This is a genomic window from Nonomuraea sp. NPDC050536 (assembly GCF_044457685.1).
Classification (GTDB): Bacteria; Actinomycetota; Actinomycetes; order Streptosporangiales; family Streptosporangiaceae; genus Nonomuraea.
Map to the genome: position 1 here is coordinate 111,928 of NZ_JBITHD010000011.1, position 111,529 is coordinate 223,456.

111 protein-coding genes and 1 tRNA gene (2 of these 112 running past the window's edge) are annotated in these 111,529 nt (G+C 70.3%); 55 read left to right on the plus strand and 57 right to left on the minus strand.

The features are described from left to right. Positions 1-927: the 5' portion of a multiple monosaccharide ABC transporter ATP-binding protein gene (gene mmsA, locus ACIBHX_RS28660; RefSeq protein ID WP_397070381.1), read on the minus strand. 567 nt of this gene lie to the left of the window's left edge; only the first 927 of its 1,494 coding nucleotides appear in the window; it begins with the start codon at positions 925-927; its stop codon lies beyond the left edge, outside the window. Positions 928-935: 8 nt separating this feature from the next. Next, positions 936-2,039, minus strand: coding sequence for a multiple monosaccharide ABC transporter substrate-binding protein (chvE, locus tag ACIBHX_RS28665; RefSeq protein ID WP_397070382.1), 1,104 nt, complete (start codon positions 2,037-2,039; stop codon positions 936-938). 125 nt (positions 2,040-2,164) lie between these two features. Here chvE and ACIBHX_RS28670 point away from each other — a divergent pair, with 125 nt between their 5' ends. The 4 genes from ACIBHX_RS28670 to ACIBHX_RS28685 all read left to right on the plus strand — a co-directional run bounded on the left by ACIBHX_RS28670 (position 2,165) and on the right by ACIBHX_RS28685 (position 3,223). Continuing rightward, the gene (locus tag ACIBHX_RS28670) at positions 2,165-2,350 is read left to right on the plus strand and encodes a hypothetical protein (RefSeq protein ID WP_397070383.1); all 186 of its coding nucleotides are present in this window, start codon (positions 2,165-2,167) and stop codon (positions 2,348-2,350) included. A 19-nt stretch (positions 2,351-2,369) separates the two neighbouring features. Beyond that, the gene (locus ACIBHX_RS28675) at positions 2,370-2,519 is read left to right on the plus strand and encodes a hypothetical protein (protein ID WP_397070384.1); all 150 of its coding nucleotides are present in this window, start codon (positions 2,370-2,372) and stop codon (positions 2,517-2,519) included. Between the two features lie 17 nt (positions 2,520-2,536). Continuing rightward, positions 2,537-2,674, plus strand: a complete 138-nt coding sequence (locus tag ACIBHX_RS28680) for a hypothetical protein (protein ID WP_397070385.1) — start codon at positions 2,537-2,539, stop codon at positions 2,672-2,674. Between the two features lie 396 nt (positions 2,675-3,070). After that, complete coding sequence (locus ACIBHX_RS28685; RefSeq protein WP_397070386.1) at positions 3,071-3,223, plus strand: Ig-like domain-containing protein; 153 nt, start codon at positions 3,071-3,073, stop codon at positions 3,221-3,223. A gap of 37 nt (positions 3,224-3,260) precedes the next feature. On the opposite strand, the gene ACIBHX_RS28690 is transcribed toward ACIBHX_RS28685, so the two are convergent. From ACIBHX_RS28690 to ACIBHX_RS28700, 3 genes are all read right to left on the minus strand, one after another. Further along, a complete protein-coding gene (locus ACIBHX_RS28690) occupies positions 3,261-4,280 on the minus strand; it encodes a LacI family DNA-binding transcriptional regulator (RefSeq protein WP_397070387.1) in 1,020 nt (339 codons plus the stop codon). Positions 4,281-4,303: 23 nt separating this feature from the next. Then, positions 4,304-4,753, minus strand: coding sequence for an SRPBCC family protein (locus ACIBHX_RS28695; protein ID WP_397070388.1), 450 nt, complete (start codon positions 4,751-4,753; stop codon positions 4,304-4,306). Between the two features lie 71 nt (positions 4,754-4,824). After that, positions 4,825-5,010 (minus strand): hypothetical protein, encoded by a 186-nt coding sequence (locus ACIBHX_RS28700; protein ID WP_397070389.1) that lies wholly within the window; start codon positions 5,008-5,010, stop codon positions 4,825-4,827. Positions 5,011-5,272: 262 nt separating this feature from the next. On the opposite strand from ACIBHX_RS28700, the gene ACIBHX_RS28705 reads away from it, so the two are divergent. The 10 genes from ACIBHX_RS28705 (at position 5,273) to ACIBHX_RS28750 (ending at position 10,341) form a co-directional block, all read left to right on the plus strand. Then, a complete protein-coding gene (locus ACIBHX_RS28705; protein WP_397070390.1) occupies positions 5,273-5,725 on the plus strand; it encodes a hypothetical protein in 453 nt (150 codons plus the stop codon). Between the two features lie 77 nt (positions 5,726-5,802). Continuing rightward, complete coding sequence (locus ACIBHX_RS28710) at positions 5,803-6,864, plus strand: SRPBCC family protein (RefSeq protein WP_397070391.1); 1,062 nt, start codon at positions 5,803-5,805, stop codon at positions 6,862-6,864. A 19-nt stretch (positions 6,865-6,883) separates the two neighbouring features. Continuing rightward, complete coding sequence (gvpJ, locus tag ACIBHX_RS28715; RefSeq protein ID WP_397070392.1) at positions 6,884-7,294, plus strand: gas vesicle protein GvpJ; 411 nt, start codon at positions 6,884-6,886, stop codon at positions 7,292-7,294. A 1-nt stretch (position 7,295) separates the two neighbouring features. Next, a complete protein-coding gene (locus tag ACIBHX_RS28720; protein ID WP_397070393.1) occupies positions 7,296-8,075 on the plus strand; it encodes a GvpL/GvpF family gas vesicle protein in 780 nt (259 codons plus the stop codon). A gap of 3 nt (positions 8,076-8,078) precedes the next feature. Continuing rightward, on the plus strand, positions 8,079-8,327 hold the full coding sequence (locus ACIBHX_RS28725; protein ID WP_397070394.1) for a gas vesicle protein GvpG: 249 nt from the start codon (positions 8,079-8,081) through the stop codon (positions 8,325-8,327). A gap of 4 nt (positions 8,328-8,331) precedes the next feature. After that, on the plus strand, positions 8,332-8,676 hold the full coding sequence (gvpO, locus tag ACIBHX_RS28730; protein ID WP_397070395.1) for a gas vesicle protein GvpO: 345 nt from the start codon (positions 8,332-8,334) through the stop codon (positions 8,674-8,676). Between the two features lie 11 nt (positions 8,677-8,687). Next, complete coding sequence (gene gvpJ / locus ACIBHX_RS28735) at positions 8,688-9,032, plus strand: gas vesicle protein GvpJ (RefSeq protein ID WP_397070396.1); 345 nt, start codon at positions 8,688-8,690, stop codon at positions 9,030-9,032. Beyond that, complete coding sequence (locus ACIBHX_RS28740) at positions 9,022-9,789, plus strand: GvpL/GvpF family gas vesicle protein (protein WP_397070397.1); 768 nt, start codon at positions 9,022-9,024, stop codon at positions 9,787-9,789. Before gvpJ (ACIBHX_RS28735) ends, ACIBHX_RS28740 begins: the two co-directional genes overlap by 11 nt. After that, positions 9,786-10,019 carry a gas vesicle protein gene (locus tag ACIBHX_RS28745; RefSeq protein ID WP_397070398.1) on the plus strand — a complete coding sequence of 78 codons (234 nt, stop codon included), beginning with the start codon at positions 9,786-9,788 and terminating at the stop codon, positions 10,017-10,019. The genes ACIBHX_RS28740 and ACIBHX_RS28745 overlap by 4 nt, the downstream gene beginning before the upstream one ends. A gap of 10 nt (positions 10,020-10,029) precedes the next feature. Further along, positions 10,030-10,341 carry a gas vesicle protein K gene (locus ACIBHX_RS28750; RefSeq protein WP_397070400.1) on the plus strand — a complete coding sequence of 104 codons (312 nt, stop codon included), beginning with the start codon at positions 10,030-10,032 and terminating at the stop codon, positions 10,339-10,341. A gap of 51 nt (positions 10,342-10,392) precedes the next feature. Here the strand turns inward: ACIBHX_RS28750 and ACIBHX_RS28755 are convergent, their stop codons facing one another. The 10 genes from ACIBHX_RS28755 to ACIBHX_RS28800 all read right to left on the minus strand — a co-directional run bounded on the left by ACIBHX_RS28755 (position 10,393) and on the right by ACIBHX_RS28800 (position 17,950). Next, complete coding sequence (locus tag ACIBHX_RS28755) at positions 10,393-11,037, minus strand: TMEM175 family protein (protein ID WP_397070401.1); 645 nt, start codon at positions 11,035-11,037, stop codon at positions 10,393-10,395. Positions 11,038-11,123: 86 nt separating this feature from the next. Next, a complete protein-coding gene (locus ACIBHX_RS28760; RefSeq protein ID WP_397070402.1) occupies positions 11,124-11,846 on the minus strand; it encodes a hypothetical protein in 723 nt (240 codons plus the stop codon). A 70-nt stretch (positions 11,847-11,916) separates the two neighbouring features. Next, positions 11,917-12,123, minus strand: coding sequence for a hypothetical protein (locus tag ACIBHX_RS28765; RefSeq protein ID WP_397070403.1), 207 nt, complete (start codon positions 12,121-12,123; stop codon positions 11,917-11,919). Further along, a complete protein-coding gene (locus ACIBHX_RS28770; protein ID WP_397070404.1) occupies positions 12,120-13,151 on the minus strand; it encodes an ABC transporter ATP-binding protein in 1,032 nt (343 codons plus the stop codon). Before ACIBHX_RS28770 ends, ACIBHX_RS28765 begins: the two co-directional genes overlap by 4 nt. Next, positions 13,148-13,942 (minus strand): ABC transporter permease, encoded by a 795-nt coding sequence (locus ACIBHX_RS28775; protein WP_397070406.1) that lies wholly within the window; start codon positions 13,940-13,942, stop codon positions 13,148-13,150. Before ACIBHX_RS28775 ends, ACIBHX_RS28770 begins: the two co-directional genes overlap by 4 nt. Beyond that, positions 13,942-14,700, minus strand: coding sequence for a molybdate ABC transporter substrate-binding protein (gene modA, locus ACIBHX_RS28780; RefSeq protein ID WP_397070407.1), 759 nt, complete (start codon positions 14,698-14,700; stop codon positions 13,942-13,944). Before modA ends, ACIBHX_RS28775 begins: the two co-directional genes overlap by 1 nt. 10 nt (positions 14,701-14,710) lie before the next feature. After that, a complete protein-coding gene (locus tag ACIBHX_RS28785) occupies positions 14,711-15,112 on the minus strand; it encodes a molybdopterin-binding protein (RefSeq protein WP_397070409.1) in 402 nt (133 codons plus the stop codon). Positions 15,113-15,207: 95 nt separating this feature from the next. Then, positions 15,208-16,749, minus strand: a complete 1,542-nt coding sequence (locus ACIBHX_RS28790; RefSeq protein ID WP_397070410.1) for an FAD-dependent monooxygenase — start codon at positions 16,747-16,749, stop codon at positions 15,208-15,210. Positions 16,750-16,870: 121 nt separating this feature from the next. Further along, positions 16,871-17,491, minus strand: coding sequence for a TetR family transcriptional regulator (locus ACIBHX_RS28795; protein WP_397070411.1), 621 nt, complete (start codon positions 17,489-17,491; stop codon positions 16,871-16,873). 57 nt (positions 17,492-17,548) lie between these two features. Next, positions 17,549-17,950 carry a hypothetical protein gene (locus ACIBHX_RS28800; RefSeq protein WP_397070412.1) on the minus strand — a complete coding sequence of 134 codons (402 nt, stop codon included), beginning with the start codon at positions 17,948-17,950 and terminating at the stop codon, positions 17,549-17,551. Positions 17,951-18,121: 171 nt separating this feature from the next. Here ACIBHX_RS28800 and ACIBHX_RS28805 point away from each other — a divergent pair, with 171 nt between their 5' ends. Further along, positions 18,122-19,552, plus strand: a complete 1,431-nt coding sequence (locus ACIBHX_RS28805; RefSeq protein ID WP_397070413.1) for a hypothetical protein — start codon at positions 18,122-18,124, stop codon at positions 19,550-19,552. 40 nt (positions 19,553-19,592) lie between these two features. Here the strand turns inward: ACIBHX_RS28805 and argG are convergent, their stop codons facing one another. From argG to ACIBHX_RS28845, 8 genes are all read right to left on the minus strand, one after another. Then, positions 19,593-21,038, minus strand: coding sequence for an argininosuccinate synthase (argG, locus tag ACIBHX_RS28810; protein ID WP_397070415.1), 1,446 nt, complete (start codon positions 21,036-21,038; stop codon positions 19,593-19,595). A 113-nt stretch (positions 21,039-21,151) separates the two neighbouring features. Then, positions 21,152-21,820, minus strand: coding sequence for a response regulator (locus ACIBHX_RS28815; RefSeq protein ID WP_397070416.1), 669 nt, complete (start codon positions 21,818-21,820; stop codon positions 21,152-21,154). Further along, on the minus strand, positions 21,817-24,357 hold the full coding sequence (locus ACIBHX_RS28820; protein WP_397070417.1) for a DUF4118 domain-containing protein: 2,541 nt from the start codon (positions 24,355-24,357) through the stop codon (positions 21,817-21,819). The genes ACIBHX_RS28815 and ACIBHX_RS28820 overlap by 4 nt, the downstream gene beginning before the upstream one ends. Next, entirely contained in the window at positions 24,354-25,232 is an 879-nt protein-coding gene (locus ACIBHX_RS28825) for a potassium-transporting ATPase subunit C (protein ID WP_397070418.1), read from the minus strand. The genes ACIBHX_RS28820 and ACIBHX_RS28825 overlap by 4 nt, the downstream gene beginning before the upstream one ends. Then, a complete protein-coding gene (gene kdpB, locus ACIBHX_RS28830) occupies positions 25,233-27,368 on the minus strand; it encodes a potassium-transporting ATPase subunit KdpB (protein WP_397070419.1) in 2,136 nt (711 codons plus the stop codon). Between the two features lies 1 nt (position 27,369). Continuing rightward, complete coding sequence (gene kdpA, locus ACIBHX_RS28835) at positions 27,370-29,031, minus strand: potassium-transporting ATPase subunit KdpA (protein WP_397070420.1); 1,662 nt, start codon at positions 29,029-29,031, stop codon at positions 27,370-27,372. Continuing rightward, positions 29,031-29,120 (minus strand): potassium-transporting ATPase subunit F, encoded by a 90-nt coding sequence (locus ACIBHX_RS28840; protein ID WP_397070421.1) that lies wholly within the window; start codon positions 29,118-29,120, stop codon positions 29,031-29,033. The genes kdpA and ACIBHX_RS28840 overlap by 1 nt, the downstream gene beginning before the upstream one ends. A 585-nt stretch (positions 29,121-29,705) precedes the next feature. Beyond that, complete coding sequence (locus tag ACIBHX_RS28845) at positions 29,706-30,074, minus strand: YbaB/EbfC family nucleoid-associated protein (protein ID WP_397070422.1); 369 nt, start codon at positions 30,072-30,074, stop codon at positions 29,706-29,708. 155 nt (positions 30,075-30,229) lie between these two features. Here ACIBHX_RS28845 and ACIBHX_RS28850 point away from each other — a divergent pair, with 155 nt between their 5' ends. The 4 genes from ACIBHX_RS28850 to ACIBHX_RS28865 all read left to right on the plus strand — a co-directional run bounded on the left by ACIBHX_RS28850 (position 30,230) and on the right by ACIBHX_RS28865 (position 34,442). Next, complete coding sequence (locus ACIBHX_RS28850; RefSeq protein ID WP_397070423.1) at positions 30,230-30,541, plus strand: hypothetical protein; 312 nt, start codon at positions 30,230-30,232, stop codon at positions 30,539-30,541. Continuing rightward, complete coding sequence (locus ACIBHX_RS28855; protein ID WP_397070424.1) at positions 30,538-31,365, plus strand: WXG100 family type VII secretion target; 828 nt, start codon at positions 30,538-30,540, stop codon at positions 31,363-31,365. Before ACIBHX_RS28850 ends, ACIBHX_RS28855 begins: the two co-directional genes overlap by 4 nt. Positions 31,366-31,428: 63 nt before the next feature. After that, a complete protein-coding gene (locus ACIBHX_RS28860; RefSeq protein ID WP_397070425.1) occupies positions 31,429-31,614 on the plus strand; it encodes a hypothetical protein in 186 nt (61 codons plus the stop codon). Between the two features lie 281 nt (positions 31,615-31,895). Further along, positions 31,896-34,442, plus strand: coding sequence for an ATP-binding protein (locus ACIBHX_RS28865; RefSeq protein WP_397070426.1), 2,547 nt, complete (start codon positions 31,896-31,898; stop codon positions 34,440-34,442). A gap of 230 nt (positions 34,443-34,672) precedes the next feature. Here ACIBHX_RS28865 and ACIBHX_RS28870 read toward each other — a convergent pair whose 3' ends face one another. The 4 genes from ACIBHX_RS28870 to ACIBHX_RS28885 form a co-directional block, all read right to left on the minus strand. Beyond that, complete coding sequence (locus tag ACIBHX_RS28870) at positions 34,673-36,013, minus strand: hypothetical protein (RefSeq protein ID WP_397070427.1); 1,341 nt, start codon at positions 36,011-36,013, stop codon at positions 34,673-34,675. Beyond that, on the minus strand, positions 36,010-38,028 hold the full coding sequence (locus ACIBHX_RS28875) for a tetratricopeptide repeat protein (protein ID WP_397070428.1): 2,019 nt from the start codon (positions 38,026-38,028) through the stop codon (positions 36,010-36,012). The genes ACIBHX_RS28870 and ACIBHX_RS28875 overlap by 4 nt, the downstream gene beginning before the upstream one ends. Before the next feature lie 131 nt (positions 38,029-38,159). Further along, positions 38,160-38,492: a hypothetical protein gene (locus ACIBHX_RS28880; protein ID WP_397070429.1), complete on the minus strand. Its 333-nt coding sequence runs from the start codon at positions 38,490-38,492 to the stop codon at positions 38,160-38,162. Between the two features lie 298 nt (positions 38,493-38,790). Next, the gene (locus ACIBHX_RS28885) at positions 38,791-39,060 is read right to left on the minus strand and encodes a hypothetical protein (RefSeq protein WP_397070430.1); all 270 of its coding nucleotides are present in this window, start codon (positions 39,058-39,060) and stop codon (positions 38,791-38,793) included. A gap of 56 nt (positions 39,061-39,116) precedes the next feature. Between ACIBHX_RS28885 and ACIBHX_RS28890 the strand changes: the two genes are divergently transcribed. Continuing rightward, positions 39,117-39,848, plus strand: a complete 732-nt coding sequence (locus ACIBHX_RS28890; RefSeq protein WP_397070431.1) for a MerR family transcriptional regulator — start codon at positions 39,117-39,119, stop codon at positions 39,846-39,848. Positions 39,849-39,993: 145 nt separating this feature from the next. Here the strand turns inward: ACIBHX_RS28890 and ACIBHX_RS28895 are convergent, their stop codons facing one another. Then, positions 39,994-40,275 carry a hypothetical protein gene (locus tag ACIBHX_RS28895; RefSeq protein ID WP_397070432.1) on the minus strand — a complete coding sequence of 94 codons (282 nt, stop codon included), beginning with the start codon at positions 40,273-40,275 and terminating at the stop codon, positions 39,994-39,996. Between the two features lie 137 nt (positions 40,276-40,412). On the opposite strand from ACIBHX_RS28895, the gene ACIBHX_RS28900 reads away from it, so the two are divergent. Together ACIBHX_RS28900 and ACIBHX_RS28905 are read left to right on the plus strand one after the other, a co-directional pair. Beyond that, the gene (locus tag ACIBHX_RS28900) at positions 40,413-42,371 is read left to right on the plus strand and encodes a potassium transporter Kup (RefSeq protein WP_397070433.1); all 1,959 of its coding nucleotides are present in this window, start codon (positions 40,413-40,415) and stop codon (positions 42,369-42,371) included. 254 nt (positions 42,372-42,625) lie between these two features. Next, positions 42,626-43,963 (plus strand): flavin monoamine oxidase family protein, encoded by a 1,338-nt coding sequence (locus ACIBHX_RS28905; protein WP_397070434.1) that lies wholly within the window; start codon positions 42,626-42,628, stop codon positions 43,961-43,963. On the opposite strand, the gene ACIBHX_RS28910 is transcribed toward ACIBHX_RS28905, so the two are convergent. Then, positions 43,956-46,058: a DPP IV N-terminal domain-containing protein gene (locus ACIBHX_RS28910; RefSeq protein ID WP_397070435.1), complete on the minus strand. Its 2,103-nt coding sequence runs from the start codon at positions 46,056-46,058 to the stop codon at positions 43,956-43,958. The two genes, ACIBHX_RS28905 and ACIBHX_RS28910, sit on opposite strands and share 8 nt — an antisense overlap. 169 nt (positions 46,059-46,227) lie before the next feature. On the opposite strand from ACIBHX_RS28910, the gene ACIBHX_RS28915 reads away from it, so the two are divergent. The 4 genes from ACIBHX_RS28915 (at position 46,228) to ACIBHX_RS28930 (ending at position 48,781) form a co-directional block, all read left to right on the plus strand. Then, positions 46,228-46,563, plus strand: coding sequence for an ArsR/SmtB family transcription factor (locus ACIBHX_RS28915; RefSeq protein ID WP_397070436.1), 336 nt, complete (start codon positions 46,228-46,230; stop codon positions 46,561-46,563). Beyond that, a complete protein-coding gene (locus tag ACIBHX_RS28920; protein ID WP_397070437.1) occupies positions 46,563-47,255 on the plus strand; it encodes a cation transporter in 693 nt (230 codons plus the stop codon). The genes ACIBHX_RS28915 and ACIBHX_RS28920 overlap by 1 nt, the downstream gene beginning before the upstream one ends. 144 nt (positions 47,256-47,399) lie before the next feature. Further along, a complete protein-coding gene (locus ACIBHX_RS28925; protein WP_397070438.1) occupies positions 47,400-48,551 on the plus strand; it encodes a M20/M25/M40 family metallo-hydrolase in 1,152 nt (383 codons plus the stop codon). A gap of 86 nt (positions 48,552-48,637) precedes the next feature. After that, on the plus strand, positions 48,638-48,781 hold the full coding sequence (locus ACIBHX_RS28930) for a hypothetical protein (protein WP_397070439.1): 144 nt from the start codon (positions 48,638-48,640) through the stop codon (positions 48,779-48,781). Positions 48,782-48,798: 17 nt separating this feature from the next. Here ACIBHX_RS28930 and ACIBHX_RS28935 read toward each other — a convergent pair whose 3' ends face one another. Further along, on the minus strand, positions 48,799-50,331 hold the full coding sequence (locus ACIBHX_RS28935; RefSeq protein ID WP_397070440.1) for a M28 family metallopeptidase: 1,533 nt from the start codon (positions 50,329-50,331) through the stop codon (positions 48,799-48,801). A 459-nt stretch (positions 50,332-50,790) separates the two neighbouring features. Here ACIBHX_RS28935 and efeU point away from each other — a divergent pair, with 459 nt between their 5' ends. Together efeU and ACIBHX_RS28945 are read left to right on the plus strand one after the other, a co-directional pair. After that, positions 50,791-51,615: an iron uptake transporter permease EfeU gene (gene efeU / locus ACIBHX_RS28940; RefSeq protein WP_397070441.1), complete on the plus strand. Its 825-nt coding sequence runs from the start codon at positions 50,791-50,793 to the stop codon at positions 51,613-51,615. Between the two features lie 28 nt (positions 51,616-51,643). Further along, complete coding sequence (locus ACIBHX_RS28945) at positions 51,644-52,342, plus strand: cupredoxin domain-containing protein (RefSeq protein ID WP_397070442.1); 699 nt, start codon at positions 51,644-51,646, stop codon at positions 52,340-52,342. Positions 52,343-52,346: 4 nt separating this feature from the next. On the opposite strand, the gene ACIBHX_RS28950 is transcribed toward ACIBHX_RS28945, so the two are convergent. Continuing rightward, positions 52,347-52,535 (minus strand): hypothetical protein, encoded by a 189-nt coding sequence (locus ACIBHX_RS28950; RefSeq protein WP_397070443.1) that lies wholly within the window; start codon positions 52,533-52,535, stop codon positions 52,347-52,349. A 16-nt stretch (positions 52,536-52,551) separates the two neighbouring features. Between ACIBHX_RS28950 and ACIBHX_RS28955 the strand changes: the two genes are divergently transcribed. Then, positions 52,552-53,157, plus strand: coding sequence for a PadR family transcriptional regulator (locus tag ACIBHX_RS28955; RefSeq protein WP_397070444.1), 606 nt, complete (start codon positions 52,552-52,554; stop codon positions 53,155-53,157). 3 nt (positions 53,158-53,160) lie between these two features. Next, on the plus strand, positions 53,161-54,510 hold the full coding sequence (locus ACIBHX_RS28960) for an FAD-dependent oxidoreductase (protein WP_397070445.1): 1,350 nt from the start codon (positions 53,161-53,163) through the stop codon (positions 54,508-54,510). Between the two features lie 139 nt (positions 54,511-54,649). Here ACIBHX_RS28960 and ACIBHX_RS28965 read toward each other — a convergent pair whose 3' ends face one another. The 4 genes from ACIBHX_RS28965 to ACIBHX_RS28980 all read right to left on the minus strand — a co-directional run bounded on the left by ACIBHX_RS28965 (position 54,650) and on the right by ACIBHX_RS28980 (position 57,405). Next, positions 54,650-55,261, minus strand: coding sequence for a hypothetical protein (locus ACIBHX_RS28965; protein ID WP_397070446.1), 612 nt, complete (start codon positions 55,259-55,261; stop codon positions 54,650-54,652). A 10-nt stretch (positions 55,262-55,271) separates the two neighbouring features. Then, complete coding sequence (locus ACIBHX_RS28970) at positions 55,272-55,634, minus strand: cupin domain-containing protein (protein WP_397070447.1); 363 nt, start codon at positions 55,632-55,634, stop codon at positions 55,272-55,274. 104 nt (positions 55,635-55,738) lie between these two features. Then, positions 55,739-56,377: a response regulator gene (locus ACIBHX_RS28975; RefSeq protein ID WP_397070448.1), complete on the minus strand. Its 639-nt coding sequence runs from the start codon at positions 56,375-56,377 to the stop codon at positions 55,739-55,741. Next, positions 56,374-57,405 (minus strand): sensor histidine kinase, encoded by a 1,032-nt coding sequence (locus tag ACIBHX_RS28980; protein ID WP_397070449.1) that lies wholly within the window; start codon positions 57,403-57,405, stop codon positions 56,374-56,376. The genes ACIBHX_RS28975 and ACIBHX_RS28980 overlap by 4 nt, the downstream gene beginning before the upstream one ends. Positions 57,406-57,533: 128 nt before the next feature. On the opposite strand from ACIBHX_RS28980, the gene ACIBHX_RS28985 reads away from it, so the two are divergent. Then, positions 57,534-59,603, plus strand: a complete 2,070-nt coding sequence (locus tag ACIBHX_RS28985) for an MMPL family transporter (RefSeq protein WP_397070450.1) — start codon at positions 57,534-57,536, stop codon at positions 59,601-59,603. On the opposite strand, the gene ACIBHX_RS28990 is transcribed toward ACIBHX_RS28985, so the two are convergent. Further along, positions 59,604-60,410: an alpha/beta fold hydrolase gene (locus ACIBHX_RS28990; protein ID WP_397070451.1), complete on the minus strand. Its 807-nt coding sequence runs from the start codon at positions 60,408-60,410 to the stop codon at positions 59,604-59,606. Positions 60,411-60,571: 161 nt separating this feature from the next. On the opposite strand from ACIBHX_RS28990, the gene ACIBHX_RS28995 reads away from it, so the two are divergent. The 6 genes from ACIBHX_RS28995 to ACIBHX_RS29020 all read left to right on the plus strand — a co-directional run bounded on the left by ACIBHX_RS28995 (position 60,572) and on the right by ACIBHX_RS29020 (position 65,703). Next, complete coding sequence (locus ACIBHX_RS28995; protein ID WP_397070452.1) at positions 60,572-61,624, plus strand: dihydrodipicolinate reductase; 1,053 nt, start codon at positions 60,572-60,574, stop codon at positions 61,622-61,624. Then, the gene (locus ACIBHX_RS29000; RefSeq protein ID WP_397070453.1) at positions 61,621-62,121 is read left to right on the plus strand and encodes a carboxymuconolactone decarboxylase family protein; all 501 of its coding nucleotides are present in this window, start codon (positions 61,621-61,623) and stop codon (positions 62,119-62,121) included. Before ACIBHX_RS28995 ends, ACIBHX_RS29000 begins: the two co-directional genes overlap by 4 nt. Positions 62,122-62,258: 137 nt before the next feature. Then, positions 62,259-63,857: a GMC oxidoreductase gene (locus ACIBHX_RS29005; protein ID WP_397070454.1), complete on the plus strand. Its 1,599-nt coding sequence runs from the start codon at positions 62,259-62,261 to the stop codon at positions 63,855-63,857. 106 nt (positions 63,858-63,963) lie between these two features. Continuing rightward, complete coding sequence (locus tag ACIBHX_RS29010; RefSeq protein ID WP_397070455.1) at positions 63,964-64,227, plus strand: hypothetical protein; 264 nt, start codon at positions 63,964-63,966, stop codon at positions 64,225-64,227. Beyond that, a complete protein-coding gene (locus ACIBHX_RS29015) occupies positions 64,224-64,496 on the plus strand; it encodes a hypothetical protein (RefSeq protein ID WP_397070456.1) in 273 nt (90 codons plus the stop codon). Before ACIBHX_RS29010 ends, ACIBHX_RS29015 begins: the two co-directional genes overlap by 4 nt. 118 nt (positions 64,497-64,614) lie before the next feature. Continuing rightward, on the plus strand, positions 64,615-65,703 hold the full coding sequence (locus ACIBHX_RS29020; protein ID WP_397070457.1) for an acetamidase/formamidase family protein: 1,089 nt from the start codon (positions 64,615-64,617) through the stop codon (positions 65,701-65,703). 186 nt (positions 65,704-65,889) lie between these two features. Here ACIBHX_RS29020 and ACIBHX_RS29025 read toward each other — a convergent pair whose 3' ends face one another. From ACIBHX_RS29025 to ACIBHX_RS29040, 4 genes are all read right to left on the minus strand, one after another. Continuing rightward, entirely contained in the window at positions 65,890-66,012 is a 123-nt protein-coding gene (locus tag ACIBHX_RS29025; protein WP_397070458.1) for a hypothetical protein, read from the minus strand. A gap of 46 nt (positions 66,013-66,058) precedes the next feature. Then, a complete protein-coding gene (locus tag ACIBHX_RS29030) occupies positions 66,059-68,530 on the minus strand; it encodes a PEP/pyruvate-binding domain-containing protein (RefSeq protein WP_397070459.1) in 2,472 nt (823 codons plus the stop codon). Between the two features lies 1 nt (position 68,531). Continuing rightward, positions 68,532-69,227 (minus strand): TetR/AcrR family transcriptional regulator, encoded by a 696-nt coding sequence (locus ACIBHX_RS29035; protein WP_397070460.1) that lies wholly within the window; start codon positions 69,225-69,227, stop codon positions 68,532-68,534. 126 nt (positions 69,228-69,353) lie between these two features. Further along, positions 69,354-70,610 carry an alpha/beta hydrolase family protein gene (locus ACIBHX_RS29040; RefSeq protein ID WP_397070461.1) on the minus strand — a complete coding sequence of 419 codons (1,257 nt, stop codon included), beginning with the start codon at positions 70,608-70,610 and terminating at the stop codon, positions 69,354-69,356. A gap of 76 nt (positions 70,611-70,686) precedes the next feature. Here ACIBHX_RS29040 and ACIBHX_RS29045 point away from each other — a divergent pair, with 76 nt between their 5' ends. Together ACIBHX_RS29045 and ACIBHX_RS29050 are read left to right on the plus strand one after the other, a co-directional pair. After that, positions 70,687-71,088: a hypothetical protein gene (locus ACIBHX_RS29045; protein WP_397070463.1), complete on the plus strand. Its 402-nt coding sequence runs from the start codon at positions 70,687-70,689 to the stop codon at positions 71,086-71,088. Between the two features lie 13 nt (positions 71,089-71,101). Then, on the plus strand, positions 71,102-71,326 hold the full coding sequence (locus ACIBHX_RS29050; RefSeq protein ID WP_397070464.1) for a helix-turn-helix transcriptional regulator: 225 nt from the start codon (positions 71,102-71,104) through the stop codon (positions 71,324-71,326). Positions 71,327-71,449: 123 nt separating this feature from the next. Here ACIBHX_RS29050 and ACIBHX_RS29055 read toward each other — a convergent pair whose 3' ends face one another. Beyond that, positions 71,450-76,177 carry a tetratricopeptide repeat protein gene (locus tag ACIBHX_RS29055; protein WP_397070465.1) on the minus strand — a complete coding sequence of 1,576 codons (4,728 nt, stop codon included), beginning with the start codon at positions 76,175-76,177 and terminating at the stop codon, positions 71,450-71,452. 122 nt (positions 76,178-76,299) lie between these two features. Between ACIBHX_RS29055 and ACIBHX_RS29060 the strand changes: the two genes are divergently transcribed. Beyond that, positions 76,300-76,845: a hypothetical protein gene (locus tag ACIBHX_RS29060; RefSeq protein WP_397070466.1), complete on the plus strand. Its 546-nt coding sequence runs from the start codon at positions 76,300-76,302 to the stop codon at positions 76,843-76,845. Here ACIBHX_RS29060 and ACIBHX_RS29065 read toward each other — a convergent pair. Beyond that, entirely contained in the window at positions 76,817-77,623 is an 807-nt protein-coding gene (locus ACIBHX_RS29065) for a 1-aminocyclopropane-1-carboxylate deaminase/D-cysteine desulfhydrase (RefSeq protein ID WP_397070467.1), read from the minus strand. The two genes, ACIBHX_RS29060 and ACIBHX_RS29065, sit on opposite strands and share 29 nt — an antisense overlap. A gap of 43 nt (positions 77,624-77,666) precedes the next feature. Here ACIBHX_RS29065 and galK point away from each other — a divergent pair, with 43 nt between their 5' ends. Then, a complete protein-coding gene (gene galK / locus ACIBHX_RS29070) occupies positions 77,667-78,779 on the plus strand; it encodes a galactokinase (protein WP_397070468.1) in 1,113 nt (370 codons plus the stop codon). A gap of 12 nt (positions 78,780-78,791) precedes the next feature. On the opposite strand, the gene ACIBHX_RS29075 is transcribed toward galK, so the two are convergent. From ACIBHX_RS29075 to ACIBHX_RS29095, 5 genes are all read right to left on the minus strand, one after another. After that, on the minus strand, positions 78,792-79,565 hold the full coding sequence (locus tag ACIBHX_RS29075; RefSeq protein ID WP_397070469.1) for an enoyl-CoA hydratase-related protein: 774 nt from the start codon (positions 79,563-79,565) through the stop codon (positions 78,792-78,794). A gap of 40 nt (positions 79,566-79,605) precedes the next feature. Next, the gene (locus tag ACIBHX_RS29080; RefSeq protein ID WP_397070471.1) at positions 79,606-80,730 is read right to left on the minus strand and encodes a nitric oxide synthase oxygenase; all 1,125 of its coding nucleotides are present in this window, start codon (positions 80,728-80,730) and stop codon (positions 79,606-79,608) included. 235 nt (positions 80,731-80,965) lie between these two features. Further along, complete coding sequence (locus tag ACIBHX_RS29085) at positions 80,966-81,589, minus strand: response regulator (RefSeq protein ID WP_397070472.1); 624 nt, start codon at positions 81,587-81,589, stop codon at positions 80,966-80,968. Beyond that, a complete protein-coding gene (locus ACIBHX_RS29090; RefSeq protein ID WP_397070473.1) occupies positions 81,577-82,734 on the minus strand; it encodes a sensor histidine kinase in 1,158 nt (385 codons plus the stop codon). Before ACIBHX_RS29090 ends, ACIBHX_RS29085 begins: the two co-directional genes overlap by 13 nt. 111 nt (positions 82,735-82,845) lie before the next feature. Further along, positions 82,846-82,920 (minus strand) — tRNA-Asn (locus ACIBHX_RS29095). 128 nt (positions 82,921-83,048) lie between these two features. On the opposite strand from ACIBHX_RS29095, the gene ACIBHX_RS29100 reads away from it, so the two are divergent. Then, positions 83,049-83,351 (plus strand): YtxH domain-containing protein, encoded by a 303-nt coding sequence (locus tag ACIBHX_RS29100; protein WP_397070474.1) that lies wholly within the window; start codon positions 83,049-83,051, stop codon positions 83,349-83,351. Here ACIBHX_RS29100 and ACIBHX_RS29105 read toward each other — a convergent pair. The 3 genes from ACIBHX_RS29105 to ACIBHX_RS29115 are packed head-to-tail and all read right to left on the minus strand — an operon-like array spanning position 83,348 to position 85,283. Continuing rightward, entirely contained in the window at positions 83,348-83,821 is a 474-nt protein-coding gene (locus tag ACIBHX_RS29105; protein ID WP_397070475.1) for a hypothetical protein, read from the minus strand. The two genes, ACIBHX_RS29100 and ACIBHX_RS29105, sit on opposite strands and share 4 nt — an antisense overlap. Next, positions 83,818-85,095 (minus strand): amylo-alpha-1,6-glucosidase, encoded by a 1,278-nt coding sequence (locus tag ACIBHX_RS29110; RefSeq protein WP_397070476.1) that lies wholly within the window; start codon positions 85,093-85,095, stop codon positions 83,818-83,820. The genes ACIBHX_RS29105 and ACIBHX_RS29110 overlap by 4 nt, the downstream gene beginning before the upstream one ends. Positions 85,096-85,127: 32 nt before the next feature. Further along, positions 85,128-85,283, minus strand: coding sequence for a hypothetical protein (locus ACIBHX_RS29115; protein WP_397070477.1), 156 nt, complete (start codon positions 85,281-85,283; stop codon positions 85,128-85,130). A 179-nt stretch (positions 85,284-85,462) separates the two neighbouring features. On the opposite strand from ACIBHX_RS29115, the gene ACIBHX_RS29120 reads away from it, so the two are divergent. The 7 genes from ACIBHX_RS29120 to ACIBHX_RS29150 are packed head-to-tail and all read left to right on the plus strand — an operon-like array spanning position 85,463 to position 93,732. Next, positions 85,463-86,632: a hypothetical protein gene (locus tag ACIBHX_RS29120; RefSeq protein ID WP_397070478.1), complete on the plus strand. Its 1,170-nt coding sequence runs from the start codon at positions 85,463-85,465 to the stop codon at positions 86,630-86,632. Further along, complete coding sequence (locus ACIBHX_RS29125; protein ID WP_397070479.1) at positions 86,629-88,845, plus strand: tetratricopeptide repeat protein; 2,217 nt, start codon at positions 86,629-86,631, stop codon at positions 88,843-88,845. The genes ACIBHX_RS29120 and ACIBHX_RS29125 overlap by 4 nt, the downstream gene beginning before the upstream one ends. Positions 88,846-88,853: 8 nt before the next feature. Continuing rightward, positions 88,854-89,660, plus strand: coding sequence for a PP2C family serine/threonine-protein phosphatase (locus ACIBHX_RS29130; protein WP_397070480.1), 807 nt, complete (start codon positions 88,854-88,856; stop codon positions 89,658-89,660). Beyond that, a complete protein-coding gene (locus ACIBHX_RS29135; RefSeq protein ID WP_397070482.1) occupies positions 89,653-90,945 on the plus strand; it encodes a VWA domain-containing protein in 1,293 nt (430 codons plus the stop codon). The genes ACIBHX_RS29130 and ACIBHX_RS29135 overlap by 8 nt, the downstream gene beginning before the upstream one ends. After that, complete coding sequence (locus ACIBHX_RS29140; RefSeq protein ID WP_397070483.1) at positions 90,945-91,571, plus strand: FHA domain-containing protein; 627 nt, start codon at positions 90,945-90,947, stop codon at positions 91,569-91,571. Before ACIBHX_RS29135 ends, ACIBHX_RS29140 begins: the two co-directional genes overlap by 1 nt. Further along, a complete protein-coding gene (locus ACIBHX_RS29145) occupies positions 91,568-92,929 on the plus strand; it encodes a hypothetical protein (protein WP_397070484.1) in 1,362 nt (453 codons plus the stop codon). The genes ACIBHX_RS29140 and ACIBHX_RS29145 overlap by 4 nt, the downstream gene beginning before the upstream one ends. Further along, a complete protein-coding gene (locus ACIBHX_RS29150) occupies positions 92,926-93,732 on the plus strand; it encodes a glutamate ABC transporter substrate-binding protein (protein ID WP_397070485.1) in 807 nt (268 codons plus the stop codon). The genes ACIBHX_RS29145 and ACIBHX_RS29150 overlap by 4 nt, the downstream gene beginning before the upstream one ends. A 175-nt stretch (positions 93,733-93,907) precedes the next feature. Here ACIBHX_RS29150 and ACIBHX_RS29155 read toward each other — a convergent pair whose 3' ends face one another. After that, entirely contained in the window at positions 93,908-94,384 is a 477-nt protein-coding gene (locus ACIBHX_RS29155) for a MarR family winged helix-turn-helix transcriptional regulator (protein ID WP_397070486.1), read from the minus strand. 81 nt (positions 94,385-94,465) lie between these two features. On the opposite strand from ACIBHX_RS29155, the gene ACIBHX_RS29160 reads away from it, so the two are divergent. After that, positions 94,466-95,317 carry a haloalkane dehalogenase gene (locus tag ACIBHX_RS29160; protein ID WP_397070487.1) on the plus strand — a complete coding sequence of 284 codons (852 nt, stop codon included), beginning with the start codon at positions 94,466-94,468 and terminating at the stop codon, positions 95,315-95,317. Between the two features lie 92 nt (positions 95,318-95,409). On the opposite strand, the gene rpoD is transcribed toward ACIBHX_RS29160, so the two are convergent. Together rpoD and dnaG are read right to left on the minus strand one after the other, a co-directional pair. Then, on the minus strand, positions 95,410-96,513 hold the full coding sequence (rpoD, locus tag ACIBHX_RS29165) for an RNA polymerase sigma factor RpoD (protein ID WP_397070488.1): 1,104 nt from the start codon (positions 96,511-96,513) through the stop codon (positions 95,410-95,412). 437 nt (positions 96,514-96,950) lie between these two features. After that, positions 96,951-98,792, minus strand: coding sequence for a DNA primase (dnaG, locus tag ACIBHX_RS29170; RefSeq protein WP_397070489.1), 1,842 nt, complete (start codon positions 98,790-98,792; stop codon positions 96,951-96,953). Positions 98,793-99,053: 261 nt separating this feature from the next. On the opposite strand from dnaG, the gene ACIBHX_RS29175 reads away from it, so the two are divergent. Together ACIBHX_RS29175 and ACIBHX_RS29180 are read left to right on the plus strand one after the other, a co-directional pair. Then, complete coding sequence (locus ACIBHX_RS29175) at positions 99,054-100,796, plus strand: CBM35 domain-containing protein (RefSeq protein ID WP_397070490.1); 1,743 nt, start codon at positions 99,054-99,056, stop codon at positions 100,794-100,796. Between the two features lie 341 nt (positions 100,797-101,137). Further along, the gene (locus tag ACIBHX_RS29180; RefSeq protein WP_397070625.1) at positions 101,138-102,019 is read left to right on the plus strand and encodes a M23 family metallopeptidase; all 882 of its coding nucleotides are present in this window, start codon (positions 101,138-101,140) and stop codon (positions 102,017-102,019) included. On the opposite strand, the gene ACIBHX_RS29185 is transcribed toward ACIBHX_RS29180, so the two are convergent. Together ACIBHX_RS29185 and ACIBHX_RS29190 are read right to left on the minus strand one after the other, a co-directional pair. Then, a complete protein-coding gene (locus tag ACIBHX_RS29185; protein ID WP_397070491.1) occupies positions 101,988-103,145 on the minus strand; it encodes an NAD(P)/FAD-dependent oxidoreductase in 1,158 nt (385 codons plus the stop codon). The two genes, ACIBHX_RS29180 and ACIBHX_RS29185, sit on opposite strands and share 32 nt — an antisense overlap. A 24-nt stretch (positions 103,146-103,169) precedes the next feature. Beyond that, on the minus strand, positions 103,170-104,390 hold the full coding sequence (locus ACIBHX_RS29190; protein ID WP_397070492.1) for a deoxyguanosinetriphosphate triphosphohydrolase: 1,221 nt from the start codon (positions 104,388-104,390) through the stop codon (positions 103,170-103,172). A 78-nt stretch (positions 104,391-104,468) separates the two neighbouring features. On the opposite strand from ACIBHX_RS29190, the gene ACIBHX_RS29195 reads away from it, so the two are divergent. After that, positions 104,469-105,938 carry a M48 family metalloprotease gene (locus tag ACIBHX_RS29195; protein WP_397070493.1) on the plus strand — a complete coding sequence of 490 codons (1,470 nt, stop codon included), beginning with the start codon at positions 104,469-104,471 and terminating at the stop codon, positions 105,936-105,938. On the opposite strand, the gene ppdK is transcribed toward ACIBHX_RS29195, so the two are convergent. After that, the gene (gene ppdK / locus ACIBHX_RS29200) at positions 105,935-108,568 is read right to left on the minus strand and encodes a pyruvate, phosphate dikinase (RefSeq protein ID WP_397070494.1); all 2,634 of its coding nucleotides are present in this window, start codon (positions 108,566-108,568) and stop codon (positions 105,935-105,937) included. The genes ACIBHX_RS29195 and ppdK overlap by 4 nt on opposite strands. A gap of 232 nt (positions 108,569-108,800) precedes the next feature. On the opposite strand from ppdK, the gene ACIBHX_RS29205 reads away from it, so the two are divergent. Both ACIBHX_RS29205 and ACIBHX_RS29210 read left to right on the plus strand, forming a co-directional pair. Next, positions 108,801-110,183 carry a cytochrome bc complex cytochrome b subunit gene (locus ACIBHX_RS29205; protein WP_397070495.1) on the plus strand — a complete coding sequence of 461 codons (1,383 nt, stop codon included), beginning with the start codon at positions 108,801-108,803 and terminating at the stop codon, positions 110,181-110,183. Between the two features lie 398 nt (positions 110,184-110,581). Further along, positions 110,582-111,004, plus strand: coding sequence for a hypothetical protein (locus tag ACIBHX_RS29210; protein ID WP_397070496.1), 423 nt, complete (start codon positions 110,582-110,584; stop codon positions 111,002-111,004). Positions 111,005-111,521: 517 nt separating this feature from the next. Here the strand turns inward: ACIBHX_RS29210 and ACIBHX_RS29215 are convergent. Continuing rightward, positions 111,522-111,529, minus strand: the final stretch of a protein-coding gene (locus tag ACIBHX_RS29215; protein ID WP_397070497.1) for a glycine--tRNA ligase. Its footprint extends 1,378 nt past the window's final position; 8 of the gene's 1,386 nt are visible here — the last part of the coding sequence; its start codon lies off the right edge, out of view; the stop codon is at positions 111,522-111,524.

Sequence of the window (111,529 nt, forward strand, 5' to 3'; positions counted from 1 at the left end):
GTGCGTGCCGTACGTGCGGCCGAAGACGCTCATCGCCAGCTCGGTACGGCCGGCGCCCATCAACCCGGCCAGGCCGACGATCTCCCCGCGCCGCAGCGACAGGCCGGCCCCGTCGACCACCTTCCTGCCGGGCTGCGACGGGCTGTGCACGGTCCAGTCCTCGATCCGCAGCACCTCCTCGCCGATCTTCGGCTCGTGCGCCGGGAAGCGGTTGTCCAGGGTCCGCCCGACCATCCCGGCGATGATCCGGTTCTCGCTGATGCCCTCGGCGGGCAGGGTCTCGATCGTCCGCCCGTCGCGGATGATCGTGACCGAGTCGGCGATCGCGATGACCTCGTTGAGCTTGTGCGAGATGATCACGCAGGTGATGCCCTCGTCCCGCAGCCCGCGCAGCAGGTCGAGCAGGTGTTCCGAGTCGTCGTCGTTGAGCGCGGCCGTGGGCTCGTCCAGGATGAGCAGCTTGACGTCCTTGGACAGCGCCTTGGCGATCTCGACCAGTTGCTGCTGGCCGACGCCCAGGTCGGAGACCGTGGTCACCGGGTTGGCCCGCAGGCCGACGCGCTTCATCAGCTCGCCGGCCGCGTGGTTGGTGCGGTTCCAGTCGATGAATCCGCGGGCGGCCCGCTCGTTGCCGAGGAAGATGTTCTCGGCGATCGACAGCTGCGGGCTCAGCGCGAGTTCCTGGTGGATGATCACGATGCCGGCGCGCTCACTGTCGCGGATGCCGCGGAACTCGCAGCGCCGGCCGTCGAAGTGGATCTCGCCCTCGTAGTCGCCGTGCGGGTAGACGCCCGACAGCACCTTCATGAGGGTCGACTTGCCCGCGCCGTTCTCGCCGCAGATCGCATGGATCTCGCCCTCGCGGACCGTCAGGTTGACGTCCAGCAGCGCCTTCACGCCGGGGAAGGTCTTGGTGATCCCGCTCATCCGGAGGATCACTTGATCTGGTCCTCGGTGTAGTACTTGCCGCCGATGATCACCTGCTCGTAGTTGCTCTTGTCCACGATCACCGGCTCGAGCAGGTAGGACGGGACGACCTTGGTGCCGTTGTCGTAGTCCTTGGTGTTGTTGACCTCGGGCTTCTGCCCCTTGAGCACCGCGTCGGCCATCTTGACGGTGGTCTCGGCGAGCTGGCGGGTGTCCTTGAAGATCGTGGAGTACTGCTCGCCCGCCACGATCGACTTCACCGACGCGAGCTCGGCGTCCTGGCCGGTCACGACGGGGTACGGCTGGCCGCTGGTCCCGTAGCCGTTGCTCTTGAGCGCCGACAGGATGCCGATGGACAGCCCGTCGTACGGCGACAGCACGCCGTCGACCTTGGCGCCACCGCTGTAGCTCTTGGTGAGGATGTCCTCCATGCGCTTCTGCGCGGTGGCGGGGTCCCAGCGCAGGATGGCGGCGGTCTTGAAGTCGGTCTGGCCGCTCTTGACCTTGATCGTGCCGTCATCGATCTTCGGCTTGAGCACCGACATCGCGCCGTTCCAGAAGAAGGTGGCGTTGTTGTCGTCGGGCGAGCCGCCGAACAGCTCGACGTTGTACGGGCCCTTCTTGGCCTCCAGGCCCTTCACCAGGGAGGTGGCCTGCTGCACACCGACCTTGAAGTTGTCGAAGGTGGCGTAGTAGTCGACGTTGGGGCTGTTGCGGATCAGGCGGTCGTAGGCGATGACCGGGATCTTGTTGTCGGCCGCCTGCTGCAGCTGCGAGGTGATCGCGGTGCCGTCGATGGAGGCGATGATCAGGAGCTTGGCGCCCTTGGTGATCTGGTTCTCGATCTGGTTGGCCTGGGTGGGGATGTCGTTCTCGGCGTACTGGAGATCGACCTTGTAGCCCAGCTTCTCCAGGCCCGCCTTGACGTTGTCGCCGTCGTGGATCCACCTCTCGGAGGACTTGGTGGGCATGGTGACACCGATCACGGCGCCGGCGGCGCCGGTGCCGGAGGACGACTGCACGTCCACTGTCTTCTGGCTGGATCCGCAGGCCGACATGGCGGCGGCAACCGCGATGGCGGACGCGATGCCGCCGATTCGTCCCAACCTCATCGTGGGCTCCTCGCGAAGGGGGTATTGAAGGATCAAGCAGGCGAATGTTCTGCTCGTGTGGAGGAGATTGTTATCGCTAACATTAGGTTCCGTCAATGCGTGAGACGGTAAAGGAGGTCCCGCTAGTGCGCGGTCGAGTCGCGAATGACGAGCTGGCAGGGCATCCGGTGGACGCCGGGCGTGGCCCTGCGCCGCTCATCCTGCTCAACGACGGCTCGTCGTTCACCCTGCCCTATCACCGGTGGGGCAACCGCGGCCCCGCCACCATGCGCGTCTGGCTACCGACTCCCCAGGAGGAGAACCTTGCGTAGGAAGTTGTCCTGCTTAGCCGTGTTAGCGCTCACACTCGGGCTGGTCGTGCCGTCCGCCCGGGCGGCGCAGGACGAGCTGGGCGTGGCCTACTGGGAGAGCACCGACGACCGCGACGCCTACGCGGTCGACCTGGGCACGCCAAGCTCACCACCGTCTTCCCGCGCCTGAGCGGCGACGGGCTGAAGGTGGACGGCGGCGCGCTCAAGGGGTCGCTGAGCGTCGGGCCCGAGCAGACCGTCCGGACCAAGGTGCAGATGGGCTTCGTGACCGATGAGCTGCCGCGGTCGCGCCAGGAGTACGACGGCTACAAGGACCGCGCGTAAGCAAGGTCGACGGGCCGGGCGAGGTGTTCTTCACCGAGCCCACCGGGACCGGCACGATCGCCTCGTTCACCGAGGCGGGCATCTACCGGCTGCAGCTGGCCGCCTCAGACGGCGTGCGCACCGGCTCGGCGACCGTCGCGGTGACGGCCTCGGGGCGGGGTGAGCAGGCCAACGTGGCGCCGTACGCGACGCCGACCGCCTCCTACACCTCACCATGGGAGAAGGTCACCGCGGTCAACGACGGCATCGACCCGCCAGGGTCCAACGACGGCGCCAACCCGCGCTGGGGCACCTGGCCGCAGCAGGGCACGCAGTGGGTGCAGCTGGAGTGGCCGGCGCCGGTCCGGGTGAACAAGGCCGACGTCTACTTCTTCGACGACGTGGAAGGTGTACGGCGTGCCACCGGACTCCATCCGCCCGGCGCACGTCCCGACCCTGGCGGGCGAGCTGCCCAGGCTCCCGGCGACCGTGGAGACGCTCTACGCCGACGGCACCCGCGGCAGCGCCCCCGTGACCTGGCAGCAGGTCACCGCCGTCACCGTGGAATGACCCCGGCGTCGCGGGACCCGGCCGGGTCCCGTGACGGTCAGCCGCGCGGAGCGGCGCCGGTGGAGTCTCTGACCACGAGCTCGGGCTCGATCAGATGGCGTCCGTCGGCGCCGCCCGCCATCCGGTCCAGCAGCAGCTCGAACGCCCGCCGCCCGACCTCGGCCAGATCCTGGCGGACCGTGGTCAGCGGCGGCCAGTAGTAGGCCGACTCGGGCACGTCGTCGAAACCCACCACGCTCACCTCGCCGGGCACGCTCCTGCCCGCCTCGCGCAGCGCGCGCAGCACGCCCAGCGCCATCTGGTCGTTGGCCACGAAGATCGCCGTCACCGCCGGGTCCTCGGCCAGCCGCCTGCCCAGCTGGTAGCCCGAGCGCGAGCTCCAGTCGCCACGCAGCATCTCCGGCACCGGGCGCCCGTCCGCCTCCAGCACCTGCCGCCAGCCTTCGATGCGGGCGCTGGCGTCGTTCCAGTCGGCGGGTCCCGCCACGTGCCAGACGGTCTGATGCCCCAGGCTGAGCAGGTGCCGGGTCGCGCGCACCGCGCCGGCCCGCTGGTCGACCATGACCACGGGCACCGGCACGTCGTCACCGGCGTCGACCGCGACCACGGGCAGCCCTTCGGGCAGGTGGCTCAGCCCCTCGGTCGCCGACTCGTGCGGGGCCACGATCACGATGCCGTCGACCGACTGTTCGCGCAGCCGGTCGACGGCCTCCTCGATGGAGCTGCGGGTCAGGATGCCGATGCTGGCGATGCTGACCGTGAACTCGCTCTGCCTGGCGGCCCGCTCGATGGCGTACAGCATGGTGGCCGGGCCGTACAGAGTCGTGTCGATGCTGACCACCCCGAGCAGCCCGGACCGGCCGGTGACCAGGCGGCGGGCGGCGGCGTTGGGATGGTAGTCCAGCTGGCGCATCGCCGCCTGCACCCGGACCCTGGTGTCGGCCGCGACCAGCTCGGGCGAGTTGAGCACCCGCGACACCGTCATCGCCGACACCCCGGCCAGCTCGGCGACGTCACCGAGCACAGCGGGCCGGCCCGAGCGCGACTTGGCGGCCATGCGATCACCCCTCCGGGGTAACGCTAACAGCCCGCGGTCGCTCCTCGGCCAGGGACCGCATCTTCCGCCAGCGCCACCAGAGCGGCGACCACGTCGGGAAAGTCGCCGGTGATGGCCGGGCCGAGCTCCGGCCCGACCTGGCCGGCGGCCGGGCCGGTGATCTCGGTCCGGTAGACCACTCGAGTCCGCCCGCCGTCCGCCTCCTCCAGCCGGTGCACGGTGGTGACGACGAAGTCCCCGGCGTCCATCTCGTCGGTGAACAGCTCTCCCGGCACGAGGTCCACGATGCGCATCGTCACCGGGTCATCCCCGGGCGGTGTCATGGTGAACGTGGTGCCCACGGCGAACGGTCCGTCGATCTCGATCTTCTCGATGCCCGCGTTCCATCGCGGCCACGCCGCCATGTCGGACCAGTGCCGCCACAGCACCTCACGGCCGGCGCCGGTCTCCACGCTGTGCTCGTACTCCCACATGTGCCGCCTCCTCATTTAGCCTGCGCATAGACTATCTATGCGAAGACTAAATGTCCAGCGGCTTCTCTGGACTACTGGCGCCTCGTACGCATCCACGACATGTCGATGCCGCCCTCGAGCGCGTGACCGAGCAGGAAGCCCAGGACGCCGAGGACGAGGACGACGAGAAAAGCGTTGAGGCCACCGAAAGCGGCCGCGACCCCGAGCACCGTACCGAAGGCCAGCCCGGCGATGGACCAGACAGGGAACCCGTTCATGATGACCCTCCCTTCATGAGCTGCGACGGTGTCCCGACCCGGCTACCCCTGGATTCCTCCAGCTAGTGCCCAGGTTGCGTAGAGCAATCATTGCCGTGCGATGGGATTTCGGGTGACCGCCCAAACCCGGATCGGCTCGTTAAACCTGTGGCTGGATAAACGTCAAGCCTGTCCGTTTTTTCCCGATATGTGTTTTCGAGTCCAATTCAAGGGCAGGTCGGCGCTCCGAGGCCCATTGCAGAGCGAGAAAGGAGGGCCGGCGATGAATGACAAGGCCCGGTTGGCCATGGCCCTCGCTGCGGGCTACTACCTCGGTCGACGTCACAAGCTGCGCACGGTTGCTCTCTTGGCGATGGCCGGAGCGGCTCGCGAACTGCGGGGCGAGGACGGTTTCCTGAAGCAGGGGCTCAAGATGCTCGGTACGTCTCCCGAGCTGGAAAAGATCACCGACCGCCTGCGCGGAGACCTGATGGAGGTCGGCAAGGCGGCGGCCGTAGCCGCGACGAGCAAGCAGATCGACTCCCTGAGCACGAAGCTCCGTGACCGGGCCGAGTCGCTGCGAGGAGAACAGGCAAGCGGCGAAGAGGAGTCCGAAGAAGAACCCGAAGAACCCGAAGAACCCGAAGAAGAAGAGGAAGAAGAAGAGGAGGAGCCTGCCGAGAAGAAGCCTCGCACGAGGGCTCGGCGTTCGCCGGTGACCAGGGCGCGGAGGTGAGACTGATGCCCGGAAAGGTCAAGACGGACAAGGTCACAGAGGCCGTGTCCAATCCGCTGGCCCTGGCACTCCAGGGCTTGGCCCAGGCGATGACAGAGCGGGCGTTGTCCGCCGTCTCAGACAAGGTCGAAGGCACCATCGAACGGCTCACCGACTTCACCGGAGGCGGCGGAGGCAGCCTCATCGGCGCTCTCACCGGATTGGGATCGTCAGAAGGAGGCAAGGGCGGCCTGGGATCGATGCTCCTCGGCGGGGCGAAGGAAGCGGTCAAGAGCAAGCTCGGCGGCGGTGGACAGGGCGGCAAGAGCGGCAAGCTGAAGATGACCAACATCGCGGAGGTCATCGACGTCGGTGCTCCCAAGAGGGTCGTCTACAACCAGTGGACCCAGTTCCAGGACTTCCCGGGCTTCATGAAGAAGGTCGAGAACGTCGACCAGGAATCCGAAGAACGGGTCAACTGGAAGGCGCAGGTCTTCCTGAGCCACCGGGACTGGCAAGCGTCGATCATCGAGCAGGTCCCGGACACGCGGATCATCTGGCAGTCGAAGGCGACGAAGGGACACGTCGACGGCGCTGTCACCTTCCACGCCCTCACCCCTGATCTGACCCGCGTCGTGGTCGTGCTCGAGTACTACCCGCAGGGCGTGTTCGAGCGCGTCGGCAACCTCTGGCGAGCCCAGGGCAGGCGCGTCCGGCTGGAGCTCAAGCACTTCCGCCGGCACGTCATGACGAAGACCATGCTGAACCCCGACGAGATGGCCGAGAACGGCTGGCGGGGAGAGATCCACGAGGGCGAAGTGGTCAAGGACCACGAGACCGCACTGCGGGAAGAGGAGGAACAGGCTCAGAAGGAAGAGGAAGAGCCAGAGGAGGAGGAAGAAGAGGAAGAGCCGCAGGACGAGTTCGAAGAGGAAGAGGAACCAGAGGAGGAGGAAGAGGAGGAAGAGGAAGAGGAGGAGCCCGAAGAAGAAGAGGAAGAAGAGGAAGAGCCGAAAGCGGAAGAGAAGCCTCGCCGCCGTGCCGCATCCAGCAGAGCACGTTCGGGCGCGGGCACCCAGCGCACAGCGCGCAGGGAACGGCAGCAGGAAGAAGAGCCGTCACGGCCCACTCGGCGTAGGTCGACGGCTCGACGCGGGTGATGATCGAGGGGGAAAGCGGATGACAGTACAACCCGCGACAGGAGGAATAGCCGACAGGCCGTCGCCATCGGGTCTGGCGGACGTGGTCGACACCATCCTTGACAAGGGCCTGGTCATCGACGCCTATGTCAGGGTTTCACTGGTCGGCATCGAATTGCTGACCATCGACGCCCGTGTCGTGATCGCGAGCGTCGACACCTACCTGCGCTACGCCGAGGCCGTGAACCGGCTGGACCTCGCCGAGACCGGCAACCAGCAAGGGCTGCCCGAGCTCGTGGGCAGCATGAAGCAGGGCGCGATCAGCGACAAGGGCAAGGGTCTGGCCCAAGGCGTACTGGAGGCCGCCGGGGAGAAGCTGCAGGACTTCGTCGGCGACAGCGACGACAGGCAGGAGCAGAAGTCCACCCGGCGGAAGAGGGAGGAGGACTGAGATGGCCTCCACAACCACCCGTTCCGAACAGAAGACCGGCACCTATGTCTACGGCGTGGTCCCGGCGGATGTTGAGGTGGCCGAGGACGCCCGCGGGGTGGGCGACCCTCCAGCCCCGGTGAAGGTGGTACGGCACGGCGAGCTCGCCGCCCTGGTGAGCGACGTCGCGCTCGACCGCCCGCTCGGCAGGCCCGATGACCTGGTGGCGCACGAGCAACTGCTGGACGCCACCGCGGCCGAGGTGCCCGTGCTCCCCTTCCGATTCGGCGCCGTACTGGCGAACGCGGAAGCGGTCACCGAGGAGCTGTTGACGCCCCATCACGACGAGCTCGTGGAGGCGCTCAAGGAGCTGGAGGAGCGCGCCGAGTTCGTGGTCAAGGGCCGCTATGTCGAGCAGGCGGTGATCAGGGAGGTGCTCGACGAGAATCCCCAGGTCGCGCAGCTGCGTGACGAGATCAAGGAGCAACCTGAGGAAGTGAGCCAGGCAGCGCGCATCCAGCTCGGGGAGATCGTGAACCAGGCGATCAACGCCAAGCGGGAGGCGGACACCCAGGCCCTCGTCGTGGTTCTCCAACCACTCACCGACTTCGTCGTCGTGCGCGATCCGTCCCACGAGCTCGACGCCGCTCATCTGGCGGTCCTGATCGAGACGGAACGGCAGGACGAGCTCCAGGAGGCCGTGGACGAGTTCGCCCAGGAGCACGAGGGACGGATCGAACTGGGGTTGCGTGGCCCGCTGGCGCCCTGGGACTTCGTGGCTGCCGCGAAGCCGGAGGGCTGACGGATGGGTCTGATCGGCCTGCTCTTCGGCTGGCCGCTCGCGCCCCTCCGCGGCGTGATCAAGCTCGGAGAGGTGATCCAGGAGGAGGCCGAGCGGCAGCTGCATGACCCGGCGGTGGTGCGGCGCAAGCTGGAGGCGATCGAGGCCGCCATGGCCGAGGGCCGGATCTCCGAGGAGCAGGCGGCGGAACAGACGGAGCAGGTCCTGCAGGGCATGATCGGCGAGCCGATGCCAGAGGAAGACGGGGGGTGATCTCGTGCCTGCCAAGCGAAGAACACAGGAAGACGACGTCGATGACGCCAGGGAAACGCGACCGAGACGCCGCTCGCGCAGCCTGTCGGCCGAGACGGCAGGAGCAGTGGGACTGCGCCACATCGCCGACCTGACCTCCAGGGAACCGGAGGGCGTCACGCTGGTGGAGCCGGAGGAAGACGGCTGGGTGGTGGATGTCGAGGTGGTCGAAGACCGCCGCATCCCCTCCTCGAGCGACATCCTCGCGCTCTACGAGGCCGAGCTGGACGAGGAGGGAAACCTGCTCTCCTACCGAAGGCTGCGGCGCTACCGGCGCGGTAGCGGCGGCGACACAGGAGAGGGGTCGTAATGGTGGAGCCGATGCGGTCAAGCAACGTGGCCCGCCAGGGCTCGGGGCGCGAACCGGCCAACCTCGGCGACATCCTGGAACGCGTCCTCGACAGAGGCGTCATCATCGCGGGCGACATCCGGGTGAACCTGCTGGACATCGAGCTGCTCACGATCAAGCTGCGACTGATCATCGCCTCGGTCGACACGGCCAGGGAGCTGGGGATCGACTGGTGGGAGCACGACCCCTGGCTCACCGGCGGCAAGGACAGCGACATCCTCGAGGAGAACCGCCGGCTGCGCGATCGGGTCGCCGAGCTGGAGGAAGAGCGCCCACGACACCGTTCCATCCAGGGGGAAGTGGAACATGACGAATGACACGGGCACCTACCTCTACGCGGTCGCGCGCGACAGGGGCCTCCCCTGCCCGGACGATTTGAAGGGGGTGGCGGGTGAGACCGTGCGGACGATCTCGCACGCCGGTCTGGTCGCCTACGTCAGCACCGTCCCGCTCGACCAGTTCGGGGAAGAGCCGCTGCGGCGGTCCATGGAGGACCTGGACTGGCTCGGCGAGACCGCCAGGGCGCACCACCGCGTGGTGGAAGAGGTGGCCGGGTCGGCTCCGGCGGCCCCGGTGCGCCTGGTCACGGTGTACAGCGGGGAAGATCAGATTCGGGACCTGTTGGATGAGCGGCACGACGACTTCGCCGAAGTGCTCTCCCGGGTGGAGGGCCGGCAGGAGTGGGGCGTGAAGGCGTACGCGGAGACCACCGAGGCGCCTCCCGCCGAACCGCCCGGCGAGCAGCCGACCAGCCCGGGAACCGCCTACCTGAAGCGGCGTCAGGCGAGCCTGCACACCCGCGAGGAATCGTGGCGCCGGGCGATCGGACGAGCCGGGCACATCCACGACACCCTCGCGTCCATCGCCGTGGCGAGCCGGCGTCACCGGGCGCAGGATCCGGAGCTGTCGGGCCGGGACGAGTGGATGGTGCTCAACGGCGCCTACCTCGTCGACGACACCCGTCGCGAGGAGTTCGCGCGCACCGTCGACGGGCTGCGCGGCGAGGACCTCGAGCTCGAGCTCACCGGCCCCTGGGCGCCCTACTCGTTCACCGAACTGGAGGAGGAGCGGTGACATCGCAGCAGCCACGCGGCTCCGCCCTCGCCGCCGAGGGCCGGCTCCCCGCCCAGCGGGTAGCCCTCGTCGACCTGCTTGACCGGCTGCTCGCCGGTGGCGTCGTCGTGAGCGGGGACCTCGTCCTGTCCATCGCCGACATCGACCTCGTCCGCATCTCCGTACGCGCCTTGATCATGTCCATCCGCGAGTCCGACGCACCAGGAGGCGGCCACGTCCAGACCCGATGACGAGCCGACCGTGCAGAGCGCCCATGAGGTACGGCAGGCACGGCCCAACCGGCTGCGCATCGAGACCGACAGGGAGGCGGTGGAGCGAGACCTCTCTCGCCTCGTGCTGACCCTCGTCGAACTCGTCCGGCAGCTGGTGGAGCGCCAGTGCGTGCGCCGGATGGAGGAGGGTGACCTGTCGGACGACCAGGTCGAGGTGCTGGGCCTGACGCTGATGCGGCTCGAGGAGGCCATGAACGAGCTGTGCGAGCGCTTCGACCTGACCCCGGCCGACCTGAACCTCGACCTCGGACCGCTGGGCACCCTGCTCCCCGAAGACTGAGCCGCTGATCGCCTCGTACGACCAGTTGAATCGCGCGCTCGGCCAGGCCGGCTAGTTCCCGGGCTGATCCTGAGGGGCGGCGGTCCGCAGGCCGATGACACGCCTGATCGAGTAGAACAGGGCGATGCCCAGGTAGACGACGGGCCAGAGGAGGTAGACCGTGCTCTGGACGACCAGGGCGAGCGGCACGGACACCGCGAACATGGAGCCCGGCAGCGCGGCCTTCACCCAGATGCCGTCGAACAGCTCCTTGGGCGTGCTGTCCCGCATCAGGCCGGCCCGTCTGGCGTGCAGGGTGAGCCACAGGTTCGCATAGCCGATCACCGCCATCACGAGCGAGTACAGCGCGATGCCCGACCCGTCCTCCGCCGTGTCCAGCGCCTTGCTCGCCCACGGCACCAGGATCAGCGCGAACAACGCCACCAGGTTGATGACGAGCAGCAGCGTGTCGATGGCCGCCATGTAGCGGAAGAGCTTGTGGTGCGCCAGCCACGTCCCGCCGACGACCACGAACGCCAGCAGGAAGGCGACGTACTCGTCGCGGTGGTGGCCGAAGGACGCGAGGAACTCCCCGAGCCTCTTGCCTTCCGGCACCGGCAGCTCAAGGGCCAGCAGGGTCAGCGCGATCGCGAACACGGCGTCGGAGAAGAACGCCACCCGTTCCACGGCTCCCGGGCTGGTTTCCTTGTCGGCCATCACACCTGCTCCCTTACCTGAGCGACCTAGGTGCGTATCCTGCCATGTCGGGATATCGAGTGCATTGAGGGCGCCGACGGGCGGCTTCAGGGAGTGATGGCGGTTACGGCGAAGCGTTCCACGTCGGCCACGTGGCCGCCGGTGGCCGCGACGACCGTGATGACCTGGTCCGTCTGGGCGGTGAACGGGACCGTGGTCTGCCAGGAGCCCGCCACGGGGATGGCCCGGGATTCGGCGATCGGCTTCTCGTGACCCGGCTGGTAGAAGAGGATCTGGACGTTCCCGGCGGTGCGGTTGACGGTGCCGGCGACCATGACGGGTGACTCGGCGGCCGTGCCGTACTCCGGAGCCTTGATGGTGATGTCCGAGCTCTCCGCGCCGACGACCTCCCACGGGGTGTCGGGGCCGCTGCCGTACTTGATCAGGTGCACCGTCGCGGCGACCTGCGGCTTCTCACCCTCCTGCGGGCTGAAGCCGACCTGGACGAAGGCGTCGCCGCCGTGGATGTCGGTCTTGATGGCCTGGTCGAGCTCGGTGAAGCCGAGATAGCCCTGGGTGAAGGCGACCGCGGTGAAGGCGGCGTCCACGTGCCAGGGCGAGTGGCCGCCGGTGCGATACGACCGCTGCCAGTTGCGGACCTGCTGTGGGTCGGAGAACGGCCAGAGCGGCTGGTTCTCCACTTTCTGGGCGGTGCCGGAGCTCGAGGCGGGCGGGGAGCTCAGGGCCGGCGTGGCGCTCTGGGCCGGCGTGGCGCCGGTGCCGCACCCGGCCGCCAGCGCGAGCAGCGCCACGGCGATCCGAACTCTCATGGTCTCCTCTCGAGGGCTCCAGCCCGCATCGTCGCACGTCATCGCCCGCCGCTCAACGTGACCCGCACGCTCAATGCTCGCAGCGGCAGCCGGCCCAGTGGAGCACCACGTACGGCTCGGGATGATCGCTGTAGCGGACGCGCTCGCGGGTGATGCGGTAGACGGCGACCTCGTCGGGCGACGTGCGCGGGACGGGTACGGCCAGGGTGCCGATGTCCTGGTCGATGTTCGTCAGGACTCCGTGGCAGGGGCCGCCGAGGCAGATGGCGTGGTTCATGCCGGATACGCGTGGGTCTCGGTGGCCTTGACCGATGCCCAGATCATCTGTCCTGGCGTCAGGTCGAGGTCGGCCATGGCGGCCGGGGTGATGTCGGCGAAGGCCGTGATGGGGCCGAGCAGGTGGACGCGGACGTTGTCGCCGTGCCGTTCGATGCCTTCGATGCGTGCCTCCCACAGGTTGCGCGGGCTGCCGTCGGGCCGCGAGCGGTAGAGGGCGACCGCCGCGGGCGGGAACGCGACGAACGCGGGCCCATCCAGGTGCTCGGAGGTGCTGATCAGCAGCTCGCCGACCTTGACGCCGGTGCCGTCGGCCTGCCCGCGGTAGAGGTTGAGCCCGACCAGCCGCGCCACGTAGTCGGTGCGCGGGTGGCGCGCCACGTCGGCGGGCGCGCCCTGCTGGACGACGGTGCCGTGCTCGATGACGACGAGCCGGTCGGCCAGCACCATGGCGTCCAGCGGGTCGTGGGTGACCAGGATCGTGGCGCCGTCGAATTCGGCCAGATGCCGCCGCAGCCGGGAGCGGATCTCCAGGCGCGTGTGGGCGTCGAGCGCGGCCAGCGGCTCGTCCAGGAGCAGCAGGGCTGGCCGTACGGCCAGCGCCCGGGCGAGCGCGACGCGCTGCGCCTGCCCGCCCGACAACCGGCGGGGGCGGGCTGAGCCGAGGTCGGCGAGCCCGACGTGCTCCAGCAACGCGGCGGCGGTACGGCGGGCCTCCGCCTTGGGCACGCCCTGGCTGCGCGGCCCGAAGGCGACGTTCTCCAGCGCGGACAGGTGCGGGAAGAGCAGGTAGTCCTGGAAGACCATGCCGATGGGCCGCTGCTCGACCGGCAGGTCGTGCCAGGGGCGGTCGTCGAGGACGATCCGGCCGTCGCTGAGCGGGACGAGCCCTGCCAGGGCGCGCAGGGCGGTGGTCTTGCCCGCGCCGTTGGGCCCGAGCAGTGCGACCACCTCGCCCGGCGCGACGTCGAGCGTGATGTCCAGGGTGAAGGCCGGCCGGGCGACGACCAGGCGGGCGTGCAGCGTCATGGGCTGTTCACCCACCGATCGCGCAGGCTGGCCAGGATGATCACGGATACCGTCAGCAGGACGAGGCTGAGCACGATGGCCGCCTCGGGCTCGGTCTCCAGCGCCAGGTAGACGGCCAGCGGCATGGTGCGGGTGGTGCCGGGGAAGTTGCCGGCGAAGGTGATCGTGGCGCCGAACTCGCCCAGCGCCCGCGCCCAGCACAGCACCGCCCCTGCCACCACGCCCGGCATGATCAGCGGCAGCGTGACCCGGCGGAAGACGGTCCAGCGGGAGGCGCCCAGGGTGGCCGCGGCCTCCTCGAAGCGCTGGTCGGCCGCCCGCAGCGCGCCCTCGACGCTGATCACCAGGAACGGCATCGCCACGAACGCCTCGGCCACGACCACGCCCGCGGTCGTGAACGGCAGCGTCACGCCGAACGCGCTCTCCAGCCACTGCCCGATCAGCCCGCGCCGCCCGAACACCAGCAGCAGCGCCACTCCCCCGACCACGGGCGGCAGCACCAGCGGTACGGTGACCAGCGCGCGCACCACGCGCCGCCCCGGGAAGGAGACGCGGGCCAGCAGCCAGGCCAGCGGCACCCCGAGCAGCAGGCACACCGCGGTGGCCACGGTCGCGCACACCAGCGACAGCCGCAACGCCTCGAGCACGGCAGGCTCGGCCAGCCGTACCAGCAGCGTCGACCAGGGCGCGCGGATCAGCAGCCCGGCCAGCGGCAGCACCAGGAAGGCCAGCCCCAGTACGGCGGGCACCACCAGCACCCATGGCGCACGAGAGCCGGCCCGCCGGCGCATCAGGGCGCCTCGAACCCGGCCTTGGTCAGCACGTCCTTGCCCTGCTGCGACAGCACCAGGTCCACGAACTGCTTGGCCAGGTCACCGGAGGGAGCCTTGGCCAGCACGGCGATCGGGTAGTCGTTGATCGCCTTGTCGGCCTCGGGGAACTCGATGCCCTTCACCTTGCCGGCCGCGGCCAGCACGTCGGTCGTGTAGACCAGCGCGGCGTCCACCTCGCCCAGCTCGACCTTGGTGAGGGTGGCCTTGACGTCCTGTTCCAGCGTGACGGGCGTGACCTTGAGCCCGGCCGCGTCGAGCGCCTTGACCGCGGCGGCGCCGCAGGGGACCTGCTGGGCGCAGAGCGCCACCTTGACCTTGGGATTGGCCAGGTCCTTCAGCGCGGCGACCTTGGCCGGGTTGGCGGTGGGGACGGCGATCTGCAGCTTGTTGCGCACGAAGGTGGTCGGCGAGCCCGCCAGCGAGGCGTCGGTGACGGTCTTCATGGTGGCGGGGCTGGCCGCGGCGAACACGTCGGCCGGCGCGCCCTGGGTGATCTGCTGGGCCAGCGTGGCGCTGGAGCCGAAGTTGAACTTCACCTTGGTGCCCGGGTGCGCCGCCTCGAAGGTCTTGCCGAGCTCGGTGAAGGTGCCGGTCAGCGAGGCGGCGGCGAAGACGGTCAGGTCCTTGCCCGTGGAGGTGGAGGTGGCCGGGGCGGAGCCGCAACCGGCCAGCGCGAGCGCCACGGTGAGGGCGGCCACAAGACGCCTGAACTTCAAGAGGGGCTCCTTACACGCGTTCCTGGTCGGGGATCTCGACGACGACGTTGGTGGACTTGATCACGGCGATCGCCACCACCCCCGGCTCCAGGCCCAGCTCGTCGGCGGCCTGCCGGCTCATCAGCGACACCACTCTGAACGGCCCGGCCGCGATCTCCACCTGCGCCATCACCGCATCCCTGACCACTTCGGTCACGATGCCCCTGAAGCGGTTACGCGCCGAGGAACGCCCGCCGTCGTCGCCCGCGGCGATCTGGGACCTGGCGAAGGCCGCCAGGTCAGGGCCGCTGACCTGGCGATGGCCGTGCTCGTCCCGCTCGGCGGCCAGCTTCCCGGCGTCCACCCATCGGCGGACGGTGTCGGAACTGACCCCGAGCAGCGCTGCCGCCTCGCTGATCCGGAACGTCGTCACAGCCATCACCATACCTCTCGCACTTTCCAGGCTGAATACCCGACTTGCCTAGCATCAGCGGCGTGATCTACGGCCCAGCCATGGTATTCACGAGATCACATCGCGATCGGCGCTCCGAACCAGCGTGCCAGGGCGGCGCGGAGGTCCGCACGCTCGACCGCGTCGGGCTCGGGTGAGTCCGAGGCCCAGGCGACGTACCCGTCCGGACGCAGGAGCAGGGCGGTGGCGGGCGCGTCGTCGAGCTGCGCCCTGACGACGTCCACCCGGTCGCTCCACCCGCGCGCCTCCCCCTTCAGCGAGCCGTCCTTGGTCAGGTCCAGCAGCAGCGGCCGGGCGTCCCTGGTCAGCTCGGCCAGCCGGATGGTCTCGTTCTCCAGGTCCGGTGCCCACCGGCCGACCAGCGGGTGGGCGGCGCTCCCCGGGTCGTAGCGGATGTCCGCGCCGGACATGGTGTCCGTGAGGTGCTTGACCGTGCGCGGGTCACCGAGCAACTCGGTGAACAGCTTGCGCAGCTCTGTGACCTCGCCGCCCGGCGCGATCAGCGCCGACTGGGCCTGGGTGTGCATGACCACCCGCTCGGAGGCCGGCCGCCGCTCGGTGTCGTAGGTGTCCAGCAGCCCGGGCGGGGCCCAGCCGTGGATCTCGGCGGCGAGCTTCCAGCCCAGGTTGATCGCGTCCTGCAGGCCCAGGTTGAGCCCGGGTCCGCCGATCGCGCTGTGCACGTGCGCGGCGTCGCCGAGCAGCAGGACCCGGCGGTCGCGGAACCGCTCGGCGATGCGGGTGTTGCCGCCGATCAGCCTGCGCCGCAGGAACGGCCCCTCACCTTCCGGCTCGCCGAGCGGCACGTCGACGCCGAGCACCCGGCCGATGCTGGCGCGCAGCTCGGCCACGGTCGGCAGTTCCTCTTCGCCGGGCGTGTCCTCGGGCCATTCGATGGTGGTGATGATCGGGGGCTTGCCGGGGAAGGGCGCGTACACGAACAGGCCCCGCTCGGTGCGGTGGTGCATGAACTGCGGGACGGGCCCGTAGCCGGGCACGTTCAGCCCGCCGGTGGCGGGATCGACCATCGCTCCAGGAACGGTGGCGTGCAGGCTGAGGGAGACCGTGCTGTCCCTGGTGACGCCGGGGAAGTCGATGCCCGCCAGCTTGCGCGTCACACTGCGGCCGCCGTCCGCTCCGACCAGGTAGCGGGCCTGCATCCGGTAGGGGCCGTCGGGTCCCTCTACCTCGATCGTGACCGCGTCGTCCTGCTGCGACAGTCCGGTGATCTCGTGACCGTGGCGGATCTCGGCGCCGAGTTCGACGGCGCGCTCCTCCAGGATTTGCTGGACGCGGAGCTGGGGCACTTGCAGCATGTAGAGCGAGTTGTCGTCCAGCACGCTCAGGTTCAGCGGCAGCGCGCCGAACACGAAACCCGGCGCGGGCTTGGGCGGCTCGGTGGAGCCGCTGAGCCGCTCGTAGAGGCCCCGGCGGTCGAGCATCCTGACCACCTGGCCGACCAGGCCGTTGGCCCGGTTCTCCGTGGTGCGCTCCGGCAGGCGCTCCAGCACTACCGGGCGTACCCCGGCGAGGCCGAGCTCGGTTGCCAGCATCAGCCCGTTGGGGCCGCCTCCAGCGATGACGACATCTGCGATCATGATCTTTACCTCCTGAAAAAGGGCGTGAAGCATCGACCGGCGGGCTTGCCGGCTGCTTCCGTCATGGGCATGGCGCATCGACCGGCGAGGCGCCGGTTGCGCGGGGTTATGGGGTCGGGGGTTAGGGAACGGGCAGCCCTGCGGCCACCTGGCCGAGAGCGTCGCGCAGCAGCGACGGGATCGAGACGGACGCCTCAGCGCGCAGCCACTGGTCGGTGACCACCCCGAGGGTGGCACCGACGCAGCCCGCTACCAGGCTCGGATACAGGTCACGGGTGACGTCGGTGCCGGTGCGCTCGGCGATCGCGACGGCCAGCTCGGCCTCGCCTTCGGCGTTGGCTCTGTGGATCTCGCCCTGCACCGAAGGCTCGGTGAGCATCAGGCGGAGCGCGGAGATCCACCGCTGCACGTCCAGGCCGTCCATATGGCCTTCCTGGCTCAGCGCGAACCGCGTCAGCACGGCGTTGGTGATCGCGTCCCAGAGCGGTTCGGAGGCCGGCCGGGCGCGCAGCTCGTCCGCGATCTGCCGGACCCGCTCCAGGTGCCGGGCGGCGATCGCCGCGCCCTTGCTGGAGAAGTAGTTGTTGAACGTGCGGGGCGAGACACCGGCCTCGGCGGCGATGTCCTCCACGCGGACGTTGTCCAGCCCCCGCTCGGCGGCCAGGCGGATGGCCGCCCAGCTCAGCGCGATCCTGGTCTCCTGCTTCTTGCGCTCCCGCAGGCCCGCACGCTCATCGTTCACGCAGCCCACTCTACACAATCTTGCGCGTCACGCAAAGATGCGGGGTCCGCAAATTTCTTAGCGGCGGATACCCATGCGCGCGTGCAGGTGCCTGCTCAGCACGGGCGCCGGACGGTGGCGCATCGGATGCCTGGCCCGCGCGGGCCTGATGGACAGCAGGCAGCCGACCAGCCCCGCCGCCAGGAAGAGCCCGAGCCGGAGCAGATCGGCGCGCGAGAGCGTCACCGTCCCCTCGCTGTTGACCAGGAACCCGGTGGTGAACATCCACGCCATCACCGCCGTCACCGGCGCACCCACCACGTCGCGGACCGACATCGCATAGACGCCGACGACAAGGGCCATCGCCGCCACTCTCCCCGGCAGATCGGAAAACAACATCGCGGTGGCCGCGCACCCGGCGACGGACGCCACGAAGCCCCCTGCGATCACGAACTCGATCGGCTTCGCGCGGTTCCTCATATTCCTATGAAGCGCCTACAAGAGAGGCCCGATTGCCATTCATACGGCATCCCTACGCGAACCCTCCGCATATTGACGCCATACATACGGCCTGCCACCTCCTACCTGCACTGATTCACCTGAGTAGGTCGTACTCATGCGCCCAGCCCCCGACGGCGGGAACCTGTGACAATGGCGCGAATTCCGCAGGTCCGCAGGGTTCTCTTCAACGACGAAGAGATCGGCATGGGCTTCAACAGCGACTCCGGGCTGGCCGTGGGGACGGCCCTCGAAGGGTTCACCGTCTCATCCGATCCCGTCGCCACCGGCCAGACGGTGACCTCCACCATCACCATCGTCAGTACGCACGAGGAGCTGCAGGAAACCCTGGGGATGTCGTTCGAGGCCCAGGGCCGCTACGGGTTCTTCTCGGCCTCGGCGAAGACGACGTTCTCCGAATCGTCCAACTACAACTCCACTTCGACCTTCCTCGTGGCCCGCGTCGTCGTGGAGAACGCGCTGCGCCGGGGGCGCGGATTCAAGGTCACCGGCGACGCCAAGGCGCTGCTCGACGCGTTGCGGTTCGACGAGTTCAAGCGCGCCTTCGGCGACAGCTTCGTGCGCGGGCTGCAGACCGGCGGAGAGTTCTACGCCGTCATCCGCATCACGTCGGTGTCAGTCAGCCACCAGACCTCGCTGGCGGCCACCCTGCAGGCCGAGGCCAACGGCCTGGTCGCGTCCGGCAGCTTCAAGGCCTCCTTCGAAGAGGCCAACAAGAGCGCCGGCACCCGCTCCGAGTACACGGCGACGATGTTCCAGAAGGCCGGTTCCGGTGCGCAGATCTCCCCCACGGTCGAGATCGGCGAGGTGATCAGCCGGTTCAAGCAGTTCCCTGCCATCGCCTCCGACAGTTCGGCGGCCTACGAGGCCGAGGTCGTCACCTACGACACGCTTCCCCTGCCCGTGCCCACCCCCGAGGAGCAGGAGGCCTTCCTCTTCGCCCTCGCCGACGCCCGGGAGCGCAAGCTCGGCTACATCCAGACCAGGAACGACCTGGAGTTCGCGCTCAGGCACCCGGACTTCTTCCGCGACCCGCCCTCCGCCGAGGTGCTCATGGCCGCCATCTCGGCCTACACCAGATTGATCAATGCGGCGATGCAGCATGCGATCAAGCTCTCGCGCGGGCAGATCTCCCCGCCTCGCCTCTTCGACCCGGGCGAGCTCGTCCCTCCGCTCACCGAGCCCGCCCCGATCCGCCTGGTGCGCGTAACCGCCGACCCCACGGTGCAGCCGGCGACGCTGAGGCTCGTGTCGCTGGCGTGCCGGACGGCCTCCGACCCCTCACCGTCCACCGACGAGATCATGATCCGAGTCGACGACGTCCCGCTGCCCGGGCCGTTCCCCGTGGACATGTCCGCAGGGGATCAGCTACGACTGGACAACACGTTCCTTCTGGGATCGGCCGCGATGAAGATCCAGGTCTGGGATCTGGATGGCGGCCTCGGCGACGACGACCTCATCGGAACCGTCACCGTCACGGGAGCCGAGCGCGGCACCGGCCAGAAACACGTCCAGCTGAGCGACGGCCAGGGGGTGTACGAGCTCGTGTACGAGGTGGTGTAGCCGGCGGCGTGATCGCCGCCGACGTCCCACTCTCGGCCCGCTAGTCGACGCCGGCCTCCATGGCGGCGGCGTCGAGGAGTTCCTCGTCGGGGACCTCGCCCCGGGAGGCGATCGCCTCGGCGCCGCCCGCGGGCATGGCGCCGATCAGGCCGGTCGAGGCGGCCTGCGCCGGGCCGACCAGCGCCGGGTGCGAGCTGCCGATCATGCCGATGCCCGCGTACTGCTCGAGCTTGGCGCGGGAGTCGGCGATGTCCAGGTTGCGCATGGTCAGCTGGCCGATGCGGTCGACGGGCCCGAAGGCGGAGTCCTCGGTGCGCTCCATGGACAGCTTGTCCGGGTGGTAGCTGAACGCCGGCCCGGTGGAGTCCAGGATCGAGTAGTCCTCGCCACGCCGCAGCCGCAGCGTCACCTCGCCGGTGATCGCCATCCCGACCCAGCGCTGCAGCGACTCGCGCAGCATCAGCGCCTGCGGGTCCAGCCAGCGGCCCTCGTACAGCAGCCGGCCCAGCCGCCGGCCCTCGATGTGGTAGCTGGCCAGGGTGTCCTCGTTGTGGATCGCGTTGACCAGCCGCTCGTAGGCCGCGTGCAGCAGCGCCATGCCCGGCGCCTCGTAGATGCCGCGGCTCTTGGCCTCGATGATCCGGTTCTCGATCTGGTCGGACATGCCCATGCCGTGCCTGCCGCCGATGGCGTTGGCCTCCAGCACCAGGTCCACGGCCGAGGCGAACTCCTTGCCGTTGATCGTCACCGGCCGGCCGTGCTCGAAGCCGATCGTGACGTCCTCGGTGGCGATCTCGACCTCGGGGTCCCAGAACCGCACGCCCATGATCGGCTCGACGATCTCGATGCCCGTGTCCAGCTGCTCGAGCTTCTTGGCCTCGTGCGTCGCGCCCCAGATGTTCGCGTCGGTGGAGTAGGCCTTCTCCGTGCTGTCGCGGTACGGCAGGCCGTGGGCGAGCAGCCACTCCGACATCTCGGTACGCCCGCCGAGCTCGGTGACGAAGTCGGCGTCCAGCCACGGCTTGTAGATGCGCAGAGACGGGTTGGCGAGCAGGCCGTACCGGTAGAACCGCTCGATGTCGTTGCCCTTGAAGGTGGAGCCGTCACCCCAGATCTGCACCGCGTCCTCGAGCATCGCCCGCACCAGCAGGGTGCCGGTGACGGCCCGCCCGAGCGGGGTGGTGTTGAAGTAGGTGCGTCCGCCGGAGCGGATGTGGAAGGCGCCGCAGGCCAGCGCCGCCAGCCCCTCCTCCACCAGCGCCGCCCGGCAGTCGACCAGCCGCGCGATCTCGGCGCCGTAGGAGGTGGCGCGCTCGGGCACGGAGGCGATGTCGGGCTCGTCGTACTGGCCGATCTCGGCGGTATAGGTGCACGGCACAGCACCCTTTTCGCGCATCCACGCGACAGCTACCGAGGTGTCGAGGCCGCCGGAGAAGGCGATGCCGACACGTTCGCCGACGGGCAGGGAGGTGAGCACCTTTGACATGAGCAGAAGTATGCAGACTAATGCATGGCCATGCAAGACCGTCTCACAGCTCAGACACGCGAAATCACAAAATCCCTGCTCAGCGACCCGCGACGGCTGACGCGCCGGCCCGGTCAGGGGGTGAAGCGGTAGCCCATGCCGGGTTCGGTGGTGAGGTGGGCGGGGTGCGCGGGGTCGGGTTCGAGTTTGCGGCGTAGCTGGGTCATGTACTGGCGCAGGTAGTGGGTCTCCTTGAGGTACTTCTCGCCCCAGACCTGGGTGAGGAGGTAGCGCTGGCTGACGAGTTTGCCGGGGTTGCGGAGGAGGATCTCGAGGATGTGCCATTCGGTGGGCGTGAGGCGGATTCCGTTGGAGATCGTTTTGTTCGTGAGGTCCACGCGGTGCTCGCCGATCTGGATGCTGGCCAGTTCGGCCGCCTGGACGGCGACCCGGCGGGTCACGGCCCGGACCCTGGCCAGGAGCTCGTCGATGCCGAAGGGTTTGGTGACGTAGTCGTCGGCGCCGGCGTCCAGGGCCTCGATCTTGTCCTGGTTGCCGGCCCGGCCCGACAGGACGATGATCGGGATCTGCGACCAGCCGCGCAGGCCGTGGATGACGTCCACGCCGTCGATGTCCGGCAGGCCGAGGTCGAGGATGACCAGGTCGGGGGGATTGTCGGCGGCCTGGCGCAGCGCGGCGCCGCCGTCGGCGGCCGTCTCCACCTCATAGTGGCGGGCCGTCAGGTTGATGCGCAGCGCCCGCAGGATCTGCGGCTCGTCGTCGACGATGAGGACGCGGGTCACCTGACGGCCGCTCTCGACGAGATGGGCATGGAAAGGATCATGGTGAGGCCTCCTCCAGGGGTCTCTTCGGGTACGAGGGTGCCGCCCATGGCCTCGGCGAGCCCGCGGGACAGCGCCAGGCCGAGGCCGACACCCGAGTGGTTGTCGCGGTCGCCCCGCCGCTGGAAGGGCAGGAAGATCCGCTCGTGGTCGGCGGGCGGGATACCGGGTCCGCGATCGATGACGCGGATCTCCACCTGGTCGCCATACCAGCTGGCGGTGATCAGCACCTTCTCGCCCGCCGGGCTGTAGCGCACCGCGTTGGTCATGAGGTTGACCAGCACCCGCTCCAGCAGGGCCGGGTCGCCGACGATCTCCGGCAGCTCGACGGAGATGTCGCCTTCGACGCGCTCTCGGAGCGGCCCGAGGTCGTCGATGGCGCGCGGTACGACGTCCTCCAGCGCGACAGGTTCGAGCGAGACGCCCAGGACTCCGGCCTGCAGGCGGCTCATGTCGAGCAGGTTGGCCACGAGGCGGTCGAGCCTGGCCAGGGACTCGTCGGCGGTGGCGAGCAGCTCGGCGCGGTCCTCCTCCGACCAGGTGATCTCGGTGCTGCGCAGCGACTCCACGGCGGCCTTGGCCGAGGCCAGCGGCGTACGCAGATCATGACTGACCGCCGCGAGCAACGCGGTGCGCATCGCGTCCGCCTCGGCCAGCGGCTTGGCCCGCGAAGCCTCCTCCCGCAGCCGCTCCTGCCGCAGCGCCACCGCGGCCTCCGCCGCGAACGCCTCAAGCACCCGCCGATCCTCCGCGTCCACGAGCCGCCCGCAGGCCGCGAGCACGAGGTCGTCGTCCACGATGACGTCGGTGTCGGCCTTGCCGGGGCAGGTGCACGGCGCGCCGCCCGCGGTGGCCAGGATGCGCCAGGATTCCGGCTGCGACTGGTCGTCGGGTCCCGGCGGGCCGATCCGCTCGAGCAGCGTGACCGACGTCAGGCCGAACGTCTCGCGCATCCTGGCCAGCAGCGACGGCACCGCCGCCTCGCCGCGCAGCACGTGCCCCGCCAGCGTCGACAGCACCTCGGCGTCCGCGCCGGCGCTGGCGGCCTCCCTGGTACGGCGGGCCGCGATGTCGACGATCGTGGACACCGCCGCGGCCACGACCACGAACACGATCAGCGCGAACAGGTTCTCCGGGTCGGAGATGGTCAGCGTGCCGACCGGCGGGGTGAAGAACCAGTTCAGCAGCAGCGATCCGCCGACGGCCGCCGTGATCGCCGGCCACATGCCGCCGACCAGGGCGACGCCGACGGTCATCAGCAGGAAGAACAGGATCTCGCTCGGCAGCGACAGGTCATCGCGGAACGGGATCAGCCCGGCGGTCAGCGCCGGCATGCCGAGCAGGGCCATCGCCCACCCGATCGACCGCCGCTTCCTGGTGAGCGCGGCGCGCGAGTGCTGCGAGCGCCTGCGCCCCCGTTTGGCCTCCTCATGCGTGATCATGTGCACGTCGATAGACCCCGACAGCGCCGTGGTCTCCACCCCGACGCCACGCGAGAAGATCTGCGCGAACCGGCCCCGCCTGGAGGCGCCGAGCACCAGCTGGGTGGCGTTCACCCCGCGCGCGAAGTCCAGCAGCGCCCGCGGGATGTCGTCCCCCACGACCTGGTGATACGTCCCGCCCATCGACTCCACCAGCGCCCGCTGGTGCGCCAGGTTCGCCGGATCGCCACCCGACAGGCCGTCGGCGTGCGTGACGTGTACGGCCAGCAGATCGGCGCCCTTGCTGCGGGCGGCGATGCGCGCGGCCCGCCGTACCAGCGTGTCGCCCTCGGGACCGCCGGTCAGGGCGACCACCACCCGCTCGCGCGCCTCCCACGTCCCCTGGATGCCGTGGTCGGCGCGGTAGCGGTCGAGCTGCTCGTCCACCTTGCCCGCGACCCACAGCAGCGCCAGCTCCCGCAGCGCGGTCAGGTTCCCGACGCGGAAGTAGTTCGACAGGGCGGCATCGACCTTCTCCGGCGCGTAGACGTTGCCATGGGCCAGGCGGCGGCGCAGCGCCTCCGGGGCCATGTCGACCACCTCGACCTGGTCGGCCCGCCGTACCACCTCATCAGGTACGGTCTCCCGCTGCGGGATGCCGGTGATCTGCTCGACGACGTCGTTGACCGACTCCAGGTGCTGGACGTTGACCGTGGAGATGACGTCGATCCCGGCGTCCAGGATCTCGTCGATGTCCTGCCACCGCTTGGCGTTGCGCGAGCCTGGCACGTTGGTGTGCGCCAGCTCGTCGATGAGCGCGATCCTGGGCGCCCGCGCGATGACCGCGTCGACGTCCAGCTCGGTGAAGGTGGCCCCGCGGTAGACGAGCCTCTTGCGGGGGATCACCTCCATGCCGTCGAGCAGTCCGGCGGTGCGGGCACGGCCGTGGGTCTCGACGAGACCCACGACCACGTCCTTGTCTCTTTCGCATGCTCTGCGGGCTTCGGAGAGCATCGCGTAGGTCTTGCCGACCCCGGGGGCCGCCCCGAGGTAGACCCGCAGGCGGCCCCTGCTCATGAGGCCTTGTCCAGCGCCAGGTTGAGCTGGAGCACGTTCACCGCGGGCTCACCCATGAAGCCCAGCGACCGGCCGGCGGTGTTGTCCCTGATGAGCTGCTCGACCCTGGCCAGGGGCAGGTCGCGCTCCTTGGCGACCCGCTTGGCCTGCAGCTCGGCGTAGGCCACCGAGATGTGCGGGTCAAGCCCGGAACCGCTGGCCGTCACCGCGTCGGCCGGTACGGCGGGCGTCCCCACGTTGCCTCGGATGGGGACGGTGCGACCGGCGGAGTAGTCCTCACCCGGCTTGCCGCACTCCACCTTGACGCCCTGGTACTCGGCGACGAACGGCTGTGCGGGGCAGGCCTGATTGACGCTGACCGCCCTGGTGACCTTGCCCTGGAAGGGGAAGACCTTCAGCACCGCGCCGACACCGTCCGGCGTGCAGAACGGGCGGGCGCCGCTGACGCCCTCCAGCTCGCCGACCTCCTTGGAGCGGGCGCAGACCTGGGTGAGCAGTGACTGCTTGCCCTCGTCAGGGTTGCCCTCGTCGTCTTTCTTGCCGGGCACCGCCAGCGTGTCCACGATGTCCTCGGGCCCCAGGTTGCTGGCGCTGGTCGAGGTCGGGTCGTAGCCGTCGCCGGCCGCCGACGGGCGGGACTGGAAGTACGTCTTGACGGGGTTGCCGTCCTTGTCGGTGAAGAGCTGGCCGATGACCGCGCTGCCGGCGTCCTTGCCGTCCTTCTGCACGATCGAGCCGTTGGCCTTGCCGTTGAAGACGGCCTGCGCGACGCCGGTGGTGACCAGCGGGTAGATCAGGCCCAGCAGCACGGTCAGGACGACGACCGCCCTGATCGCGGCCAGGTGCTGGCGGATCCAGCTTGGCATGCGTTCCATTTATGACATCCCCGGAAGGAACTGGATGACCAGGTCGATGAGCTTGATGCCGACGAACGGCGCGATGATGCCGCCCAGGCCGTACACGTAGAGGTTGCGGCTGAGCAGCTTGGAAGCGCTGGACGGCTTGTAGCGGACGCCGCGCAGCGACAGCGGGATCAGCGCGATGATCACCAGAGCGTTGAAGATGACCGCCGACAGGATCGCCGACTGCGGGCTCTGCAGGCGCATGATGTTCAGGGCGTCCAGGCCCGGGTACACCGCCGCGAACATCGCGGGAATGATCGCGAAGTACTTGGCGATGTCGTTGGCGATCGAGAAGGTGGTCAGCGCCCCGCGGGTGATGAGCAGCTGCTTGCCGATCTCGACGATCTCGATGAGCTTGGTCGGGTTGGAATCCAGGTCGACCATGTTGCCCGCCTCCTTGGCGGCGGACGTGCCGGTGTTCATCGCCACGCCCACGTCGGCCTGGGCCAGCGCGGGAGCGTCGTTGGTGCCGTCACCGGTCATGGCGACCAGGCGGCCGCCCTCCTGCTCCTTCCTGATCAGCGCGAGCTTGTCCTCGGGCGTGGCCTCGGCCAGGAAGTCGTCCACGCCCGCCTCGTCGGCGATGGCCTTGGCGGTCAGCGGGTTGTCGCCCGTGATCATCACGGTGCGGATGCCCATGCGGCGCATCTCGTCGAAGCGTTCCCGCATGCCCTCCTTGACGACGTCCTTGAGGTGGATGACGCCCAGCACCTTGGTCTTGTCGGCCACCACCAGCGGGGTGCCGCCGGACGCCGAGATGCCGTCCACGATGTGGCCCACCTGGTCGGTGGGGTGGCCGCCGTTGTCGCGCACCCACTTCATCACCGCGGTCGCGGCGCCCTTGCGGACCTCGCGGCCGTCCAGGTTCACCCCGGACATGCGGGTCTGGGCGGTGAACGGCACCCAGTGGGCGTGAGCCAGTTCCCCGGGCTTGCGCTCGCGCAGGCCGTACTCCTGCTTGGCGAAGACGACGATCGAGCGGCCCTCGGGCGTCTCGTCGGCCAGCGACGACAGCTGCGCCGCCTCGGCCAGTTCCTGCTCGCTAACCCCGGGGACGGGGATGAACTCGCCGGCCTGCCGGTTGCCCAGCGTGATGGTGCCGGTCTTGTCCAGCAGCAGCGTGGACACGTCGCCCGCGGCCTCGACGGCGCGGCCGGACATGGCCAGCACGTTGCGCTGGACCAGGCGGTCCATGCCGGCGATGCCGATCGCGGACAGCAGCGCGCCGATCGTGGTCGGGATGAGGCAGACCAGCAGCGAGATCAGCACCACGCCGGTGACGCCGTTGCCGTTCAGCGCGAGCGAGTCGGCCACGCCCGGGTTGATCTGCTTGGAGTAGATCGCCAGCGGCTGCATCGTGACCGTGGCGACCAGGAAGATGATCGTCAGAGCCGCGAGCAGGATGTTCAGCGCGATCTCGTTGGGCGTCTTCTGCCGGTTGGCACCCTCGACGAGGGCGATCATCCGGTCGATGAAGCTCTCACCCGGCTTCTGTGTGATCTGGACGATGATCTTGTCCGACAGCACCTTCGTGCCGCCGGTCACCGCCGACCGGTCGCCGCCCGATTCGCGGATGACCGGGGCGGACTCGCCGGTGATGGCCGACTCGTCCACGCTCGCGATGCCCTCGATCACGTCGCCGTCGCCCGGGATGATCTCCCCGGCTTCGACGACCACGACGTCGCCCTGCTTGAGCTCGGGGGCGGCGACGAGTTCCTCAGGCGCCTTGGAGAAGTCCCCCGACGCCGACTTGAGGCGGCGGGCCATCGTGTCGGTCTTGGCCTTGCGCAGCGTGGCGGCCTGCGCCTTGCCGCGACCCTCGGCGACGGCCTCGGCCAGGTTGGCGAAGACCACGGTCAGCCACAGCCACACCACGATGGTCCAGCCGAAGAACGACGGCTCGACGATCGCCAGCACGGTGGTGAACGCCGCACCGATCTCGACGATGAACATGACGGGGTTGCGCCACAGCGTCCCGGGGTTCAACTTCTTGAACGCGTCGGGCAGCGAGGTGATCAGCTGTTTCGGATCCAGCAGACCGCCGCCGACCCGGCCGTTCTTCTGCGGCGCGGGAGCCTTGCCCGGCGCTTCCAGCACGGGGGTTGACATATCAGGACAGTCCTTCTGCGATCGGCCCGAGCGCGAGCGCCGGGAGGAACGTGAGCGCGACGAGGATGATCGTCACGCCGACCACCATGAAGACGAACTGCGGCCGGTGGGTGGGCAGCGTGCCCGCCGAGGCGGGCACCGGCGCCTGCGCGGCCAGCGACCCGGCCAGGCCCAGGGCCAGGATGATGGGCAGGAAGCGGCCGAACACCATGGCCAGGCCGAGCGCCACGTCGTACCAGGGGGTGTTGACCGTGATGCCGGCGAAGGCCGAGCCGTTGTTGTTGGCGGCGCTGGTGAAGGCGTAGAGCACTTCCGACAGGCCGTGCGGCCCGCCGTTGAGCATGCTCGCCCGCTGCTCCACCGAGCCCATCGCCATGGCCGTGCCGATCAGCACCAGCACCGGCGTGACCAGGAAGTACATTGAAGCCAGCTTGATCTCCCGGGCGCCGATCTTCTTGCCCAGGTACTCCGGCGTCCGGCCGACCATCAGGCCCGCCACGAACACCGTGATCACGGCCAGGATCAGCATGCCGTACAGGCCGGAGCCGACGCCGCCGGGCGCGACCTCGCCCAGCATCATGTTGAACATCGTCATCATGCCGCCGAACGGCGTGAACGAGTCGTGGAAGGAGTCCACGGCACCGGTCGAGGTCAGCGTGGTCGCCGCGGCGAAGGTGGCGGAGTCGGAGACCCCGAAGCGGACCTCCTTGCCCTCCATCGCCGCGCCCACCGCCTGCGGCACCGTCGCGTTGCCCGACAGCTCGAACACGTTGAGCAGCACGACGCTCATCAGCGCGAGAGTGGCCATCACGGCCAGGATGGCGTAGCCCTGCTTGACCTGGCCGACCATCTTGCCGAAGGTGCGCGGCAGCGCGAACGGGATGAGCAGGATCAGGAAGATCTCGAACCAGTTCGTCCAGTTCGTGGTGTTCTCGAAGGGGTGCGCGGAGTTGGCGTTGTAGAAGCCGCCGCCGTTGGTGCCCAGCTCCTTGATGACCTCCTGGCTGGCCACCGGGCCGCCGGTGATGGTCTGGCTGCCACCGGTCAGGGTGGTGAGCGTGTGCGGGTCGGCCAGGTTCTGGATCAGGCCGCCCGCCACCAGGACGAGCGCGCCGACGAAGGCGATGGGCAGCAGGATGCGGATCGAGCCGCGGACCAGGTCGACCCAGAAGTTGCCCAGCGTGTCGGACTTGTTGCGGGCGAAGCCGCGCACCAGCGCGATCGCCACCGCCATGCCGACGGCCGCCGAGACGAAGTTCTGCACCGCCAGCGCGCCCATCTGCACCAGGTAGCCCATGGTGGACTCACCGGAGTAGGCCTGCCAGTTGGTGTTGGTGACGAAGCTGATCGCGGTGTTCCACGCGATGTGGTCGGTGACGGGCTTCATGCCGATGGCCAGCGGGAGCTTGTCCTGCAGGCGCTGCATGCCGTACACGACCAGGATGGAGATCACCGAGAAGGCCAGCACGCTGCGGGCGTAGACGCCCCAGCGCTGCTCGGTGTCCGGCCGCACGCCGATCAGTTTGTAGATGCCGCGCTCGACGGCGTTGTGCTTGTTTCCGCTGTAGACCCGGTACATGTAGTCGCCGAACGGCTTGTGCACCAGGGCCAGCGCGACGATCAGGGAGACGATGAAGACGATCCCCGCTGCTGTGGCGCTCATCAGAACCGCTCCGGAAAGAGCAGGGCTGCGATCATGAAGATCACCAGCAGGACGGCCACACCGAGCCCAGTGGCGTTGATCACGCTCACAGGCGTTCCACCGCCTTAACGACAAGCCCGAAGATCACGAAGATCGCGACCGTCAGGACGACGAAGATGACGTCAGCCATCCCCACTCCTCAGATCCGGATGTGTGTTGCTTACCGGGACAGCAAATACTGAGAAATGACCGGTATTGCCTTTCTTGACGCCTTTCATACGACTCGGCGCTGAGACTTGACACCTTCCATACGCCACGCCACTTCAGGTCAAAACTCGCGTGTCAGAATCGCGTAGAGATCTGCGGGAGCAGGATCACAGGGGGGTGATAGTCGGGGTGTGATCGAACAGTTTCACTGTGCAGCGTGCCGCGCCTGGACCCGGCGCTGGCCGAGATCATGCGGGTGCTCAGGTCCGGCGGGCAGCTGCGCTTCTATGAGCACGTGCTGTCGGCCAACCCCGTCTCGGCCCTGTTCGAGAAGATCATCAGCCCACTCTGGGTGCAGGCCTCGGGCGGCTGCCACCCGGCCCGTGACACCGCTGGCCATCGCCAGGGCCGGATTCGCGATCGAAGGCGTCCGGCGGTTCGACTACGACCACATCACGCATGTGCTGGGCACGGCGCGCCGTATCTGATCACAGACGGCCCAGCCGGTCCATGGCCGTGGTGTGCGCGTCAAGGGCGTGCGCGAAAGCGTCCTGAGCCCTGTCCAGCTGCTCCTGCAGCGTGCCGAGCGCCTCGTCGGACCCCAGCGCGTCCGTCACCAGGGCCCGCTGCTTCCCGGCCGCGTCGTCCTGTGCGAGCTGTACGGCGTGCGTGACGGAATCGGCGAGCTCGTGGCTTTCCTGACGCATCGCCCGGGGGTCGAGCTCGACGCGCACCAGCCTGCCCGTGTGATCCACCGTGGCGCGGACGTGCCCGTCCTCGCCTTTGCCTCTGATCGCGTTGAGCTCCGTGGCCGCCTCTCGCAGGCAGCGGATGGCGCGCTCACTCTCGCTGATCATCTGATCCAGGTCTTCTGAAGAACCGAACATGCGACCCGATCTTGGGGGCGGAGGCTGGGAGGGATTGGTCCATTGACGGCCTGAATACGCCTTCTTGATGCGGAATATGCGGCTTATCGGCATTTGAGGGGCTGGGGCGCCAGGAGGATGGAGCCATGGGGGATGATGACAAGCACATCAGTTCCACCGCGATCGGCCGGACGGCGCACGCGGTCGACCTACACCTGAGCGAACCGCTGCGCGCGTTCCATGCCAATGTGAAGCCGCAGACCGACCTGCCGCCGGGCACGTTCGGCACCATCGGGGACCTGATCCTCGGCGGGGCCTACCGCGAGTTCCAGCTCCACGTCGAGCAAATCGTCTCGGACGCGGTCACGGTGACCGAGCACTGGCAGCGGGACCTGGACCACGCCAGAAGGAACTGGCGCAACGCCGAGGACCTCGCCTGGATGGGGGTACCCGGGTGAGCGGATACGGCCCGCCGGGCTGGTACCCACCTACCGCTCCGGTTCGCCCGCCCACCGGGTCCTTCGGCCCGCCCGTGCCGGTCTCGCATCCGCAGTCGCCCTTCTACACCCAGGTACGACCGCTCACCGGGTCCTTCGGGCCGCCGCCGCCCATGTCGGTGCCCAAGACACCGTCGGCGGCCGTGCGGACCTGGCGGGTCGCCTCCGGCATGAGCGTGCTGGCGGTGGCCACGTATCTGCTGGTGGAGGGCGCCCAGGGCAACGAGACGGCCATCCGTCACGCCAAGACCTCGTGGATCAACGCCCTGGGCGGGACGCTGGGGATCGAGGGTCAGCTGATGCCCGGCGTGGAGACTGTACGCCGGGCCATGCACGGCTGGCAGGCCGACGACCAGGACGCCTTCGAAACGGCGCTCAACGCCTTCAACAGCCGTCTGGGGTCGCTGAAGACCACGCTGGCGTACATGGGCGAGGGGATGGGGCACCTGGCCGACGCCTATGCCGACTTCGACATGGCGCTGCGCATGACCGGCGCGTCCCTCATCGTCGCGCTGGCCGGGCTGAAGGCGGCCCGCCTGTTCCCCGCGACCGCCGCATCGGCCGCCTTCGCCGAGGGCGTCGCAGTCAAGTCGGCCAACCTCGCCGTGATCGCCCTGCTCGGCCAGCTCGGCGGCTTCCTGGCGCATGCCGCCACGAACCTGGCCCGCCTGCGCAGCGCCCTGCGCAACATCGAGACCGTCCTGCCCACCGGCCCCGGCGCGATCGACTTCCACACCACCGAGATCGACAAGACCGGCCTGCCCACCTACGAGCCGCCCCCGTAGATTCGGTGTCAAGTCATGTCATGAGCGCTTCCCTCGCCCGCCGGGCGGAGAGACAGTCGACTCATGACCGGAAAGGCTCTCGATCTGCTGCTTCTGGCCGCGTTCGCGGTCATCTTCCTGGCCGTCTCGTTCACCGTTCCCGGCCTGGCCAACCTGATCGTCTTCTGGCTGGGACTGGTCGGCCTGCTCTGGTACGACGGCCTGGTCCGCCACGAACCCGGCGGCAGGCTGCGCGCCCACTGGCAGTAGGCTGCTCGACCAGGTACTCCTGGGCCTGCTCGCCGAGTCCGGAGCCTGGCCGTCGCCACAGTCGACGAGGAATCCGACAGAGCGGACGTCCTGCGCCGATACACCGAGCTCGTCGCCGCATGGGAAAGCCAGGTGCTGGCGCACTGACAACCGGGCGAGTGCGTAGGAATCGCGTCAATACTGGTATCGACACCGTATGAACGCCGTCAAGGTGCGCCAATACCGCTCCAGGCAGGGGTTTGCTTGGAGTTACGCGGGAGCGCGAGAAGTGGTGATCGGTCGTGGCACGGGGACGGCTCCGGGTCTATCTGGGCGCGGCGCCGGGGGTCGGCAAGACCTACGACATGCTCAGCGAGGCGCAGCGGGCCAGGGAACGCGGCAGGGACGTGGTCGTGGGCTTCGTCGAGACCCACGGCCGCGCCCGCACGGCCGCGCTGCTCGAGGGGTTGGAGGCCGTACCGCGCAAGACGATGGTCTACCGCGGCGCCACCTTCACCGAGCTGGACGCGGACGCGGTCATCGCCCGACGCCCGCGGGTCGCGCTCATCGACGAGCTAGCCCACACCAACGTGCCGGGCTCCCGCAACGCCAAGCGCTGGCAGGACATCGAGGAGGTGCTGGACGCCGGCATCGACGTCATCTCGACCGTCAACATCCAGCACCTGGAGTCGGTCAACGACGTGGTCGAGCAGATCACCGGCGTCCCGCAGCGCGAACGCGTCCCCGACGAGGTGGTACGGCGGGCCGACCAGATCGAGCTGGTCGACATGTCACCCGAGGCCCTGCGCCGCCGCCTGGCCCACGGCAACGTCTACGCCCCTGAGAAGGTCGACGCGGCCCTGTCGAACTACTTCCGCGTCGGCAACCTGACCGCGCTGCGGGAGGTGGCACTGCTGTGGGTCGCCGGCAAGGTCGACGAGCAGCTCGACCGCTACCGCGCCGACCACGGCATCGAGGGCACCTGGGAGGCGCGCGAGCGGGTGGTGGTCGCCCTGACCGGCGGCCCCGAGGGCGACACGCTGGTACGGCGGGCCGCCCGGGTCGCCGCCAGGAGCAAGGGCGCGGACCTGCTGGCCGTCCACGTGACCAGTGCCGACGGGCTGACCGACGGCGACCCGGCCCATCTGGCCCGCCAGCGGACTCTGGTCGAGTCCGTGGGTGGGACCTACCACCAGGTCGTGGGCGACGACATCCCGCGCGCCCTGCTGGACTTCGCCCGCGGCGTGAACGCCACCCAGCTGGTGCTCGGCGCCTCCCGGCGGGGCCGTTTCGCGCAGATCTTCTCGCGCGGCGTCGGGGTGGAGACGACCGCGCTGTCCGGGCCGATCGACGTGCACATGATCACGCACGAGGAGGTGAAGAAGGGCCGCAGGCCGTCCTCGTCCAAGGTGCTGTCCAGGCGCAGGCGGCTGTGGGGCTGGGCGATGGCCGTGGTGGGCATGCCCGCGCTGACGGCGCTGCTGTCGGTGTTCAGGGAGGATCTCAGCCTGCCGAGTGAGATCCTGTTCTTCCTGCTCATGACCGTCGTGGTGGCGCTGGTCGGCGGCATGTGGCCGGCCATCACCGCGGCCGTCGGCGGGTCGCTGCTGCTCAACTGGTACTTCACCCCGCCGACCGGCGAGCTCACGATCGCCGACCCGCAGAACCTGTTCGCCCTGATCGTCTTCGTGGTCGTCGCGGCGGCGGTGTCCACGATCGTCGACATCGCGGCCCGCCGTACCAGAGAAGCGGCACGGGCGTCCGCGGATGCCGAAGTGTTGTCGGCTCTGGCCGGGAACGTGCTGCGCGGGGATGCGGCCGTGCCCGCGCTGCTGGGGCGGATGCGCGACACGTTCGGGCTGGACTCGGTCACACTGCTCGAACGCCGGCCGGAGGCGGGCTTGACGCCCGAGGTCAGGGCCGAGCCGGAATCGTGGCAGGTGGTCGCGGCCTCGGGGTCCGGGCCGTGCGAGTGCCCAGCGGCGGCCGACACCGACGTGGTGATCGACGACGACCTGATCCTTGCCGCCCGCGGCCGGCTGCTCGAGGCCGAGGACCAGCGGGTGCTCGAAGCCTTCGCCGCCGAGGCCGCGGTGGCGCTGCGGCAGAAGCGGCTGCGTGCGGAGGCCGAGCAGGCCAAGCCGCTGGCCGAGGCCGACAGGCTGCGCACCGCGCTGCTCGCGGCCGTCAGCCACGACCTGCGCACCCCGCTGGCCTCCGCCAAGGCCGCGGTCGAGTCGCTGCGCAACACCGCAATCCCGTGGTCCGAAGCGGACCGCGCCGAGCTGCTCGCCACCGCCGACGAATCCCTGGCCAGGCTCGACCGCCTCGTGGCCAACCTGCTCGACATGAGCCGCCTGCAGGCCGGAGTCCTGGGCGTCTCGCTCGAACCCGTGGCCCTGGAGGACGTGGTGCCGCGCGCCGTCGACGACCTCGGGCCGCTGCGCGACCGCGTCGACGGCGACATCTCCCCCGAGTTGCCCGAGGTGTCGGCCGACCCGACCCTGCTGGAACGAGTCCTGGTCAACCTCATGACCAACGCCGTGCGCTACAGCCCGCCGGAGGAACCGGTGCTGATCACCGCCAGCCGGCTCGGCGACCAGGTGCAGGTCCGCGTGATCGACCGCGGTCCTGGCATCCCGGCCGACGCGCACGACCGGATCTTCCTGCCCTTCCAGCGGCTGGGCGACAGGGACAACCAGAGCGGCGTCGGGCTGGGGCTGGCGTTGTCGCGAGGCCTGGCCGAGGCGATGGGCGGCAGCCTCACCCCGGAGGAGACGCCGGGTGGCGGCCTCACCATGGTTCTGACGCTGCCGATCTCCCCGGTCCCCGGCAGGATCCCTGCCTAAGCCAGGCGACCCGACGTGAGGGTCAGGGCCTTCCGAGAAGGGAGGGCTGCTCGTGACACGGCATGCCCAGCCGTGTCCCGCGCCGAGCAGCCGGCGCATCGGAGGGCCTGGTGGGCGCCGCTGGGCTCGGCCCGCCCTGCCGCACGTCCCGGACGTGCGGTGCCTCCACTATCCCGGTACGGCGGGCCGCGCCGCCAGGTCCTTGACGCGTCCTTGCCGCATCGGCGGCGTCAAGGCCGGTACTCGTTGAGGCGGGGCCTGACTCCGGCCAGGGTCAGTGCGGCCACCAGCAGCGCACCCACCACGGGAATCAAGCCCCATCCGGCCAGCGCGTTCTCGCCGTCGCGGATCGAGCCCTCGAAGTGGCTCCGGTTCACCCCGATGAACTGTTCGAGCGCCTTGTCGTAGCGGTCGAAGTCGTAGTTGGAGTTACCCGGCGTGTAGCTGGTGTTGAAGGCGACCGCCTCGCGCAGCCGTCCCTGGACGTGCAGGGCGCGCATCCTGCGGCCGTCGAGCTGGTAGGCACGGTAGGCCGCCATGGTGGCCTGGGCGTGCTCCCGCTCGCCGGGGAAGGTGATGTTGCGCAGCGCCGTGCCGAAGTAGCCGGTCATCGACGTGGCCTTGGCCAGGCCCGCGTCGTAGGTGTCCAGCGTGGCACCGGCCACTCCCGCCAGGCGCTGCGACTTGTCCAGGAATCGCTGGGCGTAGACGGCAGAGCGGGACGGGTCGACCAGGAAGCGGCTCTCGTCGGCGTTGGCGTCGTAGCTGAGCGCCCGCGCCTGCGTGAGCGCCAGCACGGAGTCGAAGGCGTCCTTCTTGGCCACCCGCAGGTGATCCGCCTCGGAGATCAGCAGCCCGCCGCCGAGAACGGTCAGCAGCAGCGCGCCCACGGTGGCCGGGGCCATGAAGGCGTTCACCAGCCGGTGGAAGCGGCGGGCGAGCGCCGCCTGCAGCCCGAGCAGGACACCTGCCAGCAGCACGCCGAGCACGATCACGAGCACGGCCGCCCGCACCGCCGCCGACCGCCGCTCCTCGTAGGCGGTTTCCAGCGTGGCCGCGTTCGACCTGGTCAGGCTCTCGGCCGCGGGCAGCACGGCCGACTTCATCAGGTCGGTGGCCTGCCGGTAGCGCTGCAGCGCCACGGCCGGCGGGCGGCCGGGAGGATGCGGCTGCTGACCGTCGAGCAGGATCGCCTGCCCGGCCAGCGCCTCGTAGCGACCCAGCCCGTCGATCACGTCGGCGAGCCTCTCACCCCCGCCGACCGCCGCCGCCTGCTGCAGGTCCTTACTGGCCTGCGTACGGCGGGCCGCGTAGATCTCCAGCGCCTTGTCCCTGCCGACCCCGAGATCGCGGGCGGCGCCGACGAGCAGCACGTTGGCCACCTGGGCGTCCATGTCGTTGAGCGCGAAGTACAGGTCCTGCGTGGCCACCACCTGCGGCCCCGTCTGGTGCCCGACGACCTGCAGCCCGTCACGGACCCCGGAGACGGCCACGGCCAGCGTCACCCCGAGGCAGGCGGCCAGGACGAGCGCGCCGCCGGCGAGGGCGCGCAGCCACTGCGGGGTCTTCACAGCAGCGTGAAGGGACGCAGGGAGTTGGCCCGGTCGACCAGGGATATCCGTTCATCGGGATCGCGGGCCAGCCTGGCCAGCGCACGGTAGCAGCCCTCCAGGCCGAACCGCAGCGAGCGCTCCGACAACTCGGCGCCCAGCACGGTCTCCGCAGAAGGCCCGTTCTGGCCGACCCAGCCGAGCGCCGCCTCCAGTACCTCGGTGGCCAGGTGCTGCCTGCGCTCGGCGTCGAGCTCCAGCGCCTCGAGCCGCCGCCCGGCGTCCAGCAGGTCGTCGCGGGCGGGGACGCTGACCCGCGACGAGATGGCCGCCGTCCGCGCCTCGACGTAGTGGATGGAGGTGCCAGGAACCGAGTCGAGCACGACCACCGCGCCCGCTCTGTCACCGCCTTCCAGCAGCACGCGCGCCAGGCCGAACGCGGCGCTGACGTAGGAGCGGTCGGTCTTCCACACCGCGTCGAACAGCGCCGCCGACTCGGCGCAGAACGCCAGCGCCAGCTGGGGTGCCGCCTCCCCGGGCAGCAGCCACCTGATCCGCCCGAACGCCTCGGCTGCTCCGGTCAGGTCGCCCGCCGACAGGTCGGCCAGCCCCAGGTACCACTCGGCCCGCCAGTCGTCGTCGGATACGAGCAGGTCGCGGGCTGCCTGCGGGGCGCCGAGCAGGATGTGCGCCCTCGCCGTGGCCAGCCGTACGCCGGGAGAGGCTTTGAGACCGGCGGCGGCGGTCAGCACGTGCTCGGGGGCGAGCCCGGACAGCAGCGTGGCCGCCGGGTCGGCGGGGTCGGGCAGCGGGGCGGGCAGCGCGGCGACGGCCTCGGCCGGGGTTCTGGCCAGGCGCAGCTCGGGGCCGAACAGCGTGGAGGGTGCCGGGCGCGGATTGCCGTCGGCCGCGGCGACGACCTCGCGCAGCACGCCGGTGAGCTGGTCGGCCATCTCGGCAGCCGACCAGAAGCGCCGGTCGGGATCGGGGTCGGTGGCACGGCGCAGCAGGAGCTCGACCGACTCAGGCAGCGGCAGCCGGTCGGGGAGCGAGTGCTTGAAGGTGGCGGCGTTGCCGCGGAAGTCGAAGGCCAGCACGGCCATGGTGCGGCCGACCGTGTACAGGTCGGAGGCGACGCTCAGGCCCCGGTCGGCGATCTCGGGCGCCTGGTAGCCGATGGTGCCGTAGATCGCGCCCTCCTCGTCGTCGAGGGCGTGCACGCCGCCGAGGTCGATGAGCTTGAGCTGTTCCTCGGTCTGCAGGACGTTGTCCGGTTTGAGGTCGCAGTAGACCAGGCCCTGGGCGTGCAGGTAGCCGAGCGCGCGCAGGATCTCCAGGCCGTAGGCCAGCACCTGGGGCAGCGGCAGCGGGCCCTTCTCACGCAGCTGGCGCAGCGACTGGCCGCCGACGTACTCCATGACGATGTAGTCCTGCACGAAGTTGTGGATCTTCACGATGTTGGGGTGCTCGACCGTCGCCAGGAACTGCCGCTCAGCCAGCGCCGCGGCCCTGGCATCGGGGTCGCCCGCGTCCAGCACCCCCTTGAGCACCACCCACCTGTCGCTGACGTTGCGGTCCTTGGCCAGGTAGATCCACCCCAGCCCGCCATGTGCCAGGCAGCCGAGCACCTCGTACTGCCCGCCCACCAGGTCGCCCTTGCCCAGCTTGGGGGTGAAGGAGTACGGCGCCCTGCAGTGCGAGCAGAACCCTTCCGTACGGCCCGGCCGCCCATCCCTGGCCCTGCCGACGGGGGCGCCGCACCCGCTGCAGAACCGCTTGCCCTCGGCCACCTGCGGATTCGTCATGACCGCCGACGCCGGGTCCTTGTAGGGCACCGGAGGCACCTCGACCAGGCCCGCGCCGAGCATGCCCCGTTTTGACGAGCCCGTGCTGCCGGTCCGGCTGGACGCGGTGCGGCCCGTGGCGACCCTGACCGGCGCCGTACCGGGATTTTTCGGTGCTAAACCACATAAATCGCAGTAGCCGTCTTCGACGGTGCCCCCACACCCGTTCTGACCGCAGCGCATGCCGCTCATCCCCGTTCCACCTGTAGCGATCACTCCAGACGCTAGATCGCCACGAACGGCATTTGTCGCGATATTTACGGCATTACTACGCCTTTAATACGCGAACACCACGCCGCCGCAACACGGCCACGAAAGCGCGGTCATCGGCGGACGTGAAGCCGGCCCTGGGCCTTCGACATCGCGGCCTCGGCCAGCACCTCGGCGGCCCCGGACCGCTCCAGCAGCAAGGCGCGCCGGTCGGCCGGGATCCAGTAGAGCGCCCGCCGGGCGCGCAGCAGCGGCAGCGACTCAGGGATGCCGTCCATGAGGCCGCGCCGGCGGGCGATCGCGTGCCGGAACACCGCCGCCTGCGCCGGGCCGCGCGGCGCCGGATGCGTCAGCGCCAGCACGTCGGCGAAGCGCATCGCCGCGCCCGGGCTGTCATACGTGGCCAGGGCCAGCTCGTCGTACAGCCGCACCGCGGCATCGGCCACTCCCCGCTTGACCGGCTGCGGTATCGCCCTGCCGTACCGGACGAGCCAGTACGCCAGCAGCTCCGAGCCAGGCGTCCCCGGCCAGCGCGTGCACCAGCCGGGCGTAGCGGTCGGTGGGCATCCGGGCCTACTCGTCGGCCAGCGCCCGAGCGATGAGGAGGAAGAGCTCCTTCCTGCCGGTGTCCTTACGGATTGTCGTATATGTCATGTTCTGCACTGTCCAAGGACGGCGATCACCGCCACAAGCTGCCTTGACGCCTCCTTACCGCAAATTCGGCGTAAACGCTCAGCAGAGGCTTCATCCCTGGGAAAGGATCCGCCGCAACTCCTCGTCCGCCTCGTCCGCACCGGCGTCCGACAGCCGCTGCAGTTCACGCAGGTCTCCCGCCGTGACGGCGCGACGGGTGAGCAGGTGCCCCGCCCGTTCGCAGCCCTCGTCCAGCAACTCGTTCAGCTCGTCCAGGTCACCTCGGGCCTCGGCCAGGTCCGCCAGCCGATCCAAGGCCAGCTCGTTGCCCTCGTCAGCCAACGCGCGCAGGGCATCTCGATCCGGGGTCATGTCTGCCATGACCCCATGGTGCAACCTTGCCCTTAGGGCAAGGTCAAGCGAGGGAGAATAGCCGAGTGATCACCATCGGCCAGCTCGCCCAGTATGCGGGTGTGACGACCAAGACGATCCGCGTCTATCACGCCAAAGGACTGCTGCCCGAACCCGAACGCGACTCCTCCGGCTACCGGCGCTACACCGCCCAGCACGCCATCGACCTCATCAAGATCCGCACCCTCGCCGACGCGGGAGTACCCCTCGCCCGCATCCGGGAACTCCGCGCCACGCCCGACGCCGACCTTCGCGCTGCCCTCCACGACGTCGACGTCGACCTCACCGCCCGCATCCGAGGCCTTCGCCGGACCCAGCAACGCCTGCGACGTCTCGCCGCGGGCGACGCCGACCTGCTGCCGCCCGGGGTCGGCGCCTACCTCGGCTGGCTACAGACGTTCGGGTTCAGCCATCGCTGGGTGACGCTCCAGGCCGACCTGTGGCTGCTCCTCTTCACCACTGCCCCGGACACCGCGACCGAGCTGCTCCAGGATCAGGCTCAGATCCTCACCGACCCCGCCCTGCGGCAAATCTTCCTCGACTACGACCGAGCGCATGACCTCGACCCCCACGACCCCTTCATCGAGCAACTGGCAGCGCGCATGGTCGGGGCCACTAGAAGCCGATACGACCCCGACAAGCTGCCGGGACAGGACACCGCCTCCGACATCCCCGACTTGGTCCAACGGGCCGTCAACGCCTCATCACCGGCGTGGCGGCGACTCGACACCCTGATCCGCCAACAGCTCCACCCGTGACCACTCACGCGCGGATGGTTCCAGGAGATGACCGCGGTGACGGTCCCCTCCGAGTCGGCCAGCGCCACCCAGCGCGGCTCCTTGGGGCCACCTTCACCGAAGCGGATACGATTCCCGAATCCGACACGTCCATGGATCTGGATCTTCAAGCGGCGGGGCGAGAGCGTCGTCGAGCGCCCGCAGCGAGGGGCTGGGATCGGTCGAAGGTGCCGCATTCTCGCTCAGGCGTGGCCGCCCTCATGCCGCCAGAGTGCCAGGAGGCTTCCGGCGACGACGCTGAGGCCGAGCCAGTCCCACCACTGCCCGGTGAATTGTTGTCGACCCAGACGAGCGCCCAGCCGAGGATGGCGGGGATCTGCAAGTACCACAGGCGGCGGGGAATGGCGACGAACGCCAGCATCACCAGGGCGGCGAGCAGCAGCGTCACGGCGACCACCGAGCAGTCCGACAACAGGGCGGACGTGAGATTACTCCGCATTCGGGCGCTCTGGCCGGTTGATCAGGGCTGCTACTGTCTGGCCGACGCGCGGGGTGTTCGCGTGAATACTCGCCACTATGGAGGAGATGACGATGGCCGATCGGCAGCAGGTGTCCGCGCCGGAGGGTGCTGGGTCAGGGGCCGGCGGCGGCCATGGGCCTAGCACGGCGCGGCTGGCGCTGATGGTCGGCGCGCTGGGGGTGGTGTTCGGCGACATCGGCACCAGCCCGATCTACACCCTGCAGACGGTCTTCAGCCCCGGCGACCCGCATCCGGTGCCGGTCAACACGGAGAACGTGTTCGGCGTGGTCTCGCTGGTGTTCTGGTCGGTGATGATCATCGTGACGGTCACCTATGTGTTGCTGGCGATGCGCGCCGACAACAACGGCGAGGGCGGCATCATGGCGCTGATCACGCTGTTGCGGCGATGGAGCACGCAGCGTGGACGGCGCACGACCATGGTGCTGGCCACATTGGGTATCTTCGGCGCGGCGTTGTTCTTCGGCGACAGCATGATCACACCGGCGATCTCGGTGTTGTCGGCGATGGAGGGGCTCAAGGTCGTCGACTCGTCGCTGGGACAGCTGGTGGTTCCGCTGACTGCGGTGATCATTCTTGGATTGTTCCTGGTGCAGCGGAAGGGAACCGCCGCCGTCGGCCGACTGTTCGGGCCGGTGATGATCGTCTGGTTCACGGTCATCAGCGTGCTCGGAGTGCTGGGCATCTCCCGTAATCCGGAGATCCTCAAGGCGCTGTCGCCGACGTACGCGCTGAGCTTCCTGGCTGGCCACTTCGGTACGGCGTTCTTCGCACTGGCCGCGATCGTGCTTGCGATCACCGGCGCGGAGGCCCTGTACGCCGACATGGGCCACTTCGGCCGCAAGTCGATCACTCGCGCCTGGCTGATCCTGGTGTTCCCCGCCTGCGTGCTCAGCTACTTCGGCCAGGGCGCGCTCATCCTGCAGGACCCGGCCAACATCTCCGGCCCGTTCTTCCTACTCGTCCCCGACTGGGGAAGGCTGCCGATGGTGGTGCTGGCGACCGCCGCGACGGTGATCGCCTCTCAATCGGTGATCACCGGGGCGTACTCGGTGGCCTCCCAGGCCGCCCAGCTCGGATACCTGCCGCGGCTGCGCGTCGCGCACACCTCCGAGTCCACCATCGGCCAGATCTACGTGCCGTGGATCAACTGGCTGCTGATGGTCTCCGTACTCACGCTGGTGTTCGCCTTCCGCAGTTCTGAGGCGCTGGCGTTCGCGTTCGGCATGGCGGTGATCACCACGATCACGATCACCACCCTGCTGTTCTTCTATATCGCCCGCCGCATGTGGAACACCCCGATGTGGCTGATCGTGGTCGGGGCCACCTTCCTGCTGTTCGTGGACCTGCTGTTCCTCGCGGCCAACCTCACCAAGCTCCTGCACGGCGCGTGGCTGCCGCTGCTCATCGGGCTCGTGGCGTTCACCGTGATGACGACCTGGCAGCGCGGCCGCGAAATCGTCACCGCCGAGCGCGAGCGGCTGGAGGGCTCGCTGCGCGAGTTCGTCACCAAGCTGGGCTCCAGGAAGATCCAGCGAGTCGCCGGCACCGCCGTCTTCCTCAACCGCGGCAAAGAGACCACCCCGCTGGCGATGCGGGCCAACGTCGATCACAACCACGTCCGACACGATCACGTCGTGATCCTGGCGATCCAGACCGAGCCGATCCCCCGGGTCCCCGCCAACGAGCGGGTCAGCGTCGACGACCTCGGCTACACCAACGACGGAATCATCCACGTCACGGCGCGATACGGCTACATGGAAACGCCCAACGTGCCGGAGGCCCTCGCGACCGTGGACCCCGCCGTCACCGAGGGACAGCTCGACCTGGAGGGCGCCTCCTACTTCCTGTCCAGCATCGAGCTTCGCTCAGGGAAGGCTCCGACCATGGCACGCTGGCGGAAACGGCTCTTCATCGCCACCTCCTACATCACGGCCGACGCCGCGGAGTTCTTCGGACTCCCCCGCGACCGCACCGTCATCATGGGCTCGCACATCGAGGTCTGACGCCCGCGTGCCCCGCAGCGTGGGACCTTCCCCGTTCTTCGGGTACTTGACCTGAGGTCACTGCGTGGTGGCGATCCGCATGGTCTGGCGGCTTGCTGTGACGCGCGATGAGGGTCTGCTTGTTGACATCGCGCCGATGTGCCGGAAATGATCTGTGCGCACAAGTGAATCGAAAAGGTCAGCGCCGTGGTGGCAGGTGGGTGCGCTGTCGAGTTCGTGCATGTCGCGAACACGACCAACCCCCTGGAGGACGCATGTCCCACCACCATCCAGATGTTGATGTCATCGTGGTCGGCGCAGGTATGGCCGGCCTTGTGTGCGCGGAGCGCCTGCGTCGCCGCGGGCATGACGTCCTGCTCGTCGAGGCCCGCGATCAGGTCGGTGGCCGTACGGCCGGCATCGAGATCGACGGCGAGACCCTCGATCTCGGCGGCCAGTTCATCGGACCTGGCCAGGACCGGATCTACGCGCTGGCCGCCGAGCTCGGCGTGGCCGTCTTCCCGACGCACACCGCGGGCGCGAACGTCATGGAGACCGAGACCGGACGGTTGCGCCGGTTCCGCGGCACGGTGCCGAAGCTCGGTCCGCTGACTCTGCTTGACGTGGCACGCGCCCAGGCGCGCCTCGACCGGCTCGCTCGTACCGTCGATGCCGAAGCCCCGTGGCGCGGCCCGAACGCGGCCGCGCTCGATGGGCGCACGCTGCAGTCCTGGATCGACCGCACGGTCAAGACCCGGGGCGGGCGCAGTTTCCTGGTCCTTGCCTGCCGGGCGATCTGGGCCTGCGAACCGAGCGAGCTGTCGCTGTTGCACGCGTTGTTCTACGTGAAGGCGGCGGGCAGTCTGGCGGCGGTGACCGACGTCGAAGGCGGCGCGCAGCAGGACCGGCTGGACGGCGGGGCGTACGGCGTGGCCACCAGGCTCGCCGAGCGGCTTGGCGACTCGATCCGGCTGAACGCGCCGGTCCAGCGGATCGAGCAGCACGATGCCGGTGTCGTGGTCACCGTCGAGGACGGAACCGCATGGGGCGCCAGGCACGTGGTGGTCGCCGTACCTCCCCCACTCGCGGCCCGGATCGCCTTCCACCCACCGCTGCCTGCCGGGCGGCAACTCCCGATGGGGAGCGTGATCAAGTACGTCGTCGGCTACCCGGCGCCGTTCTGGCGACAGGCTGGCCTGAGCGGCTCCGCCCTCAGCCTGCGCGCCCCGATCGCGGTGACCGTCGACAGCAGTCCGCGGTCCGGTCGGCGCGGCGTGCTCATCGCCTTCGTCAACGGCGCACCCGCCCGCGACCTTGCCACGCGCTCCCCCGAGGATCGCCGGAGGATCCTGCTCGACGCACTCGGCCGCCTGTTCGGTCCGCGGGCTGCCACGCCGGTGAGCTTCGTCGAGCGGAACTGGAACGAGGAGGCATTCGCCCGAGGCGCCTACTCGGCGGTGTTCCCGCCGGGTGCGTGGACCCGGCTCGGCGCCGCCTGGCGCGCGCCCGCCGGCCGGATCCACTGGGCGGGGGCGGAAACCTCGCCACGCTGGTACGGCTACATCGACGGCGCCGTGCGATCGGGAGAAGCCGCCGCAGACAGGCTCAGCTGAAGAAGCCGGAGATGAGGTCCATGTCCAGCGGGGTGGGCGTGAGGCGGTAGCCCGTGGGCGGCTCGGCGCCCAGGTGGTGCCTGACCAGGAAGTCCCACAGCCGCCTGAGCATGTGGTGCTCGTAGCCGATGAACAGGTGGTCGGCGCCGGGGATGATGAGCAGCTCGAAGTCCTTGTCTGCGGCCAGCAGCCGGTCGACGAGCCGCAGCGTCTGCTGGGGCGAGACGTTGTCGTCCATGCCGCCGTGGATCAGCAGCAGCCTGCTCTCCAGCCGGGCGGCGTCCTCGGTGTTGGACGACTCGGTGTAGTCGGCGCCCGGACCGTCGTACATCTCGCCGACGCCCTGCTGGTAGTACTGGTTGTCGTGCGAGCCGCAGATGGCCACGCCGACGGTGTACAGCTCGGGGAAGTCGAGCATCGCCCGAACCGTGGCGAACCCGCCGCCCGACATGCCGAAGACGGCGACGCCGCGGTCGAGGTCCATCCACGGTCTGGTCTCGGCCAGCTGCGGGAAGGCGGCGACATGGTCCTCGAGGGTCATCCCCAGCCTGCCGTACGACTCGTCGTGGAAGGCCTTGCCGCGGCCGGGAGTGCCTCGGCCGTCGAGGGCGACCACGACGAAGCCGAGCGCCGCGATCTGCTCGCACATGTAGCCGAAGAAGCCCTGGTCGAAGGCGGGTGACACGCGGTTGGTCTGCGGTCCGGGGTAGGGGCTGTCGACGACGGGGTAGCGCTTGGCCGGGTCGAAGTCCGGAGGAAGGTGGATCACACCGTAGATGTCGGTCACGCCGTCGGCGGCCTTGACGCGGAAGGGCTGCGGCGGGCGGCGGCCGAGCGCCTCCAGGCCCGAGACGTCGGGCCGCTCGAGCTCGACGATCACCCGGCCGTCCCAGCCGCGCACGGTGATGACCGGCGGCGTGGTGACCGTGGAGGCGGAGTCGACGAAGTACTCGCCGCTGTCCGGCACGGACACGACGTGGTCGAGCTCGTCGTCGGCGACCTTGGCGAACCCGCTCCCGTCGAGCCCGGCACGGCAGACCGAGCGGCGGTAGGGGTCCTCGGGCACCAGCCCTGACGCCGTGAAGTAGACGACCCTGGCCTGCTCGTCGACACGCAGGATCTCCCGCACCGCCCACTGGCCCGAGGTCACCTGATGCCGCAGCGCGCCGGTCGCGGCGTCGTACAGGTAGAGGTGGCCCCAGCCGTCGCGCTGGGAGTACCACAGCACCTCGTCGCCGAAGACCTCGACCATCGGGGGCGCGCCCAGGAACTGGTTGGGCTCCACGCGGGTGGGCCCCGACTCGGAGACGATCGTGGTCACCTCGCCGGTGTCCGGGTCCAGCCTGTTCAGCCGGAGCGTGCGGTAGTCGCGCGGCTGGTCGAGGTAGTAGACGGCCGAACCGTCCTGCGCCCACCACAGCCAGCGCATCTGGATCGGCGAGAAGAACGGCATGTTGACGGGCTCGGACTTGGCCCGCACCACGGCTGCGTCCTCGACGTGCAGCACGACCAGCTCGGCGACCGGGGCCCGCTCATCTCCCGGGTACGGGTAGCGCTTGGTGTGCAGGACGGGCTCGCCGCCGTCGGCCGGGCGGGCCTCGATCCAGTGGGTCTCGCGCACCTGCCGCTGGTCCGTCCGGTGCGTCACGACGCGCGTCGAATCGGGCGACCACGCCACCGCGGGCGGCATGTCGGGGATGCCCAACGTGCGCATGATCGTGGTGGGCTTCATCACGTCAGGGCCCGTGCCGTACGCGTGGTCCCGCTGTCCGTCGGTCGTCAGCGGGCTCTCGTGACCGCCGTGCGACCTGATCCACAGGTCGTGCCCGCGCCGGAAGACCACGTGCCTGCCGTCGGGCGAACCCGCCTCGAGGAAGTCGCCGGGCGCCGCCGGCGGCTCGGCCACCACCTGCCTGGTCCCGGCCGCCGGGTCGACGAGAATGATCTCCTTCTTGTCTCCGGTACGGCGGGCGTACCAGAACCTCCTACCGCCCTCGAGGTAGAGCGGGCGGACCTGTCCCCCGGGCACGAGGCCCTGGCGGTGGGCCCAGTGCAGGCCCTCGGCGTTCTGGTAGGCCGTGGCGTCGATCATCATGGTGCACCGTCCTTCCGGCTGCGTCTGAACCGGACGATGCCTGCCATCGCTGACACGGGCCTGTTGTCCCGCTGTCACCAGCTGTCGTATCGCGGCCGTCGCCGACGGTCGCCTGCCAGCGCCTTAGTTCAGGATTTTCTGAATCCATGACTTCCTGTACTTTAGGAGCATGGTGACCATCGCCCCCGACATCGAGGTCCTCTCCCGCTTCGGCCGCGCGCTGGCCGATCCGATCCGCTGCCGCATCCTCATCGCGCTGCGAGAAGCCCCCGCCCACCCCGCCGAGCTGGCCGACCTGCTCGGCATCTCCCGGACCCGGCTGTCGAACCACCTGGCCTGCCTGCGCGACTGCGGCCTGGTCGTCACCGTCCCCGTCGGCCGCCGCATCCGCTACGAGCTCGCGGACGCCCGGCTGGGCCACGCCCTGGACGACCTGCGCACCGCCGTGATCGCGGTGGCCGCCGACCGCACCTGCCCCGACTCGGCCGACCAGGGCTGCTGCTGATGGCGCTCGCAGCGGCACGCCGTACGGTGTTGCGGCGGCGCATCAGGCTGCTGGTCGCCGTGACCATCACCTACAACGTGATCGAGGCCGTGGTCGCCATCACCGCCGGGACACTCGCGTCCTCGGCCGCGCTGGTCGGCTTCGGGCTCGACTCCGTCGTCGAGGTCGCCTCGGCCGCCGCGGTCGCCTGGCAGTTCTCCGCCGCGGACCACGAACGGCGCGAGCGGACCGCGCTGCGCGTGATCGCGCTCTCGTTCTTCGCCCTGGCCGCGTACGTGACCTTCGATGCGGTACGCGCACTGCTGGGAGTGGGCGAGGCCGGACACTCCACACCCGGATTGATCCTGGCCGCCCTCTCGCTGGTGATCATGCCACTCCTGTCGGCGGCCCAGCGCCGCGCGGGCCGCGAGCTCGGCTCGGCCTCCGCCGTCGCCGACTCCAAGCAGACCCTCCTGTGCACCTACCTGTCCGGGGTGCTCCTCGCGGGCCTCGCGCTCAACAGCCTGTACGGCTGGGCCTGGGCTGACCCGATCGCCGCCCTGGCCATCGCCGCCGTCGCCGTCAAGGAAGGCCGCGAAGCCTGGCGCGGCGACACCTGCTGCGCCGTACCCCCCACGACGCGCTCACCCTCCCGGGCCGTAGATGATGGCCGCGACTGCTGCCAGGCAGATCAGCGCGCCGATCCGGTCTGAAGCCGTCCACCATTCCCCGGGCCGGCGACCCGGCCACGAAGACACGCCTGAGGTGGGAGCGCGCAACCGGCCGCACCACTGTTCTCAACCCGGCGACCGCGCCGTACCGTGAGGGCGCTTGTCAGCCCAGTCAGGAGGCATGTCATGGCGCTCCGATTAGTCAACGGTTCCCTGTTCGCCGCGGTGCTGCTCGCGGGGGTGCTCACGCCGCCGGCCGAGCCCGCCGTACGGCCCGGCCCGCGGGACGGCGAGATCGCGCGGATGGTCGAGGAGGTCGACGCGGGGAACATTCAGCGGATCATCACCACGCTGGCCTCGTTCGGCACCCGGCACACCCTGTCCAGCCAGGACGACCCGGCGCGCGGCATCGGCGCCGCGCGGGACTGGATCCACGGCGAGTTCGCCAAGATCGCCGCGACCTCGGGCGGGCGGATGACCGTGGAGAAGCAGTCGTTCGTGCAGCCGGTCTCGTCGCGCATCCCGCAGCCCACCGTCATCACCAACGTCGTGGCCACCCTGCGCGGGACGCAGCCGGAATCGGCGGCCCGTACCTACGTGGTCAGCGGGCACTACGACTCGCGCTGCACCGACGTCATGAACGCCACCTGCGACGCGCCCGGCGCCGACGACGATGCCTCGGGCGTGGCGGTGGCGCTGGAGGCGGCCAGGGTCATGGCCACGCGCGACTTCGACGCCACGGTCGTGTTCATGGCCGTCGCGGGTGAGGAGCAGGGACTGTACGGCTCGGCCCACTACGCCGCCGAGGCCAAGAAGAACAACGCCGACATCCAGGGCATGTTCACCAACGACATCGTGGGCAGTGCCGACGGCGAGAACGGCCGGGCGCCGAACGCGATCCGCGTCTTCTCCGAGGGCGTCCCCACCGCCGAGACCCCGGCGCAGGCCTCGGTCCGCCAGGCCGTCGGCGGGGAGAACGACGGAGTGTCCCGGCAGCTGGCCCGCTTCGTCCGCGAGGCGGCCCAGACCTACACGCCGCGCATGGACGCCACGCTGCTGTACCGCCGTGACCGCTACCTGCGCGGCGGCGACCAGATCCCGTTCCTGCAGCAGGGCTACCCGGCGCTGCGCTTCACCGAGGTCAACGAGGACTACGCGCACCAGCACCAGGACGTCCGGGTCGAGAACGGGCAGCAGTTCGGCGACCTGGCGCGGTTCGTGGAGTACGACTACACCGCCCGCGTGACCCGGATCAACGTGGCCGCGCTGGCGTCCCTGGCCCGGGCCCCCGAGGCGCCCAAGGGCGCCGGCATCCGCACCACACAGCTGACCAGCTGACCAACGGCACCGACCTGGTCTGGAACGCCAACCCCGCACCCGACATCGCCGGGTACGAGGTGGTCTGGCGGGACACCACCGAACCTGTGTGGACCCACGTCCAGCCGGTCGGCAACGTCACCGCCTACACGGTCAAGGGCAGGTCCAAGGACAACTTCCAGTTCGGTATCCGTGCCGTGGACACCGCCGGGCACCGCAGCCCGGTCAGCTACCCGCTTCCTGTGAGCTGACCGAGCCGCGGCGGACGCTACCGGACGGTCCCGATCTCGGGCGCCGCGGCGGCCTTGCGCGCCGTCGTGGCGGCCGCCGGTCCAGGCAGGTCGGTGGCGTAGGCATAGACCACGGCGGCCGTGGCGATCGCGCCGAGGTTCAGCGCGAGGGCCTTGTCGTTGACGTTGGCGATGGTGTCGCACGCCTGGTGGTAGCAGTGGTCGTAGGCGACGCCCGCCGTACCGCCGAACAGGGTGGCCTCCTCGGCGGTCTTGATGCCCTCGGCGCCGGTGAACAGGCCGCCGGCCGGGATCCCGGCCGCGATGAACGGGCCGTAGTCGGAGCGGCCGTCGAAGTCGGTGCCGTTGTGGGCCTGGTGGATCGTGTCGAAGTACTTCTCGAAGAGCTTCTCGATCTCATCCGATCCGGCCGGGCCCGCGGGGGCGCCGGTGTTGTCGGAGTCGTCGCCGTCGTAGATCTTCAGCGCGTAGTTCGGCGAGGCGACCATGTCGAAGTTGAGGTACAGCTTGATCTTGGCCAGCTGGTCGGCGGGCAGGTTGGCCACGTAGAACGTGGAGCCGAGCAGGCCCAGTTCCTCGCCGCTCCACCAGGCGATGCGCAGGTGGTTGCGGGTGGGGATCTTGCCGAGCGCCTCGGCGATCGTCAGGTCGACGGCGCTGCCGGAGCCGTTGTCGTTGATCCCCGGCCCGGGCAGGACCGAGTCGAGGTGCGCGCCGAGCATGACGACCTTGTTCGGGTCACCGTACTTGGAGTCGGCGACGACGTTGTAGGTGGTGCGGATCTCGCTGGTGGTGTTGGTGACCACGTGCACCGCGGTGCCCGCGGCGGACAGTTCCTGTCCGACGTCGAAGCTGGCGCCAACGACCGGGATCGTCACGCCCGGGCCGCCGAGCGTGCCCTGGAGGGTGGCGGTGCGACCGGGCTGGCCTTCATTGAAGATGATCGCCGCCGAGGCGCCGGCCGCCTGCGCGTTCTGCGCCTTGACGGCGAAGGTGCAGGTGCCGCGCTGCAGCAGGGCGATGTTGCCGGGGACGAACCCGGCGAAGTCGGCGGCCTCGCAGCCCGAGGTAGAGGAGCTCGGGGTCGGGCCGGGTGGCAGCATCAGGTCGACGTTCTGCAGGGCCGCGGTCACGTTGCCGGAGCCGGAGTAGGTCATGGTCGCGAAGTCGCCCACCGACGAGCCGTCCGGCGGGGTCGGCGCGTAGACCTTCGGCGCCGGCGCGGTGCGCTCCATGGAGGCGGTGGCGTTCTCCTTGAAGAACGCGAAGTCGAAGGGCTGGAGTGTCACGTTCCAGCCGGCCTTCTTGAGCTTGCCCGCCACGTAGTCGCGGGAGGCGAGGAAGCCCGGGGTGCCGGCGGCGCGGGTGCCGCCATTGGCGTTGGCTATGTCCTGCAACGCCTGCATGTGCCTCTTGGCGGCCGAGGCCCCCACCGAGGTGATCAGGCTCTTCTGCGAAGGTACCGGGTCGGCCTGCGCCGGGTGGGTGTAGGCCAGAGGTAGTGCGAGTGCCGCCGATAACGCGATGCTGCGGATTACGCCGCTGCGCATGGAATCCCCCTCCTTGGGGTGACAGTGAAGGAATCCCCCCGATGTGGCGCCGACCCAGAACGTAAACCGGCTTTGCGCTCATGTGAAGACCTCACCGGTGAAAGGGAGGGGACAGCCCGGGGTGCGCTCACAGAGGGTCAGGTCGTCGCAATCGCTGGATGTTCACTACGGCCCGGGCGGCCACCTGGCCGGTGCGCAGGTAGGCGGGCATGGCGTCAGAGCCGTCCGCTCGCGTGTGCCTGGATGGCGTCAAGCACCTCGATGTGCTGCTCCGGTACGGCCAGCGGTCGGCAACGTGCACGCCTCCGGCACCCATCCCTGCTCCGTCATGTTTCGACGGTAAGCCCTTACCCGGGTACCGGATGCAAGCGGGCAGATCTTGGACGATCGGCGCGATATATCCGAAACGTGATGAAACAGGGCTTGTTAGGTAAGGCTTACCTGATTTAGCGTCGGGTTGTGTTCGCCAACTACCTCATCGGCCTGCGCGAGGGGCTCGAGGCCTCCCTCGTCGTCGGCATCCTGGTCGCCTATCTGGTCAAGAGCGGCCATCGCGACCGGCTGCCGGTGGTCTGGGCCGGGGTGCTGCTCGCCGTACTGCTGAGCCTGGCCTTCGGCGCGGTGCTCACGTTCACCTCCTCCCGCATGTCCTTCCAGGCCCAGGAGGCCTTCGGCGGGATCCTGTCCATCGTCGCCGTGGGCTTCGTCACCTGGATGATCTTCTGGATGCGCAGGACCGCCCGCTTCCTCAAGTCCGAGCTGCAGGGCAGGCTGGACGCCGCGCTCGCCATGGGCACCATGGCCCTGATACTGACAGCGTTCATCGCGGTCGGCAGGGAAGGCCTGGAGACCGCGCTGTTCATCTGGACCGCCATCCAGGCCACGGGGCAGAACACCGAGCCGGTCATCGGAGCGGCGCTCGGCCTGCTCACCTCCGTCGTGCTCGGCTACCTGCTGTACCGCGGAGCCGTGCGGATCAACCTCGCCACATTCTTCACCTGGACAGGCGCCGGCCTGGTCATCGTCGCCGCGGGCGTGTTCTCCTACGGCGTGCACGACCTGCAGGAGGCGGGCATCCTACCGGGCCTGGACAGCCTCGCCTTCGACGTCTCGCACGCCATCCCGCCGAGCAGCTGGTACGGCACGCTGCTCAAGGGCACCGTCAACTTCAGCCCCGCCTCCACCTGGTGGCAGGTGGCCGCCTGGCTGGCCTACGTGGTGCCGGTCATGACCCTGTTCTTCCTGCCGAGCCGCAGCCGGGCCACCGCCCCGGCCGGCCGCTGATCGTTCACGCTACATCTGGAGATCTGTCATGCCTTCCTTCCGTACGGTGCCCGGTATCGGCGCTCTCCTGCTGCTGGCCGCCTGCGGCAGCACCGGCTCCGGCGGCGCCCCGGCCTCGGGCACCTCGGTGGCGATCACGGCCACCGACACCGCGTGCCAGGTCGCCAAGACCGAGCTGCAGGCAGGTCAGACCACGTTCGCCGTCACCAACAACGGCAACCAGGTCACCGAGGTATACGTCTACGGCGAGCAGGCCGGCACCTACACCAAGGTCGTCAGCGAGGTGGAGAACATCGGCCCTGGCACCTCCCGCGACATGCAGGTCAACCTGGGCGGCGGCACCTACGAGGTGGCCTGCAAGCCGGGCCAGACCGGCGATGGCATCAGAACGAAGATCACCGTGGCGGGCGCCGCCGCCGAGCAAGAGGAGGCCTACGACCGCGAGGTCGAGGTCGAGGCCACCGACCACGCCCTCGAGGGCCTGTCGTCGTTCACGGCCAAGGCCGGCGAGAAGATCGAGTTCAAGCTGGAGAACAAGGGCACGACCGAGCACGAGCTGGAGATCTTCGGCCCGGACGGCAAGGAGGCCGGCGAGATCGCCCCGGTCAAGCCGGGCGCGACGGGCGAAGCCGTCATCACCCTCAAGGTCCCCGGCACCTACTCCTACAAGTGCGGCATCGGCGACCACGCCGCCAAGGGCCTCAAGGGCACCTTCACCGTCAGCTGAACGGCTACGGAGCCCCCTTCAGGCAGAGCAGGTTGCCGTCGCGGATCTCCGTGACCTGGAAACCACCCGCCGTCAGCCGGCCGCTCACCTTCGCGGCCAGCTCGTCGAGCCTGCCCGTGGGCTCATAGAAGACGTACGACGCACCAGCGGGAGCATCGCCAGGAGATCCATGCTTGCATAGTGTCCTGGACACTAGTTAACCTTCTACTATGACAACGCGCCGATCACCTTTGGCGATGGCCGTCCTCGGCCTTCTCGCCTACCAGCCGCTACACCCGTACGGCATGCAGTCCCTGATCAAGCAGTGGGGCAAGGACGAGGTGATCAACGTTGGCCAGCGGACCACGCTGTACAAGACGATCAACCGGCTGCACGACGCGGGCCTCATCACGGTCCACCAGACCGAGCGCGACCAGCAGTACCCCGAGCGCACCGTCTACGCGCTGACCGAGCAGGGCCGCGAGGCGCTCCAGCGGTGGATGGGCGAGATGCTGACGACGCCGCGCAACGAGTTCCCCGAGTTCCCCGCCGCACTGTCGTTCCTGCCGATACTGACCCCGGAGCAGACGCTGGGCTTCCTGCGCGAGCGCCACGAGCTCCTCCAGGTACGGCTGGCCCGGCTGGAGGCGGCGCTCGGGGAGGCAGGCGTGCCCCGCGTCTCGCTGCTGGAGACCGAGTACCTGCGTGCCGCCACGGAGAGCGAGCTGCGCTGGGTCACCGGAGTTCTCGACGACCTGCGCGCCGGCCGCCTGACCTGGAGCGAGGAGCGTCTGCGCGCCTTCGCCTCCGACCATCTCGAGATCCCGGAGGACTGAACCATGCCCACGATCAAGGTCATCGTCATCGGCGCAGGCACCGGCGGGCTGTGCCTGGCGCACGGGCTCAAGCGGGCGGGCATCGAGGTCGCGGTCTACGAGCGCGACCGCACCCGCGGCGACGGGCTGCAGGGCTACCGCGTCGGCATCAGCCCCGACGGCAGCCGCGCGCTGCACGACTGCCTGCCGCCCGAGCTGTACGAGACGTTCCTGGCGACCTGCGCGCGGCCGCCGCGCTACTCCAACATCCTCACCGAGAAGCTGGCGGAAGTGCTGTCGATGGGCGACGGCAGCCCTCCCGGCGACGACCCCGTCGACAGCGAGAAGTCGGTGTCGCGGATGACGCTGCGCCAGGTGCTGCTCACCGGGCTGGAGGACGTCGTCCACTTCGACAAGGTCTTCCGCAGGTACGAGCGCAACGCCGACGGCACCGTCACCGCGTTCTTCGAGGACGGCACCCAGGCCACCGGCGATCTGCTGGTGGGCGCCGACGGGACGAACTCGCGCGTGCGCCGGCAGTACCTGCCGCACGCCGTACTGGAGGATTCAGGGCTGATCGGCATCACCGGCAAGATCGCGCTGACGGCGGAGACCCGCCAGCTGATCACGCCGAAGATGCTGCACGGCGTGTCGATGGTGTTCGCGCCCAAGGGCTACTTCTGCGTCTACCACGTCATGGAGTTCCCGTGGGACGAGCGCGGCCGGCCCAAGATGGGCATCGGCGCGACCGACGCCCGGCTCATCTCGGCCTGGCCTGGCCTCACCTTCGACAACACGCGCGACTACATCATGTGGGGCTGGGCCGCGGCCGCTCGCAGGCTGCCGGCGGACGTGCTCGACCTCAAGGGCCCCGACCTGCAGAGGCTCGTGCTGGAGCGGACCGCGGGATGGCATCCCAACCTGCGCAGGCTGTTCGAGCTGGCCGACCCCGGCAGCTGCTTCCCGATCAACATCCGTACCTCGGTCCCGCCCGGTCCGTGGCCAGCCGGCAACGTCACCATGCTCGGCGACGCCATCCACACCATGACCCCGGGCCGTGGCGTGGGCGCGAACACCGCACTGCGCGACGCCCGCCTGCTGACGCGCAACCTGGCGGCCTTCCGCGACGGCAAGACCACGCTGCTCGAGGCGGTCGGCGGTTACGAGAGCCGGATGCGCGAGTACGGCTTCGACGCCGTCCGCGAGTCGCGCAAGCAGATGAGCGCCGACGGCCCCGTCCACAGGCCGGTCATCGGCCGCCTGGCGCTGGCCGGCATGCGTACGGCGATGCGGACGATCAACCATCTCCCACCGGTCAAGCGCAGGATGGAGCAGTCCCAAGCCGCCTACCGCGGCGAGGGCCGCGAAGACTGACGGGTGATCCCGCGGTTGGGCGCGGGACTGGGTCGAGGACGCTATGGCCGATGCCGCTCAAGCCCGCGCCCTCGCCCCAGTCGTCTTCGACACTGACACCGACCTGGCCGGGCTGGCCAGGCGCGTCCTGAAGTGGGCCTCAGTTGTGCGGTGAGTACATCCACGGGTGGTGCAGGTCGTAGTAGGCGGGCCCGCTCTCGAACAGGCCCATGTACTGCTCGAACTTCTGCCTGAGCTCCGGCGGCAGGTCCCGGCGCTCTCCCTGCCTGGCCTCGTCCTCACTGGTGAAGAAGGCGGCCTCGGTGTAGTCGCCGCCCGAGTCCACGGCGGACTCGCCGCCGATCAGGTCGGGACGGTAGGTCGCCAGCTCGGACTCGGTGTCCCGCATCATCATGCGCATGCGGTCCTTGTCGGAGACGTGGCCCTGGATGATCTGGACGAACCCCGCGGCATCGGACCCGCCGCCCTGGTACAGGACGACGTCGGGGCAGTCGTGGAAGGTGACCTTACCGTCGAACACCTTGGCCGTGTCCTGCCACCAGCGCGTCTGCTCCATCCGCTCGGAGTTGCGCCTGGCCTCCTCCTCGGACTCGAAGCGGGCCATGGCGACCAGCGTGCCATCGTCTGTGACGCCCGCCGTGGTGCCGAGCCAGCCGTGCGAGCCGGGTGCCAGCTCGCGGTCCCAGCGGTCCAGTGCCGCGTGAGCGGCTTCAGGGTCCGCGACGTGACCCTGGATAACTTGAATGAACATCGTCAGGCTCCTAGCCGGACGTGGACTTGGCGTAGTCCGCGATGCCACTGGAGAAGTCGTAGGCGAGGACCTGCTCGTCGCCGACGACCCAGGCGTCGTGACCCGGCGCGATGACCATCAGGTCCCCCGGCATGATGTCGGCCTCGGTGCCGTCCCTCATCCGGACGTGCAGCTGCCCCTTCAGCACGAGCCCGTAGTGCTGGACCTCGCACAGCTCGGTGCCCGCGATGGGTCTCACCGACTCCGACCACTTCCAGCCCGGCTCGAAGGTGGCCATGCCGAAGGTGAAGCCTGGCAGGTGGCATACCTCGAGATGTCCCTTAGGGAAGTCCCGGCGCTCATCCGGCTTGTCGATGCTCTTGACCTCGATCATGACTCCCTCCCCTCGTTCCTCCCCAGTCTCGCACCGGGCATCTAGCCGGTAAACACAACAAACTTCACCTTTCGGTCAGTACGCCAAGGCCTTGCCACCCCCGGCTAGGGGCGGGCGGCGCGGTCGGCCAGGACGGCCAGGGTGATGCGGTTGGGGCAGCCGGTCTTGGTCATGAGGGCCGCCACGTGGGTCTTGATCGTGGTGATGCTGACCGACAGGCGTTCGGCGATCTCGCGGTTCGACAGGCCCTCGGTCACCAGGGCCAGGACCTCATGTTCGCGGGCCGTGAGGGTGGGCGGGAGTCCGGCCGGGGCGGGGCGCGGCGTGGCGGAGGCGCGTTCCACCAGGCGGGCCAGGACGCCGCGACTGAAGGCCTGGTCGCCGTCGGCGGCTTTGCGGACGGCGTCCAGGAGGGCGGGCGGCGGCGTGTCCTTGGTGACGAAGCCGCTCACCCCTGCCTCGAGCGCCGGGTAGAGGTGGGAGTCGTCGTCGAAGGTGGTCACGGCCAGCACCTGGGCCGAGGGGCGCGACCGGATGATGCGCCGGGTCGCGGTGATGCCGTCCACGCCGGGCATCCGCAGGTCCATGAGGATCACGTCGGGCACGAGGCGGTCGGCCAGCCGTACCGCCTCGTCGCCGTCGCCGGCCTCGCCGACCACCTCCAGGTCCGGCTCGGGCTCGAACAGCAGGCAGAGGCCGCGCCGTACCAGGGTCTGGTCGTCGGCGACCAGGACGCGGATCACGGCAGCACCGCCGAGACCCGCCAGCCGTGCTCCACAGGGCCCGCGGAGAAGCGGCCGCCGAGCAGGGCCACCCGCTCGCGCATGCCCGTCAGGCCGTTGCCGTCCTGGGCCTCGGTGAGGGGGCCGGTGACGGAGGAGGTGAGGTCGAGGGAGACCGCGCCGTCCTGGTTGACCGAGATGAGCACCCCCACCCCTGGGCCGCCGTGTTTCATGGCGTTGGCCAGGCCCTCCTGGACGAGCCGCAGCAGCGCGAAGCCGCGCGCCGAGTCCAGGCCGGCCACCAGCGGGTCGACCGAGCAGGTGATGTCCAGCCCGTTCCCGCGCCCCTGCGCGACGGCCGACTCCAGGGCGGCGGCGAGCGAGGCGGGCGCGGGCAGGGCCGGCTGGTCGGGGTCGCGCAGCACGTCGACGAGGCGGCGCAGGTCGCTCATCGCGGCGCTGCCGGTGGCGTGCAGGTCGTCGAGCAGCTCGTCCGGCTCGCCGCGGACGTGCCTGGCCACGCCGAGGCGCAGCACCATCGACGAGACGTGGTGGGCCACCAGGTCGTGCAGCTCGCGGGAGATCGCCGTCCGCTGCTCCAGGCGGGCCTGCCTGACCCGGCTCTCCACCTGGTCGCGCTCCGCCCGCCTGGCCAGCCGTACGTAAGCACCCAGCAGCAGCGGCGCGCCGACCACCACCGCGACCTTGAACAGCGCCGACGGCAGCTCGTCGACGACGTTGAAGCCCACCACCAGCCCCAGCGCCGCGGCGCCGAGCGCCACGTGCGGCCCGGTCCTGTGCACGGCCAGCTCGAACAGCAGCACGCAGGCCAGCACCTTCATCGGCACGAGCACGCCGGGGGCGTACAGGTCGGCGGCGGCCAGCAGCACGCACTGGGCCAGCAGCGCGCCCAGCGGCGTCCACCGGCCTGCCGTGCTGAGCGCCAGCGCGGCCAGCACCAGCAGCCAATCGCGGGGATCGGTGTCTCGTGCGAGGAATGCGAGGTATCCGACCACGCAGGCCAGAAGTACGAGCGTCCGCCCCTTCATACCGGAATCGTGGCACGCGCCCGGCCGTCCGGCCTCCTCCACCTGGAGGAGGCGCCCCCTCCTTCTGGCCGCCGCGCCTTGCCTCATGCCCGAGGCGCGGACCGCGCCCTGCGGCGAATCTGGCGGGCATGTTCGCATCTCTTGGTCGTTTCGCCGCCCGGAGGCGGCGCCTGGTCGTGCTGGTCACGCTGGTGTTCGTCGCGATCGGCGGCGTCTGGGGCACCGGCGTGTTCTCCAACGTGCTCGGCGGGTCCGGATTCGAGTCGCCGTCGATGGAGGCCGTACAGGTCGAGCGCCTCATGGACGGGCCGCTCGGCCGCTACGCCACCGACGTCGTCGTCATGTACGAAAGCGACACACTGACCGTCGACTCCCCCGCCTTCGCCTCCGCCGTACGGCGCGCGACGGGGACCGTGCCGCCGGGGGCGGTCACCCGGATGGAGTCCTACTGGACCACCCACGATCCGGCGTTCGTCGCCAAGGATCGCAAGGCCACCTACGTGGTCATCCAGCTGCCCTCCTCCGCCGACAGCGAGCGGGTGGCTCAGCTGCGGGCGCTGGAACCCGGGCTGCGCGCGGCCGGGCTGACCACCTCGCTGGGCGGCACCACGTCGATGACCATGCAGGTCAACCGGCTGGCCGTGTCGGACCTGGTGCGGGCCGAGGCGCTGTCGCTTCCGCTGGTGCTGGTCCTGCTGCTGTTCGTCTTCCGCGGCCTGATCCCCGGTCTGGTGCCGCTGGCGATCGGCGTGATCGTCATCCCTGGCGCGCTGGCGGTGCTGCGGGTGGTGTCGTCGTACATGGAGATGTCCACCTACGCGGTGAACGTGGTGTCGATCCTGGGACTCGGCCTGGCGATCGACTACGCGCTGCTCATGGTGACCCGCTTCCGCGAGGAGCTGGCCACGAGCCCGCTCGACGAGGCGGTGTGGCGGACCACGGCCTCGGCCGGCCGTACCGTCGCCTTCTCCGGGCTGACAGTGGCCGCCTCGTTCGCCTGCCTGCTGGTCTTCCCCTCGCGCTTCCTCGTCTCGATGGCCTGGGGCGGGATCGCCACGGTCGCGGTCGCGGTGGTGGTGTCGCTGACGTTCCTGCCCGCGCTGATGCGCCTGCTGGGCGCGCGGCTGGTCGGCCGCTCACGTCCCGCCGGCCGGCGATGGTACGGCGTGGCCAAGGCCGTGATGCGCAGGCCGCTGCTCAGCACGATCGCGATCGTGGCGGCGCTGCTCGCCCTGGCCACCCCGTTCCTGGGGGTGAACTGGGCCCGGCCGGGCGACTGGGTGCTGCCGCCCGGCGCCGAGGCGCGGCACGTGACCGAGCAACTGGCCACCCGCTTCACCGGCGACCCGTCGCGGGCGGTAACCGGCGTGATCTCCTCGGGAGACGTCTCCGGCTATCTGACGAGGTTCCGTGCCGTGGAGGGGGTGACCTCGGCCGAGGTCACCGGGTCGTACCAGAACCTGACCAGGGTCGAGGTGCGCTACTCCGTCGACCCCATGTCCGTGGCCGCCCGGCACATGATCGAGGACCTGCGCGCGACCGGCGCGCGCTTCGCCGGGATGGCCGCCTCCCGGGTGGACATCGTGGACATGGTGCTGTCCCGGATCCCGCTGATGGCGCTGGCCTTGGTGGCGGTTTCGTTCGTGGTGCTGTTCCTGGCCTTCGGCTCGGTGGTGCTGCCGATCAAGGCGGTGCTGCTCAACCTGTTGTCACTCACGGCCGCCTTCGGCGCCATCAAGCTGGTCTTCCAGGACGGCTGGCTGTCCGGGCTGCTGGGTTTCGTCCCCGTCGGAGCCGTGGACATCAACTTCCCCGTGCTCGTGGTGGGGCTGGCGCTCGGGCTGGCCATGGACTACGAGGTGTTCCTGCTGGCCAGGATCCGCGAGGAGTACCTGCGCACCGGCGACGCGCGCGAGTCGGTGGCGCTCGGGCTGCAGCACACCGGCCGGGTCATCACCAGCGCCGCGCTGCTGATGGCGGTGGTCGTGGCCGGATTCATGACGGCGCAGATCACGCTCATGCTGATGATCGGGGTCGGGCTGACCATCGCGGTCGTCGTGGACGCCACCGTCATCAGGGCGCTGCTGCTGCCCGCCACCATGGCCCTGCTCGGCCGCCGGGCCTGGTGGGCGCCCCGCTTCCTGTCCCGCATCAGGACCTTTCATCCCGATACCGCGCTGGACGGTATATCGCGATGATCACGCCGCCTGGTAGTCCCGCAACGCGCGCGCGAGCACCTCGCCGCTCGCGACGTTGTGCTGGGCGCCCTCCACCGCTTGAAGCGACGCCGTCGGCAGCAGGTCGGCGATGGCGCGGGCGCCGGTGACCAGCCACGGCTCGGTGGCGTTGCCGTACATGACCAGGATGGGGACCTTGATCCCGGTCCAGCGGTCGCTCGGCAGCGGGCGGCCGGACATGGTGGTCCCCATGATCCGGCCGTCGTAGGCGATCGTGGGCGCGATCGCCTCGAGGGCAGGCCAGAACGGGCTCTGCCGGATGCCGGCGACGGCTTCGGCGGGCACAGCCGCCGACGCGGTGAGGAACAGTTCGGCGGCGTCGCCCGGCCGGCCCTCGGCGACGTTCCGTTCGAGCCGCTCGACGTAGTCGGACGGCAGGGGCGGGCGGCTGCCGTCGACGACGAACGGCGGCTCGAACAGCGCCAGCTTGCTGATCGGCAGGCCGGCCGCCGCGGCGTCGAGGGCCAGAACGGCGCCGGAGGAGAAGCCGCACACCACGGCCGGCCTGCCCGCGTCGTCGATCAGCGCGGCCAGGTCCTCGATCTCGCGCTCCACCGCGTAGGGAGGGGTGTCCGTGCTGTCGCCCCGACCGCGGCGGTCGTAGGCATAGATCCTGAACTCCTCGCTCAGCAGCCAGCCCACCTCCTGGAACGTCTGGTTGACGGCGCGATGGCTGGTGGCGCCGTCGACCAGGATCAGCGGTTGCCCGTCGCCCCGGACGTCGAAGGCGATCGTGGTGCCGTCCTTCGAGCGGACCGTGCTGCTCATGTGGAACTCCCTGGTCGCTGGATTTCTCCGAACGCTAGGGATGCCCCACCGGGCCGCGAATCCGCCCGGCTACGACGGCCCGCTACGTAAATCGCGGTAGCCGGAACACGGGGTGTAACACGGGCCTGTACGCCGAACCAAGCGCTTGCTACGCTCCGCCCATGACGTCCACGATCGTGTGGGGTACTGGGAACGTGGGGCGGGCGGCGATCAGGGCCGTCGTGGCGCATCCCGAGCTGGAACTGGCCGGGGTCGTGGTGCACGATCCGGGCAAGGCGGGCCGCGACGCCGGCGAGCTGGCCGGGCTCGGCCGCCGGGTGGAAGTGGCGGCGAGCGACGACGTCGGCGAGGCGCTGGCCGCCAAGCCGAGGGCGGTGGTGTACGCCGCCTCCGGCGACATCAGGCCAGACGAGGCGCTGGGCGATGTGCTGCGGGCGGTCAGGGCGGGGGCGGTGGTGGTGACGCCGTCGCTGTACGCGCTCTACGACCAGCGCAACGCCCCGGCCGAGCTGCGCGAACAGGTGCTGGAGGCCGTGACGGAGGGCGGCGGCTCGCTGTTCGTGTCGGGGATCGACCCCGGCTGGGGCAACGACGTGCTGCCCGTGCTGATCAGCGGCCTCGGCGGGACGATCGACGCGGTCCGCTGCCAGGAGATCTTCGACTACACCTCCTACGACCAGGAGGACTCGGTCCGCTACCTGGTCGGCATGGGCCAGCCGATGGACTACGAGCCACCCATGATCGCGCCGACCGTGCCGTCCATGGTCTGGGGCGGCCAGGTCCGGCTGATCGCCAGGGCGCTCGGAGCCGAGCTGGACGACCTGCGCGAGCACGTCGAGCGCAGACCGCTGGCCATCGACGTCAGCACCGCCGCGATGGGCGACTTCGCGGCGGGGACCCAGGGCGCCGTCAGGTTCGAGGTGCAGGGCATCGTCCACGGCGAACCCCGCATCGTGGTCGAGCACGTCACCCGCATCCACCCCTCCTGCGCCCCCGACTGGCCGACGGGCGAGGGCGCCCACCGTGTGATCATCGAAGGCCGGCCGCGCATCCAGGTCACGGTCGAGGCCACCGACGAGGGCGGCAACCGCGCCGCGGGCGGCAACGCCACCGCCGCGGGGCGCCTGGTGAACGCCATCGGCTGGCTCACGCAGGCCGAGCCAGGACTCTACGACGCGCTCGACGTCCCCATCAGCCCGGGCAGGCTCGCATGAGAATCGACATCCCCGACGGAAAAGACCCGATCGGCTACGTCTGGGGAGAGCTGGTCCCCGGCATCGGCCCGGCCGCCGCCGACTTCTCCCTGGCGGTCTACGCCCACACCACGCTCGGCCTGCGCGAGTTCGAGGCGGCCCGGCTGCGCATCGCGCAGATCAACGGGTGCGTGTTCTGCCTCGACTGGCGCACCGAGCGCGACGGGCAGAAGGTCGAGGAGGGCTTCGCCGACGCGGTCGCCGAGTGGCGCACGACCGACGCCTTCGACGACCGGACCCGCCTGGCCGCCGAGTACGCCGAGCGTTACGCCCTCGACCACCACGGAATCGACGAAGAGTTCTGGGCTCGCATGACGGCCTCCTACAGCCAGCTGGAGATCGTCGAGCTGACCATGAGCATCGGCTCCTGGCTGGCCTTCGGCCGCCTCAACCGCGTCCTCGGCCTCGACACCGTCTGCGTCCTGCCCAGCGGAGCCTCTCCGCGCGGCAAGGCCTGACCCACGCCCGCCGTACGGCGATCCCTCAAGGTACGGCGAGCACCCGACATATCCGCATACGACGACTGCACCATCCAAGGCGCGAAACCCCAAGACACCCAAGGCGCGAATCACATCGGAAGTGAGGAAACAGCGCAATGAGTGAATCTACGGGCATGTCGCGCCGCGGTTTCATCGCGGGCACCGGCTCCCTGCTGACCCTGGCCGCCCTCGGCAGCCGCCCGGCCTCCGCCGCCGCGATCGCCGACGGGACGCGCGTCGCGGCCCTGGTCATCGGCACCGGGTACGGCGGCTCCGTGGCGGCGCTGAGGCTCGCGCAGGCCGGCGTCGACGTGCACATGATCGAGATGGGCATGGCCTGGGACACCCCGGGCTCCGACGGCAAGATCTTCTGCAACACGCTGCAGCCCGACTACCGCTCCTACTGGCTGCGCACCAGGACCAAGGCGCCGCTCAACTACTTCCTCGGCTTCCCGATCGACCGGGACATCCCCCGCTACACCGGCATCCTGGACGCAGAGGAGTTCGCCGGGATCATCGTCTACCAGGGCCGCGGCGTGGGCGGCGGATCGCTGGTCAACGGCGGCATGGCCGTCACGCCCAAGCGCGAGAACTTCGCCGCGATCCTGCCCACGGTCGACCCGGACGAGATGTACGGCGTCTACTACCCGCGCGCCAACGCCGGGCTCGGCGTCGGCCTGGTCGACCCGGCCTGGTTCGAGACCACCGACTGCTACCAGTACGCCAGGGTCGGCCGTAAGCAGGCCCAGCGCTCCGGCTTCCCGTGGACGTTCGTGCCCGACGTCTACGACTGGGACTACATGAAGCAGGAGGCCGCGGGCACCGTGCCCAAGTCGGCGCTGGCCGGGGAGATCCTCTACGGCAACAACTACGGCAAGAAGTCGCTGCAGAAGACCTACCTCGCCCAGGCCAAGGCCACCGGCAGGGTCGCCATCTCGCCGCTGCACAAGGTCACCTCGGTCACCCCGGCCTCCGGCGGCGGCTACACGGTCGTCATGGACCAGCTCAACACCACCGGCGACACGATCGCCACCAAGTCGGTCACCGCCGACCGGGTGTTCTTCTCCGCGGGCAGCGTCGGCACCAGCAAGCTGCTGGTCAAGCTGAAGGCCACCGGCGCGCTGCCCGCGCTCAACGGCGAGGTCGGCAAGGGCTGGGGCGACAACGGCAACGTCATGTGCGGCCGGGCCAACTACCTGTGGGACCCGACGGGCAAGCTCCAGTCGTCCATCCCCTGCTCCGGCATCGACAACTGGACGGCGGGCGGCGCGTTCGCCGAGGTGGCGCCGCTGCCCACGGGCATCGAGACGTACGCCTCGTTCTACCTGTCGATCACCCGCACCCCCAACCGCGCCCAGTTCACCTGGAACCCGGCCACCAGTGCCGTGGACCTCAGCTGGCAGACCGCCTGGAAGCAGCCGTCCATCGACATGGCCAAGACGATCTTCGACAAGATCAACGCCAGAGAGGGCACGATCTACCGGACCGACCTGTTCGGCGTCTACAAGATCTGGGGCGACCACCTCACTTACCACCCGCTCGGCGGCGCCGTGCTCGGCAGGGCCACCGACAACTACGGCCGCCTGTCCGGCTACCCCGGCCTGTACGTCATGGACGGCTCGCTCATCCCCGGCAACACCAGCGTGAACCCGTTCGTCACCATCACCGCGCTGGCCGAGCGCAACATCGAGAAGATCATCGCCACCGATCTGTGATGCCGGCGTCGGCGGGTGGGCGGCACAGGCGCCGCGCCACCCTGCCGATGCGGGTTGACACCGCCTCCTGCGTGGATTTCTCTGCAACGAGACGAAGGAGCGCGGCATGGCCACGGTTCGGCGGTTCCTCCTGTGCCTCACAGTGTCGATGGCCCTGATCGGGCCGCCGGCGGCGACTGCCCCGGCTCCTGACAAGGGAGCTCTTTCGCACTTCGGCCTGGCGCGCAAGGACTGCGTCGGCACGGCCGCGGGCCGGACCTCGAAGGTCTGGTACACGGTCGCGCGCGGCGTGCTGTCGGACGTCTACGAGCCGACGATCGCGCGGCCGCCTTCCACGCCGGGGCCTTCGACCTGCGCCGCTTCCAGGTGATCACCGACGCGACCACGGTCTACCTACGGGCCGAGGTACGGGACCTGACACCGACGTTCGGCAGCCAGATGGGCGCCCAGCTGCTCGACGTCTACGCCCTCGACCCGGCGGTGTCCACCCGCTCCACCGAGGCGGCCTTCAAAGCGCCGACCAGGCCAGAGGCTTCGCCGCCACCCCGCAGCCCTACCAGTTCGGCGTCTGTACGGCGGGCGGCACCGGCCCCCTGTGCGCCTTCGACCCTGACCGCGTGCCCAGGGCGCTCGACGTGATCGGCACCTCCCGGCTCGACCCGGTCCCGGGGCCGGTCACCGTACACGCGGTGCCCTTGACAGGCTTCTGGCGGCGGGCAGAGCGTGGCCTCACACGCCTCATTACGAGGGGGCCGTCATGGCCGTACACGAGATCCGCATCGACCGCACGCTGACGCTGAGCGAGGAGCCCGCGACCGGGCACAACCGCTGGCACCCCGACATCAGGCCGATCGTCCGCTGCGAGCCCGGCGACGAGGTGGTGATGGAGACCCGTGACGCCTTCGACGGCCAGCTGGGGCCGGACGCCACGCTGAAGACGGTCGCCGCGCCCGACCTGGACGTCGTGCACCCGCTGACCGGGCCCGTCTACGTGCACGGCGCCCAGCCGGGCGACCTGCTGGAGATCGAGATCGTGGAGATCGTGCCCGACTCCTACGGCTACACCGTGCAGGTGCCGGGGTTCGGGTTCCTGCGCGACGTCTTCCCCGAGCCGTTCATGGTGCGCTGGCACCTCGGCGACGGTTTCGCCATGTCGCCCGATCTCCCGGGGGTGCGCATCCCCGGGGCGCCGTTCATGGGCACGATCGGGCTGTCGCCCGGGCACCGGTCGCTGGGCAGGATCACCGCCAGGGAGCTGGCGGCGCTGGAGCGCGGCGGGTTCGTGCTGCCGCCCTCGGCCGACGGCTCGGTGCCGCGCGACCCTGCGATCGCCAACCACGGGCTGCGCACGATCCCGCCCAGGGAGCAGGCGGGCAACGTGGACATCAAGCAGCTCGTGGCGGGGACACGGCTGTTCATCCCCGTCGACACGCCGGGCGCGCTGTTCTCCGCCGGGGACGCGCACTTCGCCCAGGGCGACGGGGAGGCCTGCGGCACGGCCATCGAGATGGCGGCCACGCTGCGGGTGCGCTTCGCCGTACATCGGAACGAGGCGGGGGTGCGGGAGCCGCACTTCTCGCACGTGCGGGACGCGCCGCCGCGCCGCTACTACGCCACGACAGGGATGTCGGTCAGCAGGGACGGTGAGGTCGCGGCCGAGGACCTGACGCTGGCGGCCCGCAACGCGCTGCTGAGCATGATCGACCACCTGGGGACGCGCGGGTGGAGCGCCCAGCAGGCCTACGCCATCTGCAGCGTCGCCGTCGACCTCAAGGTCAGCCAGCTGGTCGACGTCCCGAGCTTCCTGGTCTCCGCCTTCCTCCCCGAGGACATCTTCACGACCTGACAGCGCGAGTAGCACCCAGCAAGCCCGCTGCCAGAAGAAGGGCCGCGCCGAGCGCGTCCAGTATCCGGCCAGCATGACCTGCATGGCGTCCACCGCCTCGGCAGGCGCGTCCGCGCCGAGCGGGTGCCCGGTGAAGATCTCCTCCGGGTCTCGGCCACCCAGGTCGGACAGCAGGAGGCCCAGGCGTCAGTCACCGTCCTCCTCGTCGGGGTCCTCGGGGACGCCGCGGTCCAGGGCGAGCTTGGCCCGCCTGAAACGTGCGCACCTCTCCTCCACTTCGCGCTCGTCTGCGAGGGTCCAGTCGGTCATGAACGCCATCGTGTCCAGCCCTACTGATCACTCGCAGGCGTTTTGCTCACTCAAGCAGCTCGACGGTGCCCCGCTCGCCGTCCACCCGGATGCGGTCGCCGTCGTGCAGCCGCATGGTGGCGTTGCCCGTGCCGACGACCGCGGGGATGCCGAGTTCGCGCGCCACGATCGAGGCGTGCGACAGCGGCGCCCCCATGTCGGTGACGACCGCGGCGGCGCGCGGGAACATCGGGGTCCAGCCGACGTTGGTGAGCGTGGTCACCAGGATCTCGCCCGGTTTGAGCCGGTCGCCCTCCTCGGGACTCGCGATGACGCGGGCCACGCCCTCGACGACGCCGGGCGCGCCGGGGAAGCCGGTGACGGTGTCGCTGACGGGCGCGCCGCCGCCGCGGGCGTCGTAGATGTCGCTGCGCCGGTCCGGGTCGGCGGCCCAGCGGACCGGGTCGAAGTGGCCGACGATCAGCGTCGGATAGGGCGGCAGCGCCGCGTACTGCTCGTGGGTGGCCCGCCGTACCTCGATCCTGTCTGAGGAGACGGCGCCGCCGCGCAGCACCGACAGCAGCTCGTCCAGGTAGAGGAAGAACGCGTCGTCGCCGAGCCCGGTCAGCTCGCCCGCCCGCACGACGAAGGCGCGCAGCACCCAGAAGGCGCGCATGTTCTCCGAGCGGGTGTCCTCGCGGTCGCGCACGACCGCGTTCCACCGCCTGACGCGGGCGCGCATCTTGGCGACCTTGCGCGGATACTTCCCCGCGAACCGCGCCCACGCCTCGTCGCGTGCCTTGGCCTGCTTGGCCAGCAGCGCGGCGGTGTCGGCGCGCAGGTCACGCAGCCCGGCCAGCTGGGCGTCGATCCAGGCCTGGTCCTCGCCGGGCCGCGCAATGGACACCTCGAACTCGTGCGGCCCGCGATGGCCGTAGCCGAGCGCGAACTCCTCCCGGGTGATCTCGCCGGCGGCCAGCCTGGTCAGCCCCAGGATCGGGCCCAGGCTGGCCAGTTCGCCGTCGGAGTTGACCCCGGTCAGCATGGCCTCGGAGTCGACCTCGCCCATCAGCTTGCGCAGCTTGTCGCGGGTCCACACCAGCGTGGCGCCGCCCTGCCGCCCGGCGGCCTCCAGCATCCGGCAGGCGGTCACCATGTGCGGCTCGATCTCGCGGCTCCACAACGCGGCCAGCTCGGCCGGGTCGGCGGTGGCGGCGACCGTGGCGCGCAGTTCCTCGCATTGGCGCCGCGAGGTGGCCAGGAACGGCCGCATGCCCTTGAGGTTGGCCCGCACCCGGCGCTGGATGCCGACGGCCAGCGGCAGCGTCCGCTTGATGATCTCCCAGCGCGACAGGTCGAGCAGCGGCACGTCCAGGTCCTTGGGCAGCTTGCCGAAGACCTGCTCGACGGCGCCGAGCCGCGACTGCATGCCCAGCGCCCTGGCGATCGTGATCACCACGGACAGGTTCATGTAGAAGCGGCCGCCGATGTTGCCGACCAGGTCGAAGCCCGGCACCGCGGTGGCCGACATGGCCTCCTCGATGAACAGCCGGACGAACGACCAGGTGGCCGGGGTCATCACGTCCGGGATGGCCTCGCCCAGGTTGCCCGCGGTCCACAGGTAGTCGCCCTTGAGGCTGTCGTTCCACTCCTCGACCTGCCGCTTGATGCGGGTGATCGGGCGGGCCTGGACGATGAGGAACTCGCCGCCGCTCCTGGCCCACTCCACGTCCATGGGCGTGCCGTACAGGTGCTCGATCCGCTCGCCCAACCGCGCGAGCCGTACGGCTTGCGCGTCGTCGAGCACCTGGCGGGCGCGCAGGTCGGCGGGCACGGGCTCCTCGCGGGTGCCGTCCGCGGTCCGCACCGTCATCACCGATTTATCGCCCAGCACGACTGAAGTCACGGTATTTCCGGACACGGTGAGCGTGTCCGGGGTGACCTGGCCGCCCACGACGGCCTCGCCCAGGCCCCATGAGGCGTTGACGACGGTCTCGCCGCGGTCGCCGGTGACCGGGTTGGCGGTGAACATGATGCCCGCCGCGTCGGCGTCCACCAGCTCCTGCACGACCACGGCCAGCGCCACGTCGTCGTGCGGCACGCCGTTGTGCTCCCGGTAGGCCACCGCGCGCTCGTTCCACAGCGAGGCCCAGCACCTCCTGACCGCCTCGAGCAGGCCGTCGCCCCTGATGTTGAGGTAGGTGTCCTGCTGGCCGGCGAACGACATGTCGGGCAGGTCCTCGGCGGTGGCCGACGAGCGCACCGCCACCGCCACGTCGGAGCCCAGCTCGGCGTAGGCCTCGCGGATCTCGGCGGCGATCGGCTCGGGCACGTCGTGGCGCAGGAACAGCCCGGCGTCGCGGGTGCGCAGCAGCTCGGCGAGGAACGGGGCGACGAACTCGCGGTAGGCCTCGGTGGTGATGTGGAAGCCCGGCGGCACCGGCAGCCCGGCCCGCGTCAGCCTCGCCAGCGAGGCCCCCTTGCCGCCGACCGTCGCCAAGTCGGCCGCCGAATCCTCGAGAGGGAGGACAACCCGCACGTCACACGCTCCTTAGCGAGCCGGCCAGCTTACGCTCGGCCAGCTCTGCGATGGTGTCGAGATGGCCCAGCAGGGCCTGCGCCTCCGGCGCGGACGGCGACCAGCCCATGGCCCGCACGCACGTGTCGGCCATCAGCTCCACCAGCCGCTCGTCGGGCGTCCTGCGCTCCTCGGGCACCATCACCTGCAGCATCATGAAGCCGTAGACGGTCGAGCTGAGCACCAGCGCGTGCTCGCCCGGGGTCAGGTCCGCGCGCAGCACACCCAGCCCGACCAGCTCGCCGAGGTAGTCCTCGAACGCCTCGCCCAGCGCCGGCGAAGAAGTACCGTCGCTCTGCCGCTGGCGGGCCAGCTTGCCCAGCACCTGGGCGTCCGACACCAGCATCGCCCGCATCAGCGGCCGCCTCAGGAGCTCGGTCGTCAGCAGGACGAGCAGCTCGCGCAGCGTTTGCGGGCGGGCCTGCCGTACCTCTGCCAGCATGCGCACGCGCTCGCGGCGCAGCAGTGCGGCGAACAGCTCGTCGCGCGTCTTCCAGTGCAGGTAGATGGTGCCCTTGGCGACGTCGGCCTGCTTGGCCACGTCGTCGATGGTGGTCTTGTCGTAGCCCCAGCGCAGGATCAGCTCGCCCACCGCGTCGAGGATCCGGTGCGCTCGCTCCAGCTGTCGCGCCGGATCCTGCGGCGGCCGCCCTGCCATCCCGATCACCCCAATTGTTTGACCAGATGACACTATACGGTCATTTAATTGGCGGCAAGGGGCCCGTACGTCAGAACCACAGGCCGCACACCACAATGCGACCGCCCTGGGGAGACGGTCGATCCCTCAGCGGATGAACCGGATCTGCGGGTAGCGGGGTGAGGAGCGCTGGAGCAGGTGGTTGTCGTGGTGGCGTAGATGAAGGTCGAAGAACGCTCGTACGTAGTCGCGTTGCGCGTGGATGGCGCTGTTTGGGTCGAGGGTGCCGATTGCTTGCGTGACTTGGCTGGGTGTGAGCCCGAGGCTGGGCGCGGCCTGGGGCAGGAGCGTTTCGAGATCGGTGAACGAGGTGTGGGTGGAGCCCGTGAGGGCCAGTTCGCGTTTCCAGCCGTGCTGGCTGTCCCAGAACTGGTCCCAGCTGGGATCTTCCGGACCCGGACCGGGGTCGCTGCCGAACAGAAGGAAGGGCCGGTCGGTGCCCGCGGTGGCGGGTGACAGGAGGCTGCCGTCCAGGTTGACGCCGGCCTGCAGGCGCCGGTCGGCGCGCATGGCGGCGGCGGCCGTGGCGCCACCGAGGGAGTGGCCGAGCATGCCGGTGCGGGGCAGGTGGAACGCGCCGGTGAGGGTGGGTGGGAGGCGTCGCCGCCCGGCGTCCGCGTTGTGTCCGGCGTTGAGCGCCGTGAGCTGATCCAGCACGAACCGGGTGTCCGCGGTGCGCACCGCCAGGGCCTTGGCGATGAGGGCGTCGTCGACGTCACCGGCGATGGCGAAGGTCTCCACGCGCCCGCCGGGGAACTCGACCTGGTCGGCGTCGTAGGTGTGGTCGATGGCCACGACGAGGTAGCCGTGGCTGGCCAACTCCTCGACCAAGACAGTGCCAAGGCTGCGGTCGCTGCGCAGGCCGGGCGAGTACACGACGACAGGCCGTCCGCGCCGGCCGCGGTCCACCGGTGCGGCCACCCGGGCGTGGGAGGTCGGCAGGAGCAGCGTGCCGGGTGGGATGCCCTGTGCCTGCTCGAAGAGGGGGACGGCGGCGGGTGACATCCACGGCGCGAATGGGTGGCCATGGGCGGCGCGCGCGGGGTACCAGAGCTGGACCATGAGTTCACGGGCCGGGCGGGAAGGCTTCCATGGATCGATGCGTGCCCGGTCGACCAGGTGCAACCAGACCGTGCCGATCGGGTGGGGGCCGCTCGGCGCCGGCAGCGTGAGCCGCACCGGAGCCGGCGTGCGGGCTCCTGCTGCGGGACCGGGTGAAGCCGCGGGGCCTCGAGGCTGGGCGGTGGCCGTGGTGGCCAGCGCGATGGGGGCGATGGCCGACGCCGCGGCAGCGCCGAGCAGCGAGCGTCGGGTCAGGCTCAGGGGTCGTCTCTCGTTCAGCACGGCAAGAATGTAAGGTCTGCCTTCCATAAAGTAAAGGAAGCTTGACTGTATGGAATGGACGCCTTACCTTCGTGCCATGGCGAAACAGCAGGACCAAGTGACACGCGCGGCCCGCCGCGCCGTCCTCATCGACGGCCTACCCGTGGCCACTCTGGGCCCTGTGGCCCTGGCGCTAGGCAGTGATCCCGACCAGAGCGCCGCCCAGAAGGCCTGGTGGATTGCGGCTACCGCCGTGTTCACGCTCGCCGTGGCCTGGGTCCTGCTGCGGGCGTTCCGGCGTGCGGACGAGTACCTGCGCAAGATCCAGCTGGAAAGCATGGCCATCGCCTTCGCGGCAGTCCTCGTGGCACTGCAAGTGGCCACCGTGCTCGACGCCGCGGGCGTCATCCAGCTCCATCAGCTCACACAGCTGATCCTCCTCGGCGGGGTGGCGATCTGGCTTGTGATCGCCGACCTGCGCACCCGCCTGCACCGATGAAGGCGCCGCACCCATGAAGAACCGACTACGCGAACTGCGAGCAGCCCGCCGGTGGAGCCAGGCCGACCTGGCCGACCGGTGCCAAGTCTCCCGACAGGCCATCAACGCCATCGAGACCGAGCGGTACGACCCCAGCTTGCCCCTGGCGTTCACCATCGCCGACGTCTTCGACCTGACCATCGAGGAGATCTTCCTGCCCGACCGGGCGGACACGACGAACGACCCGGCCCGATCCTGAACGCCTCAGGCCGGCTTCCAGTCAGCCGTCCTGCTCGGGGAGCGGCCCCCTGAAGAAGCCCGCATCTTCACCGCGGCGACCGGCTAGAAGCCGACCCCGGGCGGCAGGTCATCGTTCATACCCTCACTTCTGAGATATGCGGTCGAGGAGATCCGCCGCCTCCTGCGCGAACGTGGCCTCGCCGGTGTCCATGGCGATCTCCAGCATCCGCACGGCCAGCGCGAGGTCGCCGCGCTCGTGGCGGATCTCGCCCAGCCTGGAGGCCGCCTCGGCCACCAGGGACGGCTCCTCGGTCAGGCTGAGCGTCAGCTCGTAGTAGCGCAGCGCGCCGTCGCGGTCGCCCAGCCAGTAGCACAGCTCTCCCAGGTGGGCGGCGGCCATGCCCGACTCGGAGTGCCCGGCGTCGATGACGCGCTGGTACCAGGTCAGCGCCTCGGGGAAGTCGCGGGCCCGCTTGGCCAGCGCGCCCAGGTACATGGCCGCCAGCGGGCCGATCGACTCCAGGGCCTTGAGGTACCAGTCACGGGCCTGGTCCTCGTCCTCTTCGTGATAGGTGATGCCGAGCCCGAGCATGGCGCGCCCCGAGAGTTCGGGATCGTCGCCGTCGACCACCCTGAGCAGCACCTGGCGCCCCTCGGCCACCTCGCCCGCGTCGATGAGCGCCTGGCCCAGGACGCTGAGCGCGGCCGGCTCACCGGACTCGGCCGCCTCGCGCAGCGTGCGCAGTGACGCCTCGGTGTCGCCCTGGCGGCCCTGGATCATGCCGAGCAGGCTGCCGAACACCGCGCCCGCGGGGCTGTCGGGGTCGCCCGCCTGCCGTTCCACGATGCTGGAGAAGGCCTCGGCATCGCCCTCGCCGTCCAGCAACGACAGCAGCTTGCCGCCGGCCACGAAGCGGACGTCGGGGTCGTGGTGGTCCTGCAGGCGTTCCAGCATCGCCCTGGCCTGGGCGTTCTCACCCAGCTCCGCCAGCCGCTCGGCCAGGCCCATCTCGGTGAACGGATCGGAGCCGACCAGCCGGTAGTACAGGCGCACCGACTCCGGGTCGTCGCACAGCTCGCCCAGTTCCCTGGCCCGGTCCGCGCCGCGTTCCCCGCCCAGCGACAGCACCTGCGCGGCCAGCGCGTGCTCGCCGCGCTCGTAGGCCTGGTAGGCCAGCGCCGACAGGAGTTCATCGGCCCGCGGCGTGCCCGCCGCCGCGTAGGCCCGGGCGGCGGCCAGCGGATCGCCCTCCTCCTGCAGCCAGCGGCCCAGCTTCTCCCCGGCCGTGGCCACGGCGTCGGGATCGCCCGATTCCATGGCCAGCGTGACCTCCTTGTGCGCCTCGGCGGTCTCCCCCAGCGTGTACAGCGCCTCGGCCAGGTCGGCGCGCAGGCCGGGCAGCGGGAATCCGGTGTCGAGCGCGGCGCGGTACTTGCCGACTGCGCCGTGCGCGTCGCCGCGGGCGCGGCAGGCGTCGCCCCACACCCAGTAGGCGAAGGCCACGGTCTCCTGGTCGCCGGTGGCCACCGCCCTGTCGGCCTCGGCGGCCACGGCCTCGTAGTCCTCCTCGAGCAGCAGGTGGACCAGCAGGTGGCGGCTGCTTTCCAGGTCGCCCGACTCGGTGCCCGCGATCAGGGCGTTGCGGGCGTCGGCGGTGTCGCCCCGCTCGTCGAGCAGGCGGGCCAGGTCGACGGCCGCCTCGGGCATGGCCTCACGCAGGGCTTCGACGGCGCCGTCGAGGTCGCCTCTGGCCTGCCGTACGGCCGCGAGGTGCCGCCAGGCGGTCGTGACCAGGTCGGGCTCGCCGCAGCCGGTGACCGGCAGGAAGGCGAGCTCGGCCCGGGAGTGGTGGCCGTCCTGGGCCAGCAGCGCGCCCAGGCCGAGCCGGCCGAGCGCGGACTGGCGCGGCCCGGCCAGCTCGACGACCAGCCGGTAGAAAGGTTCGGCGCCCATGTCGAGCACGGCGTCGAAGGCCTCCTCGGCAGGCGCCTGCTCCAGCAGGGCGCGGGCCGTGGTCACGTCGCGCTCCTCCAGCGCGATGAGCAGGTCGGCCATCGCCTGTCCGGACTGTGCCGCGAGCGCCTGGCGGGCGGCCTCGTGCTCGCCGTCGGCCAGCAGCGCCCACGGCCGCTCCTCGGGGTCGGCCGTGCCGAGCCTGACGCGGGCAACGGCCGCGGCCTGCCGGTCGCGGTCCTGGGCGGCCACGCGTAGGTGCGCGGAGCGGGCCGCCTCGGCGTCGCCCGCCTCGGCCAGAGCGCGGCCGGCCTCGAGCAGCGTGGCGGGCTCGGCGTCGGGGGCGAGCGCGGCGGCGCGCTCGAAGGCGGCCCGCGCGCCCGCCAGATCGCCGGTCCTGGCCAGCAGGCCGCCGAGGATCCTGGCCGACTCCCCCGCCAGCTCGGACGGGGCGCCGGCGGCCGCGGTCTCGGCCATGGCCACGGCGGCCTCCAGGTCGCCTGCCTCGCGCAGCTCGACGGCCAGGTGGAGCGGCGCGGCCTCGCCGAAGGCGGCGTCGAGCACCTGGCGGGCCTCGGCGACGTGGCCGGCCGCCACCAGCGCCCGGCCCAGCTGGATCGCGCTCTGCTCGTCGTCGTCCAGCTCGTGCAGCGCCAGGAAGGCCGCGGCGGCCGCGTCGTGCTCGCCGAGTTCCCGGTGGACGTGGCCGAGGCCGCGCAGCGCGGCGGCGCGCATCCCCTCGTCGTCGCCCCCGGCCGCGCGCTGCCAGGCCGCGATCGCGCCCCGGGCGTCGCCGGCGTCGTTGCGCAGCGCGCCCAGGTAGCAGGCGGCCTGCTGCTCCAGGTCCGGATGGGTCACCAGCGACAGCGCGGTGTCGGCCGCCGCAGTCCGGCCAGTGCGCTGCCAGGCGTGCGCGCACTCCATGGCGAGCAGGGCGTCCCCCAGCGACTCGGCGGGGATCGGGTCCCGGGCCAGCAGCCGTGCCGCGAACTCGTCCTCGGCCAGTGCCCGGGCGGCGCCCTCGAGATCGTCCAGCCGGATCCGGGTGAAGCCGAGCAGCCAGGCGTTGCCCAGCCGCTCGTGCAGGCGAGCGGCGGCCAGCAGGTCGCCCTGCCGCTCGTAGACCTCGAGCAGCGGGGGCCCGGCCGCCCGCCTGCCCGACTCGAGCGCGGCGGTGAGAGCGGCCCTGGCCTCGGCGTCGTCCTCCGTGAGCTCCCCCAGCTCCTGCGCCACCCAGGGCGCGAGCGCCGGATGCCCTTCGGCGTGTGCGCGGCGCAGCAGGTCCAGGTCCTTGAAGATGGCCGCGGTGTACGACAGGGTCAGCGGATCGGCGTCGACGTCCACCAGCCCGATCGCCTCCGACAGGTCGTAGCCGGTGGAGACCAGCATCTGGGCGAACACCGCGCCGCCGACCGCCGAGTGCTCGGCCGCCTCCTGGTAGCGCAGCAAGCCCTCCTGCCTGCCCAGCCGCTGGTGGTCCACGATCGCGGCCAGCACGGGATGGACGCCCTGGCCGGTGCGCAGCAGGTGCATCAGGAACGCCGCGGTGAAGCTCTGGAGGGAGTCGTCCCCTTCGGCCACGTAGGCGAGCAGCTCGTCGGCCTGCTCCAGGTCGCCCTCGCCGATCTCCAGCTCGGCCAGCGCCACCATCGCCCTGGCCGACTGCTCGGGCGCGACCGAGTCGGCGGCCTTGCGCAGCAGCCGCCTGGCCTCGTCCACCTCGCCCTCGCGCAGCCGTGCCAAGCCCTGGTCCACGTCCTGCAGCGCCTGCTCCTCCTCAGGGTCGGCCAGCGGCTCCTGCATGGCCGCGTGCTGCAGCAGCAGTTGCGCCTTGAACGACACGTCGGGATCGGGATGCTCGGCGGCCAGCCGTACGACGTCGATGACCTCGTCGATCGGCAGCAGGCTCAGCAGCATCACGCAGCTGGAGGACCACTCGGACTCCTCGTCCTCCAGTACGGCGCGCACCGCGGCGGCCGCCTCCTGGACCTCGCCCGCCTCGGCGTGCATCTGGGCCAGGCAGGCGCGGGCCTCGGTGGCGTACTCGCGCTGACCGCTGGCGATCACCCGGTGGAACAGCGCCCTGGTCTCGTCCAGGTCGCCGAGCTGCGCGGTCACCTTGGCCAGCTCGATCAGGGTGGGCAGGCGCAGCTCGGGCCTGGGGTCCTCGGCCGCGGCGCGGTAGGCGTCCGCCGCCTCGGCGTACTCGCCCAGGTCGACCAGCACCGCGCCGAGGAGCTTGCGCGCCATGGCCAGGTGGTCGGGATGGCCGACGGCGATCGCGTGCTCGCAGACCTGGCGGGCGGCCTCGAACTCGCCTTCCTCGGCGTGGTGCTGGTAGAGCTGGAACGCCGACAGCGACACCACCTCCGGGTCGCCGCACGTCAGCAGCTCCCGGTAGTCCTCCTCGGTCTCGGCCAGCTCGTAGCGCTCGGCGGCGTCGACGGTGTCCTGCGTGTCGAAGTCGGGCAGTCGCAGCTCGGCGGCGAGCTCGGCCACGGCGGGGCTGTCGCACCTGCGCGCCCGCTGCAGCGCCTCGGCCGCGGCCTGCGCGTCACCCAGCTGGGTCAGCACGAGCACCAGCGCCGTATCGGCCAGCGCCGCCACCTCGAAGTCGGCACCCTCGGAGGCGATCATCAGCACCCGGTGCGCCGCGCCGTACTCCTCGGCGTTGACCAGCATCATGCCCATCTGGATGGCGCTGCGCTGGCCGTACACGGGGTCGCCGGACAGGATCACCGAGCGGTGCGCGGCCTCGGCGCCGTCCAGGTCGCCCTGTTGTTCCAGCAGGCAGGCCAGCAGGTGCGACGCCTGCGGATCGCCGGTCGCGGCGATCTGCCTGAAGAGCGTGGCGGCCTCGGCGAGCTCTCCCTCTTCCCAGCAACGCAGGGCAGCGTCGAGCTGTTCTGACGCCATCATCAACTCCTCAGTAACCCCTTAAAGTGAAAAAGCTACACATCTGTTGCTCTCGTCACAGAGCATTCGGAGATCTGCCCTCCCGGGCCAGGTACGGCCCGCGGACCCGTACGGTGGTGGCCATGGGCAACGCGTTCTGGATCGACCAGGACTTCGACCGGGACCGTGACGGCCGCTATGCCGTGCACGTACGCAAGAACCTGGCGGAGTTCGAGTTCGGGGACATCGCGCCGGTCCGCTTCGCCTGCGCGGCCTGGCGGCTGGCGACCCCGCCCGCACTCTCGCCCGGCTACGTCCGCTGGGATCGCCGCATCCTGGAGGCGACGTGCGTGCGCAACACCTGGGACGGCACGCTCAATGCCCGGGTCAGGGTGGTCTCGCCGTTGCCCGAGGAGCTCACGCGTTCACGCGCCTGGTGGCGCGATCGCGGGTGGCAGGGCTGGCCGGAGACGTTCGGGCAGTACGTCGAGCCGACTCAGCAGGATCTGGCGCGCAGCCCGTTCCTGCGGGCCACGCTCCTGGTGGAGGTCCCGGTGCCGCTGGCGGACCTGCCGCCGGAGCCCGAGGGTCCGCACGACGGGGTCGAGCAGAGCGCGGAGCGTGCCTTGGTCGTCCTGGTCCGCGAGCTCAACGACCTGCTCAACCCGATACTCGCCCAGCTGCCATGAAGGGCTCGCCGGTCACCACGGCCACGATGGTGGTGCCCTCGGGGAAGCGGCGCTGCCCTACGAGGTCGAGAATCCCGTAGAGCATCTTGGCGACATAGATCTCTTCGACCCGATATTTCGCGGCGAAGGCCCTGAGAGGCGAGGTCGTGCGGGCATAGCCCCCGAAGTGGTAGCCGAGCTCCAGCGACCAGTTCCCGAAGACCCGCCCGAAGGCCGCCGTCTGCAGCCGCGCCACCTCGTCGGCCAGGAACCCGCCGCCCTTGAGCACCGGGAACCCGATCGCCCTCTTGCCGGGCGGCAGCCCAGCAGCGATGCCCGCCAGCGTCCCGCCCGTCCCGACCGGGCAGCAGATCACGTCGTAGGGGACGTCGATCTCCGCGGGCAGTTCCGCGCATCCCCGCACCGCTTCGGCGTTGCTGCCGCCTTCCGGCAGGATCGCCACGTCTCCCCAGGTCTCGCGCAGCCGGTCGAGCACGGCGGGCGTGTGCTTGAGCCGGTAGGCCGCCCGGTCCAGGTAGGTCAGGCGCATCCCGCACTCGGCGGCGTAGGCCAGGGACGGGTTGAGCGGCAGGCGCTCCTCGCCGCGGATCACGCCGATCGTCTCGAATCCGTGCCGCCGCCCGGCCGCGGCCACGGCCCTGATGTGGTTGGAGTAGGCGCCGCCGAACGTGAGCACGCGCGGGTGGCCCAGGTTGTACCTGAGTTTGCGTGCCTTGTTGTCGTCGTGCTTCAACAGGACCCGGACCGATCCGAGCCCCGGATCTGCCAGCTCCTCCATGGCGCTAGTCTACGGTCGGGTCATTGTTGAGGAGTGTGCGTTCATGCGCGTTATTGATGCTTTCCGTTCGGCCTTCGGTGCCGAGCCCGAGACGGTCTGGCACGCCCCCGGGCGGGTCAATCTCATCGGCGAGCACACCGACTACAACGACGGCTTCGTGCTGCCGTTCGCCGTGCCGTGGGGTGTCACGGCCGCCGTCACGCCGCGCGCCGACCGCACGATCCGCCTGCTGTCGCTGCAGTCCTCGGGCGAGCCCGTCACGATCGCCGACCACGCCGACTCCCAGGGCTGGACCCGCTACGTCGTCGGCGTGCTGGCCATGCTGGGCGACCGGGTGCGCGGCGCCGACATCGCCGTCGACGGCGACATCCCGCAGGGCGCGGGGCTCAGCTCGAGCGCGGCGCTCGAGGTGTCGGTGGCCTCCGCGCTCAACGAGCTGCACGGGCTCGGCATGACGCCGATGGAGGTCGCCCTGCTGTCGCAGAAGGCGGAGAACGACTTCGTCGGCATGCCCTGCGGCATCATGGACCAGGCCGCCTCGGCGCTGTCCAAGCAGGGCCACGCCCTGTTCCTGGACTGCCGCAGCCTCGGCTACCGCAACGTGCCGCTGGACCTGGCCTCGTGCGGGCTGCAGATCCTCATCGTCGACACCCAGGTCCACCACGAGCACGCCACCGGCGAGTACGCCAAGCGCCGCGCCGAGTGCGAGTCGGCCGCCCGCAAGCTCGGCGTGGCGGCGCTGCGCGACGTGGAGGACCTGGCCGGCGCGCTCGGCAGGCTGCAGGGCGACGAGCGCAAGCGCACGATGCACGTCGTCACCGAGGACCACCGCGTCGAGGCCGTGGTCGGCCTGTTGCGCGCCGGGCAGATCACCGAGATCGGCGCCGTGCTCAACGCCTCCCACCTGTCGCTGCGCGACCAGTACGAGGTCTCCAGCCCCGAGCTGGACGTCTCCGTGGAGGCCGCGATCCGCGGCGGCGCCCGCGGCGCCCGCATGACCGGCGGCGGCTTCGGCGGCTCGGCCATCGCCCTGGTCGCCGACGATCGCCTGACGAGCGTGCAGGACGAGGTGACCAAGGCCTTCGCGGCCAAGGGCTGGACGGCCCCCCGCTTCCTGCCCGCCACCCCCGCTCAGGGCGCGCGCAAGCTCGACTGACGGTACAGCAGGCTAGAGCGGAGGGAAGCTGGGCGGGCGGCGCTCCAGGAAGGAGGCGACGCCCTCGGCGAAGTCCGGGCGGGAGAAGGAGGCCACCATCTCCTGCACGGCGGTCTTGGCCGACTGCTCCAGCGTGACGTCCCAGTCGTTCCAGACCTGCCGCTTGATGATCGCCATCGAGGCGGGCGAGCTGTGCACCGCCAGCTCCCGCGCGTAGGCCTGTGCCTCGGCCAGCACGGCACCGCCCGCCACCGAACGGTTGACCAGCCCCATCTCGTAGGCCTCCGCGCCGGTGAACACCCGCCCCGACAGCAGCACGTCCATCGCCCGCTGCTGGCCCATCAGGCGCGGCAGCACCCACGACAGCCCGTACTCGGCGATCAGCCCGCGGCGCGGGAACGCGGTCGTCCACTTGGCCTCGGCCGCGGTGAAGACCAGGTCGCAGACCAGCGCGTGCACCATGCCGAGCCCGGCGCAGGCCCCGTTGACCGCCGCGATGATCGGCTTGGGGATCGTGGTGGGGAAGGTGTTCGGGCGCGGGTCGGGGGCCTCGTCGTGGGTGCCGGTCTGGAGGGCGGTCAGCGTCTGGAAGTCGGCGCCCGAGCAGAAGCCCTTGCCCGCCCCGGTGACCACGATCGCGCGCACCGCCGGGTCGTCCGCGGCCTGCTCGAGCAGGTCGAAGTAGACCCGGCCGAGCTCGACCGTCCAGGCGTTGAGCCGGTCGGGCCGGTTGAAGGTGAGCGTGAGCACGCCCTGGTCGACCGAGGAGAGCACGAGTTCCGCCATGCCGATAACCGAATCATGTTCTAGGGCTTGAACGCAAGGATCACCGGTGGTGCACGTAGGCCGGCTTGAGTGTGCGCTCGTCGTAGTAGCGGTGGAAGACCGGTGTGGCGCCGCCGGAGATCGGTGGCACGATCCACGACCAGTCGGCCGGGCAGACGCGCCCCGCCTTCTCCTCGCGCGCCAGGTGCGTCAGGAAGCGCCGCGACTCGGTGTGGTGGTCGGTCATCGTGACGCCGGCCTGTTCGAAGGAGTGCAGCACGGCCACGTTGAGCTCGACCAGGGCGTGGTCGCGCCACAGCGAACGCTCGGTGGAGGTGTCCAGCCCGAGGCGCTCGGCGACCACGGGTAACTGGTCGTAGCGGTCGGGGTCGGCCAGGTTGCGCGCCCCGATCTCGGCGCCCATGTACCAGCCGTTGAACGGCGCGCACGGGTAGCAGATCCCCCCGATCTCCAGGCACATGCCCGAGATGGCCGGTACGGCGTGCCAGCGCAGCCCCAGCTCGGCGAACCACCGGTACTCCGGGTGCGAGATCGGCACCTCCAGCACCGCGTCCCCCGGCAGGTTGCACAGCAGCGGCGGACCGAAGGAGGGCTCGATGAGCAGCGGCAGCACGTCGAACCGGCCTGACCTGCCGCGCCAGCCGTGGGACTCGGCCAGCTCGGTGAACGCGGCGTTGCGGGGGTCGCCGATGATCGAGCCGTCCTCGGCGCGGTGCCCGGCATAGCGGATGAGCTGCTCGTTGAGTATCCGCGGGCCGCGGCGGGCGGGCATGTCGGGCGCGAACACCGTGATGGTGGGGCGGATCCTGCCCTCGCCGGTGGCCTCGCGCAGGTGGGCGACGCATTCCAGGGCCACGCCCTCGGCGCCGGTGACCTGCCTGCGGTCGCGCACCTTCAGCGAGCGCCAGTACAGCCGCCCGATGCACCTGTTGCTGTTGCGCCAGGCGACGCGGGCGCCGAAGGTGAGCTCCTCGACGGTGTGGGTGTAGGTGCCGTAGCGGGCCACGTCCCTGGCGACGTCGCGCAGGCGGGCGTTGACGTCGCCGGAGCCGGGGTTCTCGGCGTGGAACTGCCGGATGAAACGCTCCGCCTCGCGGAGGTCGATCGTTCGCTCGACGAGGGCGTGGATGTCGAAGGGACGCAAGGACCTGATCCAGGTACGCACGCAGCAACCAACGCATTCCGTTCACGGAGCGCCCCGCCGGTTCCGGGCCGGGCGGCGCGTCCTGTCGGCGGTGCCCCTCCGCACCGCCCTCGTGACCTTGTCCGCGGCGATGCCGCACAGGCGGCGATCACCAGCCTGGCACGGCGGATCCCATTTTTCACCGGCGAGCCGGGATTTGTCCGCCGATCTGATGACTGGAGCGCCAGACGGGCCGATCCGGTGACCTCTTGCCGGGCTAGCGGCCGGGGCCGCGGACCAGGCCGAGCTCGATCGCGGCGAGCACCGCGGAGGTGCGGTCGGAGACCTCGAGCTTGGCGAACACGCGCAGCAGGTGGGTCTTGACCGTGGCCGCCCCGATAAACAACCGCCGCCCGATCTCCGCGTTGGTCATCCCATCGGCGACCAGCTCGAGCACCTCCCGCTCGCGGGCCGACAGCGCGGGCGCCGGCTCGGGCGGGCGCCGCTCGGCCAGGCGGGCGGCCACCGACGGCGCCAGCACGGTGCGGCCCCGCGCGGCGGAGCGGACGGCGGCGGCCAGCTCGGCCCTGGAGACGTCCTTGAGCAGGTAGCCGATGGCCCCCGCGGCGACCGCGCGCTGCACGTCGGCGTCGTCCTCGTAGGTGGTCAGCACGATGATCCGGAAGTCCGCGGCCAGCCGCCTGATCGCGGACAGCCCGTCGCCGCCCGGCATGCGCAGGTCCATCAGGATCACGTCCGGCCGCAGCCGCGGCGCCACGGCGACCGCCTCGTCGCCGGATCCCGCCTCGCCGACCACCTCGATGTCCGGCTCGATGGTCAGCATGCCGTACAGGCCCTCGCGCACGATCGGGTGGTCGTCGACGATCATCACTCCGAGCACGGCAGCTCCACGGCGAGCGTGGCGCCGCGGCCGGGCGCGCTGTCGACCGAGACCGTGCCGCCCAGCCGCGCCACCCGGCTGCGCATCGCGCGCAGCCCGTACCCGCCCGCGTCCGGCTCGAAGCCGCGCCCGTCGTCGGTCACCGACAGCCTGACCCGGTCGCCGTCGAACGCCAGCGTCACCGTGGCCGTGGAGGCGCCCGCGTGCTTGCGCACGTTGGCCAGCCCCTCCTGCGCCGCGCGGACCACGGCTGCCTCCACCTCGCCGCCCAGCCGCGCGGGCGGCCCGCTGACGCGCACCTCGACCGGCAGCTCGAACCCGCCGGCCACCCTCTTGATCGCCTCCTCCAGCGAGGCTCCCGCCAGCGCGGGCGGCGTCAGCGCCGCGATGAGCGCCCGCGTCTCGGCCAGGTTCTCCTTGGCGGTCCGTACGGCCAGCGTCAGGTGCCGGTTGGGTCCCGTGGCGGCCTCGGCGGCCTGTAACAGCATGACGATGCTCGCGAACCCCTGGGCGAGCGTGTCGTGGATGTCGCCGGCCAGCCGTTCGCGCTCTGCCAGCACGCCGGCCTCCTTGCTGACGGCGGCCAGCTCGTCACGGGTGCGGTCGAGCTCGTCGATGAGGCGCGCCCGCTCGGTGTTCTGCTCCGACAGCCGCCCGATGAACGTGCCGAGCAGCGCGGTGATCGACAGCATGATCACCAGTGTGATCGCGACCAGGAGGGGATCGATGCCCTGGCGGAGCATGTCGACGCCGATGGGCGCCGCGAGCAGCGCCGCGATCTGGGCCATGGCCCGCGCCCTGCGCAGCGTCATGAACGTGATCGGCACCAGCGCGGACAGCGCGATCCCCGTCGCCGGGTCGAGCACGTCGGCGGCCGTGAACAGCGCCACAGAAAGCCACGCGAACGGCACGCTGCCGCGCGCCGGGATCGCCTCGGCGCGCACGGCCGCCCGCCCGATCCACAGGTAGGCGGCGGCCAGCAGCAGCAGGGCGGCCACGGCCCCGAACAGGCGCGGCGGCGGGTCCTGGTTCCCGGCGATGGCGACGATCGTGGCCACGAGCACGACCGCGAAGAACGCGTCCCAGTACGGATAGGAGCGCCGCCAGGCGTTCTCGGCCCGTGCGGCGACGGGACTGCCATCCATGATCAGCAGTGTTCCGCTCCCGCTTCGCGGTGTCCACCGATCGGTGGATTGTGGGGCGGCCTGCCGTACACAACAAGAAAACCCCTTCCAGACCTGGAAGGGGTTTCTCGGTGGCTCCCGCGATAGGACTCGAACCTATAACCTGCCGGTTAACAGCCGGCTGCTCTGCCGTTGAGCTACGCGGGATCGTGCTTCTACGCCGCTCAGGCGGCCCCTGGTGGGGCTTCCCGTTCGGCGCAGAAATAGATTAGCGCATGCCGGGAGTGCGTGTCGCATCGTGAGCGGGGTAGGCCCGGAGACAGCGGAGGTGGAAGATGCGTTATCGGATGGCGTTCGCTGCCGGGCTGGTCATCGGCTATGTGCTGGGCAGCAGGGCGGGCCGCGAGCGATACGAGCAGATCAAGCGCGCGGCCAGGCGGGTGGCCGACAGCCCGAGGGTGCAGGAAGCCGCGGGCCTGATGGGCGCGCAGGTGTCGAAGGCGGCCGGGGCGGCCAAGACCAGGGTGGGCGGCGCGCTGCAGCAGCGGATCCCGTTCATGAGGTCGGCCGACCACGAGTCGGGCACGGGCTGGCCAGACGAGGAGAGCAAGCCGGAGGAGCCGAGCATCCCGTACTAGACGCCCATGCTGCGCCGCACTCCTTCGAGTGCCTGTTCCGCCTGGGCACGCAGGCCGGGATCGTCGGGGTCGAGACCGTCGTCGAAGACGAGCGTCCAGCCCAGCACCTCGCCGCCCGGCCTGCGCCTGGCCACCAGCCGGACGCCGCCGCGCCCCGGCAGGTCGACGTGCTTGTTGACCACGATCGTGGCGTTGACGCGCTCACGCACGGTCTCGGGCAGCATGCGCGGCTCGGTCAGCCGCTCGAGGCGGACCTCGCCCGAGGTGGTCAGCACGCGCAGCCCGTCCTCGTCCCAGCCGGCCCTGTCGATCGTCTCGTACGGCACGCGCGTGCCGTCTGCCATGAACAGCGCCAGGTTGGTCGCCACCACGTAGCCGTCCTCCCCCTGGGCGAACGTCAGCACCCGCTCCCCCGGCTCGGTGGCCAGGGACTTACGGACCTCAGCGGGCAGGCGCCGCAGGAAACTCATGGCTCCACGGTATCGGCGAGCAGATCCAGGGTGAGCGCCGCGCTCCAGCTGAAGTCCCTGCAGCCGCGCCCGCTGCCGTCGAAGGGGTCGAAGCACTCGCGGAAGCCGGCCTGCCGTACCAGCCGCAGCGTGCCGTTGGCCAGTTGCTGGCCGAGGGCCACGCGGTCGTGGACGGCCGCGGCCCTGCGCAGCAGCCAGTTGGTGTTCACCCAGGACGGGCCGCGCCAGTAGCGGGTGCGGTCGAACTGGGCGGCGCGGATCTCGCAGCTGGGCACCGGGTAGCCGGTGGCGCCCATGAAGCGGGCCGACTCCAGGATGTCGATGGCCGCGCTGACCCGGTCGCTGGGCAGCCCCGGATCCAGCAGCGGGCCGAACCCGCCCACGGTGCAGACCTTGATGAGGTGGTCGGCGCGCAGGTCGCGGGCGTAGAAGCAGCCGTCCCACAGCCGCTCGAGCAGCGCGTGCCTGATGCGCTCTGCCTGCTCGAGGTGCGGCACGGGGTCGGCGCCCGCCACCGGCGCGAGCTCGGCCATCGCCTGGCAGGAGGCCAGCCAGATCCCGTTGAACATCGGGTCCTCGATGGCGAACGGATGCTCGTCGCGCAGGTACTCGGGCCGGTATCCGGAGTTGCGATAGGCCAGGGCGAGCCAGACGTAGCGGTCGTGGTCGCTGTCGGGATGGCGTTGTTCCAGGTCGACGTTGCGGTAGCCGTACCGGGTCTCGGGCACGGCGGCCAGGGGCTGGTCCCAGGCGGGGCTGTCGTCCATGCCCGACTCCCAGGGGTGCACGATCGCCGCCAGCCCCGCACCGCCCAGATCGCGGGCGGTGGACAGGTAGGCGTGCTGCGCGCTGAGGGCCGGGTAGACCTGCCTGACCAGGTCGGCGTCGCCCGCGTGCCGCCACAGCCACCAGATGGCCAGCGCGTGCAGCGGCGGCGCGGTCAGGCCCGAGGTGAGCACGCCGCGCGGCGCGGCCTCGTGGTCCTGCGAACGCCAGACGGACGGTCCGGGGAAGTAGGCCTCGGGGGTGTGGAAGACGATGTGCGGCACCATGCCGGTCGACCACTGCCCGTTCAGCAGGCTGAGCAGCTCGGCCCTGGCCCGGTCGGGCCGGTGCCTGGCCAGCCCGATCGCCACGAACGCCGAGTCCCAGCTCCACTGGTGGGGGTAGAGGCCGGGCGCGGGCACAGTGGCGGTCCCCGTCCAGTTCGCCTCGAGCACGGACAGCGCCTCGCGCCCGAGCGCGGCATCGTCGACCGCTGGCCGCGCCTCCATCAACCCACTATGCGCCCCGTCGTCCTATAGCGCTACGTTCGGGCCCACTTCGACAGGAGCATGACGCCGAAGACCACGGCACCGATGATGAGCCCCCACTTGAGGAGCGTGAAGGCGAACCCCACGAGGGGGCCGACGAGGATGAAGGCGGCGATGATCGCGGCGATGATCAGAAGAATGCGTCCCATGGCTATGACGTTACGAGATCGTTTAAGCCAATTGCAGGTGATACAGGGTTGAATCAGGGACAAGTCAGGGCTCCCCCTTACCCCGGCAGGAACCAACCCGCCATGCTTGCCGTTAAGCCGAGTGAATCGGGCCAAGGGGGACCCTTCTCACGGGGAGTGTGATGGGCCAGGGACCACCAATGAGCAGGGAAGGCGCCGAATATGCCCTGCGCGCACGCGCCGACGAGCGCGACAGGATCTCCGGCGACCTGCTCGACCTTGAGTCGCACACCACCTACCAGCTACTCAAGGGCTCGAACTTACGGGGAGCCACCCAGCAGCGCTGGGTGGCGGCACAGGCGGCGCTGGCCACCCTGTGGGGCCTCTACGACGCCTACCGGTCCGTCTTACGCGACGCCGAGCAGATCAGGGCCGGCCGCGGCAGGCTGGGCGCGGACGAGCTGGCCGAGCTGACCGCGCTGCTGGCCGGGCGCTCGGTGGTGCTGAAGGCCGCCGCCAAGCCGGTCGAGCAGCGCTCACTGCTGCCGGAGGCCGACGAGCGGCTGACCATGGACGAGACCGTGACCCGGATGGACGCCGCCTTCCGCGAGGTCACCGCCACCCTCACCGACATCGACGCGGCGTGGAACGCCTGCCTGCCCCGCCTGGATGACGCCGACGCCCAGCTGCGCGCCATCCACGACCTGCAGGTGGAGCTGGGCGAGAGTCTCGACCTGACCCAGGTCGAGACCGACCTCAAGCGCCTGCGCGGCGGCGCGATCGAAGACCCCCTCGGTTCCCCGCCCTCCGCGGCCGAACTCGACCGCATCGCCCGCCTCCTGTCCGGCTCCCGCACCGACCTGGAGCGCGCGCTGCAGGTCAAGCGCGAGTACGGCAGGCGCCGCGAGGACCTGGTGGCCGCGCTCGACCGGGTCCGGGCGGCCGAGAGCGAGGCACGGCTGGCCCACGGCCAGGTCGTCGCCAAGATCGCGCTACCGCCGCAGGCCTCACCCAGGAGCCGCGCCGAGGACCTGGCCGGCCGGCTCGACGCGCTCGATCTCTCGGCCGACACTTGGCTGAACAGGTCGAGCCGGCTGACGGCGCTCGAAGGCGACACGGCCCAGGCGCTGCAGCAGGCCCAGGCCACCGCCAGAGCGCTGTACGGCCTGGTGAGCAGGCGTGACGAGCTGCGCGGGCGGCTCGACGCCACCCAGGCGATGGCCGTGCGGCGGGGGCGGGCCGAGGACCGCGCCGCCGTCCAGGCTTATGAGCAGGCCAGGGTGCTGTTGTGGAGCGCCCCCTGCGACCTCACGAGGGCGGCCGACGCCGTCGACCTTTACCAGCGTGCTATCCACGGAGGTGGGCGATGACCCGCTGCGCGCAGCCCGGATGCACCGGGACGATCGAGGACGGCTACTGCGACCTCTGCGGCGCCGCTGCCGCTTCCCCGGCACCCCAGGCTCAGCCATCCGGCGGCCAGGTGCCTTTCCAGACCGGGCAGGTGATGCCCCCACCCTCGCAGACAGGTCCCCCGTCACCGGACACCTCGCCGGTGAGCAGGGGCATGAGCACCCCGCTCAGCCGGCCGATGACAGCCCCCACGAGCAGCAACCGGTCCCGGGCCGGCGTGCTCGGCGACTCGTTGGACGACCTGCCGCCGATCCCCTACCGCGACCCGTCGACCGCGGTGCTGGCCAACCCCGAGGTGCCCGAGGACAAGCGCTTCTGCGCCAATCCCGCCTGCGGCAAGCCCGTCGGCCGTTCCCGCAGCGGGCGGCCTGGCCTGCCCGAGGGGTTCTGCCCGCACTGCCGTACCCAGTTCTCCTTCACCCCCAAGCTCGGTAAGGACGACCTGGTCGCCGCCCAGTACCGGGTGCTGGGCTGCCTGGCGCACGGCGGGCTCGGCTGGATCTACCTGGCCGCCGACGAGAACCTGGACGGCCGCTGGGTGGTGCTCAAGGGCCTGCTCAACACCGCCGACGCCGAGGCGCTGGCCGCGGCGGAGGCCGAGCGGCGCTTCCTGACCACGGTCGACCATCCCAACATCGTCAAGATCTTCAACTTCCAGCGCTCGGCCGGGCTCGGCTACATCGTCATGGAGTACGTCGGCGGCCAGTCGCTGCACGAGCTGCGCCGCCAGGGTCCGATCCCGCTGCGCGAGACGCTCATGTACGGCCGCGAGATCCTGCGCGCCTTCGGCTACCTGCACGAGCAGGGCCTGGTCTACTGCGACCTCAAACCGGCCAACGTGATCCGGGTCGGCAAGCGGCTCAGGCTCATCGACCTGGGCGCCGTGCAGCGCATCGGGTCGCCTCCCGGCACCTCGTGGGCCACGGTCGGCTACCACGCTCCCGAGCTGGACACCATGCCGTCCTCGGTGGCCTCCGACCTGTACACGGTGGGGCGGACGCTGGCCGTACTGGCCATCCAGAACTTCAGCCCGGCCAAGAGCGGGCAGGCGGTGCCGCTGCCGCAGGACTGCGGGAACGAGTCGTTCGCCAGGCTGCTGCGCAGGGCGACCGCGCACGATCCGAACCTCAGGTTCGCCAGCGCGCTGGACATGGAGGACCAGCTCGTCGGCGTGTTGCGGGAGGTCAGCGCGATCGCGGACGGCGTGCCGTACCCGGCGCAGTCGCGGCTGTTCGGGCCCGAGCGGCTGGCCGCGGGGGCGGCGCTGTCGCAGGACACCGGCCGGGTGTTCGACGCGCTGGATCCGCTGGCGGCGGCCAGGGCGTTGCCGGTGCCGCTGATGGACCCGCTCGACCCGGCCGCCGGCGCGCTGGCCGGGCTGGTGGGGCGCGACCCCGTCCAGCTGATCGCCCAGGTGAGCGGGATGCCGCAGACGCCCGAGACCATGCTGACCAAGATCCGCCTCATGGCCGAGCAGGGCGGCGACCAGGGCCCGGCCACCGCCCAGGCCCTGGATCAGGCCGAGCAGGCGATCGGCGGCGACTGGCGCCTCAGCTGGTACCGCGGCGTGCACGCGCTGACCAGCGGCAACGCGGGGCAGGCCGTGCAGTACTTCGACGCCTGCTTCTCGATGCTGCCGGGCGAGCTCGCGCCCAAGCTGGCCCTGGCCTTCGCGCTGGAGTGCGCGGGCCAGGACCCCTCGCCCTGGTACATCACCGTGTGGCGCACCGACCGCTCCTTCGTCAGCGCCGCCTTCGGCCTGGCCAGGACGGGCCGGGTCGCGGTGCTCAACGAGGTGCCGTCCTCCTCCAGCCACCGGGTGCCCGCCGACATGGCGCTGGTGGCCTCCATCGCCCGCCACCACGCGGTCGACCGGGTCAAGCCGGAGCAGCTCATCGACGCCGCCGACCGCCTGGACGACCTGGTCGAGGTGGCGCCGCGCCGGCGCGAGTCGCTCACGGCCGAGCTGCTCGAGGCCGCGCTGCGCTGGCTGGCGGCCGGCAACCAGCCCGCCAACGGCATGAGCCTGGCCGGCGCCCCGCTCACCGACGCGGGCATGCGCAGACAGCTGGAGGCGACCCTGCGCAGGCTCGCCGCCTCGGCCGACACCCGCCAGGAGAAGCACGTGCTCGTCAACCGCGCCAACGCCATTCGACCCAGGACCTGGATATGAAATGTCCCGTGTGCGAGACCCCGGTCGTGACCGGGGACTCCTTCTGCGAGGCCTGCGGCCACCCCCTGGGCGCCCCGGCCTGTACGGCGTGCGGCGCCCCGGCCGTGGACGCCGACGGCTACTGCGAGCGCTGCGGCGTCCGCCAGCCGACCGGGCGTGACCACTCCGTGCTGGAACTGGAGGGCGGCGCGGCCGGGGTGACCGACCGCGGCCTGCGCCGCAGCCGCAACGAGGACGCCATGGCCCTGCTGGCGGCCGACGGCGCGATCATCACCGTGGTCTGCGACGGGGTGGGCAGCTCGCCCCGCGCCGACCAGGCCTCCGCGGCGGCGGTCGCCACGGCCTCGGCCGCGCTGGCCGACGGGTCGTCGCAGGAGAAGGCCTTCGAGCTGGCAGGCCAGGCGGTCAACGCGCTGGCCACCTCCATCGACGACGCGCCGGCCTGCACCTACGTCTCCGCCGTGGTCACCGCCGAACAGATCACGCTCGGCTGGGCCGGCGACACCAGGGCCTACTGGCTGCCCGACGGGACGCTGCTCACCGAGGACGACGCCGTTCCGACCGGCGAGATCACCGCATGGCTCGGCGCCGACTCCGGCGACGTCGAGCTGCGGACTCGCACGCTCGCACCGAAGCAGCCAGGACTGCTGCTCGTGTGCAGCGACGGCCTGTGGCGCTACCTCAACGGCTATCCCTTCCCCGCATCCGACAACCCCATGGACCTGGCTCGCGTGCTGCTGCGCCACGCGCTCGACTCCGGCGGCCAAGACAACGTGACCATCGTCCTGATCCCCTTTGGAGGCTCGCATGGGTGACCAGCCCACGTTCACGCTCCACATCGACCAGAACAAGTACCTCCCGCTGGACGGGCGCGAGGTGCACGCCATCCTCACGATCTCCTCCACGGGACAGGTGACCACCATGTCTTCGGCGCCGTCCGAGGCGGCCGAGGTCATCGTCATCGACACCTCCGGCTCGATGAGCGGCAGCAAGATCAGGGAAGCCCGGCAGGCCGCGGCCACGGCCGTGCAGACTCTGCGCGACGGCGTGCACTTCGCGGTGATCGCCGGGACCGACACCGCCAAGGTCGTCTACCCCCGCGGCAACCAGCTGGTGCGGGCCTCGGCGGCCACCAGGGCCGAGGCCCAGCAGGCGATCGGGCGGCTGAACGCCAACGGCGGCACCTCGATGGGCCAGTGGCTGCTGCTCGCGCAGAACCTGCTGTCGACCCAGCCGGGCGCGATCAAGCACGCCGTCCTGATGACCGACGGGCAGAACAACGAGGGTCCCGAGCGCTTCGCCGCGGCGCTGGCACACTGCGAGGGCCACTTCACCTGCGACAGCCTGGGCGTGGGAGCCGACTGGGTGCCCGCCGAGCTGCGCAAGGTGGCCGACGCGCTGCTCGGCACCTTCGACTTCGTACGCGACCAGGGCGACCTGGCCGCCTTCTTCCAGAAGATCACCCAGACGTCGATGTCGAAGACCGTGGCCGAGCTGGCGATGCGGATCTGGGTCCCGCAGACGGCCACGCTGAAGTTCGTCAAGCAGGTCTCCCCCACGCTGCTCGACCTGACCGGCAAGCGCACCGACGTCAACCCGCTCACCGGCGACTACCCGACCGGCTCGTGGGGCACCGAGGAACGCGAGTACCACCTGTGCGTGGAGGTGCCGCCAGGCCAGATCGCCCAGGAGATCAGGGCGGGGTGGGTCAAGCTGGTGCTGCCCGACACCCAGGAGGTCTTCGCCAGCGGCAACGTCCTGGCCCAGTGGACCGACGACCTGGCCCAGTCCACCCAGCTCAACCGCAAGGTCGCCCACTACACCGGCCAGGCCGAGCTGCACGAGCTCATCCAGGACGGCCTCAGCGCCCGCGCCGCCGGCGATGTCGACACCGCCACCGCCCGCCTGGCCAAGGCCAAGCAGCTGGCCCAGGAGTCCGGACGCGAGGACACCGCCCGGCTGCTCGACAAGGTCGTCGAGGTCGATCCCGGCACCGGCACCGCCAGGCTGCGCCGCGACGTGGACAAGAACGACGAGATCGAGCTCGACACCGGCTCGGTCCGCACCAGCCGGCTGCGCAAGAACGAGGAGGGCAGCTGATGGCGACCTGCCCACAGGGCCACCCGTCGGGTTCCGACGACTACTGCGACGTGTGCGGCGCCCAGATCGGCGGGGCGCCCGCTCCGCAGGCGAGCACGCCTCCCCCGGCCGACGTGGAGCTTTGTCCGGTATGCCAGACGCCGCGCGCGGGCCAGTTCTGCGAGGTGTGCGGCCACGACTTCACCGGCGCGGGCGCGCCGATCCAGCTGCCCACGGTGGGGGCGCGCTGGGAGGCCGTCACGGCCGCCGACCGCACCTACTACGAGAAGATCGTCACTGAGGGCGGGCCTGACGCCGCGGCCATGCAGTTCCCGCACTACTGTCCGGAACGTTCCTTCGCGCTGGCGGGTCCCGAGGTCCGCATCGGGCGGCGGAGCAAGGCGCGCGGGCTGCAGCCGGAGATCGACCTGACCGGGCCGCCCGAGGATCCCGGTGTGTCGCATCTGCACGCCGTACTGCTCGAGCAGCCTGACGGATCGTGGCTGCTGGTCGACCCGGGCTCGGCCAACGGCACCCAGATCAACGGCCGCCAGCTCCCGATCAACCAGCCCGTGCCCGTCGGGCCTGGCGACCGCATCCACCTGGGCGCGTGGACGGTCATCACGATCCGCGAGGGGACGCCATGACCATGGTGCAGGCCGCGCCGCCGGCCCCGGTGGAGGTCCGGCGCAGCGTCCCCGGCCGCATCCGCGTCATCACCGGCGTGAGCGTGCTCGCGCTCGCGCTGCTGTTCTCCGCGCTGGCCGTGGGCAGCTCCAACGCCCGCGAGGGGCTGCGGGTGATCGGCCGCGACTCGGGGCCGCAGGTCGTCGCCACCGCCGGGCTCTACCTGGGCCTGAGCGACATGGACACGCAGGTGGCCGACGCGCTGCTGATGGGCAGGGACTACGGCAAGCAGCGCGCAGACGCCGTAGCCCGCTACGAGCAGCGGCGCTCGGAGGCCAACCAGGCGCTGCTCAAGGCGTTCCAGCTGTCGGGCGACAACCCGGCGGGACGGCGGACCGTCCAGTCCGTGCTCGACTCGCTCGGCCGCTACGAGCGGCTGGCCGGACAGGCGCTGCTGCTCGACCAGCAGGCCAACCACCCGGCGGGCGCGCCGCCGGCCAAGGTGGTGCAGGTCTACCGGCAGGCCACGGACCTGATGAAGATGGTCCTGCTGCCCCAGGCCTACAACCTGACCCTGGAGAGCGGCACGATCGTGCGGCGCACCTACGACGACAAGAGCGCCACGATCCCGCTCGTGCGCTTCGCCGTCGTGGTGGCCGGGCTGCTGGCGCTGGGCTGCCTGGTGTGGCTGCAGCTGTACCTGTCGCGGCGCTTCCGCCGCGTGTTCGGTCTCGCGCTGCTGGCGGCCACCGTGGTGACGCTGGTCGCGCTGGTGGCCGGGGTGAGCGTGCTGGGCAAGGAGGAGCAGGACCTGCGCACCGCCAAGGTGGACGGGTTCGACTCGGTGCTCACGCTGGCCAAGGCCAGGGCGATCAGCAACAGCCTGCACGGCGACCAGAGCCGCTACCTGCTGGACAATCGCCGCGCCGACACCTACGAGCACACCTTCCTCGACAAGTCGCAGACCGTGGTCTACCTGCCCGCCACGAACCTGGACACCTACCAGGCGAAGGTGGCCGCCGGGTCCAAGGACTACCAGGGCCTGCTGGGGGCGCAGCTCGGCGAGCCGGGCGGCAGGAACGTCCTGGACACCTACGGGCGCTTCGAGGAGTCCGACCGCGCCTTCAGGCAGCTCGCGCTGGCCGGGCAGGCCGGCCAGGCCGTCTCCGAGCGGCTCACCCAGGTCGACGCCGGCTTCCAGGCCTTCGACGACGCGATGCTGTCGCTGGCCGCTCAGCATCAGAAGGTGTTCGAGGAGGCCAGCGCGTCGGGCGAGAACGCGCTCGACACCCTGTGGCGGCTGCTCCCCTTCGCGATCGGGGCGATCGGGCTGCTGGTCGCCGCCGGGGTCTGGCCACGGCTGAAGGAGTACCGATGAAGCGTCTGCTCCCCACCCTGCTCGTCCTGGTCTCCCTCGTCGCGGCGGGCTGCGGGAGCGGGTCGCCGGAGACCATCGTGGGCAAGGAGAAGCTGATCGTCGGCGTACGGCCGGACCTGCCGCTGATCGGCGTCAAGAAGAAGGACGGCACCTTCGAGGGGTTCGACGTCGACGTGGCCCGCTACCTCGGCAAGAAGCTGGGCACCGAGATCGAGTTCACCCCCGTGCTGGCCGCGCAGCGGGAGTCGGCGCTGACCTCCGGCAAGGTGGACATGGTGCTCGCCTCCTACACCATCAGCCAGGACCGCAAGGCGAAGGTGCTGTTCGGCGGGCCGTACATCATCGCCTACCAGGACCTGCTGGTCCGCAAGGACGAGACCGGCATCGACAACGTGCGTGACCTGAAGGGCCGCAGGATCTGCCAGGTCAAGGGGTCGAACGCGGCCCAGCGCGTGATCGAGGAGCGCAGGGTGCAGGCGCAGGTGGTGCCCGTCGCCGACTACAACACCTGCGTGCAGATGCTGAAGTCCTCCCAGCTGGACGTCATCACCACCGACGACGTCATCCTGGCCGGGCTGGCCGCGACCAACGACGGGCTGAAGCTCGTCAACGCCAAGTTCAACGAGCAGCGCACGGGGATCGGGCTGCGTAAGACGGACGTCGAGGGCTGCGAGGCGGTCAACCGGGCGATCACCGACATGTACCAGGACGGTACGGCGGCCCGCCTCCTGCACCGCTGGTTCGACGCGGCCGGCCTGTCCCTCACCACCATCGCCGTCCCCCAGTTCGAGGGCTGCTCCTAGCGATGCCCCGAGGCGGGCCGTTCCCCCGGCCCGCCTCCGGCTTCTTTTCCTGTACGGCAGGCCGCACCACCCGCCGCCCGCCGTACTCCGGCTGAGGGCCCGTGACCGGCGCGCGCGGCGAGTCGGTGACGGTGGCCCGCCGTAACGGCGCTTCGGAATCCCCCTGGCCGGTCGCTCACGTGGCCTGGCTGTGGTGGTCCACGAGCCGCGTCAGCAGCGTCACGAGGGTGGCGCGTTCCTCCTGGGCAAGGGGGGCCAGGAGGCCGTTCTGGAGGGTCTCCAGGACCTCGTCGAGGCGGGCCAGGTGGGCGTGGCCGCGGTCGGTGAGGGTGATGACGTTGCGGCGGCGGTCGTCGGGGTCGGGGGCGCGCTCGACCAGGGAGCGCTCGGCGAGCTCGTTGATGACGGCGACCAGGTCGCTGCGGTAGATCCCGGTGCGGCGGCTCAGCGTGGCCTGGCTCGCCGGTCCCGACTCGTCCAGCGCGACGAGCACCGCGTAGTGCCACTTGCGGGCGTCCTCCGCCGCCAGGCCCGCGGCGATGAGGCGATCCGCGTGCGCCGCGGCCATCGACAGCAACCTGCTCGGCAACCTGCGCAGGCGTGCCGGTGTTTCCGTGGTGTCGCCGAGGTGCCCGCTGTTCTGCGTGGTCATGGTCACGATCCTAGACCCCTTGCGTTAGTCGCACTAACGATGTAATTTCGTTAGTGTCATAAACGTTAGGGAGACTAACAGATGCCTACCATCGAGGTGCTCGACTCGACCATCCACTACGAGGAGCGCGGCAGCGGCGCGCCGATCGTCTTCCTGCACGGCAACCCGTCCTCTTCGCACGCGTGGAGGAACGTCATGCCGCACGTGCCGGGACGGCTGCTGGCACCAGACCTGATCGGTATGGGGCGCTCGGGCAAGCCTGAGATCGGCTACAGCTTCGACGACCACGCCCGCTACCTTGACGCCTGGTTCGACGCGCTCGGGCTTGACCAGGTGGTGCTCGTGGGGCACGACTGGGGCGGGGCGCTGGCCTTCGACTGGGCGGCCCGCCATCCGGACCGGGTGCGCGGCGTGGCCTTCTTCGAGACGATCGTGCGATCGCTGTCCTGGTCCGAGCTGTCCGACCAGGCGCGCGCCCGCGCCGAGCGGCTGCGCTCCCCCGAAGGTGAGTCGCTCGTGCTCGACCAGACATTCCTGATCGACACGGCCTTCACCGGCGGCGTGCTCAACCCGCTCAGCCAGGAGGAGATCGAGCCCTATCGCGAGCCGTACCCCACCCGCGACAGCCGCCGCCCGCTCCTGCGGTGGGCGCGCTCGTCCCCGCTCGACGGCGACCCCGCGGACGTGACCCAGCGGCTGAACGGGTACCAGAAGTGGCTGGCGACCAGTGACGACGTGCCCAAGCTGCTGCTCACGTTCGACACCTCGCCCACGCTGCTCATCACACCTGAGCTGGCAGCCTGGTGCGCCGCCAACATCGCCGCCCTGGAGACCCACCACGTCGGCCCCGCGGGTCACCACGCCTCCGAGGACCAGCCCGAAGCGATCGGCACCGCCATCAAGGACTGGTCCGCCAAGCACTTCCTCGTCTAGGCCCACGCCCCGCATCCCAGTGCCCGTGTACGGCGGGCGTCCTGTAAAGCGCGGCGGGCCCGGGGAAAGAGACCGGGCCCGCCGAATCCCACCTAGTCCAGGTAGTCGCGCAGCATCTGGGCGCGGGTCGGGTGGCGGAGTTTGGCCAGGGTCTTGGACTCGATCTGGCGGATCCGTTCCCTGGTGACGCCGAACTCGCGCCCCACCTCCTCCAGCGTGCGCGGATGCCCGTCGGCCAGGCCGAAGCGGAGCTGGATGATGCGCTGCTCCCTGTCGGAAAGCGTGGCCAGGATGTCGTCGAGCTGGTCCTGCAGCATGATGAAGGCCGCCGCCTCCATGGGCACGACCGCGTCGGCGTCCTCGATGAAGTCACCGAGGTCGGAGTCCTCCTCGCCGATGGGAGACTGCAGCGAGACCGGCTCCTGGGCGATGCGCTGGATCTCCACCACGCGGTCGACCGGCAGGTCCATCTCCTTGGCGATCTCCTCGGGGATCGGCTCGCGACCCAGATCCTGGTGGAGCTGGCGCTGAACCCTGACCAGCTTGTTGATGGTCTCCACCATGTGGACGGGGATGCGGATCGTGCGCGCCTGGTCGGCTATCGCCCGGGTGATCGCCTGCCTGATCCACCAGGTGGCGTACGTGGAGAATTTGTAGCCCTTGGTGTAGTCGAACTTCTCCACCGCCCGGATCAGGCCCAGATTGCCCTCCTGAATCAGGTCGAGGAAAAGCATGCCGCGGCCGACGTACCGCTTGGCGATCGACACCACCAGCCGGAGGTTGGCCTCGATGAGGCGTTGTTTGGCCCGGGTGCCCTGCCAGACGAGTTCCCTGAATTCCGGGAAGGCCAGACGCGAAACCCCGTTGGCCAGCTTGTCCTCGGCGAACAGGCCGGCTTCGATCGACTTGGCGAGCTCCACCTCCTCCTCAGCCGTGAGCAGCGGGACGCGTCCGATCTCTCGGAGATAGATACGGACCAGATCGCTGGTCGGCGCCCGCTTGCCTACGTCTTCGTCCTCGGGGCGTGCGACTTCCTCATCGCCCTGGGGCTCGAGGACCTCCACACCATTCTCGGCGAGCATGCGCACGACGCGTTCCAGCGCGTCGGACGGCAGCTCGGATCGGTCGAGCGCGGCGGCAACGTCATCGACGGTTACGCTTCCGCGCTCCCTTCCCTTCGCGACGAGGTCCGCCACCTGATCTACCGATGGCGGGCCGCTTGGCAGCACCGATGCACCCACGGGAGACAGTCTGCAGTATTGGTTCCATAAAATGGCAGACCCATTTTTGGCACTGAAGGTAAGACGTTGCTGCGTACCACATTGAGATCTATTTAAGGTTTAGCCGGAGTTTGATCAGGAAAGTAAAGTCAATTACGCGATCAGGTTTGGCGCGCCCGGCGGCTCTCCAGCGCCGGGCGCACGCTCACCCTGCCCAGATGCCCAGCAAACATACTGTTCGCGCGACTTCTCACTAGATTCCCTGACAACCACCGGGAAATCACGCTTTGCCGCGCGCCAAAGATCGCTCGGCGCTCCGGACAACGCACCTGACATCCAGTACGGCAGGCCATGCCGATCCCTGAGAACCGCCTCACCCGGCGCCGAAACCCGCGCACCGGGAACTCCACGCCTCAGCTGCCGGCGGCTCGGTCGCGCAGGACCCGGCGTTGCTGTTCGAGGGCAACCAGCTCACCGAAGAGCTTGTTGTACTCCTGCTGCTCCTCGACCGGGTTGAGGCGCTGGATGCGGGACTTGACCTGGGCGATGGCGCGGTCTACCGCGATGGCCTCGATGGCGGCGAGCATGGCCGCGCCGTACCGCTCCTCGACGTGGGAGTCGGCCCGGATGGCCTCGACGGCGAAGCGCGTCACCAGCGCCCGCGCGGCCTCGTCGGGCGCGTGCTCGAGCAGCCGGTCGACCCACTCACGCCCACCGTGACCCGCGGCGGCCGTGCCGCCGGCGGCGACGACCACGGCGTGCAGCGCGACGTGGTCGGGCGCGGTGAACGCCCGCGCCTCCAGCGCGTCGAAGCGCGGCCCGAGCAGCGCGGGACGCTGCACGGCCAGCTTGAGCAGCTCGCCCTCGACCTTGACGTTCGGGTCTGTCGGCGCGGCCTTGGGCGCGCGCTGCGGGCGGCCCTGCTGGGCGCCGCCGACCTCGGCGATGCGCTGCATGACGAAGCGCTCGTCCATGAAGCCGAGCCAGCGGTCGAGGTCGATGGCGTAGCGCTTACGCAGGCCGACGTCCTTGATCCCGGCCACGATGGGCGCCGCGGCGTCGAGCGCGGCGATCTTGCCCTCGTTGCTGCGCAGGTCGTAGCGGCCGATGGTGGAGCGGATCGCGAACTGGAACAGCGGCTCCCGCGAGGCGACCAGGTCGCGCACGGCCGCGTCACCCTGCTTGATGCGCAGGTCGCAGGGGTCTAGCCCGTCGGGCTGGATGGCCACGTAGGTCTGGGTCACGAACTTCTGCTCGTCGGCGAAGGCCCGCAGCGCCGCCTTCTGCCCGGCCGCGTCGCCGTCGAAGGTGAAGATCACCTCGCCCGTGGCGGCCGACTGGTCGAGCAGGAAGCGCCGCAGCACCTTGATGTGCTCCTCGCCGAACGAGGTGCCGCAGGTGGCCACCGCGGTCGGCACGCCGGCCAGGTGGCAGGCCATCACGTCGGTGTAGCCCTCGACGATCACCGCCTGCGACCGCTTGGAGATCTCCCGCTTGGCCAGGTCGATCCCGTAGAGCACCTGGGACTTCTTGTAGAGCGGGGATTCGGGGGTGTTCAGGTATTTCGGGCCGTCGTCGGAGTCGATCAGCTTGCGCGCGCCGAACCCGATCACGTCGCCGGTGGCGTCCCTGATCGGCCAGATCAGCCGCCCGCGGAAGCGGTCGATCGGCCCGCGCCGCCCCTCCTTGGCCAGCCCGCCCTTGACCAGCTCCTCGGCGGCGAACCCGCGCTGCATCAGGTGCCGGACCAGCGCCTCCCACTCGTTGGGCGCGTAGCCCACGCCGAAGGTCTCCGCGTCGGCCCGCTCGAACCCCCGCTCCGACAGGAACCGCCGCCCGATCGCGGCCTCCGGGGTCAGCAGCTTGTCGCGGTAGAACTCCGCGGCGGCCTTGTGCGCCTCGATCAGCCGCGCCCGCTCTCCGTGGTCGCGCCGCGGCACATAGCCGCCCTGCTCGTACTGCAGGTGGATCCCGGCCCGCTGCGCCAGCCGCTCCACGGCCTCACTGAAGCCCAGATGCTCGATCTTCTCGACGAACGTGATGACGTCGCCGCCTTCTCCGCAACCGAAGCAGAAGTACATGCCGCGTTCGGGGGTCACGTTGAAGGAAGGGGACTTCTCATCGTGGAAGGGGCACAGGCCCTTGAGGTTGCCTCCGCCCGCGTTCCGCAACTGGATGTGCTCGCCGATCACATCGGCGATCGGAGACCGCTCGCGCACGAGCGCAATGTCGACATCACGGATCCGTCCAGCCACGGATCGAGTCTATTGCCGCGCACCGACGCTTTCCGCCGTCATTGGAGCTTTCGAGCTGTACGGCAGGCCGCCCCATCCGCTACCCGCCGACCCGCGCGGGTTTCTGTCCAGGACGGTACTCAGGTGATGACCCGTCCCACCGCGACGAGGCACGGGAACCGCCCCGCCGGGTCTTGACGACCCAGGAGCCGAATGATCCGATGTTTGCACTGTTAGGAAATTTTCCTAACAAAGACGATAAATCGGCCGAAGGAGCACACCATGGTGTTACGGGCAGCACTGGGAGCCTTGGCCCTCCTCGCGGCCGCCCTGAGCGGCGCGCCACCCGCCCAGGCGGCAGCCGTCCGCTACGAGGCGGAGAACGCCACGATCTCCCAGGGCGTCCTGGAGACCACGCACCCGGGCTACTCCGGCACCGGATACGTCAACGGCGACAACGTGGCAGGCAGCTACGTCGAGTTCGCGGTGCCCGCCTCGGGGCCGGCGAGCCTGGCCATCCGTTACGCCAACGGCACGACCACCGACCGCCCCGCCACGGTCACCGTCAACGGCGCGGCGGTGGTCACCGCGCACGCCTTCGCCGGGACGGGCAGCTGGGACACCTGGGCCACCTACTCGCTGGACGCCCCGCTGCACCCCGGCGCGAACACGGTGCGGATCACCGCGACCAGCGCCAACGGCAACCCGAACCTGGACTACGTGGAGATCGACCAGAGCTCGGTCTACCAGGCGGAGTCCGCCACCCTGTCCCAGGCGAGCGTGGCGTCCAACCACACCGGCTTCACGGGCTCGGGCTTCGTGGACTACGTCAACACCTCAGGCGGCTACGTGGAGTGGACGATCACCTCTCCCAGCGCGGGCAGGGCAACGCTGACCCTCCGGTACGCCAACGGCACGACAGGCGACCGCCCGCTGGACCTCGCGGTCAACGGGACCGTGACCGCACAGGCGTTCCCGCCCACCGCGAACTGGGACACCTGGGCGGACGTCGCGATCCCCGCCCAGCTGAACGCCGGGACCAACCTCGTCAGGGCCACCGCCACGGCCGCGACGGGCGGCCCCAACCTGGACAAGCTGACGGTCTCGCCGGTCGACTCCCTGCCGCCCACGGCTCCCGGGCAGCCCGCGCAGACCGCCATTACCCCCAGCAGCGTCTCCGCGACCTGGCCCGCCTCGACCGACGACGTGGGCGTGGCCGCCTACGACCTGTACGCCGACGGCGGCTCGGCCCCCTGCGGCACCACGCGGACGACGACGGGCACGTGCGGCGGCCTGACCGCCGACGCCGACCACGTGGTCCACGTCGTGGCCAGGGACGCGGCGGGCAACGTCTCACCACCCAGTCCCGACCTGCGGGTCCACACGTCGGCCTCGACCAACCCGTACGGCGACCCGAACCTGGTCCCGATGTTCGACGGCACCACGCTGAACGGCTGGACGCCGCACGACCCGGCCGGCTGGACCGTCAAGAACGGCGCCATCCACGGCACAGGCACAGCGGGCCGGGGGTGGATCTACTACAACAAGCAGCAGACCGGCACGTTCCGCTGGATCTTCAACGTGCGCCAGGTGACCGGGGATCACGCGCCCACGGTCCTGATCTGGGGAACCACGAATCCGATCCGTGACGCGCTGAGCGCCATCCAGTTCCAGCCGCCCAACGGCGGCCACTGGGACTACCGCCCCGGCCACAACAACGGCGGAGGCTCCCTGTTCACGACATATCCGCACACGAAGTGGGATGTCCATAACTGGGCGCAGTGCGAACTCGTCGCCAACCAGTCAACGGGCCAGGCCAAGATGGCCTGCTGCCCGCTCACGGCCGGCGCCCCCACCTGCACGGCGGTGCCGGTGCTCGCGTTCAAGGACATCACCGCGGGCCAGGTCGGCCCGCTGGCCATCCAGATCCACAACGGCGGCATCCAGGACGAGTACCGCAGCCTCTACCTCGAATCCCCCGTCGTCATGAAACCGGACGACTTCATCACCACAGCCCCGCAATAGCCTCCCCCCGCCGTCGCTTTCACCGGCTGTACGGCTGCCGCCGCCCCACCCGCTCCCCGCCGCCGTGCGCGGGCGCCCGTCCATCACGCCACTCGGGTGATGACCCGCCCCGCCGCGACAAGGCACGGAATCCGGCCCGATTCCCCGTGGCGTACCGCGAAACCGCAGGAAAAGGACGGGGCGTGCGGCGCGGCCGGGAGCATGACGGCGAAGGCGGAGAGATCCGACGAAAGGTGGAGATACCCCCATGTAACGGGAAAGCGGGAAACGTGCCATGCTCGATGCCGCCGTCAGCTACAAAGGGAAAGGTTGTCGGCGATACCGTGACACGGGTGGAGATCATGCGATCGGGGCATATCGGACGACTGGCGCTGGTCGCCACGGGTGCCATGCTGCTGACCGGTGCCTGCGCGAAGGCGCCCGGCCTGGCGGGCGTCAGCGCACAGGCCGCCACCACGGCATCGGCGTCGGGCACTCCCGAGGTGACCGCGACGACCCCCACACCCGTCCCCACCCCCAGCCGCACGCCCAGCCATCAGGAGGCGGTCCGGCCGAAGGGTGAGGACCCGGTCAGGGTGCCCCCGCCGAAGGTGTCGAGCTACAGCTACGTCTTCCCCGTCAGGGGTTGCCGGATCAGCTACCAGCGCAAGCTGCTGGTGCTGCCGAAGACGACCATCTGGGCCGCGAAGGGGTGCCCGTTCGTGGCCCCGGTGAGCGGCGTGGTCGACGAGGTCAACGGCCGCAACAAGTGGCGCCCGTCGACGGACGCCGGCCAGGACCGTGAGGGCCGCTTCGTCACGATCGTCGGCGACGACGGCGTCCGCTACCTCGGCGGCCACCTGGACACGATCGCCGACGGGATCAAGCCGGGCACGCGGGTGAGCGCGGGCCAGACCCTGGGCACGATCGGCAAGTCGGGCAACGCCAGGGACGCGGGCACCAACCTGTACTTCGCGATCTCGTGGAAGACCGGCTCCCAGTACTGGTGGGTGCGCCGCGGCATGGTCAACCCGTGGAACTACCTGGACGCCTGGCTGTCGGGCAACCCGACGCTGTCGCCGCGGGACGACACGTTCGCGCTGCGCGCCAGGGTCGGCGAGACGCCGAAGTGCGCCGTCCAGTGCAAGTCGAAGAAGAAGCCGCAGTCGGCCAAGACACCCACGCCCGAGCCCTCCGACGCTCCGACCGCGGTCATCCAGACGACAGCTCCTTCGCGGGGATGACGCTCTTGGAGCGGATCAGCTCCTGGATGTCGCCGACCACGTCCCAGACGTTGACGTTCATCCCGGCGATCACCCGGCCGTCGCGCAGCCAGTAGGCGATGAACTCCAGGTCCTCCACGGACCCGCGGTAGACGATCTCCTCGTATCCCGTGACGTCGCCGGAGAACTCCATCCCCAGCTCGAACTGGTCGGTGAAGAAGTACGGCACGCGGTCGTAGACCACGTCCTGCCCGAGCATCGACCTGGCTGCGGCGGGCCCGCCGTTCAGCGCGTTGGCCCAGTGCTCGACGCGCAGCCGCCGGCTGTACAGCGGGTTGAAGGACTCGGCGACGTCGCCGGCGGCGTAGACGTCGGGGTTCGAGGTGCGCAGCGAGGCGTCGGTGAGGATGCCGTCGCCGACGTCGAGCCCGGCGTCGCGGGCCAGCCCGATCTCGGGCGCGGCGCCGATGCCGGCGACCACGAGGTCGGACTCGAGGCGCTCGCCGGTGCTGAGCCGTACCCCGGAGGAGGTGATCTCGGCGACCGACGTGCCGTGCCGCAGTTCGACGCCGTGGGCGCGGTGCACGCGGGCGAAGACCTCGCCGAGTTCGGGCCCGAGCGGGACGTGCAGCGGCGTGGGCGCGGGTTCGACGACGGTGACCTCGCATCCGGCCTGCCGGGCCGCGGCGGACACCTCCAGGCCGATCCATCCGGCGCCGACCACGATCACCCGCCCGGCGGCGGCCAGGCGCTCGCGCAGGACCTCGCTGTCGCCGACCGTGCGCAGGTAGAGCGCGGGGCCGGGCAGGCGTTTGGGCGTGGAGCCGGTGGCGATGAGCAGCTTATTGTACGGCAGATGCGAACCGTCGGAGAGCCTGACGGTGTGCCGGTCGAGGTCGATGCCGGTGGCGCGCAGGCCGAGCCGGAGGTCCACGCCGTGCTCGGCGTACCAGTCCGGTTCGTGAACAAAGATCTTCTCGCGCTCGCTCTTGCCTTGAAGGTATTCCTTCGACAGCGGCGGTCGTTCGTAGGGCCGTTCGGTCTCCCCGCCGATCAGCACGACCTCGTCGTCGACGCCTTCCTCACGCAGCGTCTGCGCTGCTTTGGCCCCCGCCAGACCGGCACCGAGGATCACAAATCTGGCCATCTATGAAGTATCCGCCTGCGGGAGTCATCCGGAAAGGCGCTTGTGCCAGGCGACGGCCGAGGTGTCGGTGAGCGAGGCGATCTGGTCGATCACCACCCGCATCCTGGCCGCGTCGTCGGCTGCGCCCAGGAAGGCGGGCCTGAAGGCGGGTTCCAGCGTGACGGGCGCGCCCAGCGTGATCAGCGAGGCCAGCTCGGTGATCAGGTCCCGCTGGCGGGCCTGGACCGCGTGGTGGTCGTCGGTGGTCATGACGTAGTGCGCGGTGATGCCCTTGAGCAGCGCGCATTCCAGCCGGGTGGCCCTGGGCACGACCAGGTCGGCGCGGTGGCGCGAGCCGTACGCCCCGAGGGTGGCGGTCTGCGCGGACCTGCAGAAGCGTCCGATGAGCCCGCTGGTGAGGGCCTTGAGACCGGCCAGGTCGGCGAGCGTGGCGGCGAAGTGGCGCGGCCAGAGCGGGTCGGCGATCAGGCGGGCGAAGACCTCCTCCAGCTCGGCGCACTCGGCGTCGGAGGCGTACCAGGCGCGGGTGAGCTCGCAGACCTGGGTGCGCTCGATCGGGGAGCGCAGCGCCTCGGGCGTGACGTGGCCGGAGTGCAGGGCGTCCTCGAGGTCGTGGACGGAGTAGGCGACGTCGTCGGCCCAGTCCATGATCTGCGCCTCGAAGCTGACGCGGCCACCGGGGGCGCCGTCCCTGATCCAGTGGAAGACGGGCAGGTCGTCCTCGTAGACGCCGAACTTGCCTGACACCGACCGGGTCCACGGGTACTTGATGGAGGCGTCCAGCGCGGCTCTGGTCAGGTTGAGCCCGGCGCTCCGGCCGGTCTCGGTGAGCACCTTGGCCTCCAGCCTGGTCAGCAGGCGCAGGCTCTGCGCGTTGCCCTCGAACCCGCCGCAGGAGGCGGCCAGCCGGTTGAGTGCGACCTCCCCGTTGTGCCCGAAGGGCGGGTGTCCCAGATCGTGCGCCAGGCAGGCGGTCTCCACCAGGTCCGGATCGACGCCGAGGGTGGCGCCCATCTCCCTGCCGACCTGGGCGCACTCCAGGGAGTGCGTGAGCCGGGTGCGCGGGATGTGCTGCCCGCCGCCCGGCGCCTCGCCTGGGCCGACGACCTGGGTCTTTGCTGCCAGCCTGCGCAGCCCGGCGCTGTGGAGCACGCGTGCCCTGTCACGCTCGAACGCGCTCCGCTCGGGGTTGCCGGGCGGTTCCGGCACCCACCTCTCGAAGTCGTGCGCGTCGTAGCGGGTCATAAGTGCTGCGATTTTATCCACTATTCGGTCTCCGCTAGTGTCGAGCCCGCGAGTACCCCTCCCCCGGAGCCTCACCTCATGACGACAGCGTTCCGTGCAGTGCTGGCCTTCGCATTGCTGGCGGGCTTCTATGTTCTGGTCGGCCTGGTGCTGGCCACCGCGGTGTTCTTCGACGTTCTGGTGTTCGTGAATTTCCAGGCCGCCCTGCTCAAGGTGGCGATCGTGCTGACGCTGGCCGCCGGCTCGCTGGTGCTGACCCTGATCAAGGTCAGCAGGATGCGCTCCGGCGAGCAGCCGGGCGTGGCGGTCACCCGCGAGCAGGAGCCGGTGCTCTGGCAGACGGTCGAGGACCTGGCGCAGCGGGTGCGCACCGCGCCGCCCGACGAGCTGCGGCTGGTCGGCGAGGTCAACGCGGCCGTGTCGGAGGACACGAAGCTGCTCGGCCTGCGGGCCACCCGCCGCCGCATGTTCATCGGGCTGCCGCTGCTGCAGCAGCTCACGGTGGACGAGATGCGCGCCGTGCTCGGGCACGAGCTGGGCCACTACAGCGGCGCGCACACCCGCCTGGGCGCGCCCGTCTACCGCGGGCGGGTGTCGCTGATCGCGACCGTGCAGGGCCTGGCCAACCACCCGTTCTTCCAGCGGCTGTTCGCCCTGTACGCCAAGCTCTACCTGCGCGTCTCCCAGGCCGTCTCGCGCCGCCAGGAGCTGGAGGCCGACCAGCTGGCGGTGGCGATCGGCGGGCGCCAGGCGATGAGCGAGGCGCTGCGCAAGATCCACGCCACCGCCACCGCCTGGGACCTGTACGCCGAGAACTACCTGGCGCTGACGGGCGTGGCGGGCGCGCGGCCGATGAAGGTCTTCGGCGGCTTCCGCATGCTGATGGCCGACCCTGTACGGCAGGCCGAGGTGGCCCAGACCGGCGCCGAACCGGAGCAGACCTCGCCCTACGACTCGCATCCGAGCCTGGTCGACCGGCTGGCCGCGATCGAGCACCTGCCCGAGCCGATGCTGGTGCCCGACCCCCGCCCGGCGCTGACCCTGCTGCGCGACCCGGATATGGCTCTGCAGGCCGTGGAGCACTCGCTGTGGACCCAGGAGGCACTGGCGCTGCGCGCGGTCTCCTGGGAGGAGCTGGTGGCCGAGGGCACCTATGCCGTCCGCAACGCCGAGGCGTTGCGCGACCTGGCCATGGCGGGCCAGAAGGTGATGGGCGCCACCAAGCCCTACCTGGACGCCGCCTTCGAGGTGATCGCCCGCGGCCGGCAGGCGGAGCTGGAGGCCGAGCTGCTCGCCGCGGGATGGAAGCCCTCCGACACGCTGCTGTCGGGCGTGCTCTGCCAGGCGCTCGAGGGCGTGCTCATCGTGCACGGCCAGGCCCGCTGGCACCTGTCCTGGTCGGGCCCGGCCCGCCTGCTGTTCGACGACGGCGAGGAGGTACGGCTGGCCGAGTACGCCGCCCGGGTGGCGGGCGACTCCTCGGCCGTGCCCGGGTTGCGCGAGTGGCTCGGCAACCAGGGCGTGCCGTACGACTACGTGCCCTCCTAGCGGGTGTCGGAGTCGTTGCCCGCCAGCGCGGCCCTGCCTGCCTCCAGGCGCGCCACGGGGATGCGGAACGGCGAGCACGAGACGTAGTCCAGGCCCGCCTCGTGGCAGAAGTGGACCGAGTCAGGATCGCCGCCGTGTTCGCCGCAGATGCCCAGGTGCAGGTCCTCGCGGGTGGCCCGGCCCTCGTCCGCGGCCAGCTTGACCAGGCGGCCGACGCCGTCGCGGTCCAGGGTCTCGAACGGGGAGACGCCGAAGACTCCCAGCTCCAGGTAGCGGGAGAAGAACGAGGCCTCGACGTCGTCGCGGGAGAAGCCCCATGTCATCTGCGTCAGGTCGTTGGTGCCGAAGGAGAAGAACTCGGCCGCCTCGGCGATCTGCCCGGCGGTCAGCGCCGCCCGCGGCGTCTCGATCATGGTGCCGATCAGCGCGTCGACGCCGATCTGGCGCAGGATCGAGGCGGCCTCCTCGCGTACCGCCTCCAGCTCCTGCACGGCCGCCACCAGCGGGATCATGATCTCCGGGCGGGCGCCCGGCACCTCGCGGGCCGCCTCGGCGATGGCCCTGACCTGCATCGCGAACAGCCCGGGGATGACCAGGCCGAGCCGTACGCCGCGCAGGCCCAGCATGGGGTTCTGCTCGTGCAGCCGCTTGACGGCGGCCAGCAGCTTGCGGTCCTTGTCCGTGGCGTCGCCCGTGGCCACCTTGACCGACATTTCGGTGAGGTCGGGCAGGAACTCGTGCAGCGGCGGGTCGATGAGCCTGATCGTCACCGGCAGCTCGCCCATGGCGCGGAAGATGCCGGTGAAGTCCTCCTTCTGCAGGGGCTCCAGGGCGTCAAGCGCGGCCTGCCGTTCCTTGTCGTCGGCGGCCAGCACCAGGTCCTCCACGAGCTGCCTGCGCTCGCCCAGGAACATGTGCTCGGTACGGCACAGCCCGATGCCCTGGGCGCCGAAGCGGCGGGCGCGGGCGGCGTCGTCGATGGTGTCGGCGTTGGCCCGCACACGCAGGCGGCGCACCTCGTCGGCCCTGTTCATGATCCGGTCCACGGCCTTGACCAGCTCGTCGTCGACCTGGCGGCCCTCGAAGTACTCGACCACGGGCGAGTCCACGACCGGCACCTCGCCCAGGAAGACCTCGCCCGTGGAGCCGTCGATGGAGATCACGTCGCCCTCGTTGACGACGACGCCGTCGGGGGCGGTGAAGCGGCGCTCACTGGCCGAGACCTCGAGCTGCTCGGCGCCGCACACGCAGGTCTTGCCCATGCCGCGGGCCACCACGGCGGCGTGCGAGGTCTTGCCACCGCGGCTGGTCAGGACGCCGCGCGCGGCGATCATGCCGGACAGGTCGTCGGGGTTGGTCTCGCGGCGCACCAGGATGACGTCCTCGCCCTGCGCGGCCAGCTCGACCGCGCGCTCGGAGGAGAAGACGGCCTTGCCGACGGCGGCACCGGGTGAGGCGTTCATGCCCTTGGTGATCTCCTTGCGGCCGGCGGACGCGTCGAAGCGCGGGAACATCAGTCGGGCCAGCTGGTCGCCGTCGACGCGGGTGACGGCCTCGTCCAGGCTGATCAGGCCCTGGTCGACGAGCTGGGTGGCGATGCGGAAGGCAGCGGCCGCGGTGCGCTTGCCGACGCGGGTCTGCAGCATCCACAGCTTGCCGCGCTCGATGGTGAACTCGATGTCGCACAGATCCTTGTAGTGGTTCTCCAGGGTCTGCATGATCTGCATGAGCTCGTCGTAGGAGTTCTTGTCGAGGCGCTCGAGTTCCTGCAGCGGGATGGTGTTGCGGATGCCGGCGACCACGTCCTCGCCCTGGGCGTTCTGCAGGTAGTCGCCGTAGACGCCCTGGTGGCCCGTGCTCGGGTCGCGGGTGAAGGCGACGCCGGTGCCGGAGTCGGGACCGACGTTGCCGAAGACCATGGCCACGATGTTGACCGCGGTGCCCAGGTCGGCGGGGATGCGCTCCTGGCGGCGGTAGAGGATGGCGCGCGGGGCGTTCCACGACTCGAAGACGGCCTGGACGGCCAGGCGCATCTGCTCACGCGGCTCGGCGGGGAAGTCCCTGCCGGTCTGCTCGCGCACGATGCCCTTGTACGTCTCGACCAGGCCGCGCAGCTCGCCGGCGGTCAGGTCGGTGTCCTGGCGGGAGCTCTTGACCGCGTCCAGGGCCTCCTCGAACAGCTCGCCCTCGATGCCCAGGACGGTCTTGCCGAACATCTGGATGAGCCTGCGGTAGGAGTCCCAGGCGAAGCGCTCGTTGCCGCCTGCCTGCTTGGCCAGTCCCTGGACGGACTCGTCGTTGAGCCCGATGTTGAGGACGGTGTCCATCATGCCTGGCATGGAGAACTTGGCTCCGGAGCGGACGCTGACCAGCAGCGGGTCGTCGGCTTGTCCGAGCTTCCTGCCCATGCTCGTCTCGAGCGCGGCCAGGTGCGTGGCGACCTCGTCCTCGAGGCCGTCGGGGACGGCGCCCTCCGCCAGATAGTGACGGCAGGCCTCAGTGGTGATCGTGAACCCGGGAGGGACGGGAAGCCCGAGGTTGGTCATCTCGGCGAGGTTCGCTCCCTTGCCGCCGAGCAGATCCTTGAGATTCCTGTTGCCCTCGGTGAAGTCGTAAACGTACTTGGCCACCACAGCTCCAATCAAACGCCTCTGACCTGGACTCTACCGGCGATATTGATGATGAAACTGCACTCCTCGGCTAACTCCCCGTTTCCCCAGGTGAACCACCTATAACCGGTCTAATCCAATTAAAATTCTGGTCGAGGAAGAATTGGTTTATACCAATTGGTTTACACCAATTCTTGATATGCCGGAAGTGGAGGTGCAGAATCGGATCATCACCCCCCCACGGGAGGCGCCGATGGCCGCTCCTACCAAGCCCACGCGGCGGGAACGCCTGCTGGCCGGATCCGCGCGGGCGGCCCAGGGCACCGTGCTCTACGTGGACGAGCGGCTGCCGGGAGTGGGCCGCTGGTTACGCCCCAACCTGCGCAAGCTCTTCCCCAGCCACTGGTCGTTCCTGCTCGGCGAGTTCGCGCTGTACTCCTTCGCGCTGCTCGTGCTGACCGGGACGTTCCTGACGCTGTTCTACAAGGCCGCTCCGGACACGGCCTACGCCTCGGTCAGGTCGATCAGCCTCGAGGTGCGCGGCGGGCTGCTGATGCGCCAGCTGCACCACTGGTCGGCGACGATCTTCGTGCTGTCGATCGTGGCGCACCTGTTCCGCGTCTTCTTCACCGGCGCCTTCCGCAGGCCGCGCGAGCTGACCTGGATGCTGGGCGTGCTGCTGTTCGCGCTGGCGCTGTTCGAGTCGTTCCTCGGGGTCTCGCTGCCGGCCGACCAGCTGGCCTTCTCCGGGCTGCGCGAGGCGCAGGGGCTGCTGGTGTCGATCCCGCTGGTGGGCACGTACCTGTCGGTGTTCGCCTTCGACGGCGCCTTCCCCGGGCAGGTGGTCGGGCGGCTGTTCGTCACACACGTGCTGCTGGTTCCCGGCATCCTGCTGGCGGTCGCGCCGCTGCACGCGCTGATCCTCACCTGGCGGCAGAAGCACACGGAGCGAAGGAGCCCGGCACGAGCCGACGAGTCCCGAAGCGGTCGCGACCATGAGCACGAGCGCCGCATGTCGGACTCTGACGAGTCGCGGGTGACGGGGGCGCCGTTCTTCCCTTACTTCGCGATCAAGAACGGCGCCACGGCCATGTTCACGTTCGCGGCCATCGCGCTGCTGGCCACGTTCGTCACGGTCAATCCCGTGTGGGAGCACGGCCCCTACCAGCCGGGCACGGTGCCGCCGTCGGCCCAGCCCTTCTGGTACTTCGGCGTGCTGGAAGGAGCGCTGCGGCTGGTGCCGCCCTGGGAGATCGTCGTGGGCGGATACGTGCTGCAGGTCGGGCTCTGGATACCGATGCTGGTGCTTGGCGGGTTCTTCACCGTGCTGCTCTTCTACCCGTTCCTGGAGCGGCGGGTGACCGGCGACGGCGGCTACCACCACCTCCTGGACCGGCCCCGGCACGCGCCCGTCAGGACGGCGCTGGGGATCGCGGTCATCACGTTCTTCACCGTGGTGTGGTCGGCGACCTGGTTCTCGGAGATCCCCGGTGATCCGAACGCGCCCACCCCGCCGCTGGTGGCGCCGCATGACGTCTACATGACGATCATCTGGTCCCTGCGCGCAGCGGCCTTCGTCTTACCGGCCATCGCCTACGCCGCCACACTCGCCTACTGCCGAAAGCGCACCCGGTAACCACCCGCCCCCACCTCCCCGAGGATCCCCGCCCTCCACCTCCCCCTCCCCCACCCCACCCTCCTCCGGTGACCAAGGACCACTCCGCCACCAGGGACCCCGAGGACCACTCCGCCGCCAGAAACCACTCCCCCGCCCGGAGGACTGACCCGCCAACCGCAGCGGCCTCTGGATCGCCGTCCACACAAACGACGACACCAAGCTCGCCGCCCCCATCGCCACTGACACCCGCGACGCCGTCGTGATCTAGGGCTGCCATCCTCCGCAGCATGCATTCGCGAAGGACCCAGGTCGCCGCCGCGGCCGTGCTGACGGCCTAGCTCGGTGCCGCCTGCACGCCCAGCACAGGCGGTACGGCTCAGCCGCCCACCGCGGCACCCTCCGCCTCGCCCGCCGCGGTGCCCGCGGCCTCGCCCGCTGCGGCGCCCGCGGCCTCGCCCGCTGCGGCGCCCGCGGCCTCGGTCCCGGTGGAGCCGGGTGAGGAGCGGTGGTATCCGACCGAGCTGCGTCCCGGCGACTGCGTGAAGTCCGTCGCCGACGACCAGCTGGTGACGCTGGTGCCGTGCGACAGGCCGCACATCGCCGAGTTCGCCACCGTCTACGTCCTGCCGGACGGCCCCTGGCCGGGCGACGGCGAGGTGCGGCGAATGGCGGAGAACGGGTGCATGCCCCGCGTCCACATCAAGGAGTCGCGCCACGCGACGGTAGGTGTGGGCCAGATCCTGCCGATGGAGTTGTCATGGCCGCGCTACCGGACCGCCTACTGCCTGGCCGTCCCGGCCGACGGCGGAACCATGCGCGGCCACGTCCTGGCGTACTGACACCCAGCGCCCCGGGCACATCCGAGGCATCCCAACGCCCGCCGCCGCCCGTGCACACCCCGGCACACCGAGGGCTGCCGCCTCACGGCATGTCCTGACCCACACGCGCCAAGAGCGCGCCGGGAACGAGGGAGCGAGCCGTGCCCCCTCGAGTCGCGTTCGCGAACCGAGACCGGCAGATCCTCGATTCATGGGCGGCAGATTCTCGATAGGACCCCGGCAGATTCTCGATCTAAGTCCGGCAGATTCTCGACGTGCCAAATGATCGACAGGCTCTCACCAGGCGCCAACTCTTTGCGGCAGCACGCACGAGCACCACCGACCAGGGCGGGCCCAACCGGGAGGTGGTCCAGGTGGGCAAACGGGTGGGCCCGTCAAGAGCGTGTGAGCGCAGCGAACCCTCAGACCAGGGCGGGCCCCAACCGGGAAGAAACCCAGACGGGCAACGGGCGGGCCCCATCAGAGCACGTGAGCGCAGCGAACGCCTTGCTTTTTTGGGGGCCCACCCGGGGGCCGGTCAGTCGT

Bases quoted from the DNA above. Each gene is read 5' to 3' on its own strand.
- ACIBHX_RS29160 (WP_397070487.1), top strand. From the start codon at position 94,466: ATGCCTACCATCGAGGTGCTCGACTCGACCATCCACTACGAGGAGCGC.
- ACIBHX_RS28955 (WP_397070444.1), top strand. From the start codon at position 52,552: ATGACAACGCGCCGATCACCTTTGGCGATGGCCGTCCTCGGCCTTCTC.
- ACIBHX_RS29000 (WP_397070453.1), top strand. From the start codon at position 61,621: ATGAGAATCGACATCCCCGACGGAAAAGACCCGATCGGCTACGTCTGG.
- ACIBHX_RS28990 (WP_397070451.1), bottom strand. From the start codon at position 60,410: ATGAGCAGCACGGTCCGCTCGAAGGACGGCACCACGATCGCCTTCGAC.
- ACIBHX_RS28995 (WP_397070452.1), top strand. From the start codon at position 60,572: ATGACGTCCACGATCGTGTGGGGTACTGGGAACGTGGGGCGGGCGGCG.
- ACIBHX_RS28980 (WP_397070449.1), bottom strand. From the start codon at position 57,405: ATGAAGGGGCGGACGCTCGTACTTCTGGCCTGCGTGGTCGGATACCTC.
- ACIBHX_RS29150 (WP_397070485.1), top strand. From the start codon at position 92,926: ATGAAGCGTCTGCTCCCCACCCTGCTCGTCCTGGTCTCCCTCGTCGCG.
- ACIBHX_RS28825 (WP_397070418.1), bottom strand. From the start codon at position 25,232: ATGGAACGCATGCCAAGCTGGATCCGCCAGCACCTGGCCGCGATCAGG.
- ACIBHX_RS29045 (WP_397070463.1), top strand. From the start codon at position 70,687: ATGGCGAAACAGCAGGACCAAGTGACACGCGCGGCCCGCCGCGCCGTC.
- ACIBHX_RS29125 (WP_397070479.1), top strand. From the start codon at position 86,629: ATGACCCGCTGCGCGCAGCCCGGATGCACCGGGACGATCGAGGACGGC.
- ACIBHX_RS29010 (WP_397070455.1), top strand. From the start codon at position 63,964: ATGGCCACGGTTCGGCGGTTCCTCCTGTGCCTCACAGTGTCGATGGCC.
- kdpB (WP_397070419.1), bottom strand. From the start codon at position 27,368: ATGTCAACCCCCGTGCTGGAAGCGCCGGGCAAGGCTCCCGCGCCGCAG.
- ACIBHX_RS29190 (WP_397070492.1), bottom strand. From the start codon at position 104,390: ATGACCCGCTACGACGCGCACGACTTCGAGAGGTGGGTGCCGGAACCG.
- ACIBHX_RS28970 (WP_397070447.1), bottom strand. From the start codon at position 55,634: ATGATCGAGGTCAAGAGCATCGACAAGCCGGATGAGCGCCGGGACTTC.
- ACIBHX_RS29120 (WP_397070478.1), top strand. From the start codon at position 85,463: ATGAGCAGGGAAGGCGCCGAATATGCCCTGCGCGCACGCGCCGACGAG.
- ACIBHX_RS28985 (WP_397070450.1), top strand. From the start codon at position 57,534: ATGTTCGCATCTCTTGGTCGTTTCGCCGCCCGGAGGCGGCGCCTGGTC.
- ACIBHX_RS28820 (WP_397070417.1), bottom strand. From the start codon at position 24,357: ATGAGCAGGGGCCGCCTGCGGGTCTACCTCGGGGCGGCCCCCGGGGTC.
- ACIBHX_RS28965 (WP_397070446.1), bottom strand. From the start codon at position 55,261: ATGTTCATTCAAGTTATCCAGGGTCACGTCGCGGACCCTGAAGCCGCT.
- ACIBHX_RS28915 (WP_397070436.1), top strand. From the start codon at position 46,228: ATGGTGACCATCGCCCCCGACATCGAGGTCCTCTCCCGCTTCGGCCGC.
- ACIBHX_RS28770 (WP_397070404.1), bottom strand. From the start codon at position 13,151: ATGACGCTGCACGCCCGCCTGGTCGTCGCCCGGCCGGCCTTCACCCTG.
- ACIBHX_RS28700 (WP_397070389.1), bottom strand. From the start codon at position 5,010: ATGAACGGGTTCCCTGTCTGGTCCATCGCCGGGCTGGCCTTCGGTACG.
- ACIBHX_RS29055 (WP_397070465.1), bottom strand. From the start codon at position 76,177: ATGGCGTCAGAACAGCTCGACGCTGCCCTGCGTTGCTGGGAAGAGGGA.
- ACIBHX_RS28885 (WP_397070430.1), bottom strand. From the start codon at position 39,060: ATGGCAGACATGACCCCGGATCGAGATGCCCTGCGCGCGTTGGCTGAC.
- ACIBHX_RS29065 (WP_397070467.1), bottom strand. From the start codon at position 77,623: ATGGAGGAGCTGGCAGATCCGGGGCTCGGATCGGTCCGGGTCCTGTTG.
- ACIBHX_RS29145 (WP_397070484.1), top strand. From the start codon at position 91,568: ATGACCATGGTGCAGGCCGCGCCGCCGGCCCCGGTGGAGGTCCGGCGC.
- ACIBHX_RS28690 (WP_397070387.1), bottom strand. From the start codon at position 4,280: ATGGCCGCCAAGTCGCGCTCGGGCCGGCCCGCTGTGCTCGGTGACGTC.
- ACIBHX_RS28925 (WP_397070438.1), top strand. From the start codon at position 47,400: ATGGCGCTCCGATTAGTCAACGGTTCCCTGTTCGCCGCGGTGCTGCTC.
- ACIBHX_RS29100 (WP_397070474.1), top strand. From the start codon at position 83,049: ATGCGTTATCGGATGGCGTTCGCTGCCGGGCTGGTCATCGGCTATGTG.
- ACIBHX_RS29155 (WP_397070486.1), bottom strand. From the start codon at position 94,384: ATGACCACGCAGAACAGCGGGCACCTCGGCGACACCACGGAAACACCG.
- ACIBHX_RS29115 (WP_397070477.1), bottom strand. From the start codon at position 85,283: ATGGGACGCATTCTTCTGATCATCGCCGCGATCATCGCCGCCTTCATC.
- ACIBHX_RS29195 (WP_397070493.1), top strand. From the start codon at position 104,469: ATGACGACAGCGTTCCGTGCAGTGCTGGCCTTCGCATTGCTGGCGGGC.
- ACIBHX_RS28740 (WP_397070397.1), top strand. From the start codon at position 9,022: ATGACGAATGACACGGGCACCTACCTCTACGCGGTCGCGCGCGACAGG.
- ACIBHX_RS29035 (WP_397070460.1), bottom strand. From the start codon at position 69,227: ATGGCAGGGCGGCCGCCGCAGGATCCGGCGCGACAGCTGGAGCGAGCG.
- kdpA (WP_397070420.1), bottom strand. From the start codon at position 29,031: ATGAGCGCCACAGCAGCGGGGATCGTCTTCATCGTCTCCCTGATCGTC.
- ACIBHX_RS29060 (WP_397070466.1), top strand. From the start codon at position 76,300: ATGGGCAACGCGTTCTGGATCGACCAGGACTTCGACCGGGACCGTGAC.
- ACIBHX_RS29050 (WP_397070464.1), top strand. From the start codon at position 71,102: ATGAAGAACCGACTACGCGAACTGCGAGCAGCCCGCCGGTGGAGCCAG.
- ACIBHX_RS28935 (WP_397070440.1), bottom strand. From the start codon at position 50,331: ATGCGCAGCGGCGTAATCCGCAGCATCGCGTTATCGGCGGCACTCGCA.
- ACIBHX_RS29020 (WP_397070457.1), top strand. From the start codon at position 64,615: ATGGCCGTACACGAGATCCGCATCGACCGCACGCTGACGCTGAGCGAG.
- ACIBHX_RS29110 (WP_397070476.1), bottom strand. From the start codon at position 85,095: ATGGAGGCGCGGCCAGCGGTCGACGATGCCGCGCTCGGGCGCGAGGCG.
- ACIBHX_RS28790 (WP_397070410.1), bottom strand. From the start codon at position 16,749: ATGATCGCAGATGTCGTCATCGCTGGAGGCGGCCCCAACGGGCTGATG.
- ACIBHX_RS28725 (WP_397070394.1), top strand. From the start codon at position 8,079: ATGGGTCTGATCGGCCTGCTCTTCGGCTGGCCGCTCGCGCCCCTCCGC.
- ACIBHX_RS28765 (WP_397070403.1), bottom strand. From the start codon at position 12,123: ATGAACCACGCCATCTGCCTCGGCGGCCCCTGCCACGGAGTCCTGACG.
- ACIBHX_RS29025 (WP_397070458.1), bottom strand. From the start codon at position 66,012: ATGACCGACTGGACCCTCGCAGACGAGCGCGAAGTGGAGGAGAGGTGC.
- ACIBHX_RS29180 (WP_397070625.1), top strand. From the start codon at position 101,138: ATGCGATCGGGGCATATCGGACGACTGGCGCTGGTCGCCACGGGTGCC.
- ACIBHX_RS28775 (WP_397070406.1), bottom strand. From the start codon at position 13,942: ATGCGCCGGCGGGCCGGCTCTCGTGCGCCATGGGTGCTGGTGGTGCCC.
- argG (WP_397070415.1), bottom strand. From the start codon at position 21,038: ATGTCAAAGGTGCTCACCTCCCTGCCCGTCGGCGAACGTGTCGGCATC.
- ACIBHX_RS29140 (WP_397070483.1), top strand. From the start codon at position 90,945: ATGGCGACCTGCCCACAGGGCCACCCGTCGGGTTCCGACGACTACTGC.
- ACIBHX_RS28720 (WP_397070393.1), top strand. From the start codon at position 7,296: ATGGCCTCCACAACCACCCGTTCCGAACAGAAGACCGGCACCTATGTC.
- ACIBHX_RS28695 (WP_397070388.1), bottom strand. From the start codon at position 4,753: ATGTGGGAGTACGAGCACAGCGTGGAGACCGGCGCCGGCCGTGAGGTG.
- ACIBHX_RS28900 (WP_397070433.1), top strand. From the start codon at position 40,413: ATGACGATGGCCGATCGGCAGCAGGTGTCCGCGCCGGAGGGTGCTGGG.
- ACIBHX_RS29135 (WP_397070482.1), top strand. From the start codon at position 89,653: ATGGGTGACCAGCCCACGTTCACGCTCCACATCGACCAGAACAAGTAC.
- ACIBHX_RS29175 (WP_397070490.1), top strand. From the start codon at position 99,054: ATGGTGTTACGGGCAGCACTGGGAGCCTTGGCCCTCCTCGCGGCCGCC.
- chvE (WP_397070382.1), bottom strand. From the start codon at position 2,039: ATGAGGTTGGGACGAATCGGCGGCATCGCGTCCGCCATCGCGGTTGCC.
- ACIBHX_RS29185 (WP_397070491.1), bottom strand. From the start codon at position 103,145: ATGGCCAGATTTGTGATCCTCGGTGCCGGTCTGGCGGGGGCCAAAGCA.
- ACIBHX_RS28910 (WP_397070435.1), bottom strand. From the start codon at position 46,058: ATGATGATCGACGCCACGGCCTACCAGAACGCCGAGGGCCTGCACTGG.
- ACIBHX_RS28705 (WP_397070390.1), top strand. From the start codon at position 5,273: ATGAATGACAAGGCCCGGTTGGCCATGGCCCTCGCTGCGGGCTACTAC.
- ACIBHX_RS28760 (WP_397070402.1), bottom strand. From the start codon at position 11,846: ATGAGAGTTCGGATCGCCGTGGCGCTGCTCGCGCTGGCGGCCGGGTGC.
- ACIBHX_RS29090 (WP_397070473.1), bottom strand. From the start codon at position 82,734: ATGGATGGCAGTCCCGTCGCCGCACGGGCCGAGAACGCCTGGCGGCGC.
- ACIBHX_RS29205 (WP_397070495.1), top strand. From the start codon at position 108,801: ATGGCCGCTCCTACCAAGCCCACGCGGCGGGAACGCCTGCTGGCCGGA.
- ACIBHX_RS28905 (WP_397070434.1), top strand. From the start codon at position 42,626: ATGTCCCACCACCATCCAGATGTTGATGTCATCGTGGTCGGCGCAGGT.
- ACIBHX_RS28920 (WP_397070437.1), top strand. From the start codon at position 46,563: ATGGCGCTCGCAGCGGCACGCCGTACGGTGTTGCGGCGGCGCATCAGG.
- ACIBHX_RS28945 (WP_397070442.1), top strand. From the start codon at position 51,644: ATGCCTTCCTTCCGTACGGTGCCCGGTATCGGCGCTCTCCTGCTGCTG.
- ACIBHX_RS29075 (WP_397070469.1), bottom strand. From the start codon at position 79,565: ATGGCGGAACTCGTGCTCTCCTCGGTCGACCAGGGCGTGCTCACGCTC.
- ACIBHX_RS28845 (WP_397070422.1), bottom strand. From the start codon at position 30,074: ATGATCAGCGAGAGTGAGCGCGCCATCCGCTGCCTGCGAGAGGCGGCC.
- ACIBHX_RS28800 (WP_397070412.1), bottom strand. From the start codon at position 17,950: ATGAGGAACCGCGCGAAGCCGATCGAGTTCGTGATCGCAGGGGGCTTC.
- ACIBHX_RS28755 (WP_397070401.1), bottom strand. From the start codon at position 11,037: ATGGCCGACAAGGAAACCAGCCCGGGAGCCGTGGAACGGGTGGCGTTC.
- ACIBHX_RS28805 (WP_397070413.1), top strand. From the start codon at position 18,122: ATGGCGCGAATTCCGCAGGTCCGCAGGGTTCTCTTCAACGACGAAGAG.
- ACIBHX_RS28850 (WP_397070423.1), top strand. From the start codon at position 30,230: ATGGGGGATGATGACAAGCACATCAGTTCCACCGCGATCGGCCGGACG.
- ACIBHX_RS29105 (WP_397070475.1), bottom strand. From the start codon at position 83,821: ATGAGTTTCCTGCGGCGCCTGCCCGCTGAGGTCCGTAAGTCCCTGGCC.
- gvpJ (WP_397070396.1), top strand. From the start codon at position 8,688: ATGCGGTCAAGCAACGTGGCCCGCCAGGGCTCGGGGCGCGAACCGGCC.
- galK (WP_397070468.1), top strand. From the start codon at position 77,667: ATGCGCGTTATTGATGCTTTCCGTTCGGCCTTCGGTGCCGAGCCCGAG.
- ACIBHX_RS28875 (WP_397070428.1), bottom strand. From the start codon at position 38,028: ATGAGCGGCATGCGCTGCGGTCAGAACGGGTGTGGGGGCACCGTCGAA.
- ACIBHX_RS28860 (WP_397070425.1), top strand. From the start codon at position 31,429: ATGACCGGAAAGGCTCTCGATCTGCTGCTTCTGGCCGCGTTCGCGGTC.
- gvpJ (WP_397070392.1), top strand. From the start codon at position 6,884: ATGACAGTACAACCCGCGACAGGAGGAATAGCCGACAGGCCGTCGCCA.
- ACIBHX_RS28960 (WP_397070445.1), top strand. From the start codon at position 53,161: ATGCCCACGATCAAGGTCATCGTCATCGGCGCAGGCACCGGCGGGCTG.
- ACIBHX_RS29005 (WP_397070454.1), top strand. From the start codon at position 62,259: ATGAGTGAATCTACGGGCATGTCGCGCCGCGGTTTCATCGCGGGCACC.